Source organism: Mycobacterium sp. NGS64, from assembly GCF_059812245.1.
Window position 1 is genome coordinate 228730 of the sequence record NZ_JCALCI010000004.1, and the last position, 114463, is coordinate 343192.

Below are 114463 nucleotides of genomic sequence, written 5' to 3' on the forward strand. Positions count from 1 at the left end.
TCGGGTGAAGGTGTCATGCGCTTATCTGTCCGAGTCGGATCCGAAGGAGTTGGTCCGCGCCAGTTTGTTTCAACCACTCGGACACGTTGTCGGTCATCTGGTCGAGTGTCGCCCCCGTGCGAGAGCATGCAAGTAAGAATTGACGCACGTCCTCGTTGCCGAACGCTTGGGAAAACGCTGTATCGAACCGTTCTGCAGTGGCCGCTAACGTGGCGTCGGAGGACTCGTTGGGAATGGTCTTCGTCAAGTCGAGCAGCGGTTTCCGCAACTTCTCCAAGAGATCTCGCTGTGACTCCTGCCCGGGAAGGGCGGCCATAAGTCGGATGAGAGCATCGAGATCGTCGATGCGACCTACTCGGTCTTGAACGAATTGTTTCCATTCACGCTCGACGTGGGTCTTCAACTCAGTCACGTACTTCGGGAGCGTCTTTTGCAGTTGGTTGACGTCCCGACGTAACGCACCCTTGGTGACAACCGCCTCCAGAGCCGATCGGATAATTGCAGCGCTATGCGGAGATGGTGTTGCGACCCAGCCCTGCTTGCGACCGACGCTCACCGCCGTCGACAGGTCCGCCAAAGTTTGGATTTCGGAGCTGAGCAGTTCTTTTGCAGCTGAAGCGGATTCGTTCTTGTCCGCTTTGTCGCGAGACTGCACCGCTGCATCCACGGTCTCTCGCGCGGATTTGATCCATTCTGGCACATTCGACATTAGGCGGAGGCTCCCGTGATGGAATCAATGTAACTTAGCGCTTTGTTTCCTAGGTCGTTGATCTGCCCGCTCAAGTCGGCTGCTGACTCGCCACCCGCCAAGTCGTACTTGGCGAACTCCACGGTCTGCTTGATCGCGTCGCGGATGACGGCAAGATCCTGGCCCAGTTGGACTACACCCCGAGCCCAGGGTTGGGCCACGACTGCGCTCGCAGGGTCGTGTAAATCTAAGTTGGCTCCTGTCCTGATTCGTGCGTCCCACGAATTCGCGTTGCCGAGTGCGCGGTTGACCGCGCGGTCGAAGTCGCCGTAACCGTCTGCCGGACGAAATAGCAAGCTGTTCTTGGCTCGGTCGGCGACTTCTCGTACAGCGCTTAGGGCTGGTTCGAGATCTGCACCATCAAGGAATGCCTCGACTTCGGATTCTGCAGCCTTCAGCAGCTTCGCCTGGTCCGGGGCAGCGGATTCAATCGCGGTAAGGAGGTTCTGCGCTGCCAACTTGAGTTGCGGGAACGCATCTGAGGTATGGCTGATCTCTTTGAGAGCCGTGATCGGCGAATTTAACGCCGCTGTGGTTGCCTCAGCTCTGTGAACCGTGTCGAGCATCTGTGGTTGGTTTGAATCACCTTGCCTCACCGCGTAGAGATCTGCGAGCCAGTCGCGCGTATTGATTTGCGAGAGTGCATCTTTCGCCACGAGCTCGACCTCCGACCATCTTCCGATAGGCGGGAGGTCGCGACTGGCGGCGTGCAGCGTGTTGAGAGACAACCGTGCGATCGCATCGAGTCCGAGTACCTGGTCTCTGACGCGTATGCCATCGCGACGTGCCAGCAACTCGGTGCGGACTTCGTCAGCACACGAGTTTAGGTAGGCCTCAAGTTGCCGCCGCAACGCGGCAGGCTGGTATCCACCCGGCCAGCGGAACTTACCCTGCGTCTTGTCCCAGTGACCATGTTGCCGGTACCAAAGCAACCCGTACAGCATCGCAACCGTATCTTCGCTCGGGTTGATCTCGAACCGCAGGCGTTTTTCGCCGGGATCACGTCCGAACGTGCCAGGAAAGACAAAAGAATATGGCACAAAGGCGGAATCCAGGAGTTGCTTGCCAATCCCGCGGTTATGGTTGATGAAGTCTTGATCCAGTTCGACTCGCTCAAGAACCGCGGTGAAGAGCCAGGGGCGTATTTGGTTGATGGCGGCTTCGGTGAGCCCCTCGGGGCTTTGTCTCCACGCGTTGACTTCTCGAAGAAGCGGCAGCGGTTGTTTCTGTTCGACCACGGCGGGCGTGATAATAGGCGTCTCTTCTGGGCCTCCGCGACCCTCGCCGCCGTCGCTGATCGGAGGTTCGGTGATGCCGCCGGTCGGTAGATCGAATGCCTCAAGAATGGTGCGGTCTTCGAGCACACTGTCGTTGCCCCAAATGATGTTGGTGCGCTGTACCCTATAACCGGTTTCCCCGCTGATTCCTCTCCGAAGGGCTGCTTCGCCTTCGTAGGACTCGAAGTCAAAGAGTTCTTCGACGCGCTTGTCTGGATAGTTCCCCGCCTCGATATGCGGACGGGCTTCGACAAGAACCTCTTCGAGAGCGGACTTCAACAAACGACCGGGATTGGCTGCGGACGAACCGAGTTTCTTGACTAGCCTTTCCAAGGCCGACTCGTTGAAAGGATAGGTACCGACCTCGCCAATCGGCTCAACTCCGGCTCGGCCGAAGCTGCGATGGCACTCGGAGACGAACTCGCATTCTTTGCCGTCATTGCGCGTCATGCATGCGTTGGGTACCCACGAGCCACGCTGCTGCGCGGATGGCGCGGCTAAATTCCAGGCATCGACTGTTTGGGATCTCCCAAGGCGCACCAAATTCAGATATCGCGCCAGGAATTTCTTGATGGGCTGCAGTTCATGACCATCGCCGGAGACTTCCTGGATAGGAAGGATTTCATAACGGTGGCGCACTCGGCGCTGCACGGCTTCGGGTACGCGTTCCTCCCATTTGGCATTGGTGATAGCAAAGATTACGCGGAGGGGGGAGTGCTCATCGTCGGGTTGGATGAGGAATTGGTTAAACAGCGCGCCGTCAATCAATCCGAACTGAGCCAGGTCTTCGAACAGCAGCACGAGCTCGTGCCCGCTCTGCTTAAGCAGGCGTCGTGCGTCACTAAACAGAGTCTCCAACGTCTCACCGGAGGAATCGGTTAACCCGACGAACGCCGGTAGTGCCTGCTCCAGTGCTTCCTGCAGGAGTCGCAGTGCAGGCTCCGAGTCATACCTGATGGAGTTGAGGAAATGACGGACATCTCGGTCTCTTGGGTTTCCCCGTGGTTGGAGATCTTCAAGCTCGAATTTCGTGACCCCGCTGTCCCCACCTTTGACCTGGCCGACGATCGAAGCAGCGATGTTACGGAGCGTGCCACCCTCGCGCTCCAAGTGGTCCTTTACGTACGGGGCGGTGAGGATATCCGCGAACCCGTTGCGTCGGCGGTTGTCGTCTGGATCGAACTGGCCAAGGAGGCGATCGCGCTGTTCACGTTTGGCCCGATCTTGCTCTGACTCGTTCGGGCCAGCGGTGGACGGCGGGGCGAACCTCCAGCGGAGTTCCTCTGCCATTGCGCTGGTTAGACGACTTGCCACCTCTGCTTCGGTCTGTGTGCCTATCGCGCGCTCGACCCGAGTCAACATTTCCTCGCCGACAGTACCTGGCAGTCCGGCGACGAGTGACTTCAATAAGTCCTTCAGGTTGCTGATTTCCCGTGGCACATAAAGGACATGGATCGGCACGTCGGTTCTGCGAAGGTGTGCGTTGATCCACCGTACGACGTGGCTTTTCCCGGTGCCGGGAGTTCCCACCACGGCGATAATCGAGTTGCTTTGATGCGAGCCGATATCCGCCGTCAGCGAGTCGAATATTTGTTTTTCGCCACCGTGGGCATCCGAGACGACTGGGCCCTCGAGGTGTGCGACGCGAGCCGGGGTATGGGCGGCGAGAAAGATGGGATCCAAAGCTATTGGAAGAGCGCCGATGTCGATAAATACGGTATCTGCGACGGCGCTTGGTTCCCAACAGGCGAACCTTTTCATGCTTTCTGTCCGATCCATTCCACCGAGCGGATCGCTCGTGACTCATCATCGCTGGGTGCAAGTTGTACGACGTTCTCAGAGTCGTCGCCGGGTTGTAGGTCCACAACCTGCTGCGCTTCCAATTGGAGGAGGCCTTCGGCGATGACGCGACTCGCTGATCCCTGCCAATGGGGTCGGCCTATTTCTGGGAGTGTGTTTATCAGGTCTGGGTGGCCCAGTACCGGCACCGCCTCGAGAAGTTCGGTAACGAATCGTCTCGCGGGTATCGCTCCTTCCTTGCCTGACGCGAAATCGCCGATCGCCCTGACTGAACTGACCGATAGGACGCGTGTACCGCCAAGGCTGAGTTGGTGTGCATAGCCGAGCGCAACGCACCAGCGCCAAAAAGCCCGCCATTGTGTTTCGTTGTCAATTACCTTGGTCTTATTCAACTCTGACGCAATGAGCTCAGGTTGGGCGCCATCCCATGAGATGCTCGCCAGCGGATCGCGACCGAGGAACCACACGAGCCCCTTCGCGACGTCCGACGGAACTTGTTGTTGTTTCACACATTCAAGCGCGCGCTCGTTTAGTGCTCGGGCGACGAGAGGTTGGAATGCGATCGCCGTTTCCGTACCCCTTGCCGGGTCTCTCGAGGCCGTCAGCGCCGGACCAACATCCCATTCGGGGTCCTTCTCTGACGTCAGCTTCGTGATCAGACCCAAATCGGCTGCGACGTCCAGCGATGCGGGAAGGGTCGCCCCCTCACCGTTGCCAGCCATGAGATCGTTGGGACGTAGTGCAGCCGTTAACTGGCTGGTTGAATAAGGGCCTGCAGTCAGTAATTGCTTACAGATCAAGCGAATTCCGGGCACGCTCGCGGGTACCGTACCTTTTAGATAATCGGTCATAGGTCAGCCATTCGAGAGGTCGGCAAGGGCTGCGTGGATGGTTCGAGTCTTCATGCCCTTGGGGATCGCAACTTCATCAGAAATCAAGAGGACGTCTAGCGCAAACTCCGGTAGTGGTCGATTAGCTTGACGTTCTAATCGGCTACGCCAAGGGGAGTAGGTCAGGTCCCCCTGTTCGATCACCACTAGGCTGGGTAGCGGAGTCAACTCGTTTGGCGATAACGGCTTCGGATCATGAAGTATCGTCTTCATGGTCTGCGGTGGATCGCAACCTGCGAAGTGACGCACCCCTGCTTCGAGCAGTCGGATAGCCAATTCGACGGCCGCGCTTTTTGGGTCAGCGGCGGTGATCACCGCAAGGCCATCATCTGTGCCGACGTTCTTGATAAAACGCTGGAGTGGTTCGACGGGAACCGGTTCGGGAACCCAGCGCTGGCTCGGTGACGGCAGTTGTTCCGGAAGGGGTTCCTCAGCCTCGCTCCGGCATCGCGGGCATCTACCGCAGATCGTCTCGGGCGCCACCCACTGAGCGGCTTCACCGAAGAGACGAATAACAGCGTTGGACGGTCGGTACTCTTCTGTGATTGCGGCACACACTCGTTTATCGCCGTTGATGACGGCGCGCAGGTTGTCCAGAGATGCGTTGCCGCGCGACGCCTCGGCCGATCTCCAGGGCTTCCAATAGGTTTCCCACCACAAGGGGTCGTCTAGATCCATCCTGCGTAGGTCGGCGGAGAACCACGCATGCTCGGTGCCGCCGACCTCGTCGTTTAGCGCTCGCACGTCATCGGCCAACACGACGAATGGTTCGATAGCTCCTAGCTCGACCAATGCTTGGACGAGTTGATTGTTCCAGCGAAGGTTGTAGTCACCTTCCTGGACACGCCCCCGTGCTTGGTAAAGGTCCACGACAAGGTGGTCCCGGAGGTGTCGTCGCCCTTGCCACAAAGCCTTCCATCGCTTCATCGCGGTTTCCTCGAGGAGGATTGTGGGCGCGGCGAGACTCTTCGCAACTTTCCAGTCATCTGTGCTCGGACACAGCAGTGCCACCGAAGGATTTCCGTCGCGGCCTCCTCGTCCGACTTCCTGGTACCACCTGTCGATGGTTTCTGGGATGCACGCATGAATCACTGAACGCACATGGCCGTAGTCAATGCCCAAGCCGAAAGCCGATGTCGCCACGACAAGGTCATATTTGCTGGGGCTTTCGGAGTCTGTTCGCAAACCTGCCAGTGCATCGCGGCGTTCGTCTGCAGACGACAGTCCCGTGACTGCAGTGAGGCGCGAATATCCGTGCTCCCGAAGCCTATTTAGCCAGTCATGAGCGTCATCGGGCATAGTCACGTACAGCACGGTGGGCCGAGGCAGATGGTCTAGTGCCTCCAATACGTACGCCCGTCGCGAGTCCTCGTCTGACTCTGGCGCAACCCAGAACTGCGGTTCGGCGCGCAAGGCATTACCGGCGATCAATGTGCACGGCCCGGGTTCGGCAAACAACGCGCAGAGGTCTTCGAGGGTGTGCGAGTTGAGTGTGGCGCTCATAAGCAGCGTAGCTGGCAGGAGGCGCTCGTTCTCGCCGGCTCGTTCCAGGAGGTCCTGGCGCAGCCGGGACAATGTGCGGAATTCTGGCCGAAACGTTCTGCCCCACTGCGTAACCAGATGGGCCTCGTCCACGACGATCGCGGCCAAACGCCCAGTACCGGCTAGCTCCAATAACTGGTCTCGAAGCGCTCCGGTGATGGACTCCGGGGAGGTGACCAGTAGAGGCTGCCGGCCTTGGGTCAGTCGGTTCCTCAAAGCGTCTCGATCTGCCATCGATGTGTCGGCCGTCCAGGCGAACCGTAGGGCTGACTTGTCGACGCGAGGATTGAGTCGTGCGTAGTGGTCTTGGAATCGGCGTTCGAAGTCGAATGCCAGCGCTACTGTCGGCACGACGATCATGGTGGCGGCACCTGGATATCGGTCGGCTACGCACAACGCGACCTCGGTCTTGCCGGCGCCCGTTGGAAGAAGGGTGATGAGCGTCGCGCCGTTCTGCATCGTCAGCGCGGCGCGCGCGGCGACACGTTGTCCAGGCGTTCGATACGTGGGCCACTTGGTGAGTCTGGTGAACACGGGATCGGCCGGGACCGAGGGGTCCGACTGAACGGGCCCGCGGTAGGTCCCTGCAATCGACGCGAAATCAACCGGCGCCGTGGCGTCAAGCCAGTCCGGTTCATAGGGCGACGCATGCCAGAACTGTCCGCTCTTTCGCAGACCAATCCCAAATGCGATATGGCTAATGAGCGCTTCTATAGTCGGTGCGAGTTGGGCCCGATACTCGCCCTGGTCCCGCTCCGACAGGCGACGTATCGACTGCCGAATGAGGACAGCCAGGTCCTTTGGTGCTCCTCGACGGTGCGCATCGACGATGCGCTGCGAGAGGTCATCGTGGAATTTCGGTTGCGCAGCATCGGGAATCAGGAGGAATTCTCTGAGGGCCGACTCCTCCTGGTTCTCTAGCGAGACCATTTCGGCCGCCTGATAAGCGCACCGCAGTTCACGAGTTGGAGTCGCGGTTCACGGACTCCTCGGAGAATCAGGCTGCCCAACTGGCGCTCCAGCTCGGAATCCTTGGTCGCAGACTTCCGCTCAGATTCGGTGGGGAGTCGCTCGGCTCGCGCTCTCAGCACGCTCTGGCGTCGCGCGTTGTCAAGCTCAACTTGAGATACGGCCTCTGATACCCACTGGCGATACGAATCAGACTCTTGGACAGAGTTGCGCGCGATCGTGGCGGCGTCTTCGCACTCGCTTTCCCACGCCGGAATTTGCTGATGCAACTGAGCCCAATACACCGAGGGCTCTGATTCACCTGACTCAAGAAGCTTGTCGAGTTGGCCAGACATTTTGTCATCCGCAACTGCCCCCCCGTTAGCCCACACGCAGAGTAATCGAGGTGGCAAAAAGGTTTCGCCCCGCCGCCGAAGGCGGCGGCGGTCTTCTGCTGGAGTTTCAGCCAACGACTCATCGTCAAACTCCGACATGAAGTCGCACCGCAGCCAGAATTCCCAGGCAGTTGCGTTTGCATCCCGAACGACGGTTACAAACGCCCGCCCGCGTTCATCCGTTTGTAAGAACCGCTGCAGCCAATCGACAAGCGGATCGCCGACTCGGAACGGTGTCCCGTCGCCCAGTTCCAGCGCTTGCTCGACCGACACGGTGTGAGGACGACCCAGCAGGTTCTCGACTGCCGTATCCAGCGATGGCGGAGGCCTGACTCCGGGGCGCAAAGAGAAACAAAACGTAGGGCCCGAGTTCGCCCGCAGTCGAAACGGCAGTCCTGCCTTCGGATCGTTGACCTTCAGTAACGCTGATTCCAACGCAGCAGAACGGGATTCGTATCCATCAAGGCGTTCAGCTGACAGGCCATTCAAGAAATCTTGTTGAGAATCCGACTCCCAGGCTTCTAGCTCGTCGACCTCAGCCATCTCGTCCTGGATGCTTTGATGCAGGTGGTCAAGATCTTGTTCAAGGGCCTTGGATCCAGCGAACACCAACTGTTCACGCAATTCGGATTCCCATTTCGCGAGAAATCTCTGAGCTGTGGATACCGACACGCTGAATAGGCGAATACCTTCAGCGAACGTCGTGACCTGTGCCGAGCACCAACTCGACCCAGTGGGGCGTACCACCACAATGTCTGGAGGGCGCTCGCTCTGGCGGATAGATCCTGCACCGGAGTAGCGGTCCAGTCGGCCCACTCGTTGCTCGATGCGGTTGGGGCTTAGGCTGAGGTCGATATTTAACAACGCGTCACTGCCCTGGAGATTCGTTCCTTCTTGGAGTGACGAGTCACCGACCAAAAGGATGCCCGAATCGAAAAAGAGGAACTCTTCGGCGATATCGTCGCGCAAGGCTTGCGCAGTGTCGGTCAGGTGGCGAAGCACAGTGAACTGCGTGCCGAGTTTCTCTTCGGCCGCCTTCGCGAATTTGATTGCCTGGGAATGGAATCCTGAGATTGCGACGACTCGTTGGCCGGTGCGCACCCGCCGACACGCCTCATGAACGCTCGCTTGAAGGCGGATATCTTCACTCAGTAGCAGCCGAGCGCGGAATTGACTGAGTAGACCGAACTCTTCCGATTCGTCGTCGCGATCACTACGAAGTTCAGACATCCGGTTGTCAAGAAAATCATTGAGGGGGACGAACCCAGCAACCGCGCACCTCGCCGCTTCCCACATTAGGTCTTGGCGGTTGTCGGCATCCTGAATGATCTCGCGATAGCTGTCGAGAAATTCGTCGACCAGGTCGTCGCTGGCGTTGGGCGCGACCTCGAGGACGACCAGGTTTCGACCGGCAGTCGGAAAATCGGCCGCGGCACCCACGTCGCGTCGGTGACGAACCATCCGTCTGCTGATGCGGTAGGTTTCACGCAGATAGTGTCCTAGGTCCTCTATCCGGGAATCCGCTGCGCCGGAGGCAATTCCGCGGGCTACATCTCGGACGTATGGATCATCTGGATGGCGGCCCCGAATGTTATCCAATGCTGTCGCACGAGCGGTCGGACTCGAGAATGGTGAAGTCAATGCGTCGAATTCGCTCAGTTCAGCAGTGCGTTCCTCAATCCGTTCCGCGAACGCGTCGTGGTCCCCGAAGGGAAAGGCAACGGGATCGACGAGGTGTAGTAGGGCTTCCAAGACCATGTAGTCGCCCCGCATGGGAGTAGCCGAAAGCAGGAGGAGCCCGTTCGCGTTGTGGCAAATTATCGATAACATTGGCCATTTCCCAACCTGCATTGCGTGTTGGATGAGCTGGTGGGCCTCGTCGATTATCAGTACTCGGGAGTTTTGCACGTGCGTGGTCGACTCAAAAATATCGCTGTGCTCGCGAACCCAGATACGAGTTCGGCGATTACGTGGACCGTCTAGAAGATCACCCAGAAGGAATTTCTGGTGCAACTCGTTGCGCCATTGTTGAACCAGCGTACTTGGGGTGCTTACGTAGATCTCGACATTTCGGTCGTCTAGCAGTGTTTGGCGTATCACCAGACCGGCTTCGATGGTTTTCCCTAATCCGACCTCGTCTGCCAAGATGAAGCGGCAGATCGGATCCTCGAGCACGCGCTGAAGAGTTTCGAGTTGGTGATCATAAAAGCCTATTGCTGACGAAGGTACGGCGTAGTACCCACGGCATGCGGCGCGTTGCAGAATCAGCTGGCTAGCGATGTCGCGGCGAGCTAGATACGGTTCGGCGTCCTCTACGGCGCCCAACTGTACGGCCTTGAGCGCGTCGATGAATGGCGTCTCCTGCCGGATGAAGATTTGCTCAGCCGATATAGCCTCCACGCTGTCGTCAGGGAATCGCACGAACATCTTGTTGTTGGCGCCGTCGTAACGGTCGATGATTCCGGAACGGTAACCGTAGTATGTCCGATTGCGAACCCAGGCTCTGCGGCCGACGAAATTGATGCCTGTCACCCTCAATTCGTTGACAGGGACCGTCTTATGGGTAGGCACCATCCCTGGTACAGGGAAGTAATCAACTTCAGCCGTGGTTGGCCCGACGTCGACGCAGAGACCGAGTCCTAGCGTACTATTCCGGTGTTCGACCCAATGGTTGAGCAGTTGACGTGCACGGTAATGTCGCGCCATCGCGGTCAGCCAGCCTTCCTACTCACTCAGACTGCCTACTACGGCGTGGAAACTCGAGGTTATTGACCCGACACTGTCAAGCTAGCGTCAGAAGGCCAGTAAACGCCAGAAAACCGCGACGCTTTCGTCGGTTAAGTAGTGCTAAGGGCCCCTGAGCAGCACATTCGTCAGCAACATCACACCGCTCGGAGTGTTCTGCAGTCCCTTCGACCGTCACTGATCCTCACGTCCGCGCTCATCCGCCAGGGCGCGGAGGGTGACGCGAGCGCGCCGAAGCCGGGGCGTCAGCGCGGGCGACGTGTGCACCTTCGCCCGCGACTAATGCGCGGCGGGCATGGCAATCCACGATTAGGCTTATGCCGCACACTCAGCCACGTTGAGCCTCGTGCCCTGGCTGCCGAGATCGATCGGGTGGGTCGAGCAGCGCTTCGCCGAATTGTCTTCGCGGCGGGGCCGCTCGTAGATCCGGCAGGACAATCCGATTGTGGCGACTGCGATTCCAAACAGGCAACTCATCCGACCTCGAACCGCCGAGGCCTGCCGCGCGCCCGAAACCGGCGCTCTTTACTCGTGTAGAACCGCAGCAGGAGCCCTGAAGGCGCTCGCCGGGAGTCTTGGGCAAGCGTGGCTGAGCCATTACCCGCCCCTGGGAGACCGACTCTCAGCTCTCGCGGCATGCTCCCAACATGACATTTCATTTCAAGTTGACTTAATATCCGGGTGAAGACAATTCGCACAGTGGCGGCGACTGGTATGAGTTCGGCCCGGGCGGTGTGCTAGGAGTGCATTACGCCGATTCCGCAAGGGATTCCGAATACTGCGCACCTAACGCTTGGAGTGAACTGTTCACCGACCAGCCCACAGGGCCCCTTACGGAGATGCCGATGTGGGGTTTCGCGTCTCAGGGGCATATGTGTGCTGCTCCACCGGCAATCCTTGCAGTCAGAAGTATGAGCCGCTCAACGGGCTGAACGTGCCGTTTGTGTGCGTGTGTCGCGGCTGCAGTTTCAGACTAGGTCGCCCGTTGGATTTGGCCCGAAGTCGTGGATTGACTTCGCGCTGAATTATTTAAACGCTCACCAGGTTCTATCCATGACAGCAGAAGCTGATATCCGGCCGCTCGGTCTGCCATCCTGGCCACGTCAACCCGCCTGCTGGCTGCGCGCGATAAGTGCCCAGTGCTGCCACAACGTGGTCCTGCTTCCATTGCGTAGGAATTCACCTAGGACGAGGAGGGGCGCACCTGTGGCGGCGGCGCGACCGACGTGGGGCAGAGCAGGTTGTCGGCGCGCCGGTGCGGTCTCGATGCCGTTGCGGCTGGCAAAGGCCAGCTAAAGCCGGCGCAACTTAGCCGAATGTGCAGGCCCGGAATCACACGCGGGGGCCTGCGCGGCGCAAATCTGCGTCTGCACGCCGCCCACCGGCCACTTGCGCCAACCTAGTGATCTTGAGCTTCCCCAATAAGGTCATAGCCAACAGCGTTGTCGGCTCTGAATGCGGCAACAACATCACCTACCATTGAAATGGACAGGAGGTCACCAATTCGGGCTACGACGTGGGTTGGCATTGGGCTGCGGCGAGCATGAGGGGCATCGATGAGCGGAAGGGGCGAGACCAGGATCACGGTCACCGGCTTGCACGCTGTCGGGCATGGCGTGGATCGCCCGGAACACGTTGTGGTGGCTGGTAATGGCCGGGTGTTCGCCTCCGACAAGGCCTCGGCGGTAGCGGAACTCGTTGATGAGAACACCATTCGGCGTATCGGTAAGGCCGGTGGCGAGCCGAACGGAATCGCGATCGACGGCGACGGCCACTTCCTGATCGCCAACTGGGGCCCGGGTGTTCTGCAGGATCTCGACCCGCAGACCGGTGCGATTACAGCGATATTAAGCGGAGAACTCGACGGACGCCCGCTGCGATGGCTGAACTTCGTTCTGGTGGATTCTGTTGGGGCGCTGTGGTGTTCGGTGAGCACGATGGCAGACGATCTTCTGGATACCATCGCGCGCGGCACCGCTGATGGGTTCATCTTCCGGGTCGCACCGGATCGCAAGTCGGCGCAGGTGGTCGCCGAGGCGGTGAGCTTCCCCAACTGCATGGCGCTGGATCGCAATGAGGACTACCTGTATGTGGTCCGCACGGTGGCCGCCGACGTGGTGCGGTTTCCGATCTGGGGCGAAACACTCGGGCCGCCAGAACGATTCGGCCCTCCGCTGGGCGGCCGCCGCGCCGACGAGTTCGGCTCCGACCAGGCCCGGCTCCTGGCCGACCCGGAGGTGGCTCGCCGGTGGGGGATGGCCGACGGATGCGCGTTCGATGCCGAGGGAAACCTCTGGGTCACACTCGTTCTCGCCAACAGGATCGTGGCGATCAGCCCGGACGGCCGGGCGACAACCGTGATCGAAGACCCCGACGGCAAAGTGTTGAGCGGCCCCACCAGCATCGCCTGGGGCGGCCACGACATGCGCGACATCTACATCGGCTCGATCGCCACCCCATACGTGCTTAAGGGCAGAAGCTCGGTGCCGGGCCTGCCGGTAGTCGACCAGCGCTAGCCGCCCGACGGCCCGGGCCGCATAAAGTCCGGCAAAGCGGCCTCGGGGTCCGAAGGGATCATCGATTCGGGCAGCCCCCACAGCTGCCGAATGGTGGCACCGCCGTCGACGACGAGCGTCTGACCGGTGATGCGGGCGGCCAGCTCGGAGGACAGGAACAACGCGGCGTTGGCGATGTCATGCGCACGGGGCGCCGCCAGCGGGTTAATTCCGTTGATGGCGTACTCGTTTGGCGGCTGGTCCTCGTTGCCGGTGCCCACATTGCCCGGCGCGACGGCGTTGGCGCGAATGCCGTAGCGCCCCAGTTCGTCGCCGAAGGTCTTGACGAGCGAGATGACGCCGGCCTTTGCGGCGCCGTAAGCGGCGTGGTAGGTCGCGGCCGCAATGCCGTCGACCGAGGCGACAGCGACCAGCGATCCACCGCTGCGCTGGGCGATCATGTGCCTACACACGGTCTGAAAGAGGTAGTAGACCTGGGTCAGGTTGTAATGGATTGTTGCGTCCCACATTTGAGTAGTGAAGTCCTCGACCTTCGACCACGTCGCACCGCCGATGATGTCGACGCAGACGTCCACACCGCCCAGCGCCGCGACAGCGTCGTCGATCGCCCGACCGACCTGCAAGACGTCGGTCATATCGGCGACGATCGGGACGGCAGTGCCTCCCCGGCCGACGATCTCCTCGGCAATGCGTTTCGCCCGCTGCTCGTCGATGTCGATGCAGGCCACCGAGGCGCCCGCCTCGGCGAGAGCCAGCGACGTGAACCAGCCATGGCCCGCGCGCTCCGGGATGTACCCCGCGCCCGACACGACGGCGCGTTTGCCGGACAGCCCCAAATCGATCACGGCCGACCTCCATTGCGCCCCAACGAGTCAGCCGGTGCTGGCCAACGGTCGTACTGGTGGAGTATCGAGACGGCGTCGACCGCTGTCAATGACGGCCCAACGAGCCCGACCCGCCGGCAAGCCGTTTATGCCGGCTGCTCATCAGCGGATCGTCGCATCGGCTCCCAGCGTCCTTCCGGTTGCGCGAGGCGGTCGGCGATCACGTACAGGGTTTCGAGGTTGTGTCCGTACCCGAAATGGCTGCTATGGACTTCGATGTTTTCGGTCCGCGGCGCGGGCAGGCTGGTGCAGCAACGCCAGGCCACGATCCCGTCGGTCTTGCTGTAGATGCAGGTGGTTGGCACCGTCAACGGCTGCTCGCGCCTGATGCGGGCGGCTTCCGAGACGGCCGATGTGGCGCTCGCACCCCGGTTGAGCAACTGCCACATGCGCCAGGCGTGGGTGGCCCGGTGATCGCCGCGGAATGGGGAACCCAAAGTGATCACCGATCGCACATCATCGGGGAATGCGCGCGCCAACTCGCGGGCATAAATGCCGCCCGCACTCCAGCCGATGACGCTGACCCGCCGTCCGTGGCGCGACCGCAGCTGGTGAAGACGCGCCGGCAACTGCTCTTTCATGCTGGGCCGGTACCCCAGGTTGACACCGAGGCGCCAGTCGTGAGCGTGATATCCCAACTCGCGCAGCACGCCGCGCAGGAACTGAGTTGATCGCGCACCGGCCAGAAATCCCGGAAGCACCAGTACGGGGTGTCCGTCGCCGTGGGGCCAACGGGCGATCACGTCTCGGGAAAGCTGCGCCACCAGGTATTCGGGGATGGCCCGCAGTTCTAGCGCGCGCAGCCAGTTGCCTGGCGCAGTCGCGCTAACGGCATCGGGCACGCCGCTGGCTTCGGGGCTGCCCACTCGATCAGAAACTGAGGGCATATGTGGTGTCTCCTTACTGCACGCACTTGCCGGCGCGTCACGACCAGCATTGCACTCACAAACCTGGATCGTCACCAAACTCGATGACGTCGCCTCCCATGTCCCGGGCAACACCAACATGGTTCGCAGCTGAGACAGACCAGCTCTCGCGCACCGGGTTGAGTGCCGGGGCGCATCAGCCGAGCTCTCCGGTGCTTGGCGCCGTGGTGGTCGCAGCGCTACCTCAGCTGAGTGGCGGTTTGCGGTCATTGGGCGGCGGCCATCGTTTGGCGACGCAGGCGCGGGGCCACGGGCTTTGCCAGTCTCCAACACTCGGCACCTCGAGCCGGATACAGTGCACCGCACAAGTTGCAGATTGTCCTGGGACGGTGAATTAGTGCGCGTTCTTAACTGGAATATCAGTCACGGCGGCGGTTCGCGGATCCCGGCGATCTGCCGCCATGTCGAGAATGTTCGTCCGGACTTGTTAGCTTTCACTGAATTCCAGACTCGAAATGAACCATCGTTGCGCGCCCGTCTAAAGCGGCTTGGCTACCCATTCATGGCGACATCGGAGCCGGCGGGTGATCAGAATAGTGTACTCGTCGCCTCCAAGTGGCGGCTTGACCATGCTCCCGATCGGTGCGCGGCCCATATCGATCGAGAACGGTGGCTCGCTGTACGTGTGACTGAGATCGAATTGGACGTACTCGTTGTGCACATCCCAGGCACCCCCGACAACAAGTTCGAGGATGGTTACGGCATCTCAGGCCGGAAGCGCAAGGAGTTGCTTTGGGAACGCACTATCGACTATGCCGTCGACCACAGGGATCGTCGAGCAATCATTATGGGTGACTTCAACACCGGGCTCAGAGTCGATGCCGAGGGCGCGATGTTCAAAATGTCGCACTACATGACAAAGCTCATAGATACCGGGTTCGTCGACACTTGGCGGCACCTTCACACGGACGTCCGGGACTACACCTGGTACTCGAGACGGAAAGACAAAACAACCGGAAAGTCCGAAGATCTCAACGGATTTCGGTTGGACTATATTTTTGTCTCCCCAGCACTGCGGCACGTGGTAACGGACGTCGAGATCCTGCACGAAGCCAGAACGACCGGGGCTTCAGACCACGCCAGCGTGGTCGCGAACATCGACACGTCAGAACAAGCTGCCGATTGGATCGATGTGGAGTGTGAATCAGCAGCGGATAACACAGAATCTAACGGCGCCCAGATCGGTGACACCGTTGACCCGCGAAGCTGGCCGGCGGATACAGAGGTCGCCGCGAGCGGGAAGCTCCGCGTACGCTTCGACCTTGCGCCCGGCAGCCTGTGTGATATGAAATGCGGCCTCAACGGCCGCGGTTTCGTGCATGAGTTTCGTCCGACGTATGTAACCGCGGAGTGGGCTAACGGTGTGCTCAAGGAAGTTCAGATCTGGGGACCCCGCGTCCTGCAAAGCGGATCACTTGGCAAGCGGGTCCTCGATCACCAATGGACGAGACCTGTTGCGGCCGGCGGGGTCAATTACAGCGACTTGCCACCGTCAGTTGCCGCGCAACTCAAGTCGTACATCACCGACGATTTCCGGGCGCCCCCGCGATAACCGCCAGACATCGGGATTAGGCGGTTTGTCATTGCCGTCGACGAACAGCGCCATCGACGCGGTAAATGCGTGCAACGCGTTGCGGCCCGCGATCGGGCCGATCTCGCCGGCGGCGAAGAAACCGGCGAGCGGAATCCCACCGAGTAGTTCCTCGATCGTCGACGCGTCGTGGTCGGCGATCCCGAACATCCGCCGGCCACGCCCGTTGCAGGTGAACAACAGCGCGCCCACCGGACGCCCGGGCAGCTCGGCTGCCGCCCGCTCCACGACAAGGCGCAGGTCCTTGTCGGCCCCGGCCGCGTCACGGACCTGGAACTGCACGGTTGCCCCGACTTCGACGACATCGCCGACTTGGATCGCCCCAGTCGATTGATCGGCGCCGAGGAGACCGCGGATCAGGAAGTCGCCCTGACCCGGAGCCGTTAGGTGCTCGTCGACGACGACCCCGATCGACAGGCCGTGGCTGACCAGTTCCTGCTCGTCGCGCGGTAGCCCTTCGACGATCTCGCGCAGGCGCTGCAGCGGCGGTCGGCCGCCCAGCTCGGTAATCACTGTGCCGTCCGCGCCGGTGACGATGTATGGGTCGCCGATCGGCCGACAGCCCTGCGACACGATCGGGATACCGTGCACGCCGGGCAGGCGCACGCCCACGAGACCGGAGGTGAGCACGCCGTGGTCGCGGAACAGCCGGGTCTCGCCCGGTCCCCGCCCGCCGCTGACCACGCCGCCCACCACGGTCGTTCCCGGCAGGTCGGTGTTGAGGTGCTCGACGAGGAGGCTCGACGGGAACGTGTAGGGGTCCGGCAGCAGCAGGTGCAGATCGTGCTTCGTCCGGTCGAACCGGTAACCGGTGATCAGGCCTCCCGAGCCGGTGCGGACGAAGTCCAGCTGGAACGTCTCGGCGGCCAGACCGGACGCCAGCCACACCGCCACCGCCGGCTCGTCCTCGATCTCGCGGCGGCCGGCGACGACCGTCTGGGCGATGCAACCGATCAGCGCGGGCGCCTCGACCATCCGGTGCACCGCGTCGAGTACGTCCACGGCCTTGTCGGTGTGTGATCGCGACGCGAATAGCACGGCCAGCGACGGCGCCTCACCCGCGAGCTCGTCGCGCGCGTGCGCTGTGGCCTCCACCGCGGCCTGCTGCGCGTCGGACGCGGTGGAAACCCCGACTGCGATCCGCACGCTTCCATGATGCGCCACCTCCGCTAGCCTGACGTTGCGCTGCGGTAAGTCCACGAGGGGCATCGATGAGCGGAACAGGCGAGACCACCATCGAGGTGACCGGTTTGCACCCCGTCGGGCGCGGCGTGGATCGCCCGGAGCACGTTGTGGTGGCCCGCGATGGGCGGGTGTTCGCTTCCGACAAGGCCTCAGCTGTCGCAGAACTCGTCGATGAGAACACCGTTCGGCGCGTCGGGCAGGCCGGCGGTGAGCCAAATGGGATCGCGCTCGATCGCGACGGGCACTTTCTGATCGCGAATTTCGGCTTGGGTGTGCTGCAGGATCTCGACCCGGTGAGCGGCGCGATCACGGCGATATTAAGCGGACAACTCGATGGACGCCCGTTGCGGTGGTTGAACTTCGTCCTCGTGGATTCCGTTGGGGCGTTGTGGTGTTCGGTGAGCACAATTGCGGACGATCTAATGGATACCATTGCGGGCGGCACCGCCGATGGGTTCATCTTTCGGGTCGCACCGGATCGCCAGTCGGCGCATATGGTCGCCGACGCGGTGAGCTTCCCGAATTGCATGGCGCTGGACCGCAACGAAGACTACCTGTATGTGGTTCGCACGGTGGCCGCCGACGTGGCGCGGTTTCCGATCGAGGGCGAAACACTCGGGCCGCCAGAGCGATTCGGCCCACCGCTGGGCGGCCGGCGCCCCGACGAGTTTGGTCCCGACCAAGCTCGATTCCTCGCCGACCCGCAGGTGAGCCGCCGGTGGGGGATGGCCGATGGATGCGCCTTCGATGCCGACGGAAACCTCTGGGTAACACTCGTTCTCGCCAACAGGATCGTCGCGATCAGCTCGGACGGCCGGGCAACAACCGTGATCGAAGATCCAGATGGCACAGTATTAAGCGCTCCGACCAGCATCGCCTGGGGCGGACGCGACATGCGCGACATCTACATCGGCTCGATCGCGACCCCATACGTGCTCAAGGGCAGAAGCTCGGTGCCAGGCCTCCTGCTAATCCACCAGCGCTAGCCGCCCGACGGCCCGGGCCTCATGAAGTCGGGCAGCGCCTGGTCCGGGTCCGAGGGGATCATCGATTCGGGCAGGCCCCACAGCTGCCGAATGGTGGCACCGCCGTCGACGACGAGCGTCTGGCCGGTGATGCGGGCGGCTAGCTCGGAGGACAGGAACAACGCGGCGTTGGCGATGTCATGCGCGCGGGGCGCCGCCAGCGGGTTAATTCCATTGACGGCGAACTCGTTTGGCGGCTGATCCTCGTTGCCGGTACCCACATTGCCCGGCGCGACCGCGTTGGCGCGAATGCCGTACCGCCCCAGCTCGTCGGCGAACGTCTTGACGAGCGAGATGACGCCGGCCTTGGCGGCGCCGTAGGCGGCATGGTAGGCCGCCGCCGCGATGCCGTCGACCGAGGCGATCGCGACCAACGATCCACCGCTGCGTTGGGCGATCATGTACCTGCCTACGGCTTGGAAAAGGTAGAACACCTGGGTCAGGTTGTAATGGATTGCCGTGTCCCACAATTGGGTGGTGAAGTCCTCGACCTTCGACCACGTCGCGCCACCGATGATGTCGACGCAGACATCGACCCCGCCAAGCGCCGCGACCGCGTCGTCGACCGCCCGACCGACCTGTACGGCGTCGGTCATGTCGGCGACGATCGGCACGGCATGGCCTCCGCGGCCGACGATCTCGCCGGCAATGCGATTCGCGCGCTGCTCGTCGATGTCGATGCAGGCCACCGAGGCGCCCGCCTCGGCGAGGGCCAACGACGTGAACCAGCCATGGCCCGCGCGCTCCGGGATGTAGCCCGCGCCCGACACGACCGCGCGCTTGCCGGATAGTCCGAAATCGATCACTGCCGACCTCCTATCCGATGAATTCTTACAGCTCTCGGCGGCCCGGAGCAGCGGTGCGCAGGCCGGCTGCCGCGGCGGCCGCACGCAGGCGTTCGTCGTAGGTGACGAACGCCGTCAACTGAGTGCCGAACACCGCGTCCGCGGTCGCGAGATGGATCGCGTCGAGCGACCGTAACGTGGTGTCCGGATATGCCGCGGCGGCCGCCCGAACCACCTCGTCGACTTCGTAGCGCGCCACTCGTGCCACGATCGCGGGAACATCGGCGAGCAGCGAGGGATCTACCCGGCGCAGCGCGCGAGGGAGTTCAACCTCGATCAGCGTCGACGACACCCACGCCGCCGGTGCTTGTGCGTCGAGCCAGTCGGCGAGAGTATCGCTTTCGGGCTCACGCCGGATCAGTTTCATCAGGGCCGACGTGTCGAGATAAAGCATCAATAGCGCTCGTCGTCTCGCAGATCGCGCAGCAGTTGGCCGGCCTCATGGTCGGTCTTCACCGGTCCGGATGGACGTGGCGCCGGTCCGCTGAGCGTGGCGGGGTGAAGCCTTCCCGCGCTGATCATTTCGGCTAGGGGATTTTCCTGGGCCGGGACCAGGCGGGCGACGACGGCCCCGCGCTCGGTGATGTCGATTTGCTCGCCGCGCTTTACGCGCGCGAGCACCCCGGCGGTATTTTGGTTCAGCTCACGCACTGGCACCTCGGACATGTCAGCCACTGTACTACGAATTTGTACTACACGGACAGCGCGCTGCCGGAATTGTCCAATCGCGTTTACACGACGGCGCGGTAGCGTGCGGCTATGGCGATCGAGGACCGAGAGCGATTCGGCGGCTGCCTGCTGGGCGGGGCAGTCGGCGACGCGTTGGGTGCGCCTGTTGAATTCCACACGCGGGAGCAGATTCTTGCGCAGTTTGGCGGCGAAGGAATCACCTCCTACGCGCCCGCCTATGGCGGTGTCGGCAGGATCACCGACGACACTCAGATGACGCTTTTCACTGCGGAAGGTCTTCTGCGCTATTGGGTTAGGGGATGCCTGAAGGGTGTCTCGACGTACTCCGGTGTAACTGCAAACGCGTATCTGCGATGGCTGCGGACGCAAGGCGAAGCGCCGGTGCACGACATCGGAGTCGGCGCACCGTTCGACGAAGGTGAGCCGGGCTGGCTATACGAGCACAGCGAGTTGCACAGCCGGCGCGCTCCGGGCAACACCTGCCTGTCCGCGCTTCGGCAGATGCGTGGTCTCGGCGAGCCCGCCAACAACGCCAGCAAGGGGTGCGGTGGCGTGATGCGTATGGCCCCGGTCGGCCTCTTCGTCGCCCGGCTCCCGGATGGGACGGTGCGACATGCGTTTGAAATTGGCACTGAACTTGCAGCGCTGACGCACGGCCACCCCTCCGGTTCATTGTCCGGTGGGGTGTTGGCCGCCATCGTCTTTCAGCTGGCTCACGGCATAACGTTGGTCGAGGCTTTGCCGACGGCGAAGCGTGTTCTCGCAGAGTTTCGTGATCACGAGGAAACTCTGCGCGCGGTCGAAGCCGCCGAGGCGGCAACACGCCGTGACGCTCCCCGCTACGAGGCAGTCGCCCAGCTAGGTCAGGGATGGGTGGCTGACGAGGCGTTGGCGATTGGAATTTATTGCGCGCTGGTAGCCGAATCGTTCAGCGACGGCGTAATTCTCGCGGTGAATCATGACGGCGATTCCGACTCGACGGGATCGATCGCGGGCAATCTACTTGGCGCGATGGTCGGCGCACGCGCTATCTCCTCACGATGGCTTGTGCCGCTAGAGCTCGCGGATGTCATTGGACAGATCGCCGACGACCTATACGACTACCCGCAGTGGCAGCTGTCGGGGTACAGCACCGACGATGAATCCGAGCGCATCTGCCGCAAGTATCCGGGGTATTGAGACGGTTCCGACCGCGGTCAATGACGGCTCAATGCGCCGCGTGCGTTGACGCCGAACCGTCAACCGCGCAGCCCGTCTGACATTCAGAATCCTTGTCATTGCCGACGTCTGGATCATCCGTGCCTTTGCCGCGGAATGGCCCCGCCACCTGTGCGCCCACCCAAACGATCCCGCGGCCTACCGCCCCGAGCGCGTGGCCGGTGGTGGTCGCGGCGGCCCCGATGGTCGCGAAGGCGGCGTCGAACACGCTCGGAATGTGGAAGTCCTCCCACGTCTCGACCTGGTGGTGGCGCGCCGCCGCGAACCGGTCAAGCTCGTCGCGAATGGCGCGGCGCTGCTTGCCCAGCTCCCGCACCGCCCAGAAGCGGAAGCCGTCGAGCACCGCGGGCTTCGCGAACCGGTCGAGGACGTCCGTCGCCTTGCCGTAGATGTCGACGTCTTCGCGCAGATGATGGTCGACGAGCTCGCGGGCTTCGTCGATCGCGCGCAGCAGCTGCTCGGGTTGCGTCGCCTCGATGCGGGCGAGGTTCAGGCGCTGCCATTTGTGGAGCGCCCCTTCGGCGATCACCAACAGGCTCAGGGTTTCGCCAAGCCGGTTGTGGTGGACCGCGTTTCGCAGCTTCTCGGCGCGGTGCTGCACGCCCAGGGTGTGATCGAACGACGCAACGATGCGCCGGACGTGGTTGCGCAGTTGCTCGACGGTGACGTTGAGCGCCGGCCCGAGGGCGGCCACCGACTCCCAGTACGCGTCGGGGAGCGACCCGTACTTGTCCAGTGAGTCGACCATCCGCGAAATCGTCAGGCTGTTGCCGAGCACGTCGCCGGCGCGCTGCGCCCGGGCGACCTCGAGCACCGAGTCGACCTTGTCCTCCACTCGCCGCACGGCGTCTTCTACCTGGGCGACTGCCGACGTCAACGCCATCTGCACCGCGATCATCTGCGCCGACGCGATCGCTTCCGGGCCGAGTAGCGCCGGTCGCCACTGCAGGGGCGCCAAGAACTCAGCGTCCGTCAGCACCCGAAAGACGCCGTCGCTCAAGGGAACGAGGTTGCCGTCCTGCAACGCGTCGAGGCTCTCGCGGTGCAGCTGAACGTACTTGCCGCAGTCGGCCAGCAGCGAGGTCAACCCGGCCAGCGAGCCACCGTCGATCCCGGCGACCCGCATCGCCTGCCCGGCGGCCGCCCGCAGCCGCGCCAGATAGGACTCAACGGCGGCCGGGTCACCGCCGACCAGCAGGGCCTCGTCATGCAACGACACCACGACCTCGTCGGTGTCGGTCATCTCGGATGTGCTCATGGGGCACCCCCAAAGATCCGTCGGCGTGCGAGCGAGCAGGCCGAGATGGGCGGCTGGCGAGTGCGGACGTTACACCGGGGTGTCCCCTCGAACTCTCGCTTCGCTGCCTATTCAGGAGGAATTCATCGGGTACGTGAAGTGGTTCCAGTAACCGCCAGACTCCGGCAAATTGAGGGCTGTCCGCCCAGCTGCGGATGTGGAACCATTTGGCAAATGAAGGACGACGATCCCGAAAAGCGGATCCGCGAGTTGGAACGCGAGCTTGCCGACGTCAACCGGCCCCCGCAAAGCCCGCCCCCGTACACGGGTGGCGAGACGTACACGGAGAACCCGACGCCGTACACGGGCGGCGCGACGTACAGCGCCCCGACCTACAGCAGCGCCCCGAGCTACAGCAGCGGCCCGACCTATACGAGTGGCGGGCCATTCCCTTGGGGCGCCCCGCAGCCGCGGCGCAAGCGCTACCCCTGGTACCTCTTCCTCGTCCTGGTCGCGGTCGTCGTGCCGATCATCATCAGCCTGGTGATGATGTTCACCAGGTCGTCCATCGGGAGTTCGATCTCGAGAGGCGGCGCCGGCAGGACGACGTCCAGCGGTCCCACCGCGGTGCCGTGGGGCGGCGAGCTGCGCGTCAGCGACAACTCGCAGGCCAGGACGATCTCCTGCAACAACGGCAAGCTCACCCTCGCCGCGTACGACAGCAAGTACGTGATCACCGGCCACTGCGCCAGCCTCACCGTGGGCGGCTACAACAACAACGTCACCGTCGACAACTCTGACGCCATCGAGTCGACCGGATACAGCAACGTGGTCCGCGTCGACACCTGCAACGACGGCAACCTGAAGATCTCCAGCTACGGCAACGAGTTCAACGTCACCGGCCACTGCGCCGGCCTCGCGATCTCCAGCTACAACAACAAGGTCAACGTCGACAGCGTCGACGCCATCACCGTCTCCGGCTACAGCAACAACGTCACCTATCACACGGGCACGCCGAAGATCACGAATTCGGGCTACGACAACAACATTCAGCAGGGCTGAATCGGTGGCCCGGTAGGTGATCCGCGGAATCGATAGCGCATGCGCTATCAATTACCGGAGACACCGCAGGAGCCGCTGAATAGCGACGGCTCCTCAAATCGGACCCACGCCGCCCCGCGACGACGCGCAGGCGTAGCGTCTGAGAACGAGCCGTTTCGTTGTCAGCGGTGCTCTCCGCGGCATCCACAGGCAATGCGATTCCTCCGTCGCCCCAGCGCCAGGGGCGGTCGACGCCGACCGTGAAGGAACTGCCCGTGGAAACCGCAACCAATCACGCGGTACCGATGCACCTCCTCCGGGGCCGGCACGGAACCAACCCGATCCGGGTGTGCGTGGCGCGCGAATTGGGCCACGACATCGACGGCGCGTGGTGGCCGCGCGTGGACCGCATCGCAAACGAACTGCCGTCCCTGGTCGCGGTGCTGACCCCGCTGCTCGGGGACATCAAATCCATCAACGTCAACTGGTCACCGCTGCAACGGCCACCCGACCTGAACTGGCCGGGATGGGAGCACAAGCGCCAACACGTGATGACGATCAACGGCTGGGACGCCTGTGCGAACCTCCTGGTCGTCCCGTACGCAACCAACTCCGCGCTCGCCCAGATGGTGCTGCGCCTGGCCGCCGACCTGCCCATCGACTGCGCCGACCGCAACAAGCGCGCGTTCGTGACCGCCGGCTGCGTCCTCTCCGCCGCGCAACGGCAGTGTGACCCGGCAACACCGATCGCGTAGATAACAGAGCAACCGCTCTGTTATGCTGCCGGGGTGCCCCGTCCACGCGTCCACGACCAGGACCGGATCCTCGATGCCGCGGAATTGCTGGCGGCCCAGTCCGGACCGGCCGCCGTCACGATCCGCGCGATCAGCGACGCGACGGGCGTCTCCAATGGCGCGCTCTACCACACGTTCGGGTCCCGCGCGGGCCTGGTGGGTCGCGCCTGGCTGCGGGCCGGGCACCGATTCCTCGGCGCGCAAGGCGAATTGATCGATGCCGCGCTCGACGGCGACGCCGCCGACGCGGTGGTGGCCGCGGCCGAGGCGCCGGCGGTGTTCGCCGAACAGTTTCCGCACTCATCGCAGCTGATCCTGACCGTGCGCCGCGACGAGCTGCTGGGCCCCGAGACGCCGGCCGACATCGCCGCCCAGCTGCGCGACCTGGACCGGCTGCTGGTCGAGGCAATGATCCGGCTGGCCCGCGCCGTGTGGGACCGCAAGGACGCCGCGGCCGTCGACGTCATCACCATGTGCATCGTCGACCTGCCGACCGCAATCCTGTTGGAACGCAAACGAATCCACGATCCAGACGCGCGGGAACGACTGCTCGCCGCAGTCCGCGCAGTGCTGGCCGTCGGCCCACCGCCGTTGCGGCGCAGAAGCACAGAAAGGAACAAGAAATGACACCAACACTGGCCTGGGACGACAAGATTGCCGTCGTCGACCTCGGCGACGACGAAAACCGGTTCTCGCCGGAGTTTCTCGACGCCATCAATGCCCACCTGGACGAGATCGAGGCCGCCGGCGCGCAGGGCCTGGTCACCACCGGGCGCGGCAAGTTCTACACCAACGGGCTGGACCTGGACTGGCTTTCCGCCCACGCCGAGCAGACCCAGTCCTACGTCGGGCGGGTGCAGGCCCTGCTGGCCCGCGTCCTGACCTTCCCGACGCCGACAGCCGCCGCGGTCACCGGGCACGCCTTCGGCGCCGGCGCCATGCTCGCGATGGCCCACGACCTGCGCGTGATGCGCGCCGACCGCGGCTACTTCTGCTTTCCCGAGGTCGACATCCGGATCCCGTTCACCGACGGCATGGCCGCGCTGATCCAGGCCAAGCTCACCCCGCAGGCCGCGATCGCGTCGATGACCACCGGCCGGCGCTTCGGCGGGACCGAGGCCGTCGAGTTCGGCATCGTCGACGCCGCCGCGGGCGAGGGCGAGGTGACCGCCGCGGCCACCGACCTGTTGCGCCCGTTGTCCGGCAAGGACTCCGGCACGCTTGGCGCGATCAAGCAGACCATGTTCCGCGCCGCGGCGCAGGCGCTGACCAACGCCTGAGGCCTATTCGCCGGCGAACCGCTCCCACGCGGACTGCCGCGTAATGCCCAGCGTCTGGCCGATTTTGGCCCAGGTGACCCCGCGCCGGCGCAGCTCGCGCACCCAGTCGCGCAGGTCGGCCTCGACCTGCTGGGCCACCACCGCCATGCGGGGGATGTGGTCGAGCATCTGCTGATCGCTCCACGCCTCCCAGATCGGCATCCGAAGCTCGTTCGGCTTGCCCTTGTACTCGTCGATGATGGCCTGCGACAGGTCGATGCATTCGTTGCAGATCTGCACGCCCGGTCCGGCCACCAGCTTGTCGACCTCGGTGTTGGACTTGCCGCAGAACGAGCACCAGATCTTGGTGGTCTGCTTGGTGGGGCTCATGGGGACTCCCAGTTGTCAGGATTTGCCTGACACACTACGACGTCAGGGCCGCCCTGACAAGGGCGTGGGCTGGTGTTCAGGTGTCGTGGCCGGCGGTCAACGACTGATGTGTTCCAGCAGGTGCTTGGACCAGGTGTTGGGTGACTCCAGGGGGCTGAAATGGCCGCAGTTGTCGAGGTATTCGAGGGTGAAGTCCGCGTAGAAGTCATCCAGGGTGTCGCTCCATGTCTGCGGGAACAACGGATCCTGGTCGGGCCACAAGATGGTCACGGGCGTGGCGAACCTGTCTTCGCGAGCCGGTGTTGTCTCGTTGGCGTAGTAGGTGATGGGGTTTCCCTCAGCGTTGCGGAACCACAGAACGCCGGCCAGGAAGGCCCCGGGTGCGGAGTGGTTCTCGGTCAAGTGGTCCAGGAGGTCGTCGACGACGGTCGATCCGGGTGCCGACCAGTTCACCAGGTTTTCCTTGAGTGCCGCGCGGACGGCCTCGGGTTTCCCGTCGATGATTTCCTCGACCAGTTCGGATTTGTAGAAGATGGCGTGCACGAACGCGTTCACCGCGTCCTCTTCGAGAATCCGTCGCCCCACGCCCATGGTGGGCGGTGCGATTACCAGCGATCGCACCAGATCGGGCCGGGTGGCCGCGATCGTCTGGGCGGTGAAGCTACCGATGTCGTACCCGCCCAGCACGGCGTTGCTGATACCCAGTTCGTCGAGCAGTGCGATGACGCTGCCGACCTGGCGATTTAGTGCGTAGGCGGTCGGGTCCTCCAGGTGCTTGTCCGACTTGCCGTACCCGCGCAAGTCGATCACGATGATGTCCGCCCGTGCCTTGAGCTGGGGGACGACTCTGGAGTACTCCGTGTGGTCGCCGGGATTGCCGTGGATCAGGACGACCGGGACACCCTGCCCGGAGCGCTCGTAGTAGAGCTTGAACCCGTCGTGTTCGGTTGAGTAGGCCACGGGACTTCTCCTTCCTGAAACTCACACCAGCGCTTTTCGATCGCCTGCATGACGGTGTCGCCGCGAAAAGGGTTTACCCGGAAACTGTTTCGGCTCCCTTCGGTGATGCTAATAGCCCAGTTTGTCAGGCGGAGTTGCCGGCCGATCGGGGCGGTTGTCAATCTTTGCTGCATCGAGACAGGGTGCGGCCGAGACAGGTTGTTACTATCGCGCGGGTGGGTGCCCCGGGGTCCGTTTCACGGCGCGACGTGTTGAGATACGCCGCGGTCGCACCGGCGCTCGTCGGGGTCGCCTTGGCGGACGCGCCACACGCACGCGCCGGCATCGCAGGGATGGGCGTCTTCCTCGACCCTGGCCACAACGCCGTGAACGACGCCTCGATCAGCCAACAGGTGCCGAACGGCCGCGGGGGCACCAAGGAATGCCAGACGTCCGGCGCCGCCACCGACAACGGCTACCCCGAGCACGCGTTCACCTGGGCCGTGGTGGGACTGATCGCCGGTTCGCTCAACCAGATGGGCGTGCACACCCAGCTGTCCCGGGACAACGACAGCTCCGTCGGGCCGTGCGTCGATGCGCGCGCGGCGGCCGCCAACGCGATGCACCCCGACGCGATCGTGAGCATCCACGCCGACGGCGGCCCCGCCTCCGGCTCGGGATTCCACGTGAACTACTCCAGCCCGCCGCTCAACGACGTCCAGGCCGCCCCGGCCGTCCAGCTCGCGCGCACCATGCGGGATGCCCTGGTGCAGGCGGGCTTTCACCCGTCCACCTACGCCGGCTCGGACGGCCTCTACGGCCGCGCCGACCTCGCTGGGCTCAACCTGGCCCAATACCCGGCCGTCCTCATCGAGCTGGGCAACATGAAGAACCCGGACGAGGCCGCGCGGATGCAGACCTCCGACGGCCAGGCGAAGTACGCCGCCGCCGTCACCGCGGGAATCGTCGCGTTCCTGAACGCCAAAGGCCCCGCCTAGCGGCTCAGGTGCCGAAGCTCCCGCTGGGCGTCGCCGCGTTGCCGCCGAGATGGCTGGCCGCGAACGCCGCGCCCTTGTCGATCATCTCCCCGTCGGAGGCGTAGGTGTTGTGCGCCGCGAAGTTCATCCCGTCCGAGCAGACCGGGTCCTCCGGCGCGCACACCTTGATGGTCTTCGCCTGATACAGCGGGCCGATGGCGACCGGGGGCTGGTTGAGGAAGTTCATCGCGCGGACGTTCGGCATGCCGAAGAGCACGACCGACGAGACGTGATCGGCGACCGCGGGGTCCATCGGTTTCGGCACGGTCGCGGGGTCGACCCCGTCCGGGACGGCGGCCGAGGTGACGAAGCCCATGACGGCCGCGCCCTGCGAGTAGCCGCCCAGCACCATCTTGGTGTTCGGGCAGGTCTTCGCCATGTCCTCGACGTGGAAGCCGGCGTCCTTGATGCCGTCGAGGCCGGTGGCCCACTCATTGCTGGCGGGGTAGTTGACGGGGTAGACGTCGAGCGACCGTCCGCCGATGCGCGAGCGCAGGTTGTCGACGAACGCCTGGCCGGTCGGCCCGACGCCGGGGTCCTCGCCGGTGCCGCGGGCAAAAACCACCTGGACGTCCGGACATTGGGCCAAGGCTAGGGGGATGGCGGGCGCGACAACGGTGGCGCCAATGCCCGACACCGCCGCTGCCGCGGAAACAGCGAAGCGAGTGAAGTGACGTGCGATCATGCCAAAATTTTGCCCAATTGAGCAGGGCCCCAAACCTGGGAATTTCCTTGAACTTTCATGAAATTTCTCTGGTAACGCAACCCGTCAGGCGGCGTCGAGGAATTGATTCACCGCCTGGACAAATTCCGTGGGGCGATCGCGCACGAGCCAGTGCCCACAAGGCTCGAGGACCCGCACCTGTCCGTCCTGGACGAGTCGCGAGGCTCGAATCGAATCGGCCACCGGCACGAGCCTGTCGTCGCGCCCGGCCAGTATCAGGGTCCTGGCCGTGATGCGTGGCAGCTTGGACACCAGCGACAGGCCCTCCGGTCCTGCGCCGAATGCCCATCGTTGCGTGGCGGCGAACGCTTCGCCCGCATGCGGGAGCTTGCCGCTGATGATGACCGCGTCGATCAAGTCGTCGGACAGCGCCGAGGCGTTCTTCATGCCGAGGTTGGTGCGCAACTGCGCGCGAACGACCCCGCGCCCCAGGCTCACCGCGAGCTTGTTCATCCCCTTTCCCAGCCCTGGATGGCGCGCGAGCCACTCGGCGGTGCGCAGGAACTTGAACTTCTCGGTGATGCCGCCGGGATTGATCGCGACGGCGCGACGCACCACGTCGGGGCGGGTGATGGCCATCTCGAGCGTGATCCAACCGCCGAGCGACAACCCGCCGAGGTCCACGCGATCGAAGCCGTAAGCGCGAATCAGGTCGGCGACCCAGGCGCGGTACCACGGGATGGAAAACGACGACTCCGGGAACTCGGTCTCGCCGTATCCCGGAAGGTCGGGGGCGATGACGCGCCGGCGCTGGCCGAGCGCAACCAGCGCCGAACCAAACGACACCAGCGCCGAGTCGAGGCCACCGCCGTGCAGCAGGATCAGCGGGGCGACGCCGTTGCGGGGATCGACCTCGAAGACCCGCGTGCGGATGCCCTGAACGGCGATGTCACGCGCATCGACCCCGGCGGGAACCTGCAGCGCCTTCATCGCTAAACCAGCTGGGCGACAGTCGTCACGACGATGAGCACCAGCACGGCGGCCCCGATGCCGTACACCTGCCGGCGCGGGGTGACCCGCGTGGGCAGTGGCTGCCGCTGCAGCGTGCGTTGGCGCTGCATCGCGATCAGGTAGGTGCCGAGCGCGACGACGGCGGCGAGAAGGGCGGGGACCAACTGCCACGGCCCGACGGGGCCGTGCAGGTTCCTGATCATCATCAGCGCGCCGTTGGCCAGGAACGCGAAGGCCGTCCGCGTCCACGCCAGGGTCGTCCGGTCGGCCGGCTCGTTAGCCCGCGGATGGACCGTCGGCGTCGCGTCGTTCAACCCATGACCGCCTTGGCGATCACCAGCCCGATCGCGACCAGCCCCACCACGCTGAGGCCCACCGCGAGGTAGGCCGGGGTGGGATGGCGGGGCAGCGGATCGCCGTGGCGCATGGCGACATCCGCCTGCCGCCAGCGCACCAGACCCATTGCGCTGGTGAGGGTCGCCAGCGCGGCGAGCCCGATGCCGAGCGCGCGCCGCGCCCCGGGCACGGTCAGCTCCGGAACGAGCTGCACCAGGGCGACCGCCGCGGCGAGCAGACCCAAGGCGGTGCGCTGCCAGGCCAGGAAGGTTCGCTCGTTGGCGAAGGTGAAGCGGTAGTCGGGCTCGCGCTCGTCAGGTTCGGCCACGAACTACCCGCCTCGGCATGGATGGTCAAGCGTTTCGACGTGGCAGATTTTAGCCTGCATGATGAGGCTTGTGGTCAAGGCGCTGTTGTTCGACGTGCAGGGCACGGCGACGGATTTCTATTCGACCGTGTGCGACGAGGCGGCGCGGATCAGCGCGGGCCGGCACCCTCAGGCCGACTGGGGCGACTTTGTGCGGCGTTGGCGCGCAGGCTACTTCGCGGCTTTGGACGGCGCGCAGGGGAGTGGCTGGATCTCCGTGCACTCGGTGTATCGGCGCGCGTTGGATGCCATCCTGTCCGACGGCGGCATCGCGGGGTTCTCGGACGCAGAGCGCGAGGAGCTCACCCTGGCCTGGCAGCGGCTGCGGCCGTGGCCGGACGTGGTGTCGGGGCTGACGCGGTTGAAGCGCTTGTACACGCTGGCCACCCTGTCGAACGCCGACGTGTCAGCGGTGGTCAACATCTCCAAGCGCGCGGGCCTTCCCTGGGACGCGATCTTCGCCGCCGAGATGGCCGGGGTGTTCAAGCCCGACCCCGCGATCTATCGCATGGCCGCGACCTACCTCGGCCAGCAGCCCGCCGAGATCATGATGGTGGCCAGCCACAAATACGACATCCGCGCGGCGGGCGGGCTGGGCTTTGCGACGGCCTTCGTCGCGCGTCCGCTGGAGTTCGGGGCCGACGGCGAGGCCGACGTGGCCTACTCCGACGAGTTCGACGTCAACGCGTCCGACTTCCTGGACCTGGCAGCACAACTGGGCTGTTAGCGGCAGGTCTATGCGGAAGTCAATGCGGGGTCCGGCTTTTCCGACGACATGGACAGGAAGCCGCGCACGCAGCGCGCCGCGAGTAGCCAGTTGCCCGGCTTCTTCATGTCCAGCCCGCCCAGCAGCTGCTTGATCATGGTCAGCGTGTCGAAGTAAATGCGTTCGCAGACAAGCGTTTCCGTGTCGTCAAACACAAAGTAGGCGTTCATGCGGACCCGGAACCGGCTGCCCGTGGGCGGCACCTTGCCGAGATATCCGCGGTGGGTGCCCATCAGCCAGAACTCGACGATCACCGCGTCGGCGCTGTGCCGCAGCGCGATGATCTCGTGGTCCTGGTCGGGGAACGCGGTCCTCGTATAGACGTAGTAGCCGCGCACCGCCTCGTTGCCGTCGTGCACGATCATCTGCGGGATCAGCTCGTAGCGCGGGTGCGGGAAGGTCGCCAGCACGTCGTCCCAGGCCTGGCGGACCTCGTCGTGAAAGTGGTCGAGAACCAGCTTCTCGCGGGCGGCCAGCACGTCGGGGGAGGGAAACGCGGGAATGGTCACGTCGGTCACGCTGGTCAGCGTAAACCCGGGTTCGGTGCTTTTGGCATGCCCGGCTCTGTGGAAGGTGTGTGGCGGTCTCGAAACTTGATAGCGCATGCGATATCAAATTTTGGAGGGTGATACCCCTTCTGAGAGAGAGCCCAAGGTGTTCACCCCGCCCCGCGATAGGGACGTCAGCCCGGTGGCGTCCACGCGACCGGCAGCCTCTTGATGCCGTGGATGAATTGCGACAGCAGCCGGGCGGGTTCCTCGACCGCGACGATGTCGGGGATCTCGCGGCGCAATTCGTCAAAGACGACCCTAATCTCGCGGCGGGCCAGGTTGGCGCCCAAGCAGAAATGGGCGCCGCCGCCGCCGAAGCCGAGATGCGGGTTGGGATCGCGGGCCACGTCGAACATCCAGGGGTTGGCGAACTTTGACTCGTCGCGGTTGGCCGAGTTGTACCACAGCGCGGCCTTGTCGCCGGCCGCCAACTTGACGCCGCTCAGCTCGGTGTCGCGGGTCACGGTGCGCCGCATGTAGACCACCGGGGAGGCCCACCGCACGATCTCCTCGACGGCGGTGGGAGCCAGGCCTTCGTAGTTGGCCCACCATTTCTCGCGCTCGTCGGGGTAGCGCGACAGCGCCAGCACACCGTGGCTGATCGCGTTGCGCGTCGTCTCGTTGCCCGCGACGACCAGCAGGATGAAGAACGACGCGATCTCCTGCGACGTCAGCCGCTCGCCGTCGACCTCGGCCTCCACCAGGCTCGTGGTCAGGTCGTCGTGGTGGTTGACGCGGCGGTCCTCGGCCAGCGCGGCGGCGTAGGCGCCGATGTCCATCGAAACCTGCGTGAACTCCCCGAAATCGGTCGACAGGTCGGGGTCGCCGAACCCGAGAATGACGTTGGTCCAATGGAATACGCGCTGATGGTCTTCCTCGGGGATGCCCATCATGTCGCAGATGATCTGCAGCGGCAGCGGCCCGGCGAGCTCGCTGACCAGGTCGGCCTCGCCGTCGGGATGATTGGCGATCAGCGACGACACCAGCCGGTGCGCCCGCTCACGCACCGAGGCCTCGATGCGGGCCACCACCTTCGGGGTGAACGCCCGGCTGACGATCGAGCGCAGCCGCTGATGCCGGGGATCGTCCGTCACGATCATCGAGCCGAAATACTCGGCCAATTCCGGCATCTGGTCGCCGATCGTGATACCGCCGGCGGAGCTGAAGATATCCGGATGGCGGCTGGCGTAGTGCACGTCGTCGAGCTTGGTCAGCGCCCAATACCCGTTGCCGGCCTCGAACCCCTCGTACTCGACCGCCGGCCAGAATGACAGCGGCGCCTCGCGGCGCAGGGTGGCGAAGGCGCCGTCGCGGTAGTCGTCGTCGTACCCCCAGAACTCGAGCGACTCGAGATGAATGTCGGCCAGCGGGATCTCGGGCGGCGGCGCCCCATTCGCGCGAGTCGCGATGCCTGTCTTGAGTGACACGGTTGGGCCGCTATCAGTGCGTGCACACGGTTCTGGCCGGCGTCCCCGTCGTCGCCGTCGCGTCGCTGACGACATTGCCGTCGAGCTTGATCTTGCACGAGATGGGACCCGGCCCCTGGGCGCTGATCACGAACACCTCGCCGCCGTAACCGGTGAACTGCGTCGACCAGGGCAGCTTGGCGTTCACCGCGTGCAGCTGACCGTTGTCGGTTTGATACGAGATGTATTCGGCGACGGCCGGGCCGCTCACCTCGTAGGTGACCCTGGGGTTTTCGGGCCCGGCGTTCGCGACGCCGCACCCGGTTGCGAGCCCGACGCCGATCGCCAACAGGATCGACGGCCCGCGCAGATGACTGGTCATGGTTTCACATCGTGTACCACAAACATCGCCTGGTCTAGATGCCGATCGCGGCCATGCTTAGGGTGAACCGGGGGCTGATGGTCAGGAAGGTGTGTATGTCGGGACACGACCCAAAGCGCGTGGTGGTCTGGGGCACCGGATTCGTCGGTAGCATGGTGATCGCCGAGATCGTCAAGCATCCACTGTTCGAGTTGGTGGGCGTCGGCGTCAGCAACCCCAACAAGATCGGCCGCGACGTCGGCGACATCTGCGGGCTGCCGGAACCGATCGGCATCGTCGCGACCGACGACGTCGACGCGCTGATCGCGCTGCGCCCCGACGCGCTGGTGCACTACGGCCCGACGGCCATGCACGCCGACGCCAACATCTCACTGATCACGCGGTTCCTGCGGGCCGGCATCGACGTCTGCTCGACCGCGATGACGCCGTGGGTCTGGCCGACCATGCACCTCAACCCGCCCAACTGGATCGAGCCCATTACCGAGGCCTGTGAGCTGGGCGAATCATCGTGCTTCACCACCGGCATCGACCCCGGATTCGCCAACGACCTATTCCCCATGACCCTGATGGGCGTCTGCTCGGAAGTGCGCCGCGTGCGCGCCTCCGAGCTGCTGGACTACACGAACTACGAGGGCGACTACGAGGTCGAGATGGGCATCGGCCGCGAACCCGAATTCAGCCCGATGCTGGAAAACCCGAGCGTGCTCATCTTCGCGTGGGGCGCGACCGTGCCGATGATCGCGCACGCGGCGGGCATCATGCTCGACGAGATCACCACCACCTGGGACAAGTGGGTGACGCCCACCGAGCGCACGACGGCCAAGGGCGTCATCAAGCCCGGGCACGTCGCCGCCGTCCGGTTCACCATCAACGGCATCTACCAGGGCGAGACGCGCATCCAGCTCGAACACGTCAACCGGATCGGGAACGACGCCGCCCCCGACTGGCCGTCGGGCCACGACAACGACGTCTACCGGGTGGACATCGAGGGCACCCCGAGCATCTTCCAGGAGACCGCGTTCCGGTTCACCGACGGTTCGGGCCGCGACCCGGCCACGGCCGGCTGCCTGGCCACCGGGATGCGGGCGCTCAACGCCGTGCCGGCGGTCAACGACCTGCGGCCGGGCTGGGTCACCCCGCTCGACCTTCCGCTGATCGCCGGGGCGGGCTCCATTCGCTGACGCGCTTATACAGCTGGCGCATAGCATGCGCAGAGACTGGCTATAGGTTCCCCCGGCACGATTAGCCGTGCCGCTGAAGTGGGGATTGATACATGGTCAATAGGGTGAGGCCCGCGCTGGGCCTGTCAATTGGTTCCACCAACCTCGCGGCCGCGACCGCCAATCTCGTAATCACGCGCAAGCCGGTCCTCACGCTCTATCGCGAACGCCCGCCCGAGGTGGGTGTCCCCGCGGAAAACCCTCGACTCGACGAGCCGGGCGTCGTCATCACCGGTTTCGTGGACCGGCTCGCGGATCCGGTGGGAATCCGGGCCGCCGACGGTTCGGTGCACCGCGGCGGCGCGTTGATCGCCGACGCGATGCGCGCCCTGGCGTACGCGGTGACCGGCGGGCGCCCGCTGCCCGAAAACATCGCGGTGACCTATCCCGCCCATTGGTCCGACGACTCCGTGCACGCCCTAGGCGCCGCGCTGAGCGGCGTGTCCGAATGGAAGGATCCCGCGCGGCCGCTGGTGCTGATCCCCGATGCCGCCGCGACCTTGTTCGCGGTGCGGGCCAACCCGGGCATCCCCGCGCGCGGCACCGTGGCCGTGTGCGATTTCGGCGGCAGCGGCACCAGCATCACGCTGATGGACGCCGCCGGCAACTATCAGGCCCTCGCCCCGACCGTGCGCTATCCCGACTTCTCGGGCGACATGATCGACCAGGCGCTGCTGACCGCCGTCATCGCCGACGCGCCGGGCATCGGCTCGCTGAGCCCGCTGCGCAGCGGATGCCGCGGCGCCAAGGAGCAGCTCTCGTCGACCACGGTGACTTCCCTGGCCGTCAGCGACATCCGGCTCACCAGAAACGAACTCGAGGACGCCATCCGCCAGCCGCTGACCAACTTCGTGGCGGTGCTCGATGAGGCGTTGCAGCGCAACGGGATTCGCGATCTGGCCGCGGTGGTTTCGGTGGGCGGCGGGGCGAACATCCCGGCCGTCACCACGACCCTGTCGGGACATTTCCGGGTGCCGGTCATCACGACGCCGCAGCCCCAGCTGACCGCGGCGATCGGGGCCGCCTTGCGGGTCGCGCCGGGGCCGGTGGATGACACCGCGACCGCGCTGATTCCGGCCGCGCCGGCAACGGCAACGGCTCCTACGATGGCGACGGCGACCGCGCGAGCCTGGCCGGGTCGTCGTGGCGCTGGGACCGCGACGGCCGAGGCACCCTCACCGGGGACGGCGCCCGCGATGGCTTGGTCGGAGGTCACCGGCGCCGGCCCCACCTCCGCGAGCGCGGCGCCGAAGCCGGAGGAAGCCGCGGTCGCGCCCGCGGACTTCAAGAAGTCGGTCTGGCGGCGGTTGGCCCCGTTGATGGTCATCGGCGCCTTGCTGGCGCTGCTGCTGGTGGGCGCAGCGCTGGCGATCGGCCTGGGGTCCAGCAACAAGCCCGCGCCGGCGCCGGCCGGCAACACCACGCCGGCGTCCCCGGCGCCCTCATCGGTGCCGCCCGCCCCGGTGACACAGCAGCCGCCCCCACCCCCGAGTGCCGAGCCCAGCCCGCCGCCCGCGAGCGATGGGCCGAGCCCCGCGCCGCCGCCCGCGACCGACGCGCCGAGTCCCGCGCCGCCGGCGGCCCAAGAGCCCGTCGCACCGCCCGAGCCGCCAGCGCCACCGCCGGCAGTCGCGGAGCCGCCCCTCCCGCGGATCCCGCGAATCCCCGCGATCCCGGCCCTGCCGCCAATCCCGGGGATCAACGAACCGATCCCGGGCTTCCCGGAAATCCCGACCCTACTGAGCCAGCTCGCTCCGCGCGCCCGCTGAATCAGCTTCCGCTGGGGCGCTTTTCGCCCTTGTTCTCCTCGGCCGCGGCCTTCTTCAGCTCCTCGTTGAGGGCCTTATCCTTCTCGACTTGTTCTTTGTAGGCTTCGGGGTCTCTGCCTTCGTCGTCGTCCTGCTGGTCCGAGCCGGCGTTCGAGTCGGCGCCTTCGGGCGTCTCGCATTTCGGGTTGCCCTCGTCGTCCAGCCAATCGTTGACCGCCGTGCCCGTCACCATCGCGCCGGAACCCGGCAGCACCAAAGTGGGGCGGTCTTCGTAGGCCGTCATCATCTCGGCGGCCTTTTCCTTGTGCTCCTCGTTCGGCTCCGGCTTTTCGGTTTGCTGCCGATCGTCTTGTTCGCCCGACTCCTGGTCGGTCGCCCGCTGGTCCTCTTCCTGGCCAGCGGCTTTGTCGTCCTGCACGCTCATGACGTACCCCCTTTGGAGTCGCGGCGACTATCTGCGGGGGTTACCCGCTGTGGCGGCGCGCCGAAACTCTCGTCACTGCGATCGGCCGCGCTTGACCAGAACCACCGTGGCGATCGGAATCCGCATGGGCTCGGGCGCGGTCGACAGGCGTCCAGCAACGGCGGTCTCCAGGTGGTCGACGAACGCGGTCGCTCGCGGGTCGCCGGCGCCGCCGTTCAGCCCGCCCACCAGGGCCGGAAAGAGCGCGGACCGCGCGAACGCCGCCCATTGCGCCCCGAAAGCGTTTGCGTCGTCGTCAATTTGGAGCCGGGCCCAGAATCGGTCCTCGGCGTTGAACGTTTCGAGATGCTCGATCGTCAGGCCCTCGAACCGCCCGCTCGGCGCGAACGGCGCGTGAAAGTCCTTCTCGCTGCGGGCGAATGTGGGGATGGCCATGCGGCGCAGCTCCTCCTCGCCGAGCAGGCCGTCCCGCGCCTGATCGGCCAGCGCCGCGACGATCGCGTCGAGCAGCGGCCGGAAGCCCGCTGTGCCGTCCTCGTCGACCGCCGACGTCATCACCACCAGCCGCCCGTCGGGCACCAACTCGCGCCCGCGGAACGCCACGAAGTCGTTCCAGTCGACGGCGGCCTGGTGCGCGTAGGCCGCGCGGGCGGCGTCGTCGTTGCTGTAGCCGACGTGCACGTGATCTTCCAGCTCGCAGGGGATCCGGCTCACCCACTGTGTCGCCCACGACGTCCAGCCGAGGTTGACCGCGTTCGACGGCAGGATTTGGCCGTAGAAGGACCGCCCGATCGCCGAGGCGAAACTCGTTGTGTCCGTGTGTAAATAGCTGTCCGGGTCGTCGGACAGGGTGCGAAACAGCGCGGTGAAGTCGTTGTCGGGGACATCGGTGTGCGCCACCAGGATCGCGTGGTCGTGGCGGGTGCGACGGCGCAACACCGCGATCCCGGCCGACATGGGCTTCAGCGAGTTGTGCCCGTTGGCGGCGCCGTAGTCGGCGATGACGATCGGCTGCGGAGCCGCGGGGATCGGCACCTGTTCGGCGGCGCGCTCGAACAACGCGATGCCCTGGGCCAGGCCGGCGGCCTGCAGCCGGGACGACTGGGTGTAGGTCGCGCTGTCCGTCGGCTCTGGCCGGACCACGATGCTCGACTCGGGCAGTCGACGTTCCGGCCGCATGCACCAACGATAGTCAGTTCGGCCCCGGATAGCTGACTCCGGTGAGCTGCTCGGAAAGCTCCCAGAGGCGCCGGCAGTCGTCCTCATTCTGGGCGAGCTTGGGCACCCGGGCGACGGCGACCCCGCCGCCGGCCAGCTCCTGGAACCCGCGTGGCCCGTAGAAGACGCCGCCCTCGGCGTGCGGCGCGGCGGCCGCGTACAGCGCCGGCAGGATCCCCTCGTCGATCTCCTGCCACAAGAACGGCGTGAACCGCCAGGACGCCTTGTACAGCCGCTCCATCAGGGCGGGCCGTTCGCGGCCGTGTGAGGGTCCGGCGATCTGCAGGTTGGTCTTGGTCAGGCCGGGGTGCGCGGCGTTGGACACGATGCCCCAGCCACCCGCGCGGCTGCGCCGGTCGAGCTCGAGGGCGAACATCAACACCGCCAGCTTCGACTGGCCGTAGGCCGACATGGCGGCGTAGGACTTCTCGAACTGCGGGTCGTCGAAGTGGATCTTGCCGCTCTGGCGGGCCGCGAGGCTGCTCAGCGAGACGACGCGGGCGCCCTTGGCGGCGCGCAGCAGCGGCAGCACGTGTCCGGTCAGCGCGAAATGCCCGAGATGGTTGCTGCCGAACTGCAATTCGAAGCCGTCGGCGGTGGTGTCGCGTTCCGGTGGCGTCATGACGCCGGCGTTGTTGATCAGGATGTCGATCGGGCGGCCCTCGGCGTTGAGCTGTTCGCCCAGCGCGGCGACCGAGGTCAGCGACGACAGGTCGAGGGCCTTGATGGTCAGCTTGGCGTCGGGAACCGTGGCGCGGATTTCCTCGATCGCCTTTTCGCCCTTGGCGCGGTTGCGGATCGCCATCACGACGTCGGCGCCGGCGGCCGACAGGCGCCGGGCCAGCCCGAATCCCAGACCGCTGTTGGCCCCGGTGACGATTGCCAGCTTGCCCGACAGATCGGGAACCGTGGCGACGAGATCGTTGGCCATGCGTTTCACTCCTCTCGTATGAGCCCGGTCCTAGTCTGCTCTTTGTGTCGCGGTCAGCGAACCCCTGCGGAAATCTGATCGCCGCGTTGGTGCTCGGCGCGCTGCCCGCGCTCGCCTTCCCCGCGCTCGCGTGGTGGTGGCTGGCCTGGGTCGGCCTGGTTCCGCTGCTGTTGCTGGTCCGGGCGGCGCCGTCCGCCTGGGCGGGGGCGGCGCGGGCCTGGTGCGGTGTGGCCGGATTTGTGCTGACCACCCAGTACTGGCTGGTGACAAGCGCCGGCCCGCTGCTGCTGTTGTTGGCCGCCGGGCTGGGTGCGCTGTGGCTGCCCTGGGGGTGGCTGGCGCATCGGTTGTTGTCGGCGCCCGTCGGCTTTCGGCGCACCGTCGCGGCCGTGGTGGTGCTGCCCACCGCGTGGGTGCTGGCCGAGGTGGTGCGGTCATGGCCGCCGCTGGGTGGTTCGTGGGCGTCGCTGGGCGCGTCGCAGGCCGCCCAGCCGGTGACGCTGGCGTCGGCGTCGCTGGGCGGGGTGTGGTTGACGAGTTTCCTTGTGGCCGCGTGCAATACGGCTCTCGTCGGTGCGCTGGTGCACCGCAACGCGCTAGGCCGTTCTTTGGCGCTGGGGTGCGCGGTGGTGTGCGTCGCCGTGGGCCCGTTGTGGTATGCGCTGGGCCCGTCGCCGTCCGGCGGCGCGACGGTGCGCGTGGCGCTGGTGCAGCCCGGCGAGATCGCCGACGCCGGCGAGCGTTTAGCGGCCGGCGAGGCGCTGACGGCGGGGCTCGCCGGGCAGCGGCTCCACCTGGTCGTGTGGGGTGAAAGCAGCGTGGGATCCGACCTCACGGGCCACCCGGAGGTGTTGGCCCGGCTCGCCGACCTGTCCCGGCGGGTGGGCGCGGACCTGCTGGTCAACGTCGACGCGCCCGCGCCGGGCGGCGGCATTTACAAGTCGGCGGTGCTCGTCGGCGAGACAGGGGTGTTGGGCAGTTACCGCAAGACGCGGCTGGTGCCGTTCGGCGAATACGTCCCGCTGCGAACACTTTTCGGCTGGATCACCCGGCACAGCCGGGCTGCCGCGCAGGACCGGCAGCACGGGACCGGCCCGGTGCTGCTGCATGCCGGCGACCTGCCCGTCGGGCCGCTCGTCAGCTACGAGACCCTGTTCTCCGACCTGGCCCGTCGGGAGGCATGGCTCGGCGCCGGGTTGCTGGTTTACCAGAGCTCCACGTCGTCGTTCCAGGGCAGTTGGGCGCAGCCGCAGCTGGCTGCCCAGCCCGCGGTCCGCGCCGTCGAGGCGGGCCGCCCGGCGGTACACGTCGGGTTGTCCGGCGACAGCTCGGCCTTCGATGCCCGAGGCCACCGCCTGGCCTGGTGCCCGTCTGGATTCCGGGGTGTCACGGTGGTCAGCGTCCCGACGGGATCGACCGCCACGCCGTACGTACGGCTGGGGGACTGGGTGCCGGTGCTGGCGGTGGTGATCCTCGTCGGCTTCGCTCTGCTTACCTGGCATCGCCTGGGCCGCGGTGCCACACTGCGTGCATGACCAGCCGTCGGCTCGCGAAGATTTCGCTGTCCACCGCCGTCGTGCTGATGGTCGTGTCGGTGGCCGGGTTCATTACTGCGTTCGTGCTCAACGCGTTCTTTCTGGACAAGTACAACGCCTACGGCGAGGTGCCGATCCCGGGGTCGAACAGCCTGTACCTGCCCGCCGGCGAGGTCACCGTCAGCCTGCACGCCCTCGTCGTCGGCAGCCCCAACGGCGGCCTGCCGGTGCCGCCGCTCGGGGTGACGATCGCGCCGCCCGACGGGGTCCCACAACCCGCGCTCAGCGAAAGCATCGGCAGCACAACGACGGTCAACAACGACGCGCACGTGCGCGTGTGGGTGGCCCAGATTCCCGTCGCCGGCACCTACAACATCACGACCGACGGCCAGGTCAACGGATACATCAACCCGCGACTGGCCTTCGGCCACAAGAGTTCTTATGGCTATCTGGTGTGGTTGTTCGTCGGGCTGTTCGTCGCGGGACTGGTCGGCTCGATCCTGTCGGGCGTGTGGCTGTCGCGCACCCGGCGCAAGGCCGTGGTGGCGGCCAACCCCTATTACCCGCCGCCGGTGCCGGTGTCGCCGACGATCCCGGTGGAACCCAGCGACGAGGGGGTCCGCCTCGAGCGGCTCAAAACGCTCGCGGCGCTGCGGGATTCCGGGGCGTTGACCGCGGAGGAGTTCGAGGCCGAGAAGCGCCGGATCCTCGAGGGGCATTGATTCGGCCCGAACCCTAGGATGTCCGTTCCGACCGCGCTACGATCCGCCGTACAAGGTCGACCGGGGCTGGGAGGTAGCTCATGTCGGAGGTGACCGCCACGCCGCACCTGCTGGCGGCCGCGGCCGGGGATTTGGCCTCAGTCGGGTCGACGATCAACGCGGCCAATTCGGCCGCAGCGGCCGGGACCGCGGGGGTGGCAGCCCCGGGCGGCGATGGCGTGTCGGCGTTCGTATCGGCGCTGTTTTCCGCGCACTCGAAGGCCTATCAGGCCGCCGGCGCCCAAGCCGCTTATTACCACGACCAGTTTGTCCAGGCGCTGCGCGCGAGCGCTGGTGCGTACGCCAGCACCGAGGCCGTCAACGCGTCGCCGCTGCAGAAAGTGCAGGAATTTGTCGGCGCGGCCAGCCAGTCTCCCGCCGGGCACCTGATCGGCAACACCGCCCACGGGGCGATGGATGCCGCGCAACATGCCGGCAGCGGCGGGCCCGCACCGGGCAGCGTCGGCACAGCGCCCGTCAGCGCCAACCACGTGGGCGCCGGGGCCGGCGCATCCACCGGGGACGCCCACGCGGCCGCGGCCGGTGGCCCACCAGGCGGCAATGCCGGCGGCGCCAACGGCGTCACCGGTGACGGCGGCGGCCCCGGCGGTGGCGGTGGTGGGGGCGGCGACGCCCCTCAGCCGGCCGGTGGTCCCGTCAGCGTCGGCGGTGGCACCGCTGCGGCGGCCGTCGCACCTACCTGGGGGGCGGCGCCGGCTGCGCCGGCCGCGCCGCTGGTGCCGGGCATAGCGACGCCGCCGCCAGCGCCCCACGTCATGGCGACCGCCTACCCGGCGGCGGCAATGGTCCCGGGGTTGGACGGCGTCAGCGGCCATTCCGCCGCCGTCACCGGCTTGGGGGAGCCGGTCGCACCGGCGGCCTCCGTCGAAGCGGTACCCCCGCCCGCCGCCCCGGCCATACCAACGGCACCCAAGGCGCAGCCGCTGCACCAGGGCGGCCCGGCGCACCCGGGCGATGCCGCGCAGCCGGATCACTCCGACCGCGACAAAGCGGCAGTGCCCCTGCCCATCCCGCCGCTACGGCTGCGAAGCCTTCGGGGGTTGCGCGACAAGCTGCGATTGCGGCTGCGCGACAAGGACGAATGGCGGGACGAACTTCGTGAGGCCGCCACCAGCAAGCCGTGGGGACGCGACGAACTGCTGGGCGCTCTCGGTCTTCGACCGCCCGCGAACTAAGTCAGGGGCGATTCGATGGCGCGCAGCAGCCCGCGCAGCCGCGGTGCGTCGGCGCTGTGCGTGTATGCCCCGAGCCAGTCGGTGAGCTTGGCGATCAGCTCGGACGATATCGGCGCGCGCTGCCGCGCCATGGTTTGCAGGGCCGTGTCGATCGCGGTGTATGACTCGCCCGACCCGATCGCGGCGTAAAACCGGCTGCGGTCGCGGTCGGTCAATAGCGGGCTGACCGCATCAGCCAGTTCCCACGCCAGGTCGGATTCGGCCTTATCGTCCACGTACTCATTGTCGTTGGCCGGGGCGGTTTCTGCTGAGCGAGCTCGCGACCTAGAGCGTGACGAAGTCCGCCATCATCGCCATGTCTTCGTGCTCGAGGTTGTGGCAATGCACGAGATACGTTCCGCGGTAGTCGGTGAATTGGACGGCGACCTCCACCGCCGCGGACGGCGCGACATCGACGGTGTCTTTCCATCCGCGATCGAAGCGGCCCGGCGGCCTGTCGTTGCGGGATAGCACCTGGAAGTGGTTGAGATGCACATGGATCGGGTGCCGGATATCGGTGATGAACCGCCAGATTTCGATGTCGCCCAGGCGCGGTGCGGCCAGCGGAACCCCCGGCTGGTACGGCTTGTTGTTGATCGTCCACATGCCCGCGCGGCCTTGACCGAACAGGAAGGTGCGGGTGGCCACGGCGCGACCACGCTCTAGCGGGGTATAGCTTTCACCGAGTTTCTCGGGAATCGTCGTTTCGTCCGATCGGTCGGTGCCGACGACGTCGAAGCGCATGATCTCCGAGGTGGACTGGGCGCCAAGCGCGTTGGTGAGGCGCACCCGGGTTCCCGACGGGTAGCGGGAGAAGTCGACGATGAGGTCGAACCGTTCGGCCGGGGCGATGTCGATCGCGTCGTGGTTGATCGGTGCGGCCAGCAGGCCGCCGTCGCTTCCTATTTGGGTGAATGCGGACCCGCCGGGCGGCGGCGGGTCGAGTTGTAGCCGGTACCGGCGCGCGTTGGAGGCATTGAGCACCCGGAATCGGTACCGCGCGGGGTCGGTTTCCAGCACCGGCCACGCCGCCCCGTTGACCAAGACGACGTCACCGAGCACACCGTTCATGTAGGGATGGGCGACGTCGCCGCCCTCCGTGGTCGGATACTGGAACGAGCCGTCGGCGCCAAACGACCGATCGGCGATCATCAGCGGTATGTCGCGGCGGCCGCGCGGCAGCGGGAGCGCGTCCTCTTCGTCGTCGTGCACGATGTGGAACCCGGCGAGCCCCCGCCAGACGGCCTGACCGGTGTACCCCATGCGGTGATCGTGATACCAGAGGGTGGCCGCGCGCTGCTGCATCGGGTAGACGTAGTCACGTTGCCCGACAACCGAATTGCGTGACATGCCGGGCATGCCGGTGTGGCCGGCCGCGGCATCTGGCGCATGCGGCTCGATGAGATCGAGCGGGTACCCATCGCTGTCCGGCGGGGTGTGACCGCCATGGAGGTGCACCGCCACCGGTACGGGCAGGGCATTGTGATGGCGGATCGCGGTTCGCCGACCCGACCGCGACTCGATCGTTGGCCCGGGAAACGTTCCCCCGTAGGTCCACGCTCGCGTGGTCAGGCCGGGAAGTATCGCCAAATCGGTGACCTGCTGGGTGATGGTGTAATAGTCCGTCGTGCCGTCGGTTTCGCTGGGGGCCAGCCGAACCGGTATGGGCAGCGGCGTCTGATAACGCGGCGGCAGCGGCGTGCGGCTTGGCAGCAGCGTGCCCGGCTCGGCCGGCCCCAGCGCCGTCTGCGCCGCCGGCAACGCGGCTGCGACGACGCCGGCGCCCGCGGTGAGCAGCCCCGCGCGCAGCAGGGCGCGGCGGTTCATCGTGTCGCCTCGAGGTCCGCGTCGGCGCGTCGCAGCGGCAGGGGGATACGCCAGATCATCGTCACCAGTTGGACAATCCCGGCGACCAGCAGCACACCGAGCGGGATGTGTAGGGCGGTGAGGCGCAGTTCGCCGGTCGCGAACTCGGCGACGAGCAGCAGGGTCTGCGCGACGCCCGCGAAGAACGGTCCCCGGCGGCCGGTGCCGCGCCAGACCCACGCGAGAATGACGATTTGCACCGCGGAGGTGACGGTGATCGCTCTGGCGCCAAGCGCGTGCAGCTGCAGCGCGTCGTACTGGCCGCCGAGGAAATTGCCGGCCAAGATCGCCTGCGTCAGGGCCCAGGCGACCATCAAGGCGGTGCTGAAGCGCGCCAACAACAATGGCGCACGCGCGGCCGGTTTCATGGTCACAAGATCCCTGGGTGGGCCGCGATCGCGGCGGTCAAGGTGGCGCAATTGAGCGCGAGCAGAAACCCGCCGAACATCATCTGACCGGTGATGTCGTGGGCGAGCACATGGGTGTAGACGGCGCACACGAAGAACATCACCAACCCCGCCGCGGCCGCGATGCCGATAGCCGGAACCCACAGGCCCACAACGAGTCCGACGGTCCCTAGCGTCTTCAACGTGCCGATCGGAAACCTCAACCAAGAGACCGGCACGCCCGCGCTCGCCATCCCCGGAAGGATCGGTGCGAAGTGAACCAGTGCCGCGACGCCAGAAAATCCATCGAAGGCGATCGCGATGAGCGTTATGACGACATATGCGGTGTGCACGACGCGCTCCTATCGAGCCAGAGGCAGATTAGTCACGAATAATGATCATCACTATATGTGACAATCATGCGGAGTGCCAGACCCCATCGGTCTCAGCGAAGCTCGTCGGAGCGGTTGCAGAACGCGGGTCAGCGCGTCAGGCCCGGGTGGACCCCCGGGATGAGGCCCGCTCCGGCCGCCACTCGCTGCAAAAGTCGCCGCAGCGTGGCGCGTTCCGTCGCGGACAGCGGTGCGGCGATCTCGTCTTCGAGCTCACGGCCCTGCTCGTGCAGGGCCGGTAGCAGGCGGCGAGCCTTGGCGGTAAGGGTCACGGCCACCGCCCGTCTGTCGTCGGGATGGGTCAACCGTTTGGCCAGCCCGCGTTGCTCGAGGTTGTCGATGACCATGACCATGGCGTTGCGGTGAATGCCGAGGCGTTCGGACAGCTGGCGCTGGGACTGGCCGTCGGCGGCGGCCAAGGCCAGCAGCACCGCGTACGTGCGCGGGTCGGTTCCGATCGGCGCCAGCCGCCGCTGGAAATCGCTGCTGACATGGGCGCCCAACTGTGAAAGCAGAAACGGGATCCGTTCGTCGAGTTCGGTGATGCCGGAGCCCTGTTCAGTCATCGGCCAAGGCTAACACCGGCCGGGATTGTCACGGGTCAGGATAATCAGTACGACACGCCGACTGGCTGCCGGATCGTCTGTGCCGACGCCAGGGCGTCGAGCATGGCGTGCGCAACGTCGGCCCTCGAGATGGCCGAGCCGCGGGCCACGTTGGCGCCCACCACCGTGCGGTAATCACCGGTGAGCGGCCGGTCGACGAGCCGGGGCGGACGCACGACGGTCCAATCGACGTCGCTGTGCTGCAAGAGGGATTCCATCTCGGCGAGGTCGGCATAGACATTTCCCAGAACGGTTTTCAGGACGGGAAGCAACACCCAGCGCGTCATCAACCGCTCGCCTTCGGCCGTCGGACCTACCGGCAGCGCGCTGACGGCGACGAATCGCTTCGTCGCGCAGGCGTTCATCGCCGCCAGGATCGCGCGGGTGCTGCTGCTCACGACGGGCCCGTCTTTGCGTCCACGCGGGCCGAGGGCCGACAGCACGGCGTCGCTTCCGCGGATCGCCGGGATGAGGGTGCCGGGATCGTCGAGCGCGGTGACCGTGACGACGTCCAGCGCTGGATGTGTCACGCCGAGCCGGCCGGCATCGCGGACGACCGCGACCACGGCGTAACCGCGTCCCAGCGCTTGCTTTACCAGTTCGCGTCCGACGCCGCCGGTCGCTCCGAATACCGTGATTTTCATGGTTCTGCCTCCTGCGAGGATTATCACTAAACGTGACAATACAGGAAAATGACGGAATCGACCAAGGAGATTGAGCCGAATCGGGCGGGTGGCCTAGTGGCCGCGGGCGACCCACTCTTCGTAGTGCACGATCTCGTCGCCGATGGTGGTGCTGTCGCCGTGGCCGGTGTGCACGATCGTCTCGCCGGGCAGCGTGCCGAGGCGCTCCGAGATGGATTGGAGGATCGTCGGGAAATCGGAGTACGAGCGGCCGGTGGCTCCGGGGCCGCCGGAGAACAGGGTGTCCCCGCTGAACACGACGCCCAGGTCGTGCGAATACCAACACACCGATCCGGGGGAGTGGCCCGGGGTGTGCAGCGCCCGCAGCTCCGTGCCCCCCACGCTGAGCGTCTGGCCGTCGGAGATGGAGCGGAATTCCTTGTCCGGGTGCGTCATTCGCCACAGGACCTCGTCGGCCGGATGCAGCAACACGGGCGCGTCGAGCGTCTCGCCGAGTTCGGGCGCGACCGTCACGTGGTCGTTGTGGCCGTGCGTGCACACCACCGCGACCACATGGCGGCCGGCCACGGCCTCGACGATCGGCGCCGCATCGTGGGCGGCGTCGAACACCACGACGTTGGAATTGTCGCCGATCAGCCAGATGTTGTTGTCGACTTCCCAACTGCCGCCGTCCAATTCGAACGTGCCGTGGGTCACCACTCGATCGATGTCCACCATCAGAGCAGCACCACCGAACGCAACACGTTGCCGCCATGCATCTTGTGGAACGCCTCCTCGACGTCATCGAGGCCGATGCGCTCGGAGACGAACTTGTCCAACGGCAGCCGGCCCTGCAGGTACAGGTCGATCAGAGTGGGGAAGTCGCGCTCGGGCAGGCAGTCGCCGTACCACGACGACTTCAGCGAGCCGCCGTGGCTGAAGAAGTCCACCAGCGGCATCTCCAGGCGCATGTCGGGGGTCGGAACACCAACCAGCACAACGGTTCCCGCGAGGTCGCGGGCGTAGAAGGCCTGCTGCCAGGTTTCGGGCCGGCCCACGGCGTCGATCGCCACGTTGACGCCGAAGCCGTCGGTGAGGTCCTGGATCGTCTTCACCACGTCGAACTCGCGGGCGTTGATCGTGTGGGTGGCGCCGAACTTGCGGGCCAGGTCCAGCTTCTTGTTATCGGTGTCGACCGCGATGATCTGCCGGGCCCCGACCAGCGCCGCCCCGGCGATCGCAGCGTCGCCCACGCCCCCGCAGCCGATCACGGCGACGGTGTCGTCGCGGGTCACCGCCCCGGTGTTGATCGCGGCGCCGATGCCGGCCATCACGCCGCAGCCCAGCAGGCCGGCGACGGCGGGGTCGGCCTGCGGGTCGACCTTGGTGCACTGGCCGGAGTGCACCAGCGTCTTGTCGGCGAACGCCCCGATGCCCAGCGCCGGGGTGAGTTCCGTGCCGTCGGTCAGCGTCATCTTCTGCGCGGCGTTGAACGTGTCGAAGCACAGGTGCGGGCGCCCACGCTTGCAGGCCCGGCACTGCCCGCACACGGCGCGCCAGTTCAGGATCACGAAGTCGCCCGGCTCGACCGCCGTCACGCCCGGCCCCACCGCCTCGACGCGTCCGGCGGCCTCGTGGCCGAGCAGGAACGGATACTCGTCGTTGATGCCACCCTCGCGGTAGGTCAGGTCGGTGTGGCAGACCCCGCAGGCGATGACGTCGACCACCGCCTCGCCGGGTCCGGGGTCGGGGACGACGATGTCGACCAGCTCGACGGGTTCGCCCTTCTTGCGTGAAATGACTCCGCGCACTGTCTGACTCATGGGCACCAACCTACTGGCGAGCTCTCCAAGTCGTTGCGTCGAGTCTCGCAGACTGGGCCCCTAACCAGGCCGGTGTAGCGTCTGCAGAACGTGACGGCACCTGAGACAACCTCCGAGACCACAGAGGAATTCGCCGGGCGAATGGTCGCGGCCATTGACGGCGCGAGCCTCACGATCCTGCTGAGCATCGGTCACCAGACCGGCCTGCTGGACACGATGGCCGGGCTCCCGCCGGCGACCAGCGCGCAGATCGCCGAGGCCGCCGGCCTCAACGAACGCTATGTGCGCGAATGGCTGGCCGGCATGACCACCGCGCACGTCGTCGACTACGACCCGGCCGCCGCGACCTACACGCTGCCCGCCCACCGGGCGGCCGTTCTCACCCGCGCGGCCGGGCCCGACAACCTGGCGTTGGTGGCCCTGTTCCTCCCGCAGCTCGGCGAGGTGGAGCAGAAGGTCGTCGGCTGCTTCCGCAACGGAGGCGGGCTGCCCTACAGCGAGTTCCCCCGCTTCCACGCGCTGATGGCCGAGCAGAGCGCCGCGGTGTTCGACATCGCGCTCGTCGACGTCGTGCTGCCGTTGGTCGACGGCCTGCCCGACCGCCTGCGCGCCGGCGCGGACGTGGCCGACTTCGGCTGCGGCAGCGGACACGCGATCAACGTGATGGCACAGGCGTTCCCGGCGAGCCAATTCACCGGCATCGACTTCTCGAAAGAGGCCATCGCGACGGGAGTCGAGGAGGCGGCCCGGCTCGGCCTGACTAACGCCTCCTTCGAGGCGAAGAACCTGACCGACCTGGACAAGACGGACGCCTACGACGTCATCACCACATTCGACGCCATCCACGATCAGGCGCAGCCCGCCCGGGTGCTGGAGAACATCTACCGCGCGCTGCGACCCGGCGGCGTTTTCCTGATGGCCGACATCAAGGCGTCGAGCCGGCTGGAGGACAACGTCGACGTCCCGATGAGCACCTACCTCTACACGGTCTCGCTGATGCACTGCATGACGGTGTCGCTGGCGCTGGACGGCGCCGGGCTGGGCACCGCCTGGGGGACGCAGCTGGCCACGTCGATGCTCGCCGACGCCGGGTTCGCCGACGTCCGGGTGACCGAGATCGAGGGCGACCCGATCAACAGCTACTACATCGCCAGGAAGTGACCGCCCTCGACGCGCTCGCCGATTGGCCGGTGGCCAATGCGGCCGCCGCGGTCGTCGGGCCGGCCGGCGTCCTGGCCAGCCACGGCGACACCGCGCGGGTCTTCGAGCTGGCCTCGGTCACCAAGCCGCTGGTGGCCCGGGCCGCGCAGATCGCCATCGAGGAGGGCGTCGTCGCGCTCGACGCCCCCGCCGGCCCGCCCGGCGCCACGGTCCGGCACCTGCTGGCGCACGCGTCGGGCCTGGCGATGCACAACGATCGGGTGCTGGCCAAGCCCGGCACCCGGCGGATGTATTCAAACCAGGGCTTCACCGTGCTGGCCCAGGCTTTGGAGGCCGAGTCGGGAATCGAGTTCGGCCGCTATCTGTACGAGGCGGTGTGCGAGCCGCTCGGCATGGCGACGACCCGGCTGAACGGCGGCGCCGCGGCCGCCGGGTTCGGCGCCACCTCGACCATCGCCGACCTGGCGGCCTTCGCCCGTGAGCTGCTGCGGCCGGCCGTCGTGTCGCCGCAGCTGCACGCCGAGGCCACGACCGTGCAATTTCCCGGCCTGGACGGGGTGCTGCCCGGCTACGGCGTGCAGCGGCCCAACGACTGGGGCCTGGGTTTCGAGATCCGCGACGGCAAATCGCCGCACTGGACGGGGTCGCGCAACTCGGCGCGGACGTACGGCCATTTCGGCCAGTCGGGCGGGTTTATCTGGGTCGATCCCGAGGCCGACCTGGCGCTGGTGGTGCTGACCGACCGCGATTTCGGCGAGTGGGCGCACGAGCCGTGGCCGGCGATTTCGGATGCGGTCATAATTGACCACTCCGCACACTAGCGCAACAGGGGCATCAGAGGGCACAATAGACACGCAGGACACAAAACTTTACATGCATCCCGCTTGTACGGATCCACCAGGTCGTTGGGGAAGACGTCCCTCGTGGAACCGAAGGAGCAGGAGATGCGTGCGTCGAACCAATTTGCCGACGTGACGACGGGTGTGGTGTACGTCCACGCCTCGCCCGCGGCGGTGTGCCCGCACGTCGAGTGGGCGTTGTCGTCAACCCTGCAGTCGAAGGCCAACCTGGTCTGGACGCCGCAGCCGGCGATGCCTGGGCAGCTGCGCGCGGTCACCAACTGGGTCGGGCCGGTGGGCACCGGCGCCCGGTTGGCCAACGCCCTGCGCTCGTGGTCGGTGCTGCGGTTCGAGGTCACCGAGGACCCGAGCCCGGGGGTTGACGGCCAGCGGTTCAGCCACACCCCGCAGCTCGGCCTGTGGAGCGGGTCGATGAGCGCCAACGGCGACGTCATGGTCGGGGAGATGCGGCTTCGGTCGATGATGGCGCAGGGCGCCGACTATCTGGCCGCCGAGCTGGACTCGGTGCTGGGCACGGCGTGGGACGAGGCGCTCGAGGTGTATCGCGACGGCGGCGACGCCGGGGAAGTGACCTGGCTCAGCCGCGGCGTCGGGTAAGCGGGTCCGTCACAAGACCGCGTCCGCAAGGCGGTCGACCTGCTCGATATCGGCCACGAAGGGGTGGAACACCAGCCCGTCGAAGCCCAGGTCGCGGTAGGCGCGCACGGTCTGTGCCGCATCTTCCGGTGAGGCGACCATGTCGTCGACGTTCAGGGCGGCGTAGTCGGGTTTGAACCCGTAATAGCGGTACAGGTTTGCGCGACCGGCGGCGACGGTGTCGGCGTCGCCCAAGGCGAAGTTGACGCTGGCGTGCAGCCGGGGACGGCCCGCCCGGCCCGCCTCCACCCACGCCGCCCGCACCCGGTCGGCGAGCGCGGACTGGTTGGCGTACTCGCGCAGCGCTCCTGCGGCCCAGCCGTCGCCGATCGTTGCGGCGCGCCGGATCGTCGCGTCGGCGCGTCCACCGAACAAGATCGGGATCCGCGCCGGTGCCGGGCTGAGCGCCTTGTCGCCGGCAACGACCTTGGCGTCGCACGCGTCGCGCAGCAAGGCGACGGTCTGGTCGAGGATGCGACCGCGCCGCCGGAAGTCGACGCCGACGGCGGTGTAGTCGTCGGGTCGACTCCCGACGCCCAACCCGAGCGTGAGCCGGTCACCGGATGCGGCGGCGACGGTGGTGATTTGCTTGGCCAGCAGCACCGCCGGATACAGCGGGGCCAGCAGCACATTGGTCATCAAACCGATGTCGGTGGTTGCGCCCGCGGCCACCGACAGCGCGACGATCGCGTCCAGGCTTTCGTACACCAGCCGGTCGATCGCGGCCACGCTAGCGAACCCGCGCTGCTCGGCTCGGCGGGCCCACTCGGCGGTCAAGGGCCCCGCCACGTGAGCGATATGGCCGGGCAGTCCGATTCCGATCCGCATGGTGTGCATGCCAGTGGGGTTCATGGGTTCCAGGCTGGCAGCGGTCGCCGGAAATCAACGATTGATGCGCCGACATTGGAGAGAAGTCCTCATCTAGATCCTGATTGTCGGATACTTTCCACCGTGATCGATCGGCTAGACGCGCAAATTCTCCATGCGCTGCAGTTGGCGCCCCGAGTGTCGTTCCGGCGGATCGGCGCCGTGATCGGGGCCGGCGAGCAGACGGTCGCGCGGCGCTATCACCGGTTGCGCCGCGACGGCGTGATGCGGGTGGTCGGGCTCGAGAACCGGTGGAGCGATGGCGAGGCGAGCTGGGTGTGCCGGATGCGTGCCGCCCCCGACCGCATCCCGCTGCTGGCCGACGCGCTGGTGCGCCGGCCGGAGGTGTCCCACGCCAACGTGCTGGCCGGATGGACCGACTTGGTCTGCGTCATTCGGGCACCGCTGGGCGATCATCGCGAGGATCTGCTGCTGCAACTACTTCCGCGAGCCACCTCGGTCACCGACATGACCGTCGACCTGATGCTGCACTCGTTCGGCCAGCGGGCGACCATGCCCTGGACCGGTTATGGCCACCGGCTCTCCGAGCGGCAGGCCGCTGAGATCCTGGCCGAGGGGCCGCGCCCCGTGCGCTCCGATCGGCCGCCGGCGATCACGGCCGAGGACCGCCCCCTCCTGGACGCCCTCGCCGAGGACGGCCGCACGCCGCAGGCGCAGCTGTCCGCCCGCACGGGCTGGTCGGTGGCGCGCGTGGGTCGACGGCTCGCGGCGCTGGAGGCCTGCGGTGCGCTGCTCTATGACGTAGACGTGTTGCCCGAGCGGATCGGATACCAGCTCAGCGCCATGTTGTGGATGACGGTGGCGCCCAAGGATATTCACAGCGTCGGCGAGCGGATCGCGGCGCACGACAACATCGCGTTCGCGGGCGCCACCAGCGGGTCCAAGAACGTGATGGCGATCGCCATCTGCCGGGACAGCGACGATCTGTACCGGTACCTCAACGAGGAACTCGGGCAGATCGCGGAGATCCTCAGCTACGAGGTCAACGTACGTACTGAGCGCCTCAAGCAACACGGCTCTCTCGTGAGCCACGGACGGCTGGTCAATCCCCGCCCGACCCGCACCGGGCGTTGATCAGGAGAACGCGCCCCGCAGGACGTGCAGCGCGGCGGGGACCACCGAGATCTCGGCGGGCAGCGCGCAGGCGAAGTCGCCGTCGGCGTAGACGTTGATGCCGGGGCACTCGACGTGGATGGTCCTGGCGCGCGCCGTGGTCACCTCGTCGAGGTCGACGTGCGTGCCCTTCATGACGGTGGGGAACAGGCGCACCAACTTGGTGCGGGACGCCGAATGGGCCATGGTGATGTCGAGCAGGCCGTCGGTGGGATCGGCGTTGGGACAGATCAGCAGGCCGCCGCCGTAGCTGCGGGTGTTGCCGAACGCCGCCAGCGTGATGTCGGCGTCGATCTCGCGCGTGCCGTCGAGCACCATGCGAAAGGGCAAGAGCCGCAACTGCGACAGCTCGGCGAGCATCGCGATGTAGTAGCGCAGCCGCCCGTGCGGCCAGGTCATCCGGTTGGCGCGATCGGTCACCAGGGAGTCGAACCCGGTGGCCGCGACGGTGCCGAACCACTTCTCGGAATCGCGCCATTGGATGCGGCCCAGGTCGATGGTCTTCGTCCGGCCGCCGACGATGACGTCCGCGGCGGCCTCGGGATCCTTTGTGGGAATGCCGAATTCGCGGGCGTGGTCGTTGCCGGTGCCGGCCGGGATGATGCCCAGCGGAACGTCGGTGCCCGCCAACACCTGCAGCGCGTTGGAGACGACGCCGTCGCCGCCGGTGACCATCACCGCGTCGGTGCCCCGCTCGAGTTCGGCGGCGACCAGGTGGCGCGCGTCCTCGGCGTCGTCGCCGATGATCTCGGTGACCTGCACGCCCCGCTCGTGCAGCCGGGCGATCGCGACCTGCGCGGCGCGGAGCGCCGCGCCGTGACCCGAGACGGGATTGGTCAGCGCGGTCACCTTGCCGATCTCGCGCTGAGCGGTCACGGAATCAGCTTGCCGGGGTTGAGGATTCCGGCCGGGTCGAGCGTCGCCTTGACCGCGCGCAGGACCTGCACGCCGAGCTCGCCGACCTCGTCGCGCATCCAGGGCCGGTGGTCGGCGCCGACCGAATGATGGTGGGTGATGGTGCCGCCCGCGGCGATGATCGCGTCCGAGGCGGCCTTCTTGGCGGCCCACCACTGCTCGATCGGGTTGCCGCGCTGCCCGGCGACGATCGTGAAGTAGAGCGACGCGCCGGTTGGGTAGACGTGCGAGATGTGGCACATCACCAGCGCGGGTGTGCCGGATTCGGCCAACGCGCTCGTAAGCGCCTCGGTGACAGCGGTTTTCAGCCTCGGTACGTTCGACCAGTCGGTGGCGGTCTCGAGGGTCTCGCAGAGCGCTCCCGCGGACAGCAGCGAGTCGCGCAGGTACGGCGCGGCGAACCGGCCCCGCTCCCAGGCCTGCGCCGGCCCTTCGTCCAGTGACGTGCCGCCGCGGGCCGCCAGCAGCGCGCTGGTCTCGGCGTGCCGGCTCTCGACGTGCTCCTTGGTGCCCTCGAACACGGTGATGCCCAGGCAGCCGCCGGTGATCTGGCTTTCGCCGATCGCCTCGGTGGTGGCGAGGTTGACCCCGGTCTCGACCTCGTCGGAGAGCCGAATGACGGTGGGGCCGGTCGCATTCTGGGTGACGGCGCGCAGCGCGGCGGTCCCGGTCTCGAAATCGGGGAACGACCATGCCTCGTAGCGCACGGCCTCGGGGACGCGGTGCACGCGCAGGCGGACCTGGGTGATCACGCCGAACGTTCCCTCTGAGCCGAGCAGCAGCTGGCGCAGGTCAGGGCCCGCGGCCGATTCCGGCGCGCGACCCAGCTCCATCGTGCCCACGGGGGTGACCATCCGCAGGCCGCGAACCATGTCGTTGAACCGGCCATAGCCGGCCGAGTCCTGACCGGAAGACCGGGTCGCGGCGAAGCCGCCGATCGTGGCGTACTCGAAGCTCTGCGGGAAGTGCCCGAGCGAAAACCCGCGTTCGCCGAGCAGGCGTTCGGCGTCCGGGCCGGTGACCCCGGCCCCAAACACGGCCTGGCCGGACACCTCGTCGAGCTCGACGAGCCGGTCGAAGCGGCGCAGGTCGAGCGACACCACGGCGCCGAACTCGCCGCGGGTGGGGTCGAGACCGCCGACCACGCTGGTGCCGCCGCCGAACGGGATCACGGCGATGCGGTGCTCGGAGCAGTACCGCAGGACGGCGCCGACGGCGTCGTCATCCCCGGGCAGCAACACGGCGTCGGGCGCGTCCTGGACCCCGGTGTCCTTGCGGCGCAGCAGGTCGAGCGTGGACTTGCCGCCGGCGCGCAGCAGCCGGTCGCGATCGGCGGTGCGGCAGTGCTCGGCGCCGACGATGCCGGCCAGGGCGTCCTTGTCGGCTTGCGACAACGCCGACGGACGCAGCTTCACCTGGTCGGCGTCGAGGTCGGGTTGGACCGAATCCTGCAGTCCCACCGCCTGTTTCAGCAATGAGCGGATCCCGTCGGAGAGGGGCTTCGCGGCGGCGGGATCCCCCCACGCGTTCCATTTCATCGGGGGGAGGAGTTGCTCGGCGTCCGTCATGCGTTACAGTATTACACATGCTGTCAACCAGTAACGCTGCGCCGTTGGACACCCGCGACCGGATCCTGTCGGCGGCGGCCAGCTGCGTCGTGGACTTCGGGGTGGACCGGGTGACCCTGGCCGAGATCGCCCGGCGGGCCGGCGTCAGCCGGCCGACGGTGTACCGGCGCTGGCCGGACACCAAGTCGATCGTCGCGACGCTGCTGACCCAGCGCATCGTCGGCGTGATGCGCGACGCGCCGCTGCAGGGCGACGACCGGGAATCGCTTGTGCGACAGATTGTTACGGTCGCCGACCTGCTGCGCCACGACGATCTGGTGATGTCCGTGATGCACTCGGAGCTGGCGCCGATCTACATCACCGAGCGCCTCGGGGCCAGCCAGCAGATGCTGATCGACGCCCTGGCCGAGCGGCTGCGCGCGGCCCAGCGGCACGGCAGCGTCCGCGCCGGGGACCCGCTGCAGATGGCCACGATGGTGTTGCTCATCGCCCAGTCGACCATCCAGTCCGAACGGATCGTCCGCCCGATCCTCGACGCCGACGCGCTGGCCGCCGAACTCGCCTACTCGCTGAACGGGTACCTGTCGTGACCGCCTTGAACGCGGCGCGCCGCACGGCCGACCTGACGGCGCTGGCCGACGGCGAGCCGCTGGACGTCGTGGTGATCGGCGGCGGCATCACCGGGGTGGGGATCGCGTTGGACGCCGCGTCGCGGGGCCTGCGGGTGGCGTTGGTGGAAAAGCATGACCTGGCGTTCGGCACCAGCCGCTGGAGCTCCAAGCTGGTGCACGGCGGCCTGCGCTACCTGGCGACCGGAAACGTCGGCATCGCTCGGCGCAGCGCCATCGAGCGCGGAATCCTGATGACGCGCAACGCCCCCCATCTCGTCCATGCGATGCCGCAGCTGGTGCCCCTGTTGCCGTCGCTGAGTCACACCAAGCGGGCGTTGGTGCGGGCCGGGTTCCTGGCCGGCGACGCGCTGCGGGCGCTGGCGGGGACGCCGTCGTCGGTACTGCCGCGGTCGCGGCGCGTCTCGGCGCGGCGCGCGGTGGAGATGGCGCCCACGGTTCGGCGCGACGGCCTGGACGGCGGCTTTCTGGCCTACGACGGGCAATTGATCGACGACGCCCGGCTGGTCACCGCGGTCGCGCGGACCGCGGCGCAGCACGGCGCGCGGATCCTGACCTACGTCGCGGCCTCCGAGGCGTCGGGCACCTCGGTGCGGCTGACCGATCAGCGCACGGGGCAGTCGTTCGACGTCTCGGCCCGCGCGGTCATCAACGCGGCCGGGGTGTGGGCGGGCGAGATCGACGGCTCGTTGCGGCTGCGGCCCAGCCGGGGAACACACCTCGTCTTCGATGCCGCTGCCTTCGGGAATCCGACTGCGGCGCTTACCATTCCGATTCCCGGCGAGCTCAATCGCTTCGTATTCGCCATGCCCGAGCAACTGGGCCGGGTGTATCTGGGCCTGACCGATGAAGCCGCGCCCGGCCCGATTCCTGACGTGCCGGAGCCGTCCGAGCAGGAGATCGCCTTCCTGCTGGACACGGTGAACACCGCGCTGGGCAGCGAGCTCGGCACCGCCGACGTGATCGGCGCCTACGCGGGCCTGCGGCCGCTGATCGACACCGGCGAGGGCCGCACCGCCGACGTGTCGCGCGAGCACGCCGTCGTCGAGGCACCGTCGGGGGTCATCAGCGTGATCGGCGGCAAGCTGACCGAATACCGCTACATGGCGGAGGACGTCCTCGACTTCGCCATCGGCCGGCGGGGGTTGCGCGCGGGCGACTGCCGGACGCGCAATCTGCCGCTGATCGGGGCGCCGGGCAATCCCGGGCCGTCCGCCGGTTCGGGCGCCCTCCCGGCGTCGCTGGTGGCGCGCTACGGCGCCGAGGCGCCCCATGTCGTCGCTCAGGCGACCTGCGACCGGCCGACCGAGCCCGTCGCCGAGGGCATCGACGTGACCCGCGCTGAGTTCGAGTACGCCGTCACCCACGAGTGCGCGCTGGACGTCGACGACATTCTCGACCGGCGGACCCGGATCGGCCTGGTTGCGCGCGATCGCGAGCGCGTCGTGTCGGTGGCCAAGGAATTCGTGGCGAACTTCGGCTGAGGGATATCATCAAACGGAACTAGTCCGTATCGTTAGGAGCATATGAAGCGCGAAAGCGGCCAGGCGAGCGCGTCGAGCCGGACCCGCAGTCCGGGACGCCTCGATCGCTCGCTGGACGCGGCCATCCTCGACGCGACCCTGGCGGGCGTCGCCGAAGTCGGCTATGACCGGTTGAGCATGGACGACATCGCGTCGCGGGCCGGCGTCGGGAAGGCGGCGATCTACCGTCGCTGGCCGTCGAAGGAGGTGGTCGTCGCCGACGCGATCGCGCACTGGAGGCGGCGGCTGGGCCCCATCGAACCGCCCAATACCGGCAGCCTTCGCGGTGACATAGACGCGCTGGTTGCGGCCACTCCCGACTTGAATGACGCTGACACGCACATGATTCGGGTGGTTGTCGGCGTGGCGACGGCGGCCATGCACAACCCCGTCCTGGCGGCCGCCCTGGACGACCTGGTGCTGTCCACCCCGCGGCAGGTCGTCCGCGCCGTGCTCGACCATGCGGTGGCCCGCGGGGAAATCCCGGCCGGCCGCGACCTCAGCCTGATCCCCGACGTCGCGCTGGGCCTCAACGTGGTGCGGGTGATCACCGGACGTCCGATCGACCGGGTCTACGTCCGGCGCATGCTCGAGGACGTGATCTTGCCGATGGCCGGGGGACCGGCGCCGTAGATGTTGCGCATCCCGCCGCGCCGTGCCACATTGGAGCCTATGCGGAACTAAACAGTTCCGCATAGATGGGAGGCGGCGATGAACGTCAAGCACGTCCCGGTGTTGATCGTCGGCGCGGGAGCCGCCGGCCTGGCCACCTCTGCGTTGCTCGCCAAACACGGCGTTCGCTCGCTGGTAATCGAAAAGCGCGGTGAGGTCTTCATCTACCCGAAGGCGCGCAACCTGAGCTTCCGCAGCCTGGAGATCCTGCGCGGCCTTGGATTGGCCGACGAGGTCCGCGCGATCGCCCACGGCGTTTCCGACATGGTGAGCAAGCCCACGCTCAACAGCACCGAACAGCGTCAGGCACTCGACGTCAACGCGATCTTCGCGCCGTTCAAGGATCTGAGCCCGGAGCCCGGCGGCCAGTACTGCCCGCAGAGCGCCTTCGAACCGATCCTGCTCACCCACATCCGCCGACACGGTAGCGAGGCCCGCTACAACACAGAGTTGGACTCGTTCGACCAGGACGAAGGCGGCGTCACCACGCTCATCCGCGATCGCGAGTCGGGCGCGACCGAGGTGGTACGCGCCGACTATCTCGTCGCCGCCGACGGTGTGCACAGCCCGATCCGCGACGCGCTGGGCGTGACGACCTCCGGCTACGGGGCGCTGCCGATCTATGTCGTGTTCGTCTACTTCCGGGCGCCGTGGCGAAAATTCGTCCGCGACCTCGCCGCCGGCGACGGCATCCAGGTCAAGAACCCGGACGTGGAGGGCATCTTTCTGCCGGTGCGCGACGACTTCGGCATGTTCATCAACACGTACTTTCCCGCCCGCGGCGAATCCGTCGAACAGTTCACCGCGCAGCGGTGCCGCGAGATGCTGACGAAAGCGATTGGCGAGCCGATCGACGTGGAAGTCATCGACGTCGCACCCTGGCAGCCGTATGAGCGGGTCGCCGACCAATTCCGCTGCGGCCGAGTGTTTCTCGTCGGCGACTCGGCCCACACCATGCCGCCGTTCAAGGCCGGCGGAGCCAACACCGCCCTCCAGAGCGCGCACAACCTGGCCTGGAAGCTGGCTAGCGTCCTGAACGGGACCGCCGACCCGGCGTTGTTGGATACCTACCAAGCCGAGCGGCACCCGGTCGGGCGCTTCAACGCGCGCCAGTCGCTCACCGGGCCGTCGCTGGCCTTCTTGCGGTTGGACGACGACCGGCCGCTGTTGCCGCCGGACGAAGAGGCGCCCATGTTCGCGCTGCTGATCGGATACCGATACCATTCTGCCGCAGTGGTTTCCGACGATCCGGTTCCGCCGGATGCCGACGCCGTGTCACTGGTGGACGAATTGCGCGGGCAGCCGGGGACCCGCGTCCCGCACGCCTGGGTCATCGACGGCGGAAGGCGGGTCTCCACCCTCGATCTGCTCGGTCCCGGCTTCACGCTGCTCACCGGAGACGACGACGCCGCGTGGTCGGACGGCGCGGCCTGCGCGTCGAAGGCCGCCGGCGTCCCAATCACCGTGCGGCGCATCGGGACCGCGGTTGACGTCGACGGCTCCTGGGCCGCCGCGACGGGACTCGCGCCCGACGCGGCGTTGTTGGTGCGACCCGACGACTTTGTCGCCTGGCGCGCCGACGAGATCCCGCGCTCACCGGGCGACGAGCTCGGTCGGGCACTGTGCCGCATCCTCGGCCGCGCGCCATGACCGACCCGCCGCGTTCCGAAACGGTGGCGTGCCTGGGGTCAAGCACCACCGCGTCGAGGGGAACCTACAAATGGATCGACGAGCTGGAAAAGCGGCCCCACAACAACCGGTTTCGCTTCGTCAACCTCGGCGTCGGCGGGGATCTGTCGCTCAACGCCGTCCGGCGCCTCGACCGGGTGATCGCGCGTCGCCCGGACCGGGTCATCGTGCTGATCGGAAGCAACGACATCATGGCGAGCGTCTTTCCCAACTTCCGGCGATTCGTCCGCATGTTGAAGGGGCTTCGCGAAGAACCGACACCGGCGCGGTTCGAGGAGAACCTGTCCGTCATCGTGCGCCGGCTGCAACGGGAGACCAACGCCAGGGTCGCGCTGAGTTCCCTTGCACCGGTGGGGGAAGCGCCCGATTCACGCCATCCGGTGCAGGCGCGGCTCAACGACTTGTTCGCCACCTACAACGGCATCATCCGCGATGCGGCCGCGCGGGAGTCCACGGACTACATCCCGTTCTACGAAGCATTCCAGGAGCGCCTCACCCGGGCGGCGACGACCCAACCGTTCACCCGGTTTTCCTTCGCGTTGCTCTACCGCGACTACCTGAGGCGGGAAATGGTGCTACGCCAAAGCTTTGACGAGATCGCTCGGCGCAACGGCTGGCAGTTCCACATCGACGGCATTCATCTCAACACCAACGGCGGGCGCATCCTCGCCGAGGCAGTCCAGCGGTTCCTGGACTCCTGAGACCGCCGCGAGCAGACGCAGAATCGCACTGCGCAGCGCTCTTCTATGCGATTCTGCGTCTGCTCGCCATGGTTAGCCAGCTTTGCGTGCACGGTCCAAATGGGTGGCGATGCGCATGGCAAGTCGCTCGGGTTCGCGTCTTACATCGTGGACGACGATCGGAATGATCGTCCATCCAAGTTCCTGGATGATGCCGGATCTTATTTTGTCTCGAAGCATCTCGCTGGGTCCCGCATGCCACTCGATGCTTTCGTATTCAGCCGCTAGGCGCATCTCCGGCCACGCAAAATCGACTCGCCACAATTCACCGTCGCTACCACGAATTGGGTATTGAAGTTCTGGAAGGGGGAGCCCGTGGTCGATCATTACGAGTCGAGCCTCGCTTTCCATCGCGGATTCCGCACGTCCGTCGGCGAAGGGAAGGAGTCCCCGCACGGCCACTATCCCGCGACGGCCCCGCTGCTCGGCGACCGCACGTTCGAGTTCTGCGCGGCTGCAACGCATCGAACGCAATGCGGCGTCAAGTGTTGCGATTGCCCGAGGACGTGGCAACTGCCTCGCGACTTCGACAGCGGTCCAGGCAGGTGTGGTCGCGAGACGGCCTGCTATCCGTTGCAATGGGGCGCCAGTGCGTTGATGAACCATCAGGCCGACTGTGGGACGCATTCGTACACCAGGATCGAGGATGTGGATTGCGGTCGCGTTTTCCGTGTCGAAGCCGTACAGGGCTGCGGCTGTGTTCATGCAGACAACGGCGTGCTGCCCCATAAACATGTCCAACGCGGACAGGCGACCTGAAAGATCCGGCTCCTTAGCGGCGTAAACCCCATACCAGACGCGTTTGAGGCCACCGTTTCGAACTTGGACATCGAGCTGCTGCCTGGTCATTACCGTCAGCAACTGTGCAGTAGTGGCGAACCCGCCAGCCTGCTGCAGGACTGCGAGCGCTCTAGCATGCACCGCCAGAGCATGCGGGGGGCACGCCGTATTGGCGAGTCACCGCTGGGGATAGACGGCCGAGCAGACGCAGAATCGCACTGCGCAGCGCGCGCTCGTGCGATTCTGCGTCTGCTCGCGGTAAAAAGGCGAACTACAGCGGGATGTTCTTGTGGCGCCCGCGGCGCGCCGGCGCCTGGGCCAACGCCTCGGTGAGCTTGCTGCGGGTGTGCGCCGGGTCGATCTTCTCGTCGACCACCCCGATCTCGATGGCGCTGTCGACGCCGCCGGCGATCCGCTCGTGCTCGGCGGCCAGTTCGTCGTGCAGCGCTTCGCGTTCGTGGTCGGCCGCGGCGGCCAGCTTCTTCTTGTGCAGGATGCCGACGGCCGCCTTGGCGCCCATCACCGCAACCTCGGCGTCCGGCCAGGCGAACACCTTGGTCGCGTTCAACGAGCGGGAGTTCATCGCGATGTAGGCCCCGCCGTAGGTCTTTCGAGTGACCAGGGTGACCCGGGGCACGGTGGCCTCGCCGAACGCGTGCAGCAGCTTCGCGCCGCGGCGCACCACGCCACCCCACTCCTGGTCGACACCCGGCAGGTAACCGGGCACGTCGACGACCACGATCAGCGGGATCCCGAACGCGTCGCACAGCCGCACGAAACGTGCCGCCTTCTCGGCGCTTTCGGAGTTCAGGCAGCCGCCGAGCCGCAGCGGGTTGTTGGCCAGCACGCCGACGGTGCGGCCCGACAACCGGCCCAGCCCCACCACCATGGACGGCGCCCAGTTGGCCTGGAACTCGTCGAACGGTGTGTCAGAGTCCAGGATCGCGGTCACGATCGGATGCACGTCGTAGGCCCGCCGCGCCGACTCGGGCAGCAGCGCGTGGATGTCGGTGTCGCCGGCCTCGGCCTTGCTGCGGTCGAAATGTCCCTGCTGGCAGAACAATCCGACCAATCGGCGGCCACGCTCGTAGGCGTCGAGCTCGTCGTCGGCGACGATGTGGCACACGCCGGACTTCTTGTGGTGCGTCTCCGGGCCGCCGAGCGACGCCATGTCGACGTCCTCGCCGGTGACGCTGCGCACCACGTCGGGTCCGGTGACGAACACCCGGCTTTCGGGCGCCATCACGACCACGTCCGTCAGCGCCGGGCCGTAGGCGGCGCCGCCGGCGGCGAAGCCGACAACGACCGAAACCTGCGGAATGTAGCCCGACGCGCGGATCATGGCCTCGAACACCAGCCCGACCGCGTGCAGCGCCCGGACCCCCTCGGCCAGCCGGGCACCACCGGAGTGCCAGATGCCCACGATCGGGCTCTGTTCCTCGATGGCGGTGTCGTAGGCGTTGACGATGTGCGTGCACCCCTCGATGCCCATCGCGCCGCCCATCACGGTGCCGTCCGTGCAGAACGCGATGGTGCGCAGGCCATTCACGGTCCCCGCGGCGGCCAGCACGCCCGAGCGGTCACGCTCGTGCAGGAGTTCCACGCTGCCGTCGTCGAAGAAGTTGCTCAGGCGCAGCAACGGGTCTCGGGGGTCGAGCGACTCACCAACCGACGAGGGGGCCATGATTGTCATCGCAGGTCTCCTGATTCCGAGTGTGCCCGGGCTATGGGGCGGGTTTAGTACCGCCCGAAAGCGATCGCCACGTTGTGACCGCCGAATCCGAACGAGTTGTTGATCGCGTACTTGTAGTTGCCCGGCCGCGGCTTGCCCGCCACCACGTCCAAATCGATCTCCGGATCGAGGTTGACGAGGTTCAGTGTCGGCGGGATCACCTGCTCCCGCAACGCGAGCACGGTCAGGATCGACTCCACCGCGCCGACCGCACCCACCGAGTGGCCGAGAGCGGACTTGGGCGCGTACACCGCCGGCTTGTGGCCGCGCAGCGCGTTGTTGATGGCGCGGCCCTCGGCCAGGTCGCCGACCTGGGTGCCGGTGGCGTGAGCGTTGATGTGGTCGATGTCGCCGGGGGTGAGGTCGGCGAGCTGGATCGCCCGCGTCATCGCGTGCCCGGCGCGCTCGCCGTTGGGATCCGGCGCCACCATGTGGAAGCCGTCCGAGGTGATGCTCGCCCCCATGATCCGGGCCAGGATGTTGGCGCCACGAGCCTTGGCGTTCTCCTCGGTCTCGATCAACATGAGCGCCCCGGCCTCGCCGAACACGAAGCCGTCGCGGTCCTTATCGAACGGGCGGCAGGCACCGGCGGGGTCGTCGTTGTTGGTCGACATCACGATGCGCATCTGGGCGAACCCGGCGATGGGCACCGCCTCGATCCGGGTCTCCACCCCACCGCAGATCGCCGCGTCGGCCTCACCGAGCACGATCTGTTGCCACGCCCGCGCGATGCCCTCCGAGCCGGACGCGCACGCCGAAATCGGCGTCATCACACCGGCTTTGGCGTGCCGTTCCAGGCCCACCGCCGCGGCGGCACCGTTGGGCATGTACTTCTGCACCGCCAGTGGCGAGACCGCCTTCATGCCACGAGCGCGCATCTCGTCGTAGCTGAAGACGAGCTCTTCGGCCGAGCCCAGCCCGGTGCCGATGGACACCGCCAACCGGTCGGTGTCGAGCTCCGGGTTGCCGGCGTTCTCCCACAGCCGCCGGCTCAGAACGGTGGACATCTTCTGCAGGTAGCCCATCCGGCGCAGCTCGACGCGCGTGAGCTGACTGTCGAATTCCTCCAACAGGTGCCCGCCGATGCGGACCGGCAGGTCGAACTCCTCGACGAACGGGTCATCGAGGGTGCGGATGCCGCTTTGGCCGTCCAACAACAGCTTCCACGTGTTCTCCGCGTCTGTCGCGAGTGCGGTCGTCATGGCAACGCCGGTAACCACTACATTGGGGAGCGCTTTCCCCGTAACCAGCTCCGTCATGGCTTTAGCGATCGTTCCTTCCGTGTTGTCCGGCTCCTCCGCGGGCCGCCTTCGGCCCGCGGCGTCGCCGAACGTCCTGCCTCAGTAGCGCCCGAACGCGAGCGCCACGTTGTGACCGCCGAAGCCGAACGAGTTGTTGATCGCGTAACGGAATTCGCCGTAGCGAGGTTCGCCCGCGACCACATCAAGGTCGATTTCGGGATCGGGTGTTTCGTAGTTCAACGTGGGCGGTATGACGCCGTCCCGAAGGGTCAGTACCGTCAAAACGGATTCCAGCGCGCCTACCGCGCCGATCGAGTGGCCCAGCGCCGACTTTGGCGCATACACCGCGGCGTGCTCGCAACCGGCGACACGGAGCGCGTTGGCCTCCGCGGCGTCGCCGATCGGTGTCGCCGTCCCGTGCGCGTTCACGTGGTCAATGTCCTTGGCGGACAAGCCCGCCAGCTCCAACGACCGCGTCATCGCACGACCGGCACGAACACCGTCCGCGGCGGGCGCCACCATGTGGAAGGCGTCCGAAGTGATACCGGCACCCAGCAGCCGGGCCAGCGGCTTGGCGCCGCGGGCCTTGGCGTGCTCCTCGGTCTCGATGAGCATGAGCGCACCGGCCTCGCCGAACACGAAGCCGTCACGGTCCTTGTCGAACGGACGCGAGGCCCGCTCGGGCTCGTCGTTGCGAGTCGACATGGCCCGCATCATCGAGAACGCCGCGATGGGCAGCGCCTCGATGGGACCCTCGACGCCGCCCGCCACGGCGACGTCAGCGTCACCCATGACTATTTGACGCCATGCGTGCGCGATTGCTTCCGAGCCCGACGAACACGCCGAGACCGGGGTCATCACGCCGGCGCGAGCACCGAGCTGTAGGCCGACGGTGGCGGCGGCGCCGTTGGGCATGATCATCTGAACCGCGAGCGGCGACACCTTGCGGGGCCCGCCCTCGTTCATCAGGTCATAGCTCTCGACGATCCGCTCGGCGCCACCCAGGCCCGTGCCGACCACGACGGAGAACCGGTCGGGGTCGACATCGGGGCTGCCGGCGCTCTCCCAGAGCTGACCGGACAGCAGCTTGCCCATCCGCTGGACGTAGGACATCCGGCGCATGTCGAGCCTGCCCATGTGGTTGTCGACGGGCTCCTTGAGGTGTCCACCGATCTTGACGGGCAGGTCCCACTTGCTGACGAACTCGTCTTCGAGTACGTGGATGCCGCTCTCGCCGGCCAACAGACCCTTCCACGTGCTCTCGATGTCCGGCGCGATAGATGTCGTCGCCGTGACGGCGGTTACCACAACGCTGGGGTAACCGCCATTAGCAGTGGAAGGCTTGGTCACTTGCTGTCCGCTTCCATCCTCGCCTTGACGTTGGCAACGGCCTCGGGGTTCTCGGACTCGATCTTGGCGCGCAGCGCGGCGGCGGCCTCGGGGTCCTCTTCCTCGAGCTTCTGGATGTAGGCGACGACGTCACCGACGGTGCGCAGGCCGGCCAGGTCCTCGTCGGGGATCTTCACGCCGTACTTGTCCTCGGTCTGCACCGCGATCTCAACCATCGACAGCGAGTCGATGTCCAGGTCGTCGACGAACGACTTCTCCGGGGTGACCTCGGAGGGCTCGATACCGGTCACCTCTTCGATGATCTCGGCGATACCGGCGATAATTTCTTCCTGAGTGACGGCCACGGCCTATTCCCTTCGTAATGTGTTGTGTGCAAATCGGATTGACGTTTGCAGTTTTTATTTCCTGGCGAAAAGCCGGCGGTCTAGAGGCTTGCCAACTCGTCCAGATCTGCGGGTGACTTCACGGCACGGGCCGTAACCCCCCGAAGTTCGCGCTTGGCGATGCCGGTGAGCGTCCCCGCCGGGGGAAACTCCACGATCGCCGCGATCTCGTGCGCACGCATCGTCTCGTTGCACAGGTCCCAGCGCACCGGCTGGGTCAGTTGGGCGACGAGCGTGTCCATCGCTGCCGCCGCCGAGGCGACGGGCTTTCCGTCCCGATTGGACAGCAGCGTGGCGGTGGGCTCGGCGGTCGCGACGGCGGCCGCCGCGGCGGCGTAGCCGTCCAGGGCCGGAGCCATGTACTTGGTGTGGAACGCCCCGGCGACACCGAGGGCGCGGACGCGGGCCTTGGCCGGCGGGTCCTCGGCGAGCTTCTCCAGCGCGCCCCGCGGGCCCGCGGCGACGATCTGCCCGGGCGCGTTGCGGTTGGCGGGGAACAGGTCGAGTTCCTCGAGGCGGCTCAGCACCTCGGCCTCGTCACCGCCGAGCACCGCGGACATGCCGGTGGGCTCGATGGCGCAGGCCTTGGCCATTTCGGCGCCGCGGGTGGCGGCCAGCGCGACGGCGTCATCGGCGGCCAGCACGCCCGCGATGGCGTAGGCCGCGATTTCCCCGACGGAGTGGCCGGCGACGATGAATTCCTCACCCGCGAGCAGCTCACGCCTGGTCAGCTCCTGATGAGCGAGCAGCGTGGCCGCGACGATCAGGGGCTGGGCGACCGCGGTGTCGGTGATCTCCTCGGTCGATGCGGTGGTCCCGAGCCGAACCAGGTCCAGGCCGCTGGCCTTGGACCACAGGGCCAGCTGGTCTGCGGCGCCTGGCAGCTCCAACCACGGCGACAGCATCCCCACCGTCTGCGAACCCTGTCCGGGCGCAAGCAATGCAATCACGTGTTTAAGAGAACACTGTGGAAACGGTTTTGGCGGGTGTAACAGATTATGAACCTCGTCTTAGGTTTTTGTGAGCACCCTACAAAATCGCCCCGTAAGCTACGGTTTTGATACCGGCCCGCGATCTGTTGCCTGAATCACTATCGCTCGCCGGTACCCACCACACCAGTCCTGACCGGCAGCGGGACCGGCGTCAAGACGTTGTTGTCGATGCTGGACGGCTGCGCGGGGTAGTTCAACTGGCCCACCGTCGACGCCACACGCAGCACGTATGCGTCGCGTGGCTGGGTGGGATCACGCCCGGTGAAGTCGGTGATGCGCTTGAGCCGGTATCGGACGGTGTTTGGATGAACGAACAACTTTCTGGCACAAGCCTCAATCGCGCCGCCACAATCTAAGTACGCGTCGAGCGTCTCGATCAGCGTCGGCCCCGCCGCGGCGAGCGGCCCCATCACGTCGGTGTGCAGCGCCACGATCGCCGACGCGTCGCCCATCAGGGCGCGTTCGGGCAGCAGTTCGCGGGCGAGCACCGGCCGCGGCGCCCCTCGCCAGCCGGCGACGGCGTTCATCCCGGAGATCGCCTCGCTGGCGCTGTGGTAGGCCGCGGTCAGCATGGGCGCCGTCGGCCCGATCACCACCGGGCCGTCCGACAACGCGTTCAGCAGGTCGCCCAGGAATTTGTCGGTTAGCGATAGTTGGCCGGACACGATCGCCACCAGCCAGGTGCCGTGCACGTCGGTGAGCGCCGCCCGGCCGTGATGCGCGGCGATGTCGCGGACGTTCTGGCTGGCCCGCCGGGTGCCGCCGTCGCCGTTCGAGCCGTCACGATCCGGGGCCGGGATCCCGACGACGACCGTCGCCGGGGCGGTGGTGTCCCAGTTCAGCGCCGCGGCGCGGGACAGCAGCTCCGGGCCGGTATCGCCGCGGACGACCGCGTCGACGACGCTGGCCTCCATCCGGCTGTCCCAGGTGCCGCGGGCCTCGGCCGCGTTCGCGTAGGACGAGGCTGCGGTGAACGCCAGGTCGCGGCTGTACTTCAGGATGCCCACGGTCAGGGCGGTCAGCTGCTCCTCGGAGCGGGCCACCAGGGGCACGACCTCCTCGAAGAACTCCATGGTGACGCGGGCCAGGTCCACGCTGTCGCGCAGCGCGATGCGGCGGGCGAGGTCCTGGGGCACCAATTCGAAGGCCTGCGCGGTGTAGCTGACGTCGCTGTGCGGGTCCTGCATCCACTCGACGAAGTTGTTGATGGCTGTCTGGACTACGAGGGCCACGCTGGCCCGCTGCGAGGCCTCCAGGTCGGCGAAGAACGGCAACCGATCGCCCATGACCGACACCGCCTCGGTGGCCAGCCGGCCGGAATACTGCTTGAGCCGGCGCAGCAAAGACTCGGGCACGGTGTCGAGCAGCTCGAGCGGTGACCGCGGGTGCTTGGCGAACGGGCCGGCGAAGGGGTTGTCATTCACCCCTAAAACCTACGCCATTTTTTGGAAGTATTCGCCAAAGGGGGGCTCGCGTCGCGTCGGCCGAGCATGCGTCTGGCCGCACGGTCGACGGCGAGGCTGCGTCTGGCCGCACGTTCGGCAATCGCGGTCAGGCGACGCCCGGGTCCGACGTTTGCTCGGGCGCGGCCATGACGTCGTCGATGCGGTATTGGCGGGCGGCCGCGACCGGCACGGATGGGTCGATCTCGCCGTCGCGGGCCAGCGCCTCGAGCACCGCGACGACCTGCGACTCGGCGTCGGTGTTGAAGAAGCGCCGCGCGGCGGGGCGGGTGTCGGAGAAGCCGAACCCGTCGGTGCCCAGCGTGACGAAGGTGCCCGGCACCCACTGGCGGATCTGCTCGGGCACGGCGCGCATCCAGTCCGACACCGCGATGACGGGGCCGCTGGCCTCGGCCAGGGCGCGGGTCACATACGGGGTGCCGGCGGGCTGGTCGGGGTGGCGCAGCCGTTCCCGCTCGATGTTGACGCCGTCGCGGTTGAGCTCGCCCCAGCTGGTCACCGACCAGACGTCGGCGGCGACGTCCCATTCGGCGGCCAGCATCTGGGCCGCCTGCAGTGCGGCGGGCATGGCGACCCCGGAGGCCAGGATCTGCGCGGTGTTGGCCCGCTGTTCGGTGGCGGCGCGGTAGCGGTAGATGCCGCGCAGCACGCCCTCGGGATCGAAGTTGTCCGGCTCGGGGGGCTGCACGTAGGGCTCGTTGTAGACGGTGATGTAGAAGAACACGTTCTCCGGGTTGTCGCCGAACATGCGGGCCAGCCCGCTCTCCACGATGTAGGCGATCTCGAAGGCGAACGCCGGGTCATAGGACACTACCGCCGGATTGGTGGCGGCCAGCAGCAACGAGTGGCCGTCGGCGTGCTGCAGGCCCTCACCGGTCAGCGTGGTGCGCCCCGCGGTCGCGCCGAGCAAAAAGCCGCGCGCCATCTGGTCGGCCGCGGCCCACAGCCCGTCGCCGGTGCGCTGGAAGCCGAACATGGAATAGAAGATGTAGATCGGGATCATCGGCTCGTTGTGCGTCGCATACGACGTTCCGGCCGCGATGAACGAGCCCACCGAGCCCGCTTCGTTGATGCCCTCGTGCAGGATCTGGCCGACTTCGCTTTCCTTGTAGGCCAGCATCAGCTCCGCGTCGACGGCCGTGTACAGCTGGCCGAGGCGGTTGTAGATCTTCAGCGACGGGAACCACGAGTCCATCCCGAACGTACGCGCCTCGTCGGGAATGATCGGCACGATGCGCGGCCCAACTTCCTTGTGCCGCAACACTTCCTTGAACGTTCGCACCGTCGCCATGGTGGTGGCGACCTCCTGGTGGCCCGACCCCTTCTTCAGCGCGGCATAGGTGTCGCGGCCCGGCAGCGACAGCGCCTTGGCCTTGGTCCGGCGTTCGGGCAGGAAGCCGCCCAGCGCGCGGCGCCGGTCGAGCAGGTAGCGGATTTCCGGGGCGTCGGGGCCGGGGTGGTAGTAGGGCGGCAGGTAGGGATCCTCTTCGAGCTGGGCGTCGCTGATCGGGATCCGGATGGCGTCGCGGAAGTCCTTGAGGTCTTGCAGCGCAAGCTTTTTCATCTGATGGGTGGCGTTGCGGCCCTGGAAGTGCGCGCCCAGCGAGTAGCCCTTGATGGTCTTGGCCAGGATCACCGTCGGCTGCCCCTGGTGGTCGACGGCGGCGCGGTAGGCGGCGTACACCTTGCGATAATCGTGCCCGCCGCGCTTGAGGTTCCAGATCTCCGAATCGGTCATCTGCTCCACCAGCGCCTTGGTGCGCGGGTCGCGACCGAAGAAGTGGTCGCGCACGTAGGCCCCGTCGTTGGCCTTATAGGTCTGGTAGTCACCGTCGGGCGTGGTGTTCATCAGGTTGACCAGGGCGCCGTCCTTGTCGGCGTGCAGCAGGGCGTCCCACTCGCGGCCCCACACCACCTTGATGACGTTCCAGCCCGCGCCGCGGAAGAACGACTCCAGCTCCTGGATGATCTTGCCGTTGCCGCGCACCGGGCCGTCGAGGCGCTGCAGGTTGCAGTTGATCACGAAGGTCAGGTTGTCCAGGCCCTCGAGCGCCCCGACGTGCGCCAGGCCGCGGCTCTCCGGCTCGTCCATCTCGCCGTCGCCCAAAAAGCACCACACGTGCTGGTCGGAGGTGTCCCGGATGCCGCGGTCGTGCAGGTAGTGGTTGAACCGCGCCTGATAGATGGCGTTGAGCGGGCCCAGGCCCATCGACACGGTGGGGAACTCCCAGAAGTCGGGCATCAGCCGCGGGTGCGGGTAGGAGGGCAGCCCGCCGCCGGCGTGGCTGTGCTCCTGGCGGAAGCCATCGAGCTGGTCCTCGGACAGCCGGCCCTCCAGGAAGGCGCGGGCATAGATGCCGGGGGAGGCGTGGCCCTGGATGAACACCTGGTCCCCGCCGCCGGGATGCGACTTGCCGCGGAAGAAGTGGTTGAAGCCGACCTCATACAGCGCCGCCGAGGAGGCATACGTCGAAATGTGGCCGCCCACGCCGATTCCCGGGCGCTGGGCGCGGTGCACCATGATCGCGGCGTTCCACCGGATCCACGCCCGATAGCGGCGCTCGACGTCCTCATCGCCCGGGAACCACGGCTCCAGCTCGGTCGGGATGGTGTTGACGTAGTCCGTCGACGTCAGCGACGGAATCGCCACTCGCTTCTCACGGGAACGTTCCAGCAACCGCAGCATCAGGTAGCGCGCCCGCGCCGGCCCCGAGCGCTCCAGCAATTCATCAAAGGACTCGAGCCATTCCGACGTCTCGTCGGGGTCGATGTCGGGCAGGTAGGACGCCACACCCTCGCGGATCACCCGAACACGGTCGGGTTCGCTTGCGCTACTTGGGGTTTTCGCCAGGTCGTGGCGCGCGAACTCGGTGGTCAACTTCCGCTCCTGTAGTCGGCGGGGCAACGTCGTGCGTTGTACCTCCCTATCGTGCCGCACCGACGTTTCGGCCGGGTAGCCGCGGTGAGGATCCGGACCCGGTAACGTCTCCACTCGTGCTCATCGGATGGCGTGCCGTCCCTCGCATGCACCTGGGGGAGATCCCCAAGCGAGGCGCGCTGGCGCTTGGCTGTGTCGCGGCGGTGACCATCGGGATCGTGGGGTGTACCAGCGTCACCAAGGGGACCGCCACGCCCGACACGAATGTCGCCCCGGCCTACCGGCAGTCGGTGTCCGCGTCAGTGTCGGCCTCGTCGGCCACGTCGCGCGTGAAGGAGTCGCAGCGCCAGCAGTCGCTGACGACCAGGGCGGTGCGCACCTCGTGCGACACGCTGGCCACGTCGGCCAAGGACGCGATCGACCGGGTGAACGACTACGTCGCGGCGTTCAACGCGGGCCGCAACACCGGCCCGAACGAGGGCCCGGCGATCGGCGCGCTCAACGACAGCGCCACCACGGTCTCCAATAGCTTCAGTGATGCGCTGTCGCAGCAGCTGAAGGACGCGTTCAACGCCTATGTCGACGCGGCCCGCGGGGTGGCCAACGCCATCGGCACGCACGCGTCCATAGCGGAGTTCAACAGGCGGGTTGACCAGCTCAACGACACCAAGACGAAGGCGCTGAAACTCTGCCTGGCGTCCTACTGAGGCGCCTGGTGAGGGACGGGTATGGACCGCGTCGCGGCTATGCGACGATAATTCCCATCACACGGCGCGCGAACGGCTTAAGGAGGCTCCACGGTGGTCGCGGCGGATGACGCCCCGAGCTACGCTCGCAAACTCGGCATCCAACGGGACCAGGTTGTTCAGGAGTGGGGCTGGGACGAGGACACCGACGACGACATCCGGGCCGCGGTCGAGGAGGCCTGCGGCAGCGAGTTGCTCGACGAGGACAGCGACGAGGTGATCGACGTCGTGCTGTTGTGGTGGCGCGACGGGGACGGTGACCTGGTGGACACCCTGATGGACGCGATCAGCCCGCTGGCCGAGGACGGGGTGATCTGGGTGCTGACGCCCAAGACCGGCAAGCCCGGCCACGTGCTGCCCGCCGAGATCGCCGAGGCCGCCCCCACCGCCGGCCTGATGCCGACCTCGTCGGTCAACCTGGGCGACTGGAGCGCCAGCCAGCTGGTGCAGCCGAAGTCGCGGACCGGGAAGCGTTGATGCTGCCCGTCGGCACCACCGCCCCCGACTTCACATTGCGCGACCAAAACCAGCAGCCCGTCACCCTGAGCTCCTATCGCGGCGACAAAAACGTCCTGCTGATCTTTTTCCCGCTGGCATTCACCGGGATCTGCCAGGGTGAGCTCGATCTGCTGCGCGATCACCTGCCCGAGTTCGAGAACGACGACAGCGTGGCGTTGGCGATCTCGGTGGGTCCGCCGCCCACGCACAAGATCTGGGCGCTCGAGAGCGGGTTCACGTTCCCCGTGCTGTCGGATTTCTGGCCGCACGGCGAGGTCAGCCAGGCCTACGACGTGTTCAACGCCGACGCCGGCTACCCCAATCGCGGGACGTTCGTGGTCGACCGGTCCGGGATAATCCGATTCGCCGAGATGAAACAGCCCGGGGAATCCCGCGACCAGCGGCTGTGGACTCAAGCGTTGGCGGCGTTGCGCGCCTGAATGTTTGGGTTCATGGCCTTCAGGCGTGTAACCTGCGGCGGACCCGGGTTACCCCTCGGGGTCCGGGGCGCGTAGCTCAGTGGTAGAGCTCTGGTTTTACACACCAGCGGTCGGCGGTTCGATACCGTCCGCGCCCACCAATGTTGTTGCAGGTCAGCCGCGTAATGGTCGATTCTGGCCGGCCTTGCTGAGTGCCGCGGGGGTACTGATTGTCCCAGAGTGTCCCAAGAGCGACGTCCCAACGGTCGAGGCAGACGTCGACGGGTTGGGGCGGCTCGGAGGTCCTGGCGCACCGGGCGCCACGTTCATCCTCACCTGTCAGTGATCTACGGCCCCCTCATGTCGAAAGAGAGGGTCCCGACGCCGTTCGGACTGTAGTCGATGTACACCGGGTTGACCGTGAAAAGTCCGTTACCGGTGTTCATCACGGCGCTGGGCGTCACTGTCGGGTAGTACGAATTCGGGCCGCCGTCATAGGTGTAGGCGCCGATTTCTGTGCCATCGGCATACAGGGTGATTTTCGTTCCCGCAGCGGTGTTGCCGATCACTGATGCCGGGATTGTTCCTTCGACCCCGCCGGAATCGACTGCCGAGGAAATACTTTGGATCGGACCGCTGCCGATCTGCACCCCGAGGGTGGTGTACGGAGCGCCCGTGACTGTGGCATATGGCGTGAACGGATTGGCACCGAACTGCAGGTACCCCTGTGGCTCGTCGATGAGCAGCCCCTGGTTGTACGGTGCCGAGAGCGCCTGGGTTGGGATGTTGGTGCCGGGGCCGCCTGCGTTGGGCCCTACCCCCAGCACCCCCACTGCGCCGGTCGGTGCCATGTACGACTGCCACGTCAGACCGTTGATGAGCGCTGAGTGGATCGACGTCGGAAACGCGAACAGCTCCACATCGACCGGTGTCGGCGCGGTTACGAGGCCGCCGCCGAAGTTCATCGGCATGTCGTAGGTAGCGTAGATGTAGCCGAACGTGCCACCGTAGGTACCCATGCCGATGGCGCTGGGGACGCCGAGCCGCAACAGTTCGGGAAGGCCGCCGACATACCGCAGGGGGATGACAAGTCCCGTCGACCCGGTGTCCACCAGCAGCGGCACGGCCTGACCATTGCCGACGGCCGCATTCACAACTGGCGCTGTGCCGTTGACGATCGATAGCGGCGCGGTCGCTGTGCCGTTGTTGATCGATCCGCCCAACGTCGCCGTCGGGCCGGTAGGGAACAGAGGTCGACCCAGCAGTGTCTCGCTCGCTGCGTTAATCGTGTTCTGAATCTCGGTCACCAGATACGAATCAGCGCTCATCCGCAATGTCTGCGCGAATATCTGGTGAAACTCACCCGCCTGGGCACTGAGCGCCTGAAAGTCCCGGCCGATACCTGCAAATACCTCTGCGATCGCACTCGAGATCTCGTCGGCGGCGGCTGGGAGAACGCGCATGGTCGGGGGCGCCGCGCTGATGCTGGCTTCGTCCAGCACGGTGCCGATGCTCGACACGTCGCGTGCTGCGGCAGTGAGCATTTCGGGAGTGACGTACATGCTGCTCAGCTTTGTCCTATCAATAGCCGGTCGTCGGTCGTCGCACGGCAGGAATACGGCACGCGCACGACCCCCAGTCACACAGGGCATCCATGCTGGCATGCGCACAGCCGAGGTGCAGCCGCGGGGCCAGTTGCGAGAGCGAGATACCGGGCCGGGTTCCTCTTCCCAAACAGGTTCTAGGGGCGCAGCGTGTAGCGGTCCGGTGCCATTGCAGCGTGCGCATGACGTGGACGAAGCGCTCTGACTAGGCAACGGGCCCTGAACAGTATGGGGAATCATGTTGAGTGCGAACCTATTTGGACAACCATTGACCCGTGTCGCCGACGGCTGACGCTTTCAGCGGTTGCGTACGTTCTCACTTGGCCGGCGCAGCTAACGCATGCCGGCAGGCGGGTGCCGGCGTACGCAAACCTTGTGCGTTATGCAAATCACACAATGTGCGTTAGGCTCAGTCGGTGGCGCAACTGACATTCCAACGCGCTCGCACCGAGGAAGAGAAGCGCCAACGTGCGGAGGCCCTCGTGGAAGCCGCACGCTCGCTGGCAATGGAAACGGGCGTCGCGTCGGTCACCCTGACCGCGCTCGCCAGCCGCGCCGGAATTCACTATTCGGCGGTCCGCCGCTACTTCACCTCGTACAAGGAAGTCCTGCTGCATCTGTCCGCCGAGGGCTGGGTGCGATGGTCGACTACCGTGTCGGAGAAGCTGGCCGAGCCCGGCGCGAAGTCGCCCTCGCGCATCGCCGAGACATTGGCCCAAGCCCTGGCCGAGGACCCATTGTTCTGCGACCTGCTTGCCAACCTGCACCTGCACCTCGAACACGAGGTGAACGCCGAGCGGGTCATCGAGGTCAGGCGGATCAGCACCGCGGCCACACTCTCGCTGGCCGATTCGATTGCATCCGCGCTGCCCGAACTCGGACGATCGGGCTCGCTCGACATCCTGCTGGCCGCCTACTCGCTGGCGGCGACGCTCTGGCAAGTCGCGAACCCGCCGGAGCACCTGACCGACGTCTACGCCGAAGAGCCCGAAGTGGTTCCGCCCGAGTGGAATCTGGACTTCGCAACCGCCCTCACCCGCCTGCTGACGGCCACCTGCATCGGCCTGATCTCGGAATCCTCATGAACTCGGAAAGGAGCCGGAGCCCTGTGGCTTGGCGAACTGCAACCGGTGAACACGGTCCCGAACTCCTAGAGCGCTCGGGGCCTGAGCCGGCCGCGCAACCCTCCGCTGGTAGGGAGGGCGACGATGTCGCACCCCGCCGTGCCAAGAAAAGGGGGCTGCTGGGGCGTTTCTGGTTGGTGCTCACCATCGCAGCCGTCGTCGCGGTCTCGGGCTTCGTCGTATTCCGATTGCACGGTGTCTTTGGCGTTCACAAGGGTTCGTTCGGTGGTGGCACCTCGGGCGAGGTCCTCGACGAGTTCAACGCCAAGACGATCACGCTCCAGGTCTGGGGCTCACCGGGAAGCACCGCAACCATCAACTACCTCGACGAAAATTCCCATCCACAGCAGGCGCTCAACGTGCCCTTGCCCTGGAGCAAAGTATTGAGTTCAACCAAGCCCGGCATCCCGGCAAACCTGGTGGCGCAAGGAGACGGCAGTTGGATCGCTTGCCAGTTCGTGGTGAACAAGCACGACGGGAGCGGTGACGTCATCAAGACTCCGAACCGATCAGATCCCAACGAAACCGTGAACCCCTTCGTCTACTGCCTGGACAAGTCCGCATGAGCGAGCCAGCCCAGGCACCGCCGCGCGTCGACCAGCCGCTGATCCCGCCGTTCCTGCCGCGGATGATCCACCGGCTCGCCCTGCCGATCGTCCTGGTGTGGTTGGCCATCGTGTTCATCACCAACACCGCGGCCCCGCAGCTGGAGGCCGTCGCCAAAAACCACTCGGTGTCGATGAGTCCTACTGACGCGGCGTCCTTTCAGTCGATGATGAAGGTCGGGTCGACGTTCAAGGAGTTCAACTCCGACAACTCGGCCATGATCTTGCTGGAGGGCGACAAGCCACTCGGGGCCGATGCACACCGCTACTACGACGAAATCGTCAGGCGCGTCGAGCAGGACAAGAAACACGTTCAGCACGTCCAGGATTTCTGGAGTGATCCACTGACGGCAGCGGGTTCCCAGAGCCACGACCAGAAGGCCGCGTACGTCCAGGTCTACCTCGCCGGCAACATGGGCAGCGGGCAGGCGAACGAATCTGCCCTGGCCGTCCGCAAGATCGTGGACTCGGTGCCAGCGCCGCCGGGAATCAAGGCATACGTCACCGGCGCCGGTCCGCTGTTCGCTGACCAGTCCCACGCCGGCGAGAAGGGCGTCGCGCTCGTCACTCTCGTCACTTTTGTGGTGATCGTGGTGATGCTGCTGTTCGTCTACCGATCGTTCACCACCATGCTGATCATGCTGGCGATGGTGTTCATCGAGTTGGCTGCCGCTCGAGGCGTCGTTGCCTTCCTGGCCAACAACGAGATCATCGGACTCTCCACCTTCGCCAACAATTTGTTGGTGTTGATGGCGATCGCTGCGGGAACGGACTACGCGATTTTCGTGGTCGGCCGCTACCACGAGGCCCGCGGTCTGGGCGAGACTCGCGAAGAAGCCTTCTACACCATGTTCCATAGCACCGCGCATGTCGTGCTCGGGTCGGGCCTGACCATCGCCGGCGCGATGTACTGCCTGAGCTTCTGCCGATTGCCGTATTTCCAGTCATTGGGTGCACCGTGCGCCATCGGCATGTTGGTAGCGGTACTCGCGGCGTTGACGCTGGGCCCCGCAGTGCTGACCGTGGCTTCGTTCTTCAAGCTCATGGATCCGAAGCGCAAGCTGGCGACCCAGGGCTGGCGTCGCATCGGCACCGCGGTCGTCCGCTGGCCCGCGCCGGTTCTCGCGGTGACCATCGGGATCGCATTGGTTGGTCTGCTCGCCCTGCCCGGTTACAAGACGGACTACGACAACCGCCACTTCCTGCCGGCGGACACCCCGGCCAATGTCGGTTATGCCGCCGCGGACCGGCACTTCGACCAGGCTCGGCTCAATCCCGAGCTGTTGATGATCCAGACCGATCACGACCTGCGTAACCCGGCCGATTTCTTGATCCTGGACAAGGTGGCCAAGGCGGTCTTCCACATCCCCGGTATCGGACGGGTGCAGACCATCACCCGACCATTGGGCACGCCGCTCGACCACAGCACCCTCGGTTTTCAGATGGGTGCGCAAGCCGCAGGGCGGATCCAGACCCAGCACTATCAAGACGAGCAGGCGGCAAACCTGCTCAAGCAGGCGGACGAGCTGCGCAAGACAATGGCAACGCTGCATGAGCAGATGCAGGTCACGCAAGACCTGAGCAACACCACGCACGAAACCACCAGGCTCACCAAGGAAACCGTGCAGATAACCGAATCATTGCGCGACGACATCGCCAACTTCGACGACTTCTTCCGGCCAATTCGCAGCTACTTCTACTGGGAGCGGCACTGCTACGACATTCCGGCCTGCTGGGCGATCCGGTCGATCTTCAACGCGCTCGATGGCATCGATCAGGTGGCGCAGAACATCGTGAACCTCAGCGCGAACCTGGACAAGCTGGATCGGATCCAGCCGAAGCTGGTGGCGCTGATACCGCCGCAGATCGAAAGCCAGCAGCACAACCTCGACACCATCATGTCGAACTACGCGACCCAGATGGGCCTCAACGAACAGGCCAGAGCGCAGTCCGACAACGCCACCGCCCAAGGCGATGCCTTCGATAAAGCTAAAAATGACGACACCTTCTACCTTCCGCCGGAGGCGTTCAAGAGCCCGGATTTCGCGCGGGGTCTGAAGAACTTCATCTCGCCGGATGGGCACGCCGTGCGGTTGATCATCTCCCATGAAGGCGACCCGGCGAGTCCCGAAGGCATCAGCCACATCGAACCGATCAAGCAGGCCGTCCACGAGGCGATCAAGGGCACGCCCTGGGAGGGCTCCAAGGTGTATCTCGGCGGTACCGCCGCGACGTACAAGGACATGCACGACGGCTCTGACATCGACCTGCTGATCGCCGGAATTGCCGCAGCCACACTGATTTTCATCATCATGCTGGTGATCACCCGAAGCGTCGTGGCGGCCGTTGTCATCGTCGGGACGGTGTTGCTGTCATTGGGCGCCTCATTCGGACTCTCCGTGCTGCTATGGCAGTACATCCTGGGCATGAAGTTGCACTGGATGGTGCTGGCGATGGCGATCATCCTGCTGCTCGCGGTCGGCTCGGACTACAACCTGCTGTTGATATCGCGGTTCAAGGAGGAAATCCACGCCGGGCTCAAAACGGGGACGATCCGCGCGATGGCCGGTTCGGGCTCGGTGGTTACTTCCGCCGGTCTGGTGTTTGCCGCCACCATGGCCACGTTCGCGTTCAGCCCGCTGTTGGTGATGGCCCAGGTAGGTACGACGATCGCGCTGGGTCTGTTGTTCGACACCTTGATCGTGCGGTCGTTCATGACGCCGTCGCTGGCCACCTTGCTCGGGCGCTGGTTCTGGTGGCCACAGCACGTGCGTCCGCGGCCGGCCAGCACCATGCTGCGACCGTACGGACCGCGTCCCGCCGTGCGCGAGCTGATTCTCAGCGGCGTCGATGAGCGCCCGGCGGGCGGAGTGGTACAACCGCGCTAGGAATCGGTGCGGACTTCGAGACCGATTGCAGGACAACGAATTTCAGCCTGGCGCCCGACTGGGGTCGAGTGCTCGAAGGGTTAAGCCGGCAGCTCGACTGCGGGGGTAGACACCCGTGCGTTCCGCGCGGCTGGCCAGCCAACGGGTGCGGTACTCAGGACAAAACTTCGAGCGCGGCGCGGGCTCGGTACCACCGCACGACCTGCAAGGCCAAGGCTTCCGTCGTCATCTCACACGGCCAGCCCGCTCCCGTTCCACGGCACTATCGCGTCACCACGAACCCTTCCGGTTAAGTAGCCGACCGCGAGCGCCCGACCGTCATTCAGTAGGCGACTACTGCAGACGGCCCCATCGATTCGCATGAGGCTCGGCTAATGGGTGGACCGACATGTCTTTTGTGATCGCGACGCCGGGGTCTGTGACGGAGGCGGCGACTGATCTGGCGGGCATCGGCTCGTCGCTCAGCGATGCCAACGCGGCGGCCGCGGCTTCGACCACCAACGTGGTCACTGCCGCCGAGGACGAGGTGTCGGCGGCCATCGCCGAGGTGTTCTCGGCCCAGGGGCAAAGTCTTCAGGCGGTTGTCGCTCGGGCGGCGGCGTTCCAGGAACAGTTCGTGCAGGCCTTGACCGCGGCTGCGGACTCCTACGCCCGCGCTGAGGCCGCCAATGAGGCGGCGTTTGCGGCTAGCCCGGTCCAGACCCTCGAGCAGGGATTCACGCGCGTGGGAAACGCGCTCGCCGGCATCATCGGAGCGCCACCCCTCACACCGATTCCGGCCACCGGAAATCCGACCTTCGCCGGCGGACCGTCGCTGCTGACCAGGCTTGAAAATGCTGTGTTGTTGCCGCTGGTAAAGGATTTCATGGATCTGCCGATCATCGATCACCAGTTTGCGATGCCGAATTCCCCTCTTTTGGCGCTGCTCGCCAGCAACGTCCCGCCACTGTCGCTGGTGCTGGGTAACTCCCCGCCGAAGCTGCTGCCGCTGCTGCTGGGGGAAACGGTCCAGCACACCACATATGACGGGATGAGCGTCGTGCAAATCACCCCGGCTCATCCCGACGGGAACTACGTGGTGGCCATTCACGGGGGCGCGGGCATCTTGCCACCCTTGATCTTCCACTGGATCGCCTACACGGCCATGGCCTACCAGACCGGCGCGACTATCGAAGTACCGATCTACCCGTTGGTGCAGCAGGGCGGCACCGCCGGTGTGGTGGTGCCGAAGATGGCCGGCCTGATCTCCTCGGAGGTCGCCGCGCACGGCGCTTCCCATGTCAGCGTGCTGGGTGACTCGGCGGGCGGCGACATCGCCCTTGCGTCCGTCGAATACATGGTGGCCAACAACGAGACCGTACCGGCGTCGATGGTGCTGCTTTCTCCAGGGCTGGACGCATCCTTCAGCAATCCGAACACTGCATTCATCCGAGGTTCCTGGCTCCCCCCTGTCTCGACCATTCAACAGATCGACAGGGAGTGGGCGGGCAATCTCCCTCTCGGCAACTATGAGGTGAGCCCGCTGAACGGGCCGCTCAACGGACTCCCGCCGACCACCGTCTACGCAGGTACCCAAGACATAGTCGCGCCCGATGTGCTTCGCCTGCAACAAGAAGCAGTCGCGCAAGGCGCCCCGATCAGCTTCGTACTGGCCACCGGCGAAACTCACGACTGGGCATTCATCACTCCGGACGCTTTGCAGTACTGGCCGCAGATCTACCGAGAACTGGGTGCCTAACGACGCGCTGCTGTCATCATTTTGTGCATGCGCGACACCAAGCACGTCGTCCTCATCCATGGGGCCTGGAGCCGGGGGGAGCAATTGGCCCACGCGCGCGCGGCATTCGAAGAGCGGGGCTACACCGCGCACACGCCGACGCTGCGCCATCACGAACTTCCCTCGCACGAGGGCGCGGCGAAAGTGGCCTCGCTGAGCCTTCGCGATTACGCCGACGACCTGGTGGGGTTCGTGAATTCGCTGGATTCCCAACCGCTTCTGGTGGGTCACTCGATGGGCGGCCTGGTGGCGCAGTTGGTCGCTGCGCGCACACGCCCGGCCGGCTTGGTGGCGGCATGCCCAGGCCCGGCCGCGGGGGTCCTCGGCGGGACCCGCACAAGCTTGCGGATGTCCCTGCCGCATGTCCTGCAGCCACTGTCCTGGAACAAACCGTGGCATCCCCCGACATACGAGCACTTTCGACGTTGGATCGCCAACACGCAGACCGAGGACACCGTCAGAGAGATTCACGACGGTTTGGTTTACGAATCCGGGCGCTATCTCTGGGAACTGCTCCTATCGGTACCAAGACTTTCGACGGCCAACGTTGTCGATTTCGCGGCGGTCAACGCCCCCGTGCTGGTGATCGGGGCCGAGAGTGATCGCATCGTGTCGGCCGGAGTCGTCCGCCGAACCGCGGCCCGCTATCGGCAGGCCAGCTACGTTGAGATTCCTTGCTGCGACCACATGGTGTTTTCCGGTGCCGCGCTACCGGTCACGATGAGCTATATCGATGAGTGGATGGCTCGACATCGGGTCCTCGGGTAGCGAGTCCGTCACGGCATCGCCTCGGCCAGGGCGATGTGCCCCTCGAACCCGACGGCTTTCGCCATGTCGCAGTAGCGATCCCGGAACCGTGCATAAGTCGCGGCGTCGCCGTGAGCTTGCGCGAGCAGGGCACGCAGCCGCAGCAGCGGAACCTCGAACAGGACGAATCCCGGGTCGATCGGCTCGGCTGCCAGCCGGTGGATCGCGCCCTGCGCCTCCTCGAGGTCGGCGTCCGTACCGCGCTGCAGCAGGGATTCCACCAAGACCCGCACCGCCTCCCCAAGGGAGAGCGCGTCGCCGGCGTCGAAGGTGTAGTCGACGACGGCGCGTGCCAACTCGATCGCGCCGTCGATATCGCCGGTCCTGGCTTTCTCCTTCGCGATCTCTGTGTCGACGGTCCGCACTACATCTTCCGCATACCCATGGCGCAGGTTAGCTTCACGAAACTCGGCGAGGAGTGCGAAACCGGCCGCGCGATGCGCACCGCCCTGATTGATGAGGACGAGGCCGCGACTCACCCTGGAGGCATCCACGGCGAAGTCGTCGCCGGAATGCTCCGCCATTTTCATCGCCTCTGCTGTGTCCCGGTCCGCCGCCGCGTCGGGGAGAACCGCGCCGGCGTGGAGGGCGAAGCGGTACTTGTACAGCACGGGAAGCCCGACGGACGTTGGGTCGACGCTGCGGATCATTGCGGTCGCCTGATCGAGGTCTTCCCCCCAGCCCGGAACGCCGAGGCAATATCGACAGTTGCCACGCATGAGGAACGCCGCCGCCAGCGGTGACCCGACGGGGCCCAGAGCGCCCTTGGTGGGATCGCCGTCGGCCAGGTCGATGACGCGCTGCGCCATGCGCAGACCTTCGGCTGCGTGACCGGCGAACCACATGGCACTGCTCACGAGCAACATCATCGTCAGCGGCGGATCGGCCATCGACTCAATCAGGCGGGTGCACTCCGACGCAAGCCGCGCCGCGTCCCGGTAGCGGTTGTGAAATACCAGCGTCGTCATCAGGCCACCCATGCCGATGGCCAGCGACGCGGTGTCGCCGGCGGCGCTGCAAAGGTCACGCAGTTCGTCGAAGCCGGTGTCGGCGATGCTGCCGGCGACCCGGACTGTGTTCAAGCACAGCAGAGTCCGTGGGGCGATGCGCATCGACGTCCGGCCTGGGGCGTCGGTGGGCAACCGGTCCGCGACCATTCGTGCGCGTTCCCAGCTGGCGCGAGCGGCCCGGATATCGCGGGATTGCGCCCATGCCCCCGCGCGCATGTGCCAGGCGAAAGCGGTGCTCAGGTCGTCGGCGGCCTCGAAATGTTCGGCGATCAGCGCGGCGTTCTCGTCCAGCGCCTCCGGGTGGTGTTGTTCGATCGCGGTCGCCAGACGCCGATGCAATTCGGCGCGGTCGGACTTCAGCTGTGCTTCGTAGGCCACCGTCCGGATTAGCGGGTGGTGGAAGGCGTACTCGGCCTGTGGTGTGAAACGCACCTGGTCGACCAGTCCGCCGGCGATCAACTCGTCCATCGCCGCCCCGCCGTCGAGCAACGCCAACTGTTCTGGACCAAACCGCAAACCGATGACAGCGGCGGCATGCAGGGTCTGCTTGGCGGCGAATCCGAGCCGGTCAATACGCGCGGCGATGGTCGCCTGCAGGGTCGCCGGCACCGCCGCGTCGGCATGATCGACGTTGCAGACATAATTACCACGGTCTCCGGTTAGCACCCCGCGCTCGGCCAGTTCACGGACCATCTCTTCAGCGAAAAACGGGTTACCGGCGGCCCTTTCGACGATCGTGGTGGCTAACTCGCCGGCCGTGGAGCGCGGCCCCAGCAGCTCGGTAACCAGTGCGGTGGTCTCCAAATTGCTCAGCGGTGCAAGGGATATGCTCTGCCCGCCGGGCATCCGACTCAACGCGCCTTGATATTCGGGGCGGTAGGTGATCAGCACCAGCGAGGGGGTCTTTGGAATCACCGCGACGAAGTCGGCGAGCATCGATTCGCTGACCTTGTCCAGCCAGTGCGCGTCCTCAACGACATATACCGTCGGGGCCCGGCGGGCCAGCGACGCGGCATTGACGAGCGCGGTCAACCGACGGCGCCGCGCGTCGGGATCGATCTTGGCCAGCCCCGCGTCGGGTTCGGCGATGCCCAGCAAGTCCTCCAACAGCAGCACGTCCTCGGGATCAGCATCACGGAACTGAGCCCGCAACTTCGCGCGAGCGGCCGCGTTGTCGAGCCCGCGTACGCCGGTTGCTGCGCGCAGCAGTCGCGCCACGGCGTGGAAGGGAATCTCACTGGCATGCGACTCGGAGAAGGCCGCGAACACCTCGACACCTCGGGCGGCGGCCATGGTGGTTAGCTCGCGCGCCAGGCGGCTCTTTCCGATGCCCGGTGAGCCCACCATGCAGACCACCGCGCCGTGGCCGTCGATGGCGCTGTTGAGCAGGCCCTCGATCGCTGCCATCTCCCAGCGTCGCCCGACCAGATTCGACTCCACACGCCCGGCGCCGCGGTGTCCGTCGGCCATACCCAGCAGCCGGTGGGCGGGCACCGGCTGCTCGGCACCTTTGACCCGAACCATCTCTGTCTCACCGAGATTCGCCGCGTCCTCCACCAGTCGCGCCGTCGACGCGCTGAGCATGACCCCGCCCGGCGGGGCCGCCGATTGCATCCGCTGGGCGATCCCGACAGGCTTACCCACGGCGGCGTAGCCAAACCGGCCCGAACCAATCGCGCCGGCGATCACCTCACCGGAGTTCAACCCCACGCGCAACCGCAGATCGATGCCGTCGCGCTCCCCGATGTCGACGGCAAGCCGCTTGGCCTCCTCCTGTATGCCCAGGGCGGCCAGACAGGCGCGAATGGCGTGGTCTTCCAACGCGACCGGGGCGCCGAAAACCGCCATGATCCCGTCGCCGGTCCACTGTGCGACCGTGCTGCCGTATCGCTGCACCGCAGCCGCGCAGCGGTCGGCGAGGTCCGCCATGATCTCGCGCATTCGTTCGGCACCCACCGCCGCAGCGATGTCCATTGAGTGCACCACGTCGGCGAACAGCACCGTCACCTGCTTGTATTCGGCGTGAGCATCGTGCGCGGTGACGGCCGCGCCGCACTTTTTGCAGAACTTCGAGTCCGGCGGCAGCTGGGTACCGCAGGATTCGCAGACCAAAGCTGCCGCCGTCACGTCGCGGCCAGCCCACTGCCGTTTCACCGCCCTATCGTGGCACCGTTGGCCCGCCGGCATGCGCGATATCGCGGCCGAATATGCGGTGCGTAAGCGCTGGAGTCTGTCGTGATGGCACGTACGCTTTTGACGTGCGTTTGCCGTGGCCGTTAGTGGGCCGCTCGCAGGAGATGGAGGCTATCGAGGCCGCCATCTTGACTTCGGATGCCTCGGGCATCGTGGTCTACGGGGCGGCGGGCGTGGGCAAGAGCCGGATCGCCCGGGAGGCCCTGTCTGTTGCCGAATCGCGCGGATGCGAATGCCGGTGGGTGGTCGGCACATCCGCGGCTCGGGCGATTCCGCTCGGTGCTTTCGCCGCATGGGCGCCGTCGGACGTCACCGATACCGTCCAGTTGCTGCGGGGGGTGATCGAGTCACTGACGGCCACGTCTTCGGACGCCACCGTGGTGGTGTGTGTCGATGATGTGCATCTGCTCGACGATTTGTCGATATTCGTCGTGCACCAGATCATTCAGCGCGGCGCCGCGAAAGCGCTGCTTACCGTTCTCGACGGTGCGCCCATTCCCGCTGCGGTGCAGGAGATATGGAAGGACGGCCGATTCGAGCGGCTTGATCTGCAGCCGCTGTCGCTCGATGAGACGACCACGCTGCTGTCCGCGACTTTGGGCGGCCCGGTGGATTTTGATGCCGCCCAGCGGCTTTGGAAGCTCACTCGCGGCAACGTCTTGTACTTGCTGAACATCGTCGAGCAGGAGGTTGCGGACGGCCGCATCGTGGAACAGCATGGGTACTGGCGCTGGATCGGTGATCCGATCGTGCCGCCCAGTTTGGTCGAGTTGATCGAACTCCGCATCGGGGACCTACCCGCCGCGGTCAATGATGTGGTCGACGCGCTGGCTGTAGGGGAGCCGATCGAGCTGACCGCGTTGCGCCAAATCACCGATCCGGCCGCGGTCGAGGAAGCCGACCTCCGCGGCTTGATCACGCTCGAGCCAGGCGTTGCCGGTGTCCAGGTGCGAGTGGCGCACCCGCTCTACGCCGAGGTGCGCCGCAGAGACGCGCCACCCACGAAGTTGCGGCGGCTGCGTGGGCTGGTCGCCGCCGGGCTCGCGGGGTCCAACGAGCGTGACGACATCCAGGTCGCGGTGCGGCGGGCCGCACTGAGTCTCGACTCCGACCTGGCGCCGGACGCGGAGCTGCTGGTTCGGGCAGCCCACGGTGCCGTCTGGCTGGCAGACCTGCCCCTGGCCGAGCGGCTCGCGGCGGCGGCAATCCGTGCCGGGGCGGGACCGGAACCGAACTTTGTTCGCGCGCACGCACTTTCGTGGCTTGGACGTGGCGAAGCGGCAGACGCGGTGCTCGCCGACATCGACACCAGCCAGTTGAGCGACGGCGACCGCGCGAGATTCGCGTTCTTTCGTGCGAGCAACCTCCTTTGGGCGCTCGGTGACCCCGCCCGCGCGAAAGAGGTCATCGATGACGCGGCGCGTACCACGCCACCGCAAGCTCACAGCTATATCGACGCCTTTCTCACGGTCTACTGGTTTGCGATGGACCAGCCCGATACGGCGCTGCGAGCTTCGAAAAGCCTCACGCTCGATGACCTACCGGCCGTCGTGGGTGCGGAGATAGCGTGGGCCTTGGCCACCATAGCCGCGGACGCCGGGGACACCACGGTAGCTGTGGACACTGCGGAAGCGGGATACACGGCTGCTACTCGCGCCTTTGACGCCCCGCACATGCGGTTCAACATCGCCGATTCACACGTGAGCGCGCTGGTGCTATCCGGGCGGATCGGCGACGCCGCTGAAGTGGCCGACCGCGTGCAGCGGCAGGCGTCCGACCTTCCCGGTGCGGCCCAATTACTCGGTGCCGCAGTGGCGGGTCGCGCCTCCCTGGGCGCGGGCGACCTTCACACCGCGTGTGCGCTGCTGGAACAGGCCGCAGTAGGGATGTTCGGGACCCACTCGTTGGGTTGGGGGTACCGCTACTACATCCCGTACGTGACCGTGCTGGCCGCACGCGGGCTAACCGACGAAGCGGCCGCAGCGCTTACAGCGCTCGCTAAGGTACGACGGCCATTTCGGTCGCTGGACTACGAGTTCAGCCTGGCCAGAGCGTGGGTGGCCGCGAGCCAGGGTGCGGTCAGTGAGGCGATCGACGTCTTGCTGTCGGCCGCCCAGAGGGCCGCCGCTAAGGGGCAATTCGCGGCGGAAGTGATCTGTCTGCAGACCGCCACACAGTTCGGCGACCGTTCGAGCGCACCTCGGTTGCGTGAGCTCGAAGGGATCGTCGAGGGTCCCCGTGTTGGCGTGGCCGCGCGGTTCGCTGAAGCCATGCGCGACGGCGGCGTCCGCCAATTGGCCTCGGTGTCAGAGGAATTCGAGCGGCTCGGCGATCTTATTGCGGCCGTCGATGCTGCCGCCCTCGCAGCCCTGCTCTATCATCGGGAAGGCCTTCGGGGATCTGCGTTGAGCTGCTCCACACGTGCCGCCGCTCTGGCCGAGCAATGCGGAGCCAGTACGTGGGCGCTTCGTCAGAGCGTCGAGCCCTTGCCGCTGACCGATCGGGAACGCGAGATCGTGATGCTGATCGGTGAGGGACTGTCCAGCCGCGAAATCGCCCGGCGACTGAGTCTGTCCGCGCGAACCGTCGAAAGCCACGTCTATCGGGCGATGTTGAAGACCGGAACCACAACGCGCGACGAACTCGCAGCACTGCTACGCCGGCCCACCATGAAGGGTGCCAAGTAGCTGATCGGGCCCCTGCGCGAGGCTGTCGACGCTACGGCAAGCCGTTCATCCCGTTCACGCCGAACAACAGCCCGCCGGTGCCGCCGGCGCCGGGGGTGCCCGGGGTAGCGCCGACCCCGGCATTGCCGCCGTTGCCTCCGGCACCGAGCAGGCCGGCGTTGCCGCCGTGGCCCCCGTTGCCGCCGGTCACGGCGCCCGCGCCGCCCTCACCGCCGGCCCCGCCGGTGCCCAAGAGCAGTGCGCTGCCCTGACCCCCGGTCCCGCCGGCGCCACCCGCGCCGGTAGTGCTGGCTCCGCCGGCCCCACCGTTGCCACCGGGTCCCAGCAGCAGGCCGGCGCTGCCGCCGGTCCCGCCGGCCCCGCCGGTCCCCGTCGAGCTGGCTCCGCCGGCACCGCCGGCGCCGCCCCCGTTGGCGATCAGCACCGCATTGCCTCCGGCGCCGCCCTTCCCGCCCGCCGTTGCCCCGAACCCGCCGTCGCCGCCGGCTCCACCGGCGCCCAGCAGCTGGCCGGCGTTACCACCGGCCCCGCCGTCCCCGCCGGTGCCGGCCGCGCTGGCCCCGCCGTCCCCGCCGCCGCCGGCATGGCCGAAGAGCGGGTTGCCGTTGCCCCCGGCCCCCCCGGCACCCCCGGTGAGATCGCCGTATCCACCGACCCCGCCCAGCCCTCCGCCGGCGGTGATCAACCCGCCCAGCAGACCACCCGTGCCGCCGGCGCCACCGGCCCCGCCGGTGCCGCCGGTGCCGAGCGCCGCTCCGCCGGCCCCGCCGGTCCCGCCGTAGGAAGCCAGCCCGCTAGGTCCGCCGGCCCCGCCCGACCCGCCGACCGCGCCCGCCGCCGTGGTGAGGCCGCCGTTGCCGCCGACGCCGCCGTGGTCGAACACGGCGGTCCCGCCGGCTCCGCCGGCCCCGGCGTTACCGGTGGACGAGTTTCCGCCAGCGCCGCCCGCGCCGGCACAACCGATTACGCCGCCGGCCCCGCCGGCCCCCCCGTTCTGGCCGAGGCCACCCGAGCCGCCGGCGCCTCCGTCGCCGAGCAGCCACCCGCCGGGCGCGCCGGGCTGTCCGGTACCCGGAGCACCCGGGGCCCCGTTGGCGAACAGCGGGCGGCCGGTAAGTGCCTGGACGGGCGCGTCGATTGCGTGGAGCACCTGTTGCTGCAGGCTGTGCACGGGCGAAGTGCTTACCGGAGCGTTGAAGCCGTCGACACCCAGCAGTAGCCCGCTCATACCTCCCGCGCCGGTGGCACCCAGCGCCGTGCCGGTGCCGGGGTTGCCGCCGTTGCCGCCGTTGCCGAGCAGCAGGGCATTGCCGCCGGCCCCGCCGTCACCACCCGCAGCACCCAAGCTCGATCCGCCGGCGCCGCCGGCCGCACCATTGCCCAGGCCGCGGCTCATGCCGCCGTTTCCGCCGTTGCCGCCGACGCCGAGGGCGCTGGCCCCGCCGGCACCGCCCGCCCCGCCGGGCCCAACCAGGCCGCCGTTGCCGCCGGTGCCGCCTGCCCCGCCGTGCGCGCCACCGGCTCCACCGGTCCCGCCGACGCCGCCGTCGTTGATCCAGGAAGCGCCGCCGTGCCCGCCGGCCCCGCCGACCCCGGTCTGGCTGGTTCCGCCGGGCCCGCCGGCACCGCCGTCGCCCCACACCAGGCCGGTGCCGCCGTTCCCGCCCATCCCGCCGGTACCGGAATGGCTGGATCCGCCGGCGCCGCCGGCGCCGCCGCTCCCGAACAAGAGGCTCCCGTCGCCGCCGCGGCCGCCGGCGCCCCCCACGCCGGCATCGCTGAATCCGCCGGGTCCGCCGTTCCCGCCGCCCGGGCTCAACAGACCGCTGAGCAAGCCGCCTGTCCCGCCGGCGCCACCGGTCCCGCCGTCGCCGAGAAGCGAGCTCCCGCCGGCCCCGCCGGCTCCGCCCGCGCTGAACAGCAGGCCCCCGTTGCCGCCGCGTCCGCCGGCCCCGCCGACGCCGCCGGGCGCCGTGCTCGCTCCACCCGCGCCGCCGGCCCCGCCGTAGCCCAACAGCGGGTCGCCGGAATTGCCGCCGGCCCCGCCGGCCCCGCCGTTGCCGGTCGCTGAGCTGCCGCCCGCCCCGCCGGCACCGGCGTAACCCAGCAGCCCGGAGGCGCCGCCGTTACCGCCGTTCTGGCCTGGCGCGCCGGAGCCTCCATCGCCGCCGTTGCCCAGCAGCCACCCGCCGGGCGCCCCGTTTTGCCCGGTGCCCGGTGCCCCGTTGGCGCCGTTGCCGATCAGCGGACGTCCGGTCAGCGCCAGGCTCGGCCCGTTGATCGCGTGAAGCAGATCCTGCTCGATGGTTTGCGCCGGATTGGCCGTGAACGCCGCGACATTGGCGGCCTCCGCGCTCGCATAGGACCCAGCACCCGCGGTCAACGCCCGCACAAATTGGTCGTGAAACGCCGCCGCCTGGGCGCTGAGCGCCTGAAACCGTTGGCCGTGGCCGGAAAACAGCGAAGCGATCGCCGCGGATACCTCGTCCTGGGCCGCGGCGATTACCCCCGTGGTCTGGGCCGCAGCCGCCGCGCTGGCGGCGTTGAGGGTCGATCCGATGTTTGCCATGTCACCGGCGGCGGTTGTCAGTAGGTCTGGTGCCGCGATCACATACGACATGTCCATCCACCCATTCGCTCGTCGGGCCGACCTGGATGAAACCGAGGCTGTGCGCAATCCAGGGTCGAACGGATCGGCGGGGCGGTCTGCAGTAGTCGTCTACTGCAAGACAGGGCGGACGTTGTCGTTGGCTACTTAACCGACGGCCGTAGTGGTGGGCGCTTACCTGTGAACTGGCGTCGAGCTATCGATTGAAACCGCTCGGCCTCCTAGGATTTGAACGCAGCGCCGGAAGGCGAAGGAGGCCACGATGCCGGGTGGAAAGCCGAACATTCTCGTCATCTGGGGCGACGACATCGGGATCACCAACCTCAGCTGCTACGGCCAAGGGCTGATGGGCTATCGAACCCCCAACATCGACCGGATCGCCGCCGAGGGCATGCTGTTCACCGATTCGTACGGCGAGCAGAGTTGCACCGCCGGCCGCGCGTCGTTCATCACCGGCCAAAGCGTCTACCGCACCGGGCTTTCCAAGGTCGGCATGCCCGGTGTGGACGTCGGGCTGTCGGCCGACGACCCGACGATCGCCGAGTTACTGAAACCGCTCGGGTACGCGACGGGCCAGTTCGGCAAGAACCACCTCGGCGACCTCAACAAACACCTGCCGACGGCGCACGGCTTCGACGAATTCTTCGGCAACCTCTATCACCTCAACGCCGAGGAGGAACCCGAGCACCCCGACTACCCCACCGAGCAGGAGGCGCCGCTGCTGCGCAAGGCGCTGCTGCCGCGCGGGGTGATCCACTCCTGGGCCACCGATCAGGACAGCGATGAGGCCGACGAGCGTTACGGGCCGGTGGGTAAGCAGCGCATCGAGGACACCGGGCCGCTGACCAAGAAGCGGATGGAAACCGTCGACGACGAGTTCACCGCGGCGTGCATCGACTTCATCAAGCGCCAGCATGCTGCGGGCACCCCGTTTTTCGTGTGGATGAACACCACCCACATGCATTTCAGGACGCACACCAAACCCGACTCGCTCGGGCAGGCGGGGCGCTGGCAGTCGCCGTATCACGACACGATGATCGACCACGACCGCAACGTGGGTGAGCTGCTGGACGCGCTCGACGAGCTCGGCATCGCCGACGACACCATCGTCATCTACAGCACCGACAACGGTCCGCACTCCAACAGCTGGCCCGACGGGGCCACCACGCCGTTTCGCAGCGAGAAGAACACCAACTGGGAGGGCGCGTTCCGGGTGCCCGAAATGATTCGCTGGCCCGGCAAGATCCCGGCGGGCGTGGTGTCCAACGAGATTGTCCAGCACCACGACTGGTTGCCGACCTTCCTGGCCGCCGCGGGTGACCCGGACATCGTCGACAAGCTCAAGAAGGGCCATCAGGTCGGGGACAAGCGGTTCAAGGTCCATATCGACGGCTACAACCTGCTGCCGTATCTGACCGGCGAGGTCGCCGAGAGCCCGCGCAAGGGCGTGATCTACTTCTCCGACGACTGCGACGTGCTGGGCATCCGGTACGACAACTGGAAGCTGGTGTTCATGGAGCAGCGCTGCGCGGGCACGCTGCGGATCTGGTTCGAGCCGTTCACGGCCTTGCGGGCGCCGAAGATGTTCAACCTGCGCACCGACCCGTTCGAGCAGGCCGACATCACGTCCAACACCTACTGGGATTGGCTCATCGACCGCATCTATCTGGCGTTTTTCGGTGTGGCGCTGGTGAACCGGTTCCTGGAGACGTTCAAGGAGTTCCCGCCGCGGGCCAAGCCGGCCTCGTTCACCATCGACCACGCGGTGGAACAGCTCAACGAGTTCCTCGCCTCTCGCGGTAAGTGAGGTCTGGGACGCTTCAGACGCTCGACACCTGGAACGACGGGCCGGCGAAATCGGCGATCGTCGACTTCGTTCACCGCGTAACAAGCGAAGGCTCAAGCGATTTCGTCGAGCGGGACGCCCGCGTGGCGGTGTTCGACAACGACGGGACGCTGTGGTGCGAGAAGCCGATGTACATCCAGCTCGACTTCCTGGTGCGCCGATTCGCCGAGCAGGCAACGGCGGACCCGAGCCTTCGCGACCGTGAGCCCTACAAGGGCGCCTACCACGGCGATCTGACCTGGCTGGCCGGCGCGGTGGCCAAGCACAACCAGGGCGACGACTCAGAGCTCAAACCGCTTGTGGCCGCGATACTTTCCGCCCATGCCGCGATCACCGTCGAGGAACACCGCGCCCGGGTGGAGGCGTTCTTTCGCGACGCCATGCACCCGACGCTGGGGCGGCCGTACACGTCGTGTGCCTTCCGGCCCATGGTGGAGCTGCTGCGCTACCTGGAGGCCCACGGATTCACCGCCTTCATCGTCTCGGGCGGCGCGCGGGACTTTATGCGGCCCGTCACCGGCATGCTCTACAACATTCCGCCCGAGCGGGTGGTGGGCAGCTCGGTGGGCCTGACCTATCGCGACGGCCACCTGTTCACCACGGAGCAACCGGAGTTCCTCGACGAGGGACCGGTTAAGCCGGTGCGGTTGTGGAGCCGGATCGGGCGACGGCCGATCCTGGCGGCCGGCAACTCCAACGGCGACATCGAGATGCTGGAATTCACCGGCGCCCCGGCGACGCCGTCGCTGCGGCTGCTGATCCGCCACGACGACGCCGAGCGCGAGTTCGCGTACACCGGGGGAGCGGAGCGGGCGCTCGAGCTGGCCGAGCGAAACGCCTGGACGGTCGTCAGCATGCGCGACGATTGGAAGGCCGTGTTTGACTGACGATCTGATCTGGATTCCCGAGCAGACCGCGGTCCTGGGTTCCGACGAACACTACCCGGAGGAAGCCCCCGCGCGGCCGGTCGGTGTGGCAGGCTTCTGGATGCAGGCCCGCCCGGTCACGAACACGGAATTCGCCGAATTCGTCGCCGCCACAGGCTATGTCACCATCGCCGAGCGGGCGCTCGATCCCGCGGACTACCCCGGCGCCCCGAAAGAGAACCTGCAGCCCGGATCGATGGTGTTCACCCGAACCAGCGGCCCGGTCGACCTGCGCCATCTGAGCCAATGGTGGACCTGGACGCCCGGGGCGTCGTGGCGGCACCCCGTGGGGCCGCACTCGTCGATCGCGAGGCGAGCTGACCATCCCGTCGTTCACGTCGCGTACGACGACGCCCGGGCCTACGCGGCCTGGGCGGGGCGCTCCCTGCCGACCGAGGCGGAATGGGAAACCGCGGCCCGCGGCGGCCTCGACCACGCGACGTACACGTGGGGCGACGACCCCGAGGCGTCGGGACGGCGCCTGGCCAACTACTGGCACGGCGACTTCCCGTGGCGCCCCGACGCCGGCTACGGGCGCACCACACCGGTGGGCAGCTTCCCGCCCAACGGTTACGGCTTGTACGACATGGCCGGCAACGTGTGGGAGTGGACCACCGACTGGTATGCCGACACGCGCGCCGGCAAGCCTTCCGAGGGGGACAGCTACGACCCGGCCCAGCCGCAGTTCCGGATACCGCGCAAGGTGATCAAGGGCGGCTCGTTCCTGTGCGCCGACAGCTACTGCCAGCGCTACCGGCCCGCCGCGCGCCGACCACAACCGATCGATACCGGCATGAGCCACATCGGCTTCCGGTGCGTTGTGCGGCCCGGCGCCGTTGTGGGGTGATCCGGCGGTATGGCAACCTCAGGGCGTGAACGAGCAACCCTTGAGGCCATTTCGCATCGACGTGCCCGACGGTGATCTTGACGATCTGCGCTCGCGGCTGGCGCGCACCCGGTGGCCGGAGGCCGAGTGCGTGGACGACTGGAGCCAGGGCATTCCGCTGGCGTACACCCGCGAATTGGCCGACTACTGGGCCACCAAATACGACTGGCGGTCCCGCGAGGCGGCACTCAACCGCTTCGATCAGTTCGTCACCGAAATCGACGATCTGGACATTCATTTCATCCACCAGCGCTCGCCGCACGACGACGCCTTCCCGTTGGTGATCACCCACGGCTGGCCCGGCTCGATCGTGGAGTTCCACAAGGTGATCGAGCCGCTGACCAATCCGCCGTCGGGGCGCGCCGAGGACGCGTTTCACGTCGTGTGCCCGTCGCTTCCGGGATACGGCTTCTCGGGCAAGCCCACCCGCACGGGCTGGGGCGTCGAACGGATCGCCGACGCGTGGGAGACGCTGATGCTGCGCCTCGGCTACGACCGCTACGGCGCCCAGGGCGGCGACTGGGGTGCCGCGGTCACCACGCAGATCGGCCGAAACGGCGGGCACTGCGCGGCAATTCACCTGAACATGCCGATCGGGCGGCCCACCAAGGAGGCGCTGGCCGACCCGACCCCGGAGGAGCAGCGCGCCCTGGCGTCGATGGCCGAGCACCGCAAGTGGGGCACCGGCTATTCCAAGCAGCAGTCCACCCGGCCGCAGACGCTGGGCTACGGACTGGTCGATTCGCCGGTGGGGCAGCTGGCGTGGATCGTCGAGAAGTTCTGGGCGTGGGCCGATTGCGACGGGCACCCTGAGAACGTGTTCGGCCGCGACGAGCTGCTGGACAACGTGATGATGTACTGGGTGACCGGCACCGGCGCGTCGTCGGCCCGGCTGTACTGGGAAAGCTTCCGGGTCTTTGGTCAGATGATGGACCGTGTCGAATTGCCCACCGGCGTCAGCGCTTTTCCAGGCGAGCTGCTGAAGGCGCCGCGAAGCTGGTGCGAGCCGGTGTACAACATCACGCACTGGACCGACATGCCGCGCGGCGGGCACTTCGCCGCGTTCGAGCAACCGGAGCTGTTCGTCGACGACGTCCGCGCGTTCTTCGCGACGGTGCGCTGAAATACCTTCGCCGAGTGTGAAATTCTCGACAAGACACGCCGTGTGGGCGTCGCTGAATTCACGCTCGGCGCGCAAGGGATGATTGCTAGACGATCCGCCAGCCCCTCCGTGCCCGAAAACGCATGTCCCACAGGTAAATCTGATAGCCGAAGATCCACGCGCGGTGCGGGATGAGCCGGTCGGCCAGGCGCAGGCCGGTCAGCAGATATTCGAACCGGCGCTGCTGGGCCCGCGACCAGTCCAGCTCCATCATCGCCCGAAATTCCGGGGCCAAGAATCCCGTCGTCGCGAACAGGTTGAACGGCCCGCCAAGCGCCCGCAGCGGCAGCGGGAGGAACGCCATCGAAGCCACGCCGCGCAGGTGTTCGCGCACCGGTGGGTCGATGCGCAGCTCGTCGAGGGAGCGCTTCCAATACTCGTCGAACGCGGCCAGATCCGGCGGCCACATGCGCTCGGGCACCTGCAGCGTGGTCCCGAGCCGTTTGGCGTCGCGATAGACGGCTTCGGCGCTGGCGTCGTCCAGCGGGCCGTGCAGGAACTCGTGTTGGTCGACGAAATAGCGGTACAGGCAGGCGGCCACCCACAGCTGCAACCTGGGGTCGAAAGCGTTGTAGGACACCGGGCTTGACGATGTCGAGCGCACCTGCCGGTGCGCGGTGTCCACCGCGTCGCGGATCAACGCCCGGTCCGATTCGGTCCCGATGGCCGCGACGGCCAGGTAGGTGCCGGTGGTGCGGGCCCGCTTGAACGGATGCTTGTACACGTTGCCGCTATCCACCGGGCTTTCCAGCACGCCGTAACCGACGCCGGGCAGGGAGAGCTGCATGATCACGTTTGCCGCGGGCAGCAACATCGCCGCCGGGTTCAACAAATCCGCGATCCGGGTTGCGGGCCGCTTCATCGCGGATTACCCCTCATGGAGTCGAGTACACCACGGCAAACCGTTATATCCGCCCAAAAGTGGGCAGACCAGAGCGATGAGTACCCAACCTGGCCCGATCCGGCCGCTGCCGCGCGCGCCCAGCCTGTCACCGACGGCCGACCCCGACGCATTGCTGTGGTGGGTGGTGGGCCTGTTGATCGTCGTCGTGATCGTGGCTGCCGTTTTGGCGATCTAGCGTGGCCGACCCCGGTCGCGGCCGGTGTGAGACGCTGCCGGGGTGCGTGCGACTCGGTCCCGAGCCGCCGGCGTGCTGGCCGGCTACCTGGCCGACCTCGCACTGAGCGACCCCCGACGGGGCCATCCGGTCGCCCTGTTCGGCCAGGCGGCCGCGGCGCTGGAGCGCGCCACCTACCGCGATGCCAGGGGGGCCGGCGCGCTGCACGCATTCGTGCTGGTCGGTGCGGTGACGCTGCTGGGCGCGCGGGCCTCGCGTCGGGGTGGGTTGCTGGCCACGGTCGCGGCGACGTGGGTCTGCCTCGGTGGGACGTCGTTGGCGCGCACCGGCCTGGAGATGTCGCGACTGCTGGAGAGCGGCGACGTCGAGGCCGCCCGGCGGCTGCTGCCGTCGTTGTGCGGGCGCGACCCGTCCCGGCTGGACGCGGCCGGCCTGACGCGCGCGGCGCTGGAGTCGGTAGCGGAGAACACCTCGGACGCCGAAGTGGCGCCGCTGCTGTGGGCGACGGCCGCCGGGGCTCCCGGGGTGTTGGCGTATCGCGCCATCAACACGCTTGATTCGATGATCGGCCATCGCTCGCTGCGGTATGCCCAATTTGGTTGGGCCGCAGCGCGATTGGACGACGCGGCCAACTACCTCCCCGCCCGCGTGACCGCGGCGCTGGTGGTGCTGTGCGCACCGCTGGTCTCCGGATCGTCGTCGGGGGCGCTGCGGGCCTGGCGCCGTGACGCGGCGCGGCATCCCAGCCCCAACGCGGGGGTGGTCGAGGCGGCCTTCGCCGGCGCGCTCGGCGTTCGGCTCGGCGGGCCGACGCAGTATCGCCACCAGCTGCAGATCCGCCCGACCCTCGGCGACGGGCGGCCGCCCGAGGTGGCCGACCTGCGCCGCGCGGTGGCGCTGTCGCGGGCGGTGCAGGCGGCCGCGGCCTTGCTGATCGGGCTCTTGGCCTACCGCCGGCGGCCGTAGCGGTCGGCGAGCTTGTCCTCCACGGTCACCGGGGTGGCGGTCGTCTGCTCCTTTTCCCGCCGCCGGACCCGCAGCTCGGAGTAGACGAAGTAGCCCAACCCGATCGGCGCGAGGATGCCGAACGAAATCCATTGGATGCCATAGGACAGGAACGGCCCGGCATCGAGATGCGGCACGCCGATCAGGCCCAGTCCGCCGGGCTGGTCCTCGACCAACTGCAGATAGGACCCCGCCAGCGGCACCTTCGTCAACGCCGAGACCTGTTCGGTGTTAATCGAATACACCTGCTGCACACCGTCGGTGACGAAAGGATCTTTGCCCGCCGCGGTGGGTTCGGAGTCCCGCAGCCGAGCCGTGATCGTCAGCGTCTCCGCCGGTGGGCGCGCGATCGGCGGGACATGCGATCCCCGCTCGGGGCGCACGTAGCCGCGGTCGACCAACACAGTCGGGCCGTCGTCCACCACGAACGGTGCCAGCACCTCGAACGCCGGGTCGCCCTCGACCACCCGCAGCCGGGCCAGCACCTGCACGTCGGGCAGGTAGTGCCCGGTGGCTGTCACCCGGCGCCACTGCGCGCCCGGCGCCGACGAATCCTGCCGGGGCAGCAGGGTTTTCAGCGGCACGGGCGGGGTGTTGAGGGAGGACTCGATCTGGTGGTTCTCCCGCGACGTCCTGGTGTTCTTTCCCAGCTGCCAGGGCGCGAGCACCATGAAGCACAGGTAGGTGAAGGCGATCACCACCAGCGCCAGGGCTATCCAGCCCGGCCGCAGCAGGAACGCCAGGCCCCTTTTCACCGGGGCATCGCGCCTTTCCCTTTTTCGGCGAGCCGTTCGTCGACCCACGCGTGCAGCCCGGGCAGGGCGGCCTCGATGACGGCGAAGACGTCCTCGAAGTCGTCATGGTCGCCGTAGTAGGGGTCCTCGACGTCGGGGGCGTGGGCGCCCGCGCGCGGGTCGAACGACCGCAGCATGCGGATCCGGTCTTCCTCGACGCCCAGCTGACGCAACATCCGAACGTGATTGCGCCCCAAGGCCACCACCAGGTCGGCCGCCAGGTGGTCGTCGTTGAGCTGCGCGGCGCAGTGGGCGGTCGGGTAGCCGTGGGCATGTAGCACCCGGGTGGCCCGGTCGTCGGCGCAACTGCCGACATGCCAGTTGCCGGTGCCCGCGCTGGTCACCCGGACCGCGTCGCCGAGGCCGCGCCGCTGCAGCTGATCGGCGAACATCTTCTCGGCCATCGGGGAACGGCAGATGTTGCCGGTGCAGACGAAGGTGACGTGCAGTGGTTCAGACACCGAGGGCCCTCCGCAACTCCTCGACCGTCGCCGCGTGCGTCACGCCGGTGAGGCTGAACCCGTCCTCAAAGTCGGACCGCCCATAGCCCCAGCCGACCACCACCGTGTCGATGCCGTGCGTGGCCGCGCCGTGCACGTCGTGGCTGCGATCGCCGACCATCAGCACCCGCTCGGGCAGCGGCTGCAGCTGATCGAGCGCGTGGGCCAGCACGTCCTCCTTGCTCTTGCGTGAGCCGTCGGGAGCCGCACCGGCGATCACCTCGAAATACCCGTCCAGGCCAAAGTGGGCCAGGATGCGCCGCGCCGTCGGCTCCAGCTTGGAGGTGGCCACGGCCAGCCGGACCCCGGCGGCGCGCAGGTCGGCCAGCAGCGGCTCGATGCCGTCGAACAGGGTGTTCATCGCCCAGCCCCGCTCGCCGTATTCGGCGCGGAAGGCCGTGATCGCGTCCTCGGCGGAGTCGCCGAACATCGACCGGAAGGTGTCGTCCATCGGCGGCCCGACGATTTGCGCGGCCAGGTCACCCTCGGGCACGGCCGCGCCGACGTGGTTGAGCGCGTGCAGGAAGCTGGCCACGATCCCTTCCGCCGAGTCGGTCAGCGTGCCGTCGAGGTCGAAGATCACCAGCTCCGCGGCGTCCGAGACGATGTCTGTCACCACACCATTGTCCTAGATGGCCGCACGCGCTCAGCGCGGCCCACTAGTGTTTCTCGGATGGCGACTCTGAACCCGAGCCCGCCAGCGGCGGCGCGCTATCACGGCGATCAGGCCGTGGCGCCCGGGATGCTCGACTTCGCCGTCAACGTCCGGCACGCGCAGCCGCCGGAGTGGCTGATGCGCCGGCTGGCCGCGCGGCTGCCCGACCTGGCGCGCTACCCGGGCCCCGCGGACACGCACCGGGCGCAGGACGCGGCCGCGGAGCGGCACGGCCGCACTCGTGACGAGGTGCTGCCGCTGGCCGGCGCGGCCGAGGGCTTCGCGTTGCTGCCCAACCTGCGCCCGGCGCGGGCGGCGATCGTGGCGCCGTCGTTCACCGAGCCCGCCGTGGCGCTGGGCGCGGCCGGGGTACCGGTGCGGCACGTCGTGCTGGAGCCGCCGTTCCGCCTGGACGGCGCGTTGGTGCCCGACGACGCGGACCTCGTCGTGGTGGGCAACCCGACCAACCCCACCTCGGTGTTGCACACCCGCGCGCAGCTGCTGGCGCTGCGCCGGCCCGGCCGGATCCTGGTGGTCGACGAGGCGTTCGCCGATTCGGTCCCCGGTGAGCCCGATTCGCTGGCCGGCGACGCGCTACCCGACGTGCTGGTGCTGCGCAGCCTGACCAAGACGTGGGCGCTGGCCGGGTTGCGGGTGGGCTACGCGCTGGGTGCGCCGGAGCTGTTGGCCCGGCTGACGGCGCAGCGCGCGCACTGGCCGGTGGGGACCCTGCAGCTGACGGCCATCGCGGCCTGCTGCGAGCCGCGGGCGGTCGCCGAGGCCGCGGCCGGTGCGCTGCGGTTGGCGGAGCTACGCGCCGAGATGGTGGCCGGCCTGGCGTCGGTGGGCGCCGACGTGGTCGACGGCCGGGGCCCGTTCGTCCTGTTCCGCCTGCCCGACGCCGACCGGGTACGAAACGACTTGGAGCGCAAGGGGATTGCCATTCGCCGGTGCGACACCTTCGTCGGCCTGGACGGCCGGTACCTGCGGGCGGCGGTGCGACGGGACTGGCCACTGCTGATCGAGGCCATCGCGGAGGCGCTGCGGTGAGCGTGCGGCTGGCCGACGTGATCGAGGTGCTCGACGAGGCGTACCCGCCGGATCTCGCGCAATCGTGGGATTCGGTCGGCCTGGTGTGCGGCGACCCCGACGACGCGCTGGACTCGGTGACCGTCGCCGTCGACGCGACGCCGGAAGTCGTCGACGAGGTTCCCGACGGCGGACTGCTGCTGGCGCATCACCCGTTGCTATTGCGCGGGGTCGACACCGTGGCGGCCAGCACGCCGAAGGGCGCGCTCGTGCACCGCCTGATCCGCAGCGGGCGATCGCTGTTCACCGCGCACACCAACGCCGACTCCGCCTCGCCGGGGGTGTCCGACGCGCTCGCCGACGCGCTCGGGCTCACCGTCGAGGCGGTGCTCGAACCGCTCGCGGCGGCGGGCGATCTGGACAAGTGGGTCGTGTACGTGCCGACGGAGAACGCGGAGGCGGTGCGCGAGGCCGTGTTCGAGGCCGGGGCCGGCCACATCGGCGACTATTCGCACTGCAGTTGGAGCGTGAGCGGCATCGGGCAGTTCCTGCCGCACCAGGGGGCCTCGCCGGCGATCGGCAGCGTCGGCAGCGTCGAACGGGTGCCCGAGGAGCGGTTCGAGGTGGTCGCACCGGCGCGGGCCCGGGCAGCGGTCTTGGCGGCGATGCGCGGCGCCCATCCGTACGAGGAGCCCGCGTTCGACATCTTCGCTCTGGTGCCCCCGCCCAGCGACGCGGGGGTGGGCCGGATCGGCACGCTGGCACGACCGGAATCGTTGCGCAGCTTCGTCTCCCGTGTCGGCGCCGCGCTGCCGCGGACCTCGTGGGGCGTGCGCGCGTCCGGGGACCCCGACGCGCCCGTGTCGCGGGTCGCCGTGTGCGGCGGCGCCGGGGATTCGCTGCTGGCCGCCGCGGCGCGCGCGGACGTGCAGGCTTATGTGACCGCCGATCTGCGCCACCATCCCGCCGACGAGCATCGCCGGGCCTCGGACGTGGCCCTGGTCGACGTGGCCCACTGGGCCAGCGAATTCCCCTGGTGCGAGCAGGCCGCCGGCATACTGCGGTCCCGTTTCGGGGAGGCGCTGCCCGTTCGGGTGTGCACCATCCGCACCGACCCTTGGACGCTGGGGCAGGTGGCTTCGACGGGGAGAGACGGGAGAGACGGGGAGAACAGCCATGAAAGCTGAGGTCGCACAGCAACTTTCGCTACTCGAGTTGTCGAAATTGGACGCCGAGCTGTCCCGCATCGCACACCAGGCCAGCCATCTGCCCGAGCAGGAGGCCGTGGAGCGGATCCGGGCCGACCACACCGCCGCCGCCGATCGGCTCGGCGCGCTGCGAATTGCGCTGGAAGACTTGGACGCCCAGGTGTCGCGGTTCGAGTCGGAGATCGAGGCGGTGCGGCAACGCGAGGACCGGGATCGCTCGATGCTCAAATCCGGTGCGACGGACGCCAAGCAACTGTCGGATCTGCAGCACGAGCTCGAGACCCTGCTTCGGCGTCAAACCAGTCTCGAGGACTCGCTGCTGGAGGTGATGGAACGCCGCGAGGAGTTGCAGGCCGAGCTGGACGGCGAACAGCGCGCGGTCGAGGCGCTGCAGTCCGAACTGGCCGGCGCCCAGGAGGCGCTCGACGCCGCGATCGCCGAGATCGACGAGGCCCGCCAGGCTCGTTCGTCGCGACGCGAAACCCTGTCCGCGGAGCTGGATCCCGCGCTGTCCGCCATGTACGAGCGGCAGCGCGCCAGGGGAGGGCCGGGGGCCGGGCCGTTGCTCGGGCATCGGTGCGGCGCCTGCCGGATCGAGATCGGCCGCGGCGAACTGTCCCGCATCTCGGCCGCCCCGGAGGACGAGCTGGTGCGCTGCCCGGAGTGCGGCGCGATCCTGTTGCGGGTCAAGGGGTTCGACCAGTGAAGGTCGTCGTCGAAGCCGACGGCGGGTCGCGGGGCAACCCCGGACCGGCCGGGTACGGCGCGGTGGTGCGCAACGCGGACCGTTCGACCGTGCTGGCCGAGACGAAGCAGGCCATCGGCGTCGCGACCAACAACGTCGCCGAATACCGAGGCCTGATAGCCGGTTTGGACGACGCCCTGCAAATGGGGGCCACCGAGGTCGAGGCCTTCTTGGACTCCAAGCTGGTGGTCGAGCAGATGTCCGGGCGGTGGAAGGTCAAGCACCCCGACCTGATCGAGCTCCACGCGCAGGCGCGAAAGCTGGCCTCGCGGTTCGACCGGGTCTCCTACGCCTGGGTTCCCCGGGCCCAGAACTCGCACGCCGACCGGTTGGCCAACGAGGCGATGGACGCCGCGGCGGGTATCGACGAAGACCTGACCGAACCTGAGCCGCCGGTTGCCGAGCCGGCGAAAAGCGTTGCGGCCGAAGCCAGGACGTCGCCCGGTTGGACCGGGGCGCGGGGCACGCCAACCCGGCTGCTGTTGCTGCGGCACGGGCAGACCGAACTATCGGTGGAGCGCCGCTACTCGGGGCGCGGCAACCCGGCGCTGACGGAGGTGGGGCGCCAGCAGGCCGGGGCCGCGGCGCGCTACATGGCGGAGCGCGGCGGGATCGCCGCGGTGATCTCCTCGCCGCTGCAACGGGCCTACGACACCGCGGCGGCGGCCGCCAAGGCGCTCGGGCTGGACGTCACGGTCGACGACGACCTGATCGAAACGGATTTCGGGGCGTGGGAGGGCCTGACGTTCGCCGAAGCGGCCGAACGTGATCCGGAACTGCACCGGCGGTGGCTGCGCGACACCGGCACGACACCGCCGGGCGGGGAAAGCTTCGACGCGGTGCTCGACCGCGCGCTGCGGATGCGCGAACGGGTCATCGAAGCACACCAGGGCGCGACGGTGCTGGTGGTGTCCCACGTGACGCCGATCAAGATGCTGCTGCGGCTGGCGCTGGACGCGGGGCCCGGGATCCTTTACCGGCTGCATCTTGACCTGGCCTCGCTGAGCATCGCAGAGTTCTATTCGGATGGGGCGTCGTCGGTGCGGCTGGTGAACCAGACCGCCTACTTGTAGGGGAGATGGATGCAGCCGTCTCAGCCACTCGATGAGCCCGTTCCCGCCGATGTCCGGGCGCGGGTGATGCCGGCGGCGCTCGATGAGCTTGTCCGCTGGGGTGTGGAGCGGTTCAGCATCGAGGCGATGGCGGAGCGCCATCGCCTCGATCCCGCGATGGTCTACCGCTACTGGGGCAGCCGGCAGCGACTCATCGTCGATGCCGCCCTCGCCGACGCCGAGGCCTTCAGTGCGGTACCGGACACCGGTTCGTTGCGTTCAGACCTGCTGGCGTTCGCGCACAGAGCGATTGCGCGGCTCAACTCCGAGGAGGGCCGCGCCTTCACGCGGGCGCTCGTCATGGAACGTCCCGGCCATCACGACGAAGAAACCCGAATGCTGGTGTGGCAGGCGCGTTTTAACGCCTTGCGCGCGGTCATCGACCGGGCGAGGGAACGCGGCGAACTGCGTGCCGGGGTGAACACCCTGGCGGCCGTGCAAATCGTGCTGGCGCCGCTGAACGTTCGCGTCCTTTACTCCGATTTGCCTATCGACGATCGCTACTGCGAGGCGATCGCCGACATGGCCTGGCACGCGCTGGTCAAGCGGGAGTGAACACGACCGGCAGCGCGGCCGGCGTCACGAGGCTTTGACCGTCTCGGTGTCGCGTCCGGACCGCAACACGGTGCCGGGCAGGGCGCCGGTGGCGACGCCGTCGCGGCACACCTCGACGCCACCGACCAGCACCGAGGTGATCCCGTAGGCGTCGGCGACCAGCCGCGGGGCGCCGGCGGGCAGGTCGTAGCGCGTGCGCTCGGGGCCGTGGTCGACGGTGGCCGGGTCGAACAGCACCAGGTCGGCGTGCCAGCCCGGCTCGATGCGGCCGCGTTCGGTCAGCCCGTAGAACCGGGCCGGCACGTCGGTGATCAGCCGGACGGCCTCCTCGAGCGTCACGACCTGATGCTCGCGGACGCCCCGGCCCAGCAACGACGTCGTGTAGATGGCGCCGCACATCATGTCGAGGTGGGCTCCGGCGTCCGAGCCGCCGATCACCGCGCCCGGGTGGTGCCACACCTCGGCGCGCGCCCGCCAGTCGGCCGCGTCGTCACCGGTCAGCGGCGGGGACAGGCCGGTGCGCAGCTCGTCGGCGATCACGATGTCCAGCAGCGTGTCGAAGGGCTCGCCACCCCGGTCGACCGCGATCTCGCCGACGCTGCGGCCGGTCGCGTCGGCGTTCTCGGGGGCGAACGTCTCGACGATGACGAGCCGATCCCATTGCGCCAGGCCGCGCAGCATGCCCGCCTCCTTGGACGCGGCGCCCTCGGCAAGGCGGCGGCGCACCTGCGGATCGGCAAGCGCGACAAGCCGTTCGGGCACCGGCAGGTGCATCGTGTCGCGCCAGCCGGGCAGCCCGTCGAGCACGAAGCCGGACAGGAACGACAGCCGGATCTTCATGGCCTGCGGCAGGGTCAGCGCCACCACCCGGCCGCCGCGTTGGGCCGAAGCGTCGAAGGCGCGCAACTGCTTTTCGTGCCCGGCCGAGTTGGCCGCCGACACGCCGAGCAGGTTCCAGTTCAGCGGGCGGTCCGCGGCCACCGACATGTCGGTCAGCAGCGCGATGTCGTCGTCGGTAAAGCCGGACAGGCAGCCGGGGATGATGGCCTCCAGCGTGGTGCCCGGATGGTCGCGGAGTGCGCCCGCGAGCGTCACCAGCTCGTCGCGCGATGCGCTGCGCGACGGAACCGGTTGCCCGGCACCGTCGTTGTGGGTGGGCGACTGCGACGTCGACAGCCCGAGCGCGCCGGCGCCCAGCGCGTCGTGCAGAACCGCGACCATCTTGCCGATGTGTTCCGGTGTGGCCGCGCCGCCCACGGCATCGGCGCCCATCGCGGCCAGCCGCAGCGCCGAATGGCCAACCAGAAAACCGGCATTGACCGCGGTGTGGCCGTCCAGGCGGCCCAGCCAGTCGCCGAACGATGCCCAGCCCCAGTCGAGGCCGGCCCGCAGCGCGTCCAGCGGCATCCCCTCCACCCGCGCCAGCATCCGGGTGAGGTAGTCGTGTTGGTCGGGCGCCGCGGGCGCCAGCGTGAAGCCGCAGTTGCCGCCGAAGACGGTCGTGACGCCGTGCTGCACCGACGGGCTTGCGGTCGGGTCCCAGAACAGCTGCGCGTCATAGTGGGTGTGCAGGTCGACGAACCCCGGCGCGAGTGTCTGCCCTTGGGCGTCAACGGTTTTGGTGGCCATGTCGTCGACGTCACCGACGGCGACGATGCGCCCGTTGCTGACGCCGACGTCGCCGTGGCTGGCGGGCGCGCCGGTGCCGTCGACGATCTCGGCGTCGCGGATCAACAAGTCAAGCACGTGCGGGCCTCCTACGTTCTGGCGAGCCACCCGTCGTCGGGCAACGGGTGACCGAACAACTGTGCGGCGTTGCGGTGGGTGATCCTGGCCGCGTCCTCCGTCGACAGGCCGGCGACGTTGCGCGCCACCACCTCTTGGGTGTCGGGCCATGTCGAGTCAGCGTGCGGGTAGTCGCTTTCGACGAGGATGCGGTCGGCCCCGATCGCGTCGAGCGCGCCGAACGCGTGCGGGTCGTCGATCGAGCAGAACCAGAAGTTGCGCCGCAGCACCTCGCTGGGCAGCAGGTCGCTCTTCCACGCCCCGCCCTCGTGGCCCGAAGCGGAATGTGCCAGAACGTAATCGGCGCGGTCGCCGAGCATGGCCGCCCAGCCCAGACCGCCCTCGGCCAGCGTGATGTTGAGCCCCGGGAACCGCACCGGGATCCCCGACCACAGCATGTCCGCGCACGCGACCAGACCATTCACCGGGAACAGGGTGGTGATGGTTTCAAAAGGTGTGTCCGGGGCGGGGATTGGCGCCCACTGCGCGGAGCCGGTGTGCAGGCACACCACGGTGCCGGTCTCCTCGCAGGCGGCGAAGAACGGGTCCCACGCGCCGCTGTGCAGGCTGGGAATCCCGCATTGGGCCGGCAGCTCGGGGAAGCTCACGGCCTTGAAGCCGCGCTCGGCGTTGCGCCGGACCTCTTCGGGCGCGAGTTGCGGGTCGGCCAGCCACGGCAGCTGCAGCGGGATGATCCGGTCGGGGTAGGCGCCGGCCCACGCCTCGAGGTGCCAGTCGTTCCAGGCCCGCAGGGTGGCCAGGCCCAGCTCCAGGTCGTCGCTCTTCCAGAAGACGGTGCCGGCGAACCCGGCGATCAGCGACGGGAAGTTGAGCGATGCCCAGATGCCGGCGAGGTCCATGTCGGCGATCCGGGCGTCGACATCCCAACAGCCGGGCCGCATTTCGTCGAACCGGGCGGCTTCCATGCTCCATTCCTCGCGGGGCCGTCCGATCACCGCGTTGAGGCCGATGTTGGGGTACTCGCGGCCCTCGTAGCGCCACACCTGACGCCCGTCGTCGGTCTCGACGACCCTCGGGGCGCGGTCGGACAGCGCCGCGGGCAGCCGGCCGATGAACAGATCGGGCGGCTCGATGACGTGGTCGTCCACCGAGATCACGACGTGCTGTCGTTGCCGGGGATCAGGGTCTGGCAGCAGCGCCATACCTGATGACTATCGTCGGTTTTCCGGCGCTGTCAATGCTATCTATGCAATGAATATGAAGTTGGCGTCGCGTGTGCGCTGACGGCTTTCCGTGGGAGTCCAGGGCGGGGATTTCGCGGATCTGCGGCCATCAGCGCACACTCGAAGCCGTCAGCGCACACTCAACGCGCCCACCAGCGGAAGGAAACCCGAGCGATGGCCAAGACCCGTGCCGAAGCGGCGCAGTACGTCAAGGATGCCGGAGGGTTGAAGCTGGTCGTTTTCGGAGCCGACGGGCACGAGGTGGCGGCGATGTTCGTGCAAGGGTCGGTGACATACGACGAGGAGGAAGCGCGCTTTATCGCGGTTGCCGAGGACGGCCACACGGTCGGGGAACTGTTCGTGGACGAGACGGTCGGTTACGACGAGAGCATCGACGCGTTCGTCATCCGAACCGTGCGATAGCGATTAATGTCCCGGGTCGAATTGGATCGGCAGTGCCATGGGTCCGCTGAGCCCGGTGAGGGGCTTCCATGGGGCCGGACCGGTGAGGCGGGCGTTGGGCATGCGCCGGGTCATGATCGCGAGTGCTTCGGCCAGCTCAAGTCGGGCCAGGTTGGCGCCCAGGCAGTAGTGCATGCCGGCGCCGAACGTCTGCATTGGCGGCGCGCCGTCGCGGGTCATGTCGAGGCGGTCGGGTTCGTCGTACACGGCGGGATCGCGGTTCGCGGCGGCGGTGTTGGCGATGACCAGCGTGCCGGCCGGGATCATGAATCCGGCGATTTCGACGTCCTCGCGCGCGGTGCGCAGCGTGGCTGCCGCGATCGGTGAGTGGCGCATCGTCTCTTCGACGGCCTTGTTGGCGAGCTCGGGATTCTGGGCCAGCAGCTCCCACTGGTTGGGGTGCTCGCACAGCGCCTGCACCGAGGCCGCCAGTTGGTTGCGGGTGGTGTCGGTGCCGGCGATCAGGAGGCCGGCCGCCAGCATCCGTAGCTCGTCGGCGCTGAGGTGATCGCCGTCGTCCTCGGCCCGGATCAGCTCGGAGATCAGGTCGTCGGTCAGCCGGTGGCGCCGCTGGGCGACCATGTCGTCGATGTAGGCGTCGAGATCCTCCCACGCGGTCAGGATGGTCCGCTCGTGGGCGGCGACGTCCCAGCTGAAGGCCTTGAAGATGTCGTCGGTCCAGTCCGAGAAGAGCTGCCAATCCTCCGCCGGCGCGCCCAGCAGCGCGCAGATGATCGGGATCGGATATTGCCGAGCGATCTCGCCGACCACCTCGCAGCGTCCCGTCGCGGCGTGGCGGTCCACCAGTTCGGTGATCACGTCCACGATCGTCGTGCGCAGCCGTGCGGTGGCGCGCGGTGTGAAGGCCTGGGACACCAGTCGTCGCAGCCGGTGGTGCTCGGGTCCGTCGAGGCTGATCAGGCTGGCTGCCACCCGCTCCCACAACGGGCCACAGGTGATGCCTTGCGAGGCCAGGAACATGCCCTGGGGCATCCGGAACCGGGGGTCGCGCAGCACGCTTCTGACCAGTTCGTAGGTCAGCAGTTCCGGCCCGTGCGGGCTGAGGGCGATCGGCGCCTGGCGACGCGCTGCCCGGAGGATTTCGTGCGCCTCGTCCGGGCTCTGGCAGTGCTCGTAGTTGATCCTCGGGAGGCCGGCATGAAACACGTTCGGGCAGATCGGTGCATCAACCGCGATGGTCATGGTGGTCCCCCGAGGTCGTCGGTGTCGTGCTTTCACCACGAAGTCTCGGTGGCGGGGGAGCGCATCACACGCGTAGTGGACTACCCCAGTTTCGTGCATTCGGCGCTGGTAGCGCGCGTAGCACGGCCTATCCTTTGAGGACCACTGCAAATGCTGGGAGCGCGGGACAGGCGGAGGTCGGATGACGACCGCATCGGCGTGCCGGACGTGTGGCACCGAGCGTCTGGCGAACGCACGGTTTTGCCATAGTTGCGGTTCACCGGTCGGCGACGCCGAGACCCGCGCCGAGTACAAGCAAGTCACCGTTCTGTTCGCCGACGTGGTCGGATCGATGCAGATCGCGGCGGTCGTGGGTGCCGAGCGGTTGCGCGAGATCATGGCCGCACTGGTCGACCGCTGTGGGGCAGTGGTGCGGCGCTACGGCGGGACCGTGGACAAGTTCACCGGCGACGGCATCATGGCGGTGTTCGGCGCCCCAATTGCGTTGGAAAATCATGCTTTCCGAGCCTGTCTGGCCGGAATGGGAATCCAGGAGGCGGTTGCCGGGCTTGCCGAGGAGATCGGCCGCCGCGACGGCGTGAACTTGCGGCTGCGCGTGGGCCTCAACTCCGGCCAGGTGATCGCGGGTGAGATCGGTTCGGGTGCAATGGGTTACACGGCGATCGGTGAGCAGGTGGGGATGGCCCAGCGGATGGAGTCGGCGGCGCCTCCCGGTGGTGTGATGCTGAGCCTCTCCACTGCCCGGCTGGTTGAGGACGCCGTGGTGCTCGCCGCGCCGGAGATGGTGCGTATCAAGGGCGCCGGCGATCCGGTGGCCGCCTGCCGCTTGGTCGGCATCCCCGAGCACCGACACAGCAGGCGAAACGACCCGGCGCTGGTAGGGCGAACATGGGAGCTGAGCATCATCGGTGAAATCTTCAAGGAGTCCTTCGGCGGCGCCGGACGAGTGGTCGGCGTCCTGGGCTCGCCGGGGATGGGCAAGAGCCGCATCGTCGCCGAGTCGGCCGCGTTGGCCGGCAACCTCGGTGCGGAGGTGTTCGTCACCTACTGCGAATCCCACACCAGCGACGTGCCGTTCCACGCGGTGACGGGCTTGCTGCGGAGTCGGCTAGGGATCAACAACATCGACAGCGCTAGGGCGCGGACGCGTGTGCGTGATTGCATTCCCGCCGGCGACGCCGAAGATCTGCTGTTGTTGGACGATCTGCTAGGCATACGGGACCCTGAGGTGACGTTCCCGGACGTCGACCCCGACGCGCGGCGGCGACGGCTGACCGCCCTGCTCCGCTCGGCGTGGCTGGCGCAAACCACGGCGGCGCTGTACGTCATCGAGGATGCGCACTGGATCGACCGCGTCAGCGAGTCGATGTTCGGTGAGTTCCTGAGCGTCGTTCGCCAGACGCCCTCCGCGGTGTTGATCACCTACCGGCCCGAATACATCGGACCGTTGTTCGATGTGCCTGGTGCGCAGACCATTTCACTCGCCCCGCTCAGTGGCGCAGAGACCGGCGCATTGCTGGGTCAGCTGTTGGGGCCGGATCCGTCGGTTACGGCCATCAAGGAGCTGATTTCCGAGCGGGCGGGAGGCAACCCTTTCTTCGCCCAGGAGATGGTGCGCGACCTCGCCGAACGCGGTGTCCTCGAGGGCGAGCGCGGCGGCTACCGCAGCGCCAGCGACATCGCCGATGTGACGGTTCCGGCGAGCCTGTACGCGACGCTCGCGGCCCGCATCGACCGCCTTGACGCCAGGGCAAAACGAACCCTGAACGCCGCAGCGGTGATCGGATCGCGGCTCGACGCCGACCTGTTGGCCGGCGTTGTGGACGGACCGCAAGTCGCCCCACTGATCGAGGCCGACCTCATGGAGCAAGTGGCTGCGGCGCCGCGCATCGAATACGCGTTTCGCCATCCCCTCATCCGCGCGGTGGCCTATGAATCGCAGTTGAAGTCCGACCGCGCCGCGCTGCATCGCCGGTTGGCCGCGGCGATGGGAGCACACGATCCGGGATCGGCCGACGAGAACGCCGCGTTGATAGCCGAACATCTGGAGGCCGCCGGGGATTCGCTCGGCGCCTATGCGCAGCACATGCGGGCCGGCGCCTGGTTGATGGCCAGGGACATCGTCGCTGCGCGGCGCAGCTGGGAGCGGGCCCGCGCGGTCGCGGACGCGCTGCCTTCGGAGCTCCCAGAGCGCGTCGCGCTACAGATCCACCCCAGGACGATGCTGTGCTACAGCACGTGGCGGGTGGGCGGTACCGCCGAGGAGACCGGATTCGCGGACCTGCGGGAGTTGTGCACCGCATCCGGCAACCGGATCTGGCTGGTGGCCAGCCTGTCGGGCGTGATGTTGTCGTTGACCTCGGCCAATCGCCATCACGAATCGGCCCGGCTGGCGTCGGAGCAGATCGCCCTGTTCGATTCGGCGGACGACCAGATGAACCACTTCGCGGTGATGTCCGCGGCGATGTTCGCCAAGCTCCATGCGGGCGAAGCGGCCGAGGCGCTGCGCGTGGCGCAGCGAGTGATCGAGTTGGTCGGCGAAGACGGCTCGAAGGGCAACGTATCCGGGCTGGGATCTCCGCTGGCGGTCGCGCTCATCTACCGCGCGCATGCCCGCGCGGCGCTCGGTGAGCGGTCCTGGCGCGCCGACTTCAAACGCGCCATCTCGATACAGCAAGGCCTGCGCGGGCCGTCTGGTCTCGTAATCGTGGTCACCTACGGCTACACCGTCGCTGTCACGAACGGCTTGCTGCTGCCGGATGCCGCCGCGCTGGCCGAAACGGCCGAGGTGCTCGGGAACGCCGAAAGGTCCGGGGAGGACGTCGCCGTGGCACTTGCGCAGGTAGCCCACGGGCTGCTGTTGACCCACGCGGCGCCGGCGGATGTGCGCACCGGGTTGGACGTGCTGCGCGGAGGACGCGAGGCCCAGCTGCGACAGCGCAACCTGCTCGGTGCGGCGATGGCCGACATTCGCATCGCCGAGTTGAAGGCCGACGCCGGCGACGTCAACGACGCCATCGCGATTGCCCGCGCGACGGTGAACGAGCTGACCGAATCCGGCGAGATGCTGGTGCGCGGCGCCGCCAGTGCCGCGCTCGTCTCCGCTCTGCTGTTGCGCGGCAACGACACCGACGTGGACGAGGCGCAAACGGTGATCGACCGGCTGGCGACCACGTCGGTCGAGCCAGGATTCGTCGTCAACGATCTCGCTTTGCTGCGCATGCGGGCGCTGGTTGCGCGCGCCCGCGGCCATGACGGGGCGTATCGTGAGTCCGTCGGTCGCTACCGCGATCTGGCGACGACGTTGGGCTTCGACGGGCACATCGCGATGGCCGACGCTATGCGATGAGTGCACCGGCGTAGCCTCCCTGTATGCGAAGGACTTTCGTCGTCACGCTGGCATTCGGGGTAATCGTCGCGCTGTTCGGCCTGATCTGGGCGCTTCAGGGTTTTGGCGTGCTCCTCGGTAGCCCGATGAGCAACACCACGACCTGGTCGATCATCGGGCCGATCACGGTGCTGGTCGGCATCGCGATCGCGGTGTTCAGCTGGCGCAAGCTTTCGGCAAAGTAGTTCACGCCTGCACGACGGTGAAGTCGACCGTGTGCCAGCCGGTGGCGCCGTCGGGGACGCTACCGACCCAATCGGCCGTTTGGGTGGCCCCGGTGTTGTCGGTGGCGCGCACGGAGATGGTGTGCTTCCCAGGGCTTTTCGCCTGCCACGGAAAGCGCCATAACCGCCACGTGTCGTTCGAATAACTGGCGCCCTGTTCGGCGGGCTGCCAGACCCCGTCGTCGATGAGGACCTCGACCGCCCGCACGCCGCGATTCTGTGCCCACGCGACGCCACCGAAGACCACGGGGCCCATGGGCACCTGCTGACCATCTTTCGGCACGTCGATCCGCGACTCGGTCTTGATGGGCGCGCGCGGCGCCCAGCCCTGCCGCGTCCAGTACGCCTCCGCCCTGTCGAAGCGGGTCAGCTCCACGTCGACGACCCACTTGGTCGCCGACACGTAGCCGTAGAGCCCGGGTACCACCAGCCGGGCCGGGTAGCCGTGCTCGATCGGGAGCGGCTGACCGTTCAGGCCCACCGCCAGCAGCGCCGCGCGGCCATCGGTGAGCGCCTGAACGGGCGTGCCGGCGGTGAACCCGTCGATCGACGTCGAGAGCACCATGTCGGCGTCCGCGTGCACCCCGGCCGCGGCAAGTAGATCGGCCACCCGGTAGCCGGTCCAGACACCGGTCGAAATCAGGTTTCCCCCAACGGGATTCGATACGCAGGTCAGCGTCGTCACCGTTTCGACGACGTCGAAGCGGGCCAGGTCGTCGAAGCTGTAGGTGGTTTCGCGGTCCACCATGCCGTGGATGCGTAGCCGCCAGTCGCCGTGGCTGAGCTGGGGAACGGTCAGTGCGGTGTCCACGCGATAGAAGTCGGCGCTGGGCGTGATAAAGCTCGGCAGCGCAACGCCGTTCGGTTGCACGTCGGCAGGTATCGGTGGCGCCGGTGTGCGCGGGCGGGGAAGCGCAAAGCCGGTGCGGTCGGCGGCCACCGAATGCACCAACCGCGTGACGACCGCACCCGCCACGCCGCTCACCACTCCGAATCCGAGCAGCCCCAGCATGACCAGCCTGCGCCTGTCCGCGTCCGGGTCGTCGGTGGCCCCGCCGTCCGACCCCGACCGGATCCGACGGGTCAGCAAACGAAGGGTCGCCACGCCACAGGCGGCGCCGACGAGCGTCGGCATCGTGTCGACGGCCGTCGCGCCCGGCCGTGACAAGACCGCGAGGCATCCGAGGACGCCCGCCGCTGCGATCGTGACGCTCCCGACGGGACGGCGCGCAGTCTCGAAGCTCCCCGCGATGGCGGCGATCGTGGCGATCGCCACGAGCACGACGACGGCCACGAAGGGCTTGTCCAGGGAGCCGAGGGTCTGAATCGCCCACTCTTTGACGGGCCCCGGTGTCATGTCGACGGCCACCGCGCCGATCGCGGCACGCGCGTCGGCCTGCGCGCCGAAGGGGATGCCCACCAGCTGGGCCACCCCGAGCGAGACAGACGCGGCGGCGACGCCCGCGATCATCCGTTCATTCGACGGAGCGACGGCCATCGCGCCACTCTACCCGCGTTGACCGCCCCCGTCGGCGCCCGCAAACACCTTGCCGTGCAGGAAAACCGGTGAACCGACCGCACGGGTAGTCTCGAAATCGCCGAGATACCGCTTGGGCTTGCAGATATGAAAAAAGTGATTTAGCCTCCGACACCCTGACCATCCGCATATCTTGGGCTTTTGTAGGCCCGGGGGACGCATGGGAGCGTAAGACTTGACCGCGATCCGCCGAACGATCCGTTCGTCGATTCCGGTTGTCTTGGCGGATGCGGAGCACGCAGCGCTGCGGGCTCCGGATGCCTTCGGGCGCTTGGGGTTTGGTGACGCGGCATGACGCGCGCGACGGCGGCCGAACAGCTCGACAGCGAAAACCCGTGGCCGGGGCTCGAGTCGTTCGAGGAACACGGGAGCGCGTTCTTCCACGGGCGTGGCCACGAATCAACGACGCTGCTGAGCTGCGTTCTCGACGCTCCGATCACCCTGTTGTACGGGCGGTCCGGCGTCGGCAAGACGTCGTTGCTGCGAGCGGGGCTGTTCGGCTTGCTGCGCGACAATCACTTTCTGCCGGTCTATGCGCGCTTTGACGTTGGGCCGGGCGCCGCACCGCTGACTCGTCAATTGCGGCAATCGCTGTTCGATTCGATTCGGGCCGAGGTGCCCGATCCGGTGCCGCCTGCGGAGGACGAATCTCTTTCGGAATATCTGCATCGCGACGACTTCGAGCTCCGAAGCGAGCGGGGCGAGCTACTGACGCCGGTGATCGTTGTCGACCAGTTCGAGGAACTCGTTACGCCCGCCCAGCGGGTTGATCTCGTGCGGGAATTCAGGAACGAGCTCGGTGGGCT

102 protein-coding genes, 1 tRNA gene and 1 pseudogene (2 of these 104 running past the window's edge) are annotated in these 114463 nt (G+C 67.2%); 49 read left to right on the forward strand and 55 right to left on the reverse strand.

Annotation, left to right across the window (positions count from 1 at the left end; translation table 11 throughout):
- The 6 genes in view from dpdJ to dpdE are tightly spaced (at most 3 nt apart) and all read right to left on the reverse strand, a layout consistent with a single transcriptional unit that may run on beyond the window.
- Nucleotides 1–17: the start of a protein DpdJ gene (gene dpdJ, locus AC5Y4S_RS19055; protein WP_500034236.1), read on the reverse strand. The gene continues 4438 nt to the left of window position 1, outside the view; 17 of the gene's 4455 nt are visible here — the first part of the coding sequence; the start codon lies at nt 15–17; its stop codon lies beyond the left edge, outside the window.
- Complete coding sequence (locus tag AC5Y4S_RS19060; RefSeq protein ID WP_500034237.1) at nt 14–709, reverse strand: hypothetical protein; 696 nt, start codon at nt 707–709, stop codon at nt 14–16. Before AC5Y4S_RS19060 ends, dpdJ begins: the two co-directional genes overlap by 4 nt.
- Entirely contained in the window at nt 709–3804 is a 3096-nt protein-coding gene (locus tag AC5Y4S_RS19065; RefSeq protein WP_500034238.1) for a hypothetical protein, read from the reverse strand. The genes AC5Y4S_RS19060 and AC5Y4S_RS19065 overlap by 1 nt, the downstream gene beginning before the upstream one ends.
- The gene (locus AC5Y4S_RS19070; protein ID WP_500034239.1) at nt 3783–4676 is read right to left on the reverse strand and encodes a hypothetical protein; all 894 of its coding nucleotides are present in this window, start codon (nt 4674–4676) and stop codon (nt 3783–3785) included. The genes AC5Y4S_RS19065 and AC5Y4S_RS19070 overlap by 22 nt, the downstream gene beginning before the upstream one ends.
- Nucleotides 4677–4679: 3 nt before the next feature.
- Nucleotides 4680–7187, reverse strand: a complete 2508-nt coding sequence (dpdF, locus tag AC5Y4S_RS19075) for a protein DpdF (protein WP_500034240.1) — start codon at nt 7185–7187, stop codon at nt 4680–4682.
- Complete coding sequence (gene dpdE / locus AC5Y4S_RS19080; protein WP_500034241.1) at nt 7175–10306, reverse strand: protein DpdE; 3132 nt, start codon at nt 10304–10306, stop codon at nt 7175–7177. The genes dpdF and dpdE overlap by 13 nt, the downstream gene beginning before the upstream one ends.
- A 1595-nt stretch (nt 10307–11901) precedes the next feature.
- Between dpdE and AC5Y4S_RS19085 the strand changes: the two genes are divergently transcribed.
- Entirely contained in the window at nt 11902–12861 is a 960-nt protein-coding gene (locus AC5Y4S_RS19085; RefSeq protein WP_500034242.1) for an SMP-30/gluconolactonase/LRE family protein, read from the forward strand.
- On the opposite strand, the gene AC5Y4S_RS19090 is transcribed toward AC5Y4S_RS19085, so the two are convergent.
- Nucleotides 12858–13706 (reverse strand): SDR family NAD(P)-dependent oxidoreductase, encoded by an 849-nt coding sequence (locus AC5Y4S_RS19090; RefSeq protein ID WP_500034243.1) that lies wholly within the window; start codon nt 13704–13706, stop codon nt 12858–12860. The two genes, AC5Y4S_RS19085 and AC5Y4S_RS19090, sit on opposite strands and share 4 nt — an antisense overlap.
- A 125-nt stretch (nt 13707–13831) precedes the next feature.
- Nucleotides 13832–14611 carry an esterase/lipase family protein gene (locus AC5Y4S_RS19095; protein ID WP_500034244.1) on the reverse strand — a complete coding sequence of 260 codons (780 nt, stop codon included), beginning with the start codon at nt 14609–14611 and terminating at the stop codon, nt 13832–13834.
- Between the two features lie 397 nt (nt 14612–15008).
- Here AC5Y4S_RS19095 and AC5Y4S_RS19100 point away from each other — a divergent pair, with 397 nt between their 5' ends.
- On the forward strand, nt 15009–16223 hold the full coding sequence (locus AC5Y4S_RS19100; protein ID WP_500034245.1) for an endonuclease/exonuclease/phosphatase family protein: 1215 nt from the start codon (nt 15009–15011) through the stop codon (nt 16221–16223).
- 36 nt (nt 16224–16259) lie between these two features.
- On the opposite strand, the pseudogene AC5Y4S_RS19105 reads toward AC5Y4S_RS19100, so the two are convergent.
- Nucleotides 16260–17408, reverse strand: a pseudogene (locus AC5Y4S_RS19105) (FIST signal transduction protein); the annotation flags it as partial.
- A gap of 65 nt (nt 17409–17473) precedes the next feature.
- Between AC5Y4S_RS19105 and AC5Y4S_RS19110 the strand changes: the two are divergent.
- On the forward strand, nt 17474–18433 hold the full coding sequence (locus AC5Y4S_RS19110; RefSeq protein WP_500034246.1) for an SMP-30/gluconolactonase/LRE family protein: 960 nt from the start codon (nt 17474–17476) through the stop codon (nt 18431–18433).
- Here AC5Y4S_RS19110 and AC5Y4S_RS19115 read toward each other — a convergent pair.
- The 3 genes from AC5Y4S_RS19115 to AC5Y4S_RS19125 are packed head-to-tail and all read right to left on the reverse strand — an operon-like array spanning nt 18430 to nt 19983.
- A complete protein-coding gene (locus AC5Y4S_RS19115; RefSeq protein WP_500034247.1) occupies nt 18430–19278 on the reverse strand; it encodes an SDR family NAD(P)-dependent oxidoreductase in 849 nt (282 codons plus the stop codon). The two genes, AC5Y4S_RS19110 and AC5Y4S_RS19115, sit on opposite strands and share 4 nt — an antisense overlap.
- Before the next feature lie 25 nt (nt 19279–19303).
- Nucleotides 19304–19711, reverse strand: a complete 408-nt coding sequence (locus AC5Y4S_RS19120) for a type II toxin-antitoxin system VapC family toxin (RefSeq protein WP_500034248.1) — start codon at nt 19709–19711, stop codon at nt 19304–19306.
- Entirely contained in the window at nt 19711–19983 is a 273-nt protein-coding gene (locus AC5Y4S_RS19125) for a type II toxin-antitoxin system Phd/YefM family antitoxin (protein ID WP_500034249.1), read from the reverse strand. The genes AC5Y4S_RS19120 and AC5Y4S_RS19125 overlap by 1 nt, the downstream gene beginning before the upstream one ends.
- A 93-nt stretch (nt 19984–20076) precedes the next feature.
- On the opposite strand from AC5Y4S_RS19125, the gene AC5Y4S_RS19130 reads away from it, so the two are divergent.
- Entirely contained in the window at nt 20077–21186 is a 1110-nt protein-coding gene (locus tag AC5Y4S_RS19130) for an ADP-ribosylglycohydrolase family protein (RefSeq protein ID WP_500034250.1), read from the forward strand.
- Between the two features lie 28 nt (nt 21187–21214).
- Here the strand turns inward: AC5Y4S_RS19130 and AC5Y4S_RS19135 are convergent, their stop codons facing one another.
- Complete coding sequence (locus tag AC5Y4S_RS19135; RefSeq protein WP_500034251.1) at nt 21215–22483, reverse strand: hypothetical protein; 1269 nt, start codon at nt 22481–22483, stop codon at nt 21215–21217.
- A 213-nt stretch (nt 22484–22696) separates the two neighbouring features.
- Here AC5Y4S_RS19135 and AC5Y4S_RS19140 point away from each other — a divergent pair, with 213 nt between their 5' ends.
- The 4 genes from AC5Y4S_RS19140 (at nt 22697) to AC5Y4S_RS19155 (ending at nt 25577) form a co-directional block, all read left to right on the forward strand.
- On the forward strand, nt 22697–23524 hold the full coding sequence (locus AC5Y4S_RS19140) for a DUF3060 domain-containing protein (protein ID WP_500034252.1): 828 nt from the start codon (nt 22697–22699) through the stop codon (nt 23522–23524).
- 284 nt (nt 23525–23808) lie between these two features.
- On the forward strand, nt 23809–24258 hold the full coding sequence (locus AC5Y4S_RS19145) for a DUF5994 family protein (RefSeq protein ID WP_500034615.1): 450 nt from the start codon (nt 23809–23811) through the stop codon (nt 24256–24258).
- Between the two features lie 33 nt (nt 24259–24291).
- Nucleotides 24292–24924 carry a TetR/AcrR family transcriptional regulator gene (locus AC5Y4S_RS19150; RefSeq protein ID WP_500034253.1) on the forward strand — a complete coding sequence of 211 codons (633 nt, stop codon included), beginning with the start codon at nt 24292–24294 and terminating at the stop codon, nt 24922–24924.
- Complete coding sequence (locus AC5Y4S_RS19155; RefSeq protein WP_500034254.1) at nt 24921–25577, forward strand: enoyl-CoA hydratase-related protein; 657 nt, start codon at nt 24921–24923, stop codon at nt 25575–25577. Before AC5Y4S_RS19150 ends, AC5Y4S_RS19155 begins: the two co-directional genes overlap by 4 nt.
- Before the next feature lie 3 nt (nt 25578–25580).
- On the opposite strand, the gene AC5Y4S_RS19160 is transcribed toward AC5Y4S_RS19155, so the two are convergent.
- Together AC5Y4S_RS19160 and AC5Y4S_RS19165 are read right to left on the reverse strand one after the other, a co-directional pair.
- The gene (locus tag AC5Y4S_RS19160; RefSeq protein WP_500034255.1) at nt 25581–25946 is read right to left on the reverse strand and encodes a ClpX C4-type zinc finger protein; all 366 of its coding nucleotides are present in this window, start codon (nt 25944–25946) and stop codon (nt 25581–25583) included.
- Between the two features lie 96 nt (nt 25947–26042).
- Nucleotides 26043–26906 (reverse strand): alpha/beta fold hydrolase, encoded by an 864-nt coding sequence (locus AC5Y4S_RS19165; RefSeq protein WP_500034256.1) that lies wholly within the window; start codon nt 26904–26906, stop codon nt 26043–26045.
- Nucleotides 26907–27121: 215 nt separating this feature from the next.
- Here AC5Y4S_RS19165 and AC5Y4S_RS19170 point away from each other — a divergent pair, with 215 nt between their 5' ends.
- A complete protein-coding gene (locus AC5Y4S_RS19170; RefSeq protein ID WP_500034257.1) occupies nt 27122–27883 on the forward strand; it encodes an Rv3717 family N-acetylmuramoyl-L-alanine amidase in 762 nt (253 codons plus the stop codon).
- A 4-nt stretch (nt 27884–27887) separates the two neighbouring features.
- Here the strand turns inward: AC5Y4S_RS19170 and AC5Y4S_RS19175 are convergent, their stop codons facing one another.
- The 4 genes from AC5Y4S_RS19175 to AC5Y4S_RS19190 all read right to left on the reverse strand — a co-directional run bounded on the left by AC5Y4S_RS19175 (nt 27888) and on the right by AC5Y4S_RS19190 (nt 30261).
- The gene (locus AC5Y4S_RS19175) at nt 27888–28607 is read right to left on the reverse strand and encodes a cutinase family protein (RefSeq protein ID WP_500034258.1); all 720 of its coding nucleotides are present in this window, start codon (nt 28605–28607) and stop codon (nt 27888–27890) included.
- Between the two features lie 84 nt (nt 28608–28691).
- Nucleotides 28692–29576, reverse strand: a complete 885-nt coding sequence (locus AC5Y4S_RS19180) for an alpha/beta fold hydrolase (protein ID WP_500034259.1) — start codon at nt 29574–29576, stop codon at nt 28692–28694.
- Between the two features lie 2 nt (nt 29577–29578).
- Nucleotides 29579–29911: a DUF202 domain-containing protein gene (locus AC5Y4S_RS19185; protein ID WP_500034260.1), complete on the reverse strand. Its 333-nt coding sequence runs from the start codon at nt 29909–29911 to the stop codon at nt 29579–29581.
- Nucleotides 29908–30261: a YidH family protein gene (locus tag AC5Y4S_RS19190; RefSeq protein ID WP_500034261.1), complete on the reverse strand. Its 354-nt coding sequence runs from the start codon at nt 30259–30261 to the stop codon at nt 29908–29910. Before AC5Y4S_RS19190 ends, AC5Y4S_RS19185 begins: the two co-directional genes overlap by 4 nt.
- Before the next feature lie 58 nt (nt 30262–30319).
- Between AC5Y4S_RS19190 and AC5Y4S_RS19195 the strand changes: the two genes are divergently transcribed.
- Complete coding sequence (locus AC5Y4S_RS19195; protein ID WP_500034262.1) at nt 30320–31027, forward strand: haloacid dehalogenase type II; 708 nt, start codon at nt 30320–30322, stop codon at nt 31025–31027.
- Between the two features lie 8 nt (nt 31028–31035).
- On the opposite strand, the gene AC5Y4S_RS19200 is transcribed toward AC5Y4S_RS19195, so the two are convergent.
- The 3 genes from AC5Y4S_RS19200 to AC5Y4S_RS19210 all read right to left on the reverse strand — a co-directional run bounded on the left by AC5Y4S_RS19200 (nt 31036) and on the right by AC5Y4S_RS19210 (nt 33405).
- Nucleotides 31036–31575 (reverse strand): ester cyclase, encoded by a 540-nt coding sequence (locus AC5Y4S_RS19200; protein ID WP_500034616.1) that lies wholly within the window; start codon nt 31573–31575, stop codon nt 31036–31038.
- Nucleotides 31576–31748: 173 nt separating this feature from the next.
- Complete coding sequence (locus tag AC5Y4S_RS19205) at nt 31749–33044, reverse strand: cytochrome P450 (protein WP_500034263.1); 1296 nt, start codon at nt 33042–33044, stop codon at nt 31749–31751.
- A gap of 13 nt (nt 33045–33057) precedes the next feature.
- Nucleotides 33058–33405: an MmpS family transport accessory protein gene (locus AC5Y4S_RS19210; RefSeq protein ID WP_068110808.1), complete on the reverse strand. Its 348-nt coding sequence runs from the start codon at nt 33403–33405 to the stop codon at nt 33058–33060.
- A gap of 95 nt (nt 33406–33500) precedes the next feature.
- Between AC5Y4S_RS19210 and AC5Y4S_RS19215 the strand changes: the two genes are divergently transcribed.
- A complete protein-coding gene (locus AC5Y4S_RS19215; RefSeq protein ID WP_500034264.1) occupies nt 33501–34586 on the forward strand; it encodes an NAD(P)H-dependent amine dehydrogenase family protein in 1086 nt (361 codons plus the stop codon).
- Nucleotides 34587–34678: 92 nt separating this feature from the next.
- On the forward strand, nt 34679–36394 hold the full coding sequence (locus AC5Y4S_RS19220) for an Hsp70 family protein (protein WP_500034265.1): 1716 nt from the start codon (nt 34679–34681) through the stop codon (nt 36392–36394).
- Nucleotide 36395: 1 nt separating this feature from the next.
- On the opposite strand, the gene AC5Y4S_RS19225 is transcribed toward AC5Y4S_RS19220, so the two are convergent.
- From AC5Y4S_RS19225 to AC5Y4S_RS19235, 3 genes are all read right to left on the reverse strand, one after another.
- On the reverse strand, nt 36396–36818 hold the full coding sequence (locus AC5Y4S_RS19225) for a hypothetical protein (RefSeq protein WP_500034266.1): 423 nt from the start codon (nt 36816–36818) through the stop codon (nt 36396–36398).
- Nucleotides 36819–36890: 72 nt separating this feature from the next.
- A complete protein-coding gene (locus AC5Y4S_RS19230) occupies nt 36891–37997 on the reverse strand; it encodes a class I SAM-dependent methyltransferase (protein ID WP_500034267.1) in 1107 nt (368 codons plus the stop codon).
- Nucleotides 37998–38010: 13 nt separating this feature from the next.
- A complete protein-coding gene (locus AC5Y4S_RS19235; protein WP_500034268.1) occupies nt 38011–38967 on the reverse strand; it encodes an SDR family oxidoreductase in 957 nt (318 codons plus the stop codon).
- 44 nt (nt 38968–39011) lie between these two features.
- On the opposite strand from AC5Y4S_RS19235, the gene lnt reads away from it, so the two are divergent.
- From lnt to AC5Y4S_RS19250, 3 genes are all read left to right on the forward strand, one after another.
- The gene (lnt, locus tag AC5Y4S_RS19240) at nt 39012–40502 is read left to right on the forward strand and encodes an apolipoprotein N-acyltransferase (protein WP_500034269.1); all 1491 of its coding nucleotides are present in this window, start codon (nt 39012–39014) and stop codon (nt 40500–40502) included.
- Nucleotides 40499–41224: an SHOCT domain-containing protein gene (locus AC5Y4S_RS19245; RefSeq protein WP_500034270.1), complete on the forward strand. Its 726-nt coding sequence runs from the start codon at nt 40499–40501 to the stop codon at nt 41222–41224. The genes lnt and AC5Y4S_RS19245 overlap by 4 nt, the downstream gene beginning before the upstream one ends.
- An 80-nt stretch (nt 41225–41304) precedes the next feature.
- Nucleotides 41305–42459: a PE family protein gene (locus tag AC5Y4S_RS19250; protein ID WP_500034271.1), complete on the forward strand. Its 1155-nt coding sequence runs from the start codon at nt 41305–41307 to the stop codon at nt 42457–42459.
- On the opposite strand, the gene AC5Y4S_RS19255 is transcribed toward AC5Y4S_RS19250, so the two are convergent.
- From AC5Y4S_RS19255 to AC5Y4S_RS19290, 8 genes are all read right to left on the reverse strand, one after another.
- Nucleotides 42456–42734: a hypothetical protein gene (locus AC5Y4S_RS19255; RefSeq protein WP_500034272.1), complete on the reverse strand. Its 279-nt coding sequence runs from the start codon at nt 42732–42734 to the stop codon at nt 42456–42458. The two genes, AC5Y4S_RS19250 and AC5Y4S_RS19255, sit on opposite strands and share 4 nt — an antisense overlap.
- Nucleotides 42735–42783: 49 nt before the next feature.
- Nucleotides 42784–44325, reverse strand: coding sequence for a multicopper oxidase family protein (locus AC5Y4S_RS19260; protein ID WP_500034273.1), 1542 nt, complete (start codon nt 44323–44325; stop codon nt 42784–42786).
- Nucleotides 44322–44732 (reverse strand): hypothetical protein, encoded by a 411-nt coding sequence (locus AC5Y4S_RS19265; RefSeq protein ID WP_500034274.1) that lies wholly within the window; start codon nt 44730–44732, stop codon nt 44322–44324. Before AC5Y4S_RS19265 ends, AC5Y4S_RS19260 begins: the two co-directional genes overlap by 4 nt.
- Nucleotides 44733–44734: 2 nt before the next feature.
- Nucleotides 44735–45103 carry a DoxX family protein gene (locus AC5Y4S_RS19270; protein WP_500034275.1) on the reverse strand — a complete coding sequence of 123 codons (369 nt, stop codon included), beginning with the start codon at nt 45101–45103 and terminating at the stop codon, nt 44735–44737.
- 128 nt (nt 45104–45231) lie between these two features.
- Nucleotides 45232–45708, reverse strand: a complete 477-nt coding sequence (locus tag AC5Y4S_RS19275; protein ID WP_500034276.1) for a MarR family winged helix-turn-helix transcriptional regulator — start codon at nt 45706–45708, stop codon at nt 45232–45234.
- 44 nt (nt 45709–45752) lie between these two features.
- A complete protein-coding gene (locus tag AC5Y4S_RS19280) occupies nt 45753–46391 on the reverse strand; it encodes an NAD(P)-dependent oxidoreductase (RefSeq protein WP_500034277.1) in 639 nt (212 codons plus the stop codon).
- 93 nt (nt 46392–46484) lie between these two features.
- A complete protein-coding gene (locus tag AC5Y4S_RS19285) occupies nt 46485–47108 on the reverse strand; it encodes an MBL fold metallo-hydrolase (protein ID WP_500034278.1) in 624 nt (207 codons plus the stop codon).
- A complete protein-coding gene (locus AC5Y4S_RS19290) occupies nt 47108–48193 on the reverse strand; it encodes an S-(hydroxymethyl)mycothiol dehydrogenase (protein WP_500034279.1) in 1086 nt (361 codons plus the stop codon). The genes AC5Y4S_RS19285 and AC5Y4S_RS19290 overlap by 1 nt, the downstream gene beginning before the upstream one ends.
- Nucleotides 48194–48334: 141 nt before the next feature.
- Here AC5Y4S_RS19290 and AC5Y4S_RS19295 point away from each other — a divergent pair, with 141 nt between their 5' ends.
- From AC5Y4S_RS19295 to AC5Y4S_RS19305, 3 genes are all read left to right on the forward strand, one after another.
- On the forward strand, nt 48335–49354 hold the full coding sequence (locus AC5Y4S_RS19295) for a methyltransferase domain-containing protein (protein WP_500034617.1): 1020 nt from the start codon (nt 48335–48337) through the stop codon (nt 49352–49354).
- Nucleotides 49351–50175, forward strand: a complete 825-nt coding sequence (locus tag AC5Y4S_RS19300; protein ID WP_500034280.1) for a serine hydrolase domain-containing protein — start codon at nt 49351–49353, stop codon at nt 50173–50175. The genes AC5Y4S_RS19295 and AC5Y4S_RS19300 overlap by 4 nt, the downstream gene beginning before the upstream one ends.
- A gap of 123 nt (nt 50176–50298) precedes the next feature.
- Nucleotides 50299–50811: a DUF3145 domain-containing protein gene (locus AC5Y4S_RS19305; RefSeq protein ID WP_067160110.1), complete on the forward strand. Its 513-nt coding sequence runs from the start codon at nt 50299–50301 to the stop codon at nt 50809–50811.
- A gap of 9 nt (nt 50812–50820) precedes the next feature.
- On the opposite strand, the gene AC5Y4S_RS19310 is transcribed toward AC5Y4S_RS19305, so the two are convergent.
- Nucleotides 50821–51678 carry an LLM class flavin-dependent oxidoreductase gene (locus AC5Y4S_RS19310; RefSeq protein ID WP_500034618.1) on the reverse strand — a complete coding sequence of 286 codons (858 nt, stop codon included), beginning with the start codon at nt 51676–51678 and terminating at the stop codon, nt 50821–50823.
- Nucleotides 51679–51801: 123 nt separating this feature from the next.
- Here AC5Y4S_RS19310 and AC5Y4S_RS19315 point away from each other — a divergent pair, with 123 nt between their 5' ends.
- Nucleotides 51802–52812 (forward strand): Lrp/AsnC family transcriptional regulator, encoded by a 1011-nt coding sequence (locus tag AC5Y4S_RS19315; protein WP_500034281.1) that lies wholly within the window; start codon nt 51802–51804, stop codon nt 52810–52812.
- On the opposite strand, the gene AC5Y4S_RS19320 is transcribed toward AC5Y4S_RS19315, so the two are convergent.
- Complete coding sequence (locus tag AC5Y4S_RS19320; protein ID WP_500034282.1) at nt 52813–53727, reverse strand: diacylglycerol kinase; 915 nt, start codon at nt 53725–53727, stop codon at nt 52813–52815.
- A complete protein-coding gene (locus AC5Y4S_RS19325) occupies nt 53724–55304 on the reverse strand; it encodes an FAD-binding oxidoreductase (RefSeq protein WP_500034619.1) in 1581 nt (526 codons plus the stop codon). The genes AC5Y4S_RS19320 and AC5Y4S_RS19325 overlap by 4 nt, the downstream gene beginning before the upstream one ends.
- A gap of 47 nt (nt 55305–55351) precedes the next feature.
- Between AC5Y4S_RS19325 and AC5Y4S_RS19330 the strand changes: the two genes are divergently transcribed.
- From AC5Y4S_RS19330 to AC5Y4S_RS19350, 5 genes are all read left to right on the forward strand, one after another.
- Nucleotides 55352–55924 (forward strand): TetR/AcrR family transcriptional regulator, encoded by a 573-nt coding sequence (locus AC5Y4S_RS19330; RefSeq protein ID WP_500034283.1) that lies wholly within the window; start codon nt 55352–55354, stop codon nt 55922–55924.
- Nucleotides 55921–57447, forward strand: a complete 1527-nt coding sequence (locus AC5Y4S_RS19335) for a glycerol-3-phosphate dehydrogenase/oxidase (RefSeq protein ID WP_500034284.1) — start codon at nt 55921–55923, stop codon at nt 57445–57447. The genes AC5Y4S_RS19330 and AC5Y4S_RS19335 overlap by 4 nt, the downstream gene beginning before the upstream one ends.
- Before the next feature lie 42 nt (nt 57448–57489).
- On the forward strand, nt 57490–58119 hold the full coding sequence (locus AC5Y4S_RS19340; protein WP_500034285.1) for a TetR/AcrR family transcriptional regulator: 630 nt from the start codon (nt 57490–57492) through the stop codon (nt 58117–58119).
- Nucleotides 58120–58197: 78 nt separating this feature from the next.
- Nucleotides 58198–59808, forward strand: coding sequence for an FAD-dependent monooxygenase (locus AC5Y4S_RS19345; RefSeq protein WP_500034286.1), 1611 nt, complete (start codon nt 58198–58200; stop codon nt 59806–59808).
- Nucleotides 59805–60548, forward strand: coding sequence for an SGNH/GDSL hydrolase family protein (locus AC5Y4S_RS19350; protein WP_500034287.1), 744 nt, complete (start codon nt 59805–59807; stop codon nt 60546–60548). Before AC5Y4S_RS19345 ends, AC5Y4S_RS19350 begins: the two co-directional genes overlap by 4 nt.
- A 72-nt stretch (nt 60549–60620) precedes the next feature.
- Here AC5Y4S_RS19350 and AC5Y4S_RS19355 read toward each other — a convergent pair whose 3' ends face one another.
- The 8 genes from AC5Y4S_RS19355 to aceE form a co-directional block, all read right to left on the reverse strand.
- Nucleotides 60621–61508 carry a type IV toxin-antitoxin system AbiEi family antitoxin gene (locus AC5Y4S_RS19355; RefSeq protein WP_500034288.1) on the reverse strand — a complete coding sequence of 296 codons (888 nt, stop codon included), beginning with the start codon at nt 61506–61508 and terminating at the stop codon, nt 60621–60623.
- Between the two features lie 130 nt (nt 61509–61638).
- Entirely contained in the window at nt 61639–63060 is a 1422-nt protein-coding gene (locus AC5Y4S_RS19360; protein WP_068108940.1) for an acyl-CoA carboxylase subunit beta, read from the reverse strand.
- A gap of 44 nt (nt 63061–63104) precedes the next feature.
- Nucleotides 63105–64358: a 3-oxoacyl-ACP synthase KasB gene (gene kasB / locus AC5Y4S_RS19365; RefSeq protein ID WP_068108938.1), complete on the reverse strand. Its 1254-nt coding sequence runs from the start codon at nt 64356–64358 to the stop codon at nt 63105–63107.
- A gap of 81 nt (nt 64359–64439) precedes the next feature.
- Nucleotides 64440–65690, reverse strand: a complete 1251-nt coding sequence (gene kasA, locus AC5Y4S_RS19370) for a 3-oxoacyl-ACP synthase KasA (RefSeq protein ID WP_068108935.1) — start codon at nt 65688–65690, stop codon at nt 64440–64442.
- Nucleotides 65687–66034, reverse strand: a complete 348-nt coding sequence (acpM, locus tag AC5Y4S_RS19375; protein ID WP_068108932.1) for a meromycolate extension acyl carrier protein AcpM — start codon at nt 66032–66034, stop codon at nt 65687–65689. The genes kasA and acpM overlap by 4 nt, the downstream gene beginning before the upstream one ends.
- Before the next feature lie 80 nt (nt 66035–66114).
- Nucleotides 66115–67023 (reverse strand): ACP S-malonyltransferase, encoded by a 909-nt coding sequence (locus tag AC5Y4S_RS19380; protein WP_500034289.1) that lies wholly within the window; start codon nt 67021–67023, stop codon nt 66115–66117.
- A gap of 140 nt (nt 67024–67163) precedes the next feature.
- Nucleotides 67164–68489, reverse strand: a complete 1326-nt coding sequence (locus tag AC5Y4S_RS19385) for a PucR family transcriptional regulator (RefSeq protein ID WP_500034290.1) — start codon at nt 68487–68489, stop codon at nt 67164–67166.
- A gap of 127 nt (nt 68490–68616) precedes the next feature.
- Complete coding sequence (aceE, locus tag AC5Y4S_RS19390; RefSeq protein ID WP_500034291.1) at nt 68617–71406, reverse strand: pyruvate dehydrogenase (acetyl-transferring), homodimeric type; 2790 nt, start codon at nt 71404–71406, stop codon at nt 68617–68619.
- A gap of 116 nt (nt 71407–71522) precedes the next feature.
- Between aceE and AC5Y4S_RS19395 the strand changes: the two genes are divergently transcribed.
- From AC5Y4S_RS19395 to AC5Y4S_RS19410, 4 genes are all read left to right on the forward strand, one after another.
- Nucleotides 71523–72113 (forward strand): Rv2240c family protein, encoded by a 591-nt coding sequence (locus tag AC5Y4S_RS19395; protein WP_068108919.1) that lies wholly within the window; start codon nt 71523–71525, stop codon nt 72111–72113.
- Nucleotides 72114–72206: 93 nt separating this feature from the next.
- A complete protein-coding gene (locus tag AC5Y4S_RS19400; protein ID WP_068108916.1) occupies nt 72207–72629 on the forward strand; it encodes a DUF3052 domain-containing protein in 423 nt (140 codons plus the stop codon).
- Complete coding sequence (locus tag AC5Y4S_RS19405; RefSeq protein WP_068108913.1) at nt 72629–73090, forward strand: peroxiredoxin; 462 nt, start codon at nt 72629–72631, stop codon at nt 73088–73090. The genes AC5Y4S_RS19400 and AC5Y4S_RS19405 overlap by 1 nt, the downstream gene beginning before the upstream one ends.
- 65 nt (nt 73091–73155) lie before the next feature.
- Nucleotides 73156–73230 (forward strand) — tRNA-Val (locus AC5Y4S_RS19410).
- Nucleotides 73231–73416: 186 nt separating this feature from the next.
- Here AC5Y4S_RS19410 and AC5Y4S_RS19415 read toward each other — a convergent pair.
- A complete protein-coding gene (locus AC5Y4S_RS19415) occupies nt 73417–74631 on the reverse strand; it encodes a PecA family PE domain-processing aspartic protease (protein ID WP_500034292.1) in 1215 nt (404 codons plus the stop codon).
- 458 nt (nt 74632–75089) lie between these two features.
- On the opposite strand from AC5Y4S_RS19415, the gene AC5Y4S_RS19420 reads away from it, so the two are divergent.
- The 5 genes from AC5Y4S_RS19420 (at nt 75090) to AC5Y4S_RS19440 (ending at nt 81835) form a co-directional block, all read left to right on the forward strand.
- Complete coding sequence (locus AC5Y4S_RS19420) at nt 75090–75758, forward strand: TetR/AcrR family transcriptional regulator (RefSeq protein ID WP_500034293.1); 669 nt, start codon at nt 75090–75092, stop codon at nt 75756–75758.
- A 23-nt stretch (nt 75759–75781) separates the two neighbouring features.
- On the forward strand, nt 75782–76363 hold the full coding sequence (locus AC5Y4S_RS19425; protein WP_500034294.1) for an MmpS family transport accessory protein: 582 nt from the start codon (nt 75782–75784) through the stop codon (nt 76361–76363).
- Complete coding sequence (locus tag AC5Y4S_RS19430) at nt 76360–79290, forward strand: MMPL/RND family transporter (protein WP_500034295.1); 2931 nt, start codon at nt 76360–76362, stop codon at nt 79288–79290. Before AC5Y4S_RS19425 ends, AC5Y4S_RS19430 begins: the two co-directional genes overlap by 4 nt.
- 388 nt (nt 79291–79678) lie before the next feature.
- The gene (gene lipY, locus AC5Y4S_RS19435; RefSeq protein WP_500034296.1) at nt 79679–81028 is read left to right on the forward strand and encodes a triacylglycerol lipase LipY; all 1350 of its coding nucleotides are present in this window, start codon (nt 79679–79681) and stop codon (nt 81026–81028) included.
- Nucleotides 81029–81055: 27 nt separating this feature from the next.
- Nucleotides 81056–81835, forward strand: coding sequence for an alpha/beta hydrolase (locus tag AC5Y4S_RS19440; RefSeq protein WP_500034297.1), 780 nt, complete (start codon nt 81056–81058; stop codon nt 81833–81835).
- A gap of 8 nt (nt 81836–81843) precedes the next feature.
- Here the strand turns inward: AC5Y4S_RS19440 and AC5Y4S_RS19445 are convergent, their stop codons facing one another.
- A complete protein-coding gene (locus tag AC5Y4S_RS19445) occupies nt 81844–85038 on the reverse strand; it encodes an adenylate/guanylate cyclase domain-containing protein (protein ID WP_500034298.1) in 3195 nt (1064 codons plus the stop codon).
- A gap of 104 nt (nt 85039–85142) precedes the next feature.
- On the opposite strand from AC5Y4S_RS19445, the gene AC5Y4S_RS19450 reads away from it, so the two are divergent.
- Nucleotides 85143–87764, forward strand: a complete 2622-nt coding sequence (locus tag AC5Y4S_RS19450) for a LuxR C-terminal-related transcriptional regulator (RefSeq protein ID WP_500034299.1) — start codon at nt 85143–85145, stop codon at nt 87762–87764.
- A 31-nt stretch (nt 87765–87795) separates the two neighbouring features.
- Here the strand turns inward: AC5Y4S_RS19450 and AC5Y4S_RS19455 are convergent, their stop codons facing one another.
- On the reverse strand, nt 87796–90384 hold the full coding sequence (locus tag AC5Y4S_RS19455; protein ID WP_500034300.1) for a PE family protein: 2589 nt from the start codon (nt 90382–90384) through the stop codon (nt 87796–87798).
- Nucleotides 90385–90634: 250 nt separating this feature from the next.
- Here AC5Y4S_RS19455 and AC5Y4S_RS19460 point away from each other — a divergent pair, with 250 nt between their 5' ends.
- The 4 genes from AC5Y4S_RS19460 to AC5Y4S_RS19475 are packed head-to-tail and all read left to right on the forward strand — an operon-like array spanning nt 90635 to nt 95153.
- Complete coding sequence (locus AC5Y4S_RS19460; protein WP_500034301.1) at nt 90635–92179, forward strand: arylsulfatase; 1545 nt, start codon at nt 90635–90637, stop codon at nt 92177–92179.
- Nucleotides 92176–93105, forward strand: a complete 930-nt coding sequence (locus AC5Y4S_RS19465; protein WP_500034302.1) for an HAD family hydrolase — start codon at nt 92176–92178, stop codon at nt 93103–93105. The genes AC5Y4S_RS19460 and AC5Y4S_RS19465 overlap by 4 nt, the downstream gene beginning before the upstream one ends.
- Nucleotides 93098–93991 (forward strand): formylglycine-generating enzyme family protein, encoded by an 894-nt coding sequence (locus AC5Y4S_RS19470; RefSeq protein WP_500034303.1) that lies wholly within the window; start codon nt 93098–93100, stop codon nt 93989–93991. Before AC5Y4S_RS19465 ends, AC5Y4S_RS19470 begins: the two co-directional genes overlap by 8 nt.
- Before the next feature lie 40 nt (nt 93992–94031).
- Nucleotides 94032–95153, forward strand: a complete 1122-nt coding sequence (locus AC5Y4S_RS19475; protein WP_500034620.1) for an epoxide hydrolase family protein — start codon at nt 94032–94034, stop codon at nt 95151–95153.
- Between the two features lie 85 nt (nt 95154–95238).
- Here AC5Y4S_RS19475 and AC5Y4S_RS19480 read toward each other — a convergent pair whose 3' ends face one another.
- Nucleotides 95239–96054, reverse strand: a complete 816-nt coding sequence (locus AC5Y4S_RS19480; RefSeq protein ID WP_500034304.1) for an oxygenase MpaB family protein — start codon at nt 96052–96054, stop codon at nt 95239–95241.
- A 76-nt stretch (nt 96055–96130) separates the two neighbouring features.
- Here AC5Y4S_RS19480 and AC5Y4S_RS19485 point away from each other — a divergent pair, with 76 nt between their 5' ends.
- Both AC5Y4S_RS19485 and AC5Y4S_RS19490 read left to right on the forward strand, forming a co-directional pair.
- On the forward strand, nt 96131–96271 hold the full coding sequence (locus AC5Y4S_RS19485) for a hypothetical protein (RefSeq protein ID WP_500034305.1): 141 nt from the start codon (nt 96131–96133) through the stop codon (nt 96269–96271).
- Nucleotides 96272–96313: 42 nt separating this feature from the next.
- On the forward strand, nt 96314–97237 hold the full coding sequence (locus tag AC5Y4S_RS19490; protein ID WP_500034306.1) for a cobalamin biosynthesis protein: 924 nt from the start codon (nt 96314–96316) through the stop codon (nt 97235–97237).
- Here the strand turns inward: AC5Y4S_RS19490 and AC5Y4S_RS19495 are convergent.
- From AC5Y4S_RS19495 to AC5Y4S_RS19505, 3 genes are read right to left on the reverse strand one after another with little or no spacing between them, the layout of a single operon-like run.
- A complete protein-coding gene (locus AC5Y4S_RS19495) occupies nt 97219–98031 on the reverse strand; it encodes an SURF1 family cytochrome oxidase biogenesis protein (protein ID WP_500034307.1) in 813 nt (270 codons plus the stop codon). The two genes, AC5Y4S_RS19490 and AC5Y4S_RS19495, sit on opposite strands and share 19 nt — an antisense overlap.
- Nucleotides 98028–98531 (reverse strand): low molecular weight protein-tyrosine-phosphatase, encoded by a 504-nt coding sequence (locus tag AC5Y4S_RS19500; protein WP_500034308.1) that lies wholly within the window; start codon nt 98529–98531, stop codon nt 98028–98030. Before AC5Y4S_RS19500 ends, AC5Y4S_RS19495 begins: the two co-directional genes overlap by 4 nt.
- The gene (locus AC5Y4S_RS19505) at nt 98524–99153 is read right to left on the reverse strand and encodes an HAD-IA family hydrolase (RefSeq protein WP_500034621.1); all 630 of its coding nucleotides are present in this window, start codon (nt 99151–99153) and stop codon (nt 98524–98526) included. Before AC5Y4S_RS19505 ends, AC5Y4S_RS19500 begins: the two co-directional genes overlap by 8 nt.
- 90 nt (nt 99154–99243) lie before the next feature.
- On the opposite strand from AC5Y4S_RS19505, the gene cobC reads away from it, so the two are divergent.
- The 5 genes from cobC (at nt 99244) to AC5Y4S_RS19530 (ending at nt 103874) form a co-directional block, all read left to right on the forward strand.
- Nucleotides 99244–100275 carry an Rv2231c family histidinol phosphate aminotransferase CobC gene (gene cobC, locus AC5Y4S_RS19510; RefSeq protein ID WP_500034309.1) on the forward strand — a complete coding sequence of 344 codons (1032 nt, stop codon included), beginning with the start codon at nt 99244–99246 and terminating at the stop codon, nt 100273–100275.
- On the forward strand, nt 100272–101441 hold the full coding sequence (locus tag AC5Y4S_RS19515; RefSeq protein ID WP_500034310.1) for a Nif3-like dinuclear metal center hexameric protein: 1170 nt from the start codon (nt 100272–100274) through the stop codon (nt 101439–101441). Before cobC ends, AC5Y4S_RS19515 begins: the two co-directional genes overlap by 4 nt.
- Entirely contained in the window at nt 101431–102168 is a 738-nt protein-coding gene (locus AC5Y4S_RS19520; protein ID WP_500034311.1) for a zinc ribbon domain-containing protein, read from the forward strand. The genes AC5Y4S_RS19515 and AC5Y4S_RS19520 overlap by 11 nt, the downstream gene beginning before the upstream one ends.
- On the forward strand, nt 102165–103280 hold the full coding sequence (locus tag AC5Y4S_RS19525; RefSeq protein WP_500034312.1) for a bifunctional RNase H/acid phosphatase: 1116 nt from the start codon (nt 102165–102167) through the stop codon (nt 103278–103280). Before AC5Y4S_RS19520 ends, AC5Y4S_RS19525 begins: the two co-directional genes overlap by 4 nt.
- A gap of 66 nt (nt 103281–103346) precedes the next feature.
- Nucleotides 103347–103874 carry a TetR-like C-terminal domain-containing protein gene (locus AC5Y4S_RS19530; RefSeq protein ID WP_500034313.1) on the forward strand — a complete coding sequence of 176 codons (528 nt, stop codon included), beginning with the start codon at nt 103347–103349 and terminating at the stop codon, nt 103872–103874.
- 24 nt (nt 103875–103898) lie between these two features.
- Here the strand turns inward: AC5Y4S_RS19530 and AC5Y4S_RS19535 are convergent, their stop codons facing one another.
- Nucleotides 103899–105620, reverse strand: coding sequence for an N-acyl-D-amino-acid deacylase family protein (locus AC5Y4S_RS19535; RefSeq protein WP_500034314.1), 1722 nt, complete (start codon nt 105618–105620; stop codon nt 103899–103901).
- 11 nt (nt 105621–105631) lie between these two features.
- Nucleotides 105632–106822: an amidohydrolase family protein gene (locus tag AC5Y4S_RS19540; protein WP_500034315.1), complete on the reverse strand. Its 1191-nt coding sequence runs from the start codon at nt 106820–106822 to the stop codon at nt 105632–105634.
- Between the two features lie 195 nt (nt 106823–107017).
- Between AC5Y4S_RS19540 and AC5Y4S_RS19545 the strand changes: the two genes are divergently transcribed.
- The gene (locus tag AC5Y4S_RS19545) at nt 107018–107266 is read left to right on the forward strand and encodes a hypothetical protein (protein ID WP_500034316.1); all 249 of its coding nucleotides are present in this window, start codon (nt 107018–107020) and stop codon (nt 107264–107266) included.
- A gap of 3 nt (nt 107267–107269) precedes the next feature.
- Here AC5Y4S_RS19545 and AC5Y4S_RS19550 read toward each other — a convergent pair whose 3' ends face one another.
- A complete protein-coding gene (locus tag AC5Y4S_RS19550) occupies nt 107270–108508 on the reverse strand; it encodes a cytochrome P450 (RefSeq protein WP_500034317.1) in 1239 nt (412 codons plus the stop codon).
- 181 nt (nt 108509–108689) lie between these two features.
- Here AC5Y4S_RS19550 and AC5Y4S_RS19555 point away from each other — a divergent pair, with 181 nt between their 5' ends.
- Nucleotides 108690–111857 carry an ATP-binding protein gene (locus tag AC5Y4S_RS19555; RefSeq protein WP_500034318.1) on the forward strand — a complete coding sequence of 1056 codons (3168 nt, stop codon included), beginning with the start codon at nt 108690–108692 and terminating at the stop codon, nt 111855–111857.
- A 23-nt stretch (nt 111858–111880) separates the two neighbouring features.
- Nucleotides 111881–112081 carry a hypothetical protein gene (locus AC5Y4S_RS19560; protein ID WP_500034319.1) on the forward strand — a complete coding sequence of 67 codons (201 nt, stop codon included), beginning with the start codon at nt 111881–111883 and terminating at the stop codon, nt 112079–112081.
- Nucleotide 112082: 1 nt separating this feature from the next.
- On the opposite strand, the gene AC5Y4S_RS19565 is transcribed toward AC5Y4S_RS19560, so the two are convergent.
- The gene (locus AC5Y4S_RS19565; protein ID WP_500034320.1) at nt 112083–113618 is read right to left on the reverse strand and encodes a molybdopterin-dependent oxidoreductase; all 1536 of its coding nucleotides are present in this window, start codon (nt 113616–113618) and stop codon (nt 112083–112085) included.
- Nucleotides 113619–113948: 330 nt separating this feature from the next.
- Between AC5Y4S_RS19565 and AC5Y4S_RS19570 the strand changes: the two genes are divergently transcribed.
- On the forward strand, nt 113949–114463 hold the beginning of the coding sequence (locus AC5Y4S_RS19570; RefSeq protein WP_500034321.1) for a WD40 repeat domain-containing protein. Its footprint extends 2953 nt past the window's final position; only the first 515 of its 3468 coding nucleotides appear in the window; its start codon is at nt 113949–113951; the stop codon falls past the right edge of the window.

What these genes read in the sequence shown, in the direction of transcription:
- AC5Y4S_RS19060 (WP_500034237.1), bottom strand. Translation starts at nt 709, where the DNA reads ATGTCGAATGTGCCAGAATGGATCAAATCCGCGCGAGAGACCGTGGAT.
- AC5Y4S_RS19065 (WP_500034238.1), bottom strand. Translation starts at nt 3,804, where the DNA reads ATGGATCGGACAGAAAGCATGAAAAGGTTCGCCTGTTGGGAACCAAGC.
- AC5Y4S_RS19070 (WP_500034239.1), bottom strand. Translation starts at nt 4,676, where the DNA reads ATGACCGATTATCTAAAAGGTACGGTACCCGCGAGCGTGCCCGGAATT.
- dpdF (WP_500034240.1), bottom strand. Translation starts at nt 7,187, where the DNA reads ATGGTCTCGCTAGAGAACCAGGAGGAGTCGGCCCTCAGAGAATTCCTC.
- dpdE (WP_500034241.1), bottom strand. Translation starts at nt 10,306, where the DNA reads ATGGCGCGACATTACCGTGCACGTCAACTGCTCAACCATTGGGTCGAA.
- AC5Y4S_RS19085 (WP_500034242.1), top strand. Translation starts at nt 11,902, where the DNA reads ATGAGCGGAAGGGGCGAGACCAGGATCACGGTCACCGGCTTGCACGCT.
- AC5Y4S_RS19110 (WP_500034246.1), top strand. Translation starts at nt 17,474, where the DNA reads ATGAGCGGAACAGGCGAGACCACCATCGAGGTGACCGGTTTGCACCCC.
- AC5Y4S_RS19120 (WP_500034248.1), bottom strand. Translation starts at nt 19,711, where the DNA reads ATGCTTTATCTCGACACGTCGGCCCTGATGAAACTGATCCGGCGTGAG.
- AC5Y4S_RS19125 (WP_500034249.1), bottom strand. Translation starts at nt 19,983, where the DNA reads ATGTCCGAGGTGCCAGTGCGTGAGCTGAACCAAAATACCGCCGGGGTG.
- AC5Y4S_RS19130 (WP_500034250.1), top strand. Translation starts at nt 20,077, where the DNA reads ATGGCGATCGAGGACCGAGAGCGATTCGGCGGCTGCCTGCTGGGCGGG.
- AC5Y4S_RS19135 (WP_500034251.1), bottom strand. Translation starts at nt 22,483, where the DNA reads ATGAGCACATCCGAGATGACCGACACCGACGAGGTCGTGGTGTCGTTG.
- AC5Y4S_RS19140 (WP_500034252.1), top strand. Translation starts at nt 22,697, where the DNA reads ATGAAGGACGACGATCCCGAAAAGCGGATCCGCGAGTTGGAACGCGAG.
- AC5Y4S_RS19145 (WP_500034615.1), top strand. Translation starts at nt 23,809, where the DNA reads ATGCACCTCCTCCGGGGCCGGCACGGAACCAACCCGATCCGGGTGTGC.
- AC5Y4S_RS19155 (WP_500034254.1), top strand. Translation starts at nt 24,921, where the DNA reads ATGACACCAACACTGGCCTGGGACGACAAGATTGCCGTCGTCGACCTC.
- AC5Y4S_RS19160 (WP_500034255.1), bottom strand. Translation starts at nt 25,946, where the DNA reads ATGAGCCCCACCAAGCAGACCACCAAGATCTGGTGCTCGTTCTGCGGC.
- AC5Y4S_RS19175 (WP_500034258.1), bottom strand. Translation starts at nt 28,607, where the DNA reads ATGATCGCACGTCACTTCACTCGCTTCGCTGTTTCCGCGGCAGCGGCG.
- AC5Y4S_RS19180 (WP_500034259.1), bottom strand. Translation starts at nt 29,576, where the DNA reads ATGAAGGCGCTGCAGGTTCCCGCCGGGGTCGATGCGCGTGACATCGCC.
- AC5Y4S_RS19195 (WP_500034262.1), top strand. Translation starts at nt 30,320, where the DNA reads ATGATGAGGCTTGTGGTCAAGGCGCTGTTGTTCGACGTGCAGGGCACG.
- AC5Y4S_RS19210 (WP_068110808.1), bottom strand. Translation starts at nt 33,405, where the DNA reads ATGACCAGTCATCTGCGCGGGCCGTCGATCCTGTTGGCGATCGGCGTC.
- AC5Y4S_RS19215 (WP_500034264.1), top strand. Translation starts at nt 33,501, where the DNA reads ATGTCGGGACACGACCCAAAGCGCGTGGTGGTCTGGGGCACCGGATTC.
- AC5Y4S_RS19220 (WP_500034265.1), top strand. Translation starts at nt 34,679, where the DNA reads ATGGTCAATAGGGTGAGGCCCGCGCTGGGCCTGTCAATTGGTTCCACC.
- AC5Y4S_RS19225 (WP_500034266.1), bottom strand. Translation starts at nt 36,818, where the DNA reads ATGAGCGTGCAGGACGACAAAGCCGCTGGCCAGGAAGAGGACCAGCGG.
- AC5Y4S_RS19230 (WP_500034267.1), bottom strand. Translation starts at nt 37,997, where the DNA reads ATGCGGCCGGAACGTCGACTGCCCGAGTCGAGCATCGTGGTCCGGCCA.
- AC5Y4S_RS19235 (WP_500034268.1), bottom strand. Translation starts at nt 38,967, where the DNA reads ATGGCCAACGATCTCGTCGCCACGGTTCCCGATCTGTCGGGCAAGCTG.
- AC5Y4S_RS19245 (WP_500034270.1), top strand. Translation starts at nt 40,499, where the DNA reads ATGACCAGCCGTCGGCTCGCGAAGATTTCGCTGTCCACCGCCGTCGTG.
- AC5Y4S_RS19250 (WP_500034271.1), top strand. Translation starts at nt 41,305, where the DNA reads ATGTCGGAGGTGACCGCCACGCCGCACCTGCTGGCGGCCGCGGCCGGG.
- AC5Y4S_RS19260 (WP_500034273.1), bottom strand. Translation starts at nt 44,325, where the DNA reads ATGAACCGCCGCGCCCTGCTGCGCGCGGGGCTGCTCACCGCGGGCGCC.
- AC5Y4S_RS19265 (WP_500034274.1), bottom strand. Translation starts at nt 44,732, where the DNA reads ATGAAACCGGCCGCGCGTGCGCCATTGTTGTTGGCGCGCTTCAGCACC.
- AC5Y4S_RS19275 (WP_500034276.1), bottom strand. Translation starts at nt 45,708, where the DNA reads ATGACTGAACAGGGCTCCGGCATCACCGAACTCGACGAACGGATCCCG.
- AC5Y4S_RS19280 (WP_500034277.1), bottom strand. Translation starts at nt 46,391, where the DNA reads ATGAAAATCACGGTATTCGGAGCGACCGGCGGCGTCGGACGCGAACTG.
- AC5Y4S_RS19285 (WP_500034278.1), bottom strand. Translation starts at nt 47,108, where the DNA reads ATGGTGGACATCGATCGAGTGGTGACCCACGGCACGTTCGAATTGGAC.
- AC5Y4S_RS19290 (WP_500034279.1), bottom strand. Translation starts at nt 48,193, where the DNA reads ATGAGTCAGACAGTGCGCGGAGTCATTTCACGCAAGAAGGGCGAACCC.
- AC5Y4S_RS19295 (WP_500034617.1), top strand. Translation starts at nt 48,335, where the DNA reads ATGGTCGCGGCCATTGACGGCGCGAGCCTCACGATCCTGCTGAGCATC.
- AC5Y4S_RS19305 (WP_067160110.1), top strand. Translation starts at nt 50,299, where the DNA reads ATGCGTGCGTCGAACCAATTTGCCGACGTGACGACGGGTGTGGTGTAC.
- AC5Y4S_RS19310 (WP_500034618.1), bottom strand. Translation starts at nt 51,678, where the DNA reads ATGCGGATCGGAATCGGACTGCCCGGCCATATCGCTCACGTGGCGGGG.
- AC5Y4S_RS19325 (WP_500034619.1), bottom strand. Translation starts at nt 55,304, where the DNA reads ATGAAATGGAACGCGTGGGGGGATCCCGCCGCCGCGAAGCCCCTCTCC.
- AC5Y4S_RS19330 (WP_500034283.1), top strand. Translation starts at nt 55,352, where the DNA reads ATGCTGTCAACCAGTAACGCTGCGCCGTTGGACACCCGCGACCGGATC.
- AC5Y4S_RS19340 (WP_500034285.1), top strand. Translation starts at nt 57,490, where the DNA reads ATGAAGCGCGAAAGCGGCCAGGCGAGCGCGTCGAGCCGGACCCGCAGT.
- AC5Y4S_RS19345 (WP_500034286.1), top strand. Translation starts at nt 58,198, where the DNA reads ATGAACGTCAAGCACGTCCCGGTGTTGATCGTCGGCGCGGGAGCCGCC.
- AC5Y4S_RS19350 (WP_500034287.1), top strand. Translation starts at nt 59,805, where the DNA reads ATGACCGACCCGCCGCGTTCCGAAACGGTGGCGTGCCTGGGGTCAAGC.
- AC5Y4S_RS19360 (WP_068108940.1), bottom strand. Translation starts at nt 63,060, where the DNA reads ATGACAATCATGGCCCCCTCGTCGGTTGGTGAGTCGCTCGACCCCCGA.
- kasB (WP_068108938.1), bottom strand. Translation starts at nt 64,358, where the DNA reads ATGACGGAGCTGGTTACGGGGAAAGCGCTCCCCAATGTAGTGGTTACC.
- AC5Y4S_RS19405 (WP_068108913.1), top strand. Translation starts at nt 72,629, where the DNA reads ATGCTGCCCGTCGGCACCACCGCCCCCGACTTCACATTGCGCGACCAA.
- AC5Y4S_RS19415 (WP_500034292.1), bottom strand. Translation starts at nt 74,631, where the DNA reads ATGTACGTCACTCCCGAAATGCTCACTGCCGCAGCACGCGACGTGTCG.
- AC5Y4S_RS19430 (WP_500034295.1), top strand. Translation starts at nt 76,360, where the DNA reads ATGAGCGAGCCAGCCCAGGCACCGCCGCGCGTCGACCAGCCGCTGATC.
- lipY (WP_500034296.1), top strand. Translation starts at nt 79,679, where the DNA reads ATGTCTTTTGTGATCGCGACGCCGGGGTCTGTGACGGAGGCGGCGACT.
- AC5Y4S_RS19440 (WP_500034297.1), top strand. Translation starts at nt 81,056, where the DNA reads ATGCGCGACACCAAGCACGTCGTCCTCATCCATGGGGCCTGGAGCCGG.
- AC5Y4S_RS19455 (WP_500034300.1), bottom strand. Translation starts at nt 90,384, where the DNA reads ATGTCGTATGTGATCGCGGCACCAGACCTACTGACAACCGCCGCCGGT.
- AC5Y4S_RS19460 (WP_500034301.1), top strand. Translation starts at nt 90,635, where the DNA reads ATGCCGGGTGGAAAGCCGAACATTCTCGTCATCTGGGGCGACGACATC.
- AC5Y4S_RS19480 (WP_500034304.1), bottom strand. Translation starts at nt 96,054, where the DNA reads ATGAAGCGGCCCGCAACCCGGATCGCGGATTTGTTGAACCCGGCGGCG.
- AC5Y4S_RS19485 (WP_500034305.1), top strand. Translation starts at nt 96,131, where the DNA reads ATGAGTACCCAACCTGGCCCGATCCGGCCGCTGCCGCGCGCGCCCAGC.
- cobC (WP_500034309.1), top strand. Translation starts at nt 99,244, where the DNA reads ATGGCGACTCTGAACCCGAGCCCGCCAGCGGCGGCGCGCTATCACGGC.
- AC5Y4S_RS19520 (WP_500034311.1), top strand. Translation starts at nt 101,431, where the DNA reads ATGAAAGCTGAGGTCGCACAGCAACTTTCGCTACTCGAGTTGTCGAAA.
- AC5Y4S_RS19530 (WP_500034313.1), top strand. Translation starts at nt 103,347, where the DNA reads ATGCCGGCGGCGCTCGATGAGCTTGTCCGCTGGGGTGTGGAGCGGTTC.
- AC5Y4S_RS19540 (WP_500034315.1), bottom strand. Translation starts at nt 106,822, where the DNA reads ATGGCGCTGCTGCCAGACCCTGATCCCCGGCAACGACAGCACGTCGTG.
- AC5Y4S_RS19545 (WP_500034316.1), top strand. Translation starts at nt 107,018, where the DNA reads ATGGCCAAGACCCGTGCCGAAGCGGCGCAGTACGTCAAGGATGCCGGA.
- AC5Y4S_RS19550 (WP_500034317.1), bottom strand. Translation starts at nt 108,508, where the DNA reads ATGACCATCGCGGTTGATGCACCGATCTGCCCGAACGTGTTTCATGCC.
- AC5Y4S_RS19555 (WP_500034318.1), top strand. Translation starts at nt 108,690, where the DNA reads ATGACGACCGCATCGGCGTGCCGGACGTGTGGCACCGAGCGTCTGGCG.
- AC5Y4S_RS19560 (WP_500034319.1), top strand. Translation starts at nt 111,881, where the DNA reads ATGCGAAGGACTTTCGTCGTCACGCTGGCATTCGGGGTAATCGTCGCG.
- AC5Y4S_RS19565 (WP_500034320.1), bottom strand. Translation starts at nt 113,618, where the DNA reads ATGGCCGTCGCTCCGTCGAATGAACGGATGATCGCGGGCGTCGCCGCC.